Below are 115,343 nucleotides of genomic sequence, written 5' to 3' on the forward strand. Positions count from 1 at the left end.
TGCATTGATAATGGCCCAATCGAAGGGTTATGGGGAATTATCAAGGCCGAAATGTATTATCTGAATGAATTTCACACAATAGAAGGATTAAAATCGTCATTAGAAAAATACATCAAATTTTATAATAATGAGAGACCACAAGGAAGGTATTGTGATCAAACACCAATAGAAGTACGAACAGCAGCTTTAACAGCAGTGAATGAAGTTCGACAATATCCAATAGAAGTAAATAAACGCATTGAAAAGTATTATCAGTCGTTTAAGGCAGAACAAACTAATATCGCAACAGCATAGAAAAAGATGACCTATCTTACGACAAGTCATCAATTACTGGTTTTATTTATTTCACCTGTCTACTTGACAGGGAGCAGATCACAAGCAAAGAATCTCTTCTGTGTAATATGCTAATCACCAAATGTATTGCTAGTTGGCCTGCCATTTTCTTTATTGCCAGTTCCACTCGCAGTATCACCTTTATTGGTGTTATCATTTTTATCCGTATTAGCATTATTATTGGTATTATCGTTTGGCTTTTGATTGTTATTATTAGGCGGTGTTACTTCTTGTACTGGATGAGCTTTACAAGCTTCAATAGCAGCTTGGATATCTTGAACGGCTTGATTGATTTCTGCCTGTGTCACACCGCTTGATGTTAATAAAGCATTTGCTGCATTGATTCGACTATTTAATGCTTGCACATAAGCACTTTGATATTTTGTAGTGTCGGTATATGCAGCAGCATTTTGAATAGCAGATGTTAGGGAAGTTGTTGTTACGGCGACTTCTTTTTCTTTCAATCCACGTATTGCATTTTCTAAGGCTTGTTTTGCTCTATTTACTTCGTCTTCTGTGACGTCTTCTTTATTTAACAACGCATTTGCTTGTTTTAGAGCTTCTTGCAATGCAGCCCATGTTTCCGGTGTGTAATCGCTTTGTTTATATTTACTAGCATCACTGATAGGTGATTTTAATGCATCACTAGCTTTTTTCACATTGGCTACGGTTTCAGGATTGTTTTTTGCTGCATCCTTTAGGAACTCTGTTTTAATGAGACCTCCACCATAAGAGCTGATACCACCGGGATTTTGAATCCTTGTCGCATTGGAACTTAAGGAATCTAAAATATAACGATTGATCTTACCAGGTATATTCATATTTTGTACAGCTTCGGATAAGTAGGTGTAGCCGTTGACACGTGAATCAAAGCCGTTCCATGAAGCAATCGTATAATCACTTGTGTAATTGACCATCCAACCGTCATGGGCATTACCACCGACTTCATCGGCATAATCATCCCAGTCAGAAGTTCCGGTTTTTCCATAAACCGGATATCCAGCACCACTGAAGGCTTGGCTCATATAGTTATATCCACTATATTTGCCTGTGATAGCTTTGTTTAACAAATCACTTGTCATATAAGCAGCCTGTGGGGACATAGCCTGTGTCGTCTTAGCGTTGTTCTCATAAGTTTTACTGCCATCTTTATATACAACCTTTGTGATCATATGTGGTTCTATATATTTTCCACCGTTTGCTAAGGTAGCAAATGCGGCTGCCATTTGAGTAGGGGTTGCTTCAAAATTAGCACCACCAATGGCATACAGCAAATCGAATTTTTCGGCAACCTTATCATCAAAACCTAGTTTTTTCATATACTCTCGCATATAATCGTTGCCAACCGCATTTGTCACGGCTTGCATAGCTTCCAGAGCAGGGATGTTTAAGGATTGCGCTAACGCACGTTCTAATGAAACTTTTCCATGATATTTGTTATCGTAATTACTCTTTGTATCTCCATAAATTTGGATAGGTTTATCTTCTACGATTCGTGATGTTGCCCAGCCGATTTGATCAAAAGCCTGTGCGTATGCCAATAATGGTTTAGAAGTTGATCCTGGCTGATGCTTCTCTTTTGTCGCACGATCTTTATACGTACTGGAAGTAGGATCATCAAAGCCAGTACCAATAGCAATGATCGTACCTTTACGATTATCGATAACGCTTGCAGCTATTTGGAAATATTTATTTTCCGGCATACCGATAACTTTCTTTTCCTGAATATCATTGAGACGATCTTGGGTGGAAGTGTCCAGGGCAGTATAAATTTTCATTGGGGTTGTTGCTGGGTCTTCACCTGTCAGCTCTCTAGCCTCTGTAATCGCAGCTTGCGCGTATGCGAGGTAAGGATTATCCTTGGCCTTTGATTCTCCTTTTAATTGGAATGCCAGTTTTGTTGCTTTAGCTAATTTATATTCGCTTTCACTGATATAGCCATGACTCAACATTAAGGAAAGGGTTTCGTTGCGGCGTTTGGTAGCATAAGCATAATAGTTTTGTTTCGTTTTGGAATCATAGCCTTGATATGGGTTATACAATGCAGGTGCATTGACCACGCCGGCTAAAAAGGCACTTTCGCTCAGATTCAGCTGCTCTACGTTTTTGCCAAAATAATATTGCGCTCCTTTTTGAATACCGCGGGCGCTAGCACCAAAGTTAATTTTATTCAAATAGTTTGTTAAGATTTCTTCCTTGCTCATTTTAGAATCAAGGCGAAGACTTAAATAAATTTCCTGAATCTTCATTTCAATCTTATCTTTTTGTGTTAGCTTAATGCCTTCACTGTCTGCCTTTTCTTCCTTAGGCTTATTAATAAAGTTATCAATCGTCTGCATGGTCAAGGTAGAACCACCCTGTGCCAAGGATCCGGAACGTAAATTGTTGAACGCACTGGAAATAAAGCGAGGAAGATCAAAACCGTTATGTTTAAAATAACGGGAATCCTCAATAGCCAAAAAGGCATCAATGGTAACTTGTGGAATTTGTTCATATTCAACAATTTCACGGCTTTCTGCACCGAGCTCATAAATGACTTTGCCATCAGCACTGTATAATGTGCTTGGCTCTACATTAATGATTTTTTCTTCCAATTTTCGCTCATCTTCACTGACCTTACCAATGATTTGGCTTAGCAGGAAGAATCCGGTCACGCCTCCTAATAATACACAACATAAGAAGACGATGATGATACCATTCACGACGTTACGAACGGTAGCTTTCTTTTTCTTTCCTGTTGGATTGGAATTTTTTTTCGTAGTATCATTTGCCATACGAGTTTTCCTCCTTGAAATATAAGGCATCTACATTATCTAAATAACGCAGCCGTGGGGATAATCCTTCCTTGATATAAGAACCGAGCTGTTTTACTTGTTCATAAGGAATGGACTTACGTTCACTATTTTCATAGCGTTCGATTATTACGCCAGCGTCAATCAGATAAGTCTCATCATAAAAAGTGAATCGGATGATGAAGAATCCAATACCTCCATGAAATAAGACCTTTTTCAGATGATGAATCTGATGGGGATGTATGCTTTTAAAGGGAAAGGATGTTTTTGATTTGGTTTCTTTCGCTTCAAAGTCAATTGCTTTTCCCCGATACACGCCATTATAATCAGTCGTGCTAGGGGTCTTATAATAGGCCTCTGTTATTTTGGCGGCACAGCGGGCAGGATAATCAACCTTAACCACCTGAATCGGTGTTGGCTTCTTATGAATCAAGGCGCGATCACATGCACGATAATAGGCGTTGCTGTCATTGATGTCTTCCTCTAATGACATTCCACGACCCATATGATTATCCACAACTGTTTGACTCACCTTGTTTTTTTTATTGGGGTATCCTATCACATGTATCACCAGTTTATATTATATCATAAGGTTTTCATGATTGCGATAAACAACCGTAAGAATTCATGGTATTCTAATGATAAAAAGCATGAATTTGATGAATATTGTGCTGAGAATACACGATTCTGAAAGTTTTCTTAACATTTGAGTAGGTTTTTTATTAAGCAGAAAAGGTCGTCGATTTAAAGCTTTCTAATAAAAATTTATATATATTTTACTGCAATAACTTTAGAAGCACTACCAAAAAATCGATCATCTTACTCATAATATAATAAGGATATCTTATGAAAAAGATGCTGCAAAGAATAGGAAAGCAAAAAAATATCTTGCAATTTTAGTGGTTTTTTGAGAAACTATAACAGGAAGGTGAGTGCAATGGAAAAAAGGTTTAAACTGAGTGTGGAAGATGTATTAAACAAACAGTTCAATGTGGATTTTAAAGGATATTCTTCTCGTGAGGTCGATGAATTTTTAGATCTTGTGATTCATGACTATCAAGAATATGACCACATGATTGAAAATCTTGGCAATCATCTTCAAGAGTATGAACGTCATATCGCCACCCTAAAAGCGAAAATCGTAGAATTAGAAGGAAAACAGGAAGTGGAAGCTAAAAAAGCTGAACTGAGTGGAGATAACATCGATATTCTGAAACGATTAACACGTTTAGAAAATGCGGTATTTCGGAAAGAAAAAGAATAATCGGCAGCGTTGCGGCAGTCGCTGGTCATTTGACTAGAGGAAAGTCCATGCTCGCACGATCTGTGATGATCGTAGTGTTTGTGCTGGATGAAACAATAAATCCAGGCAGTGTAATTACTGACGGCTGAAGGAAACCTAAGGGAAACTATGGTGTACTTCTTTAAAAGTGCCACAGAGACGAGCTTTTATGGAAACATAGAAGATGGAACGGGTAAACCCCGCAAGCGAGAAACCCAAATTTGGTAGGGGAACCTGCTGGAGGTGAAGTGAAATCATCCGGTGGGGCGTTTGAAAAAACGCAGATAAATGACTGCCACTCCATTGGAGTACAGAACATGGCTTATGCAATGAAACCGTAGAGCAGGAGTAATCCTGCTTTTTCAATGTAAAAATGACGCGAAATTGTGGAAATGCTGTGAGATTTTCAAAAATGTTCATAATAATTTTACAATTTAGTTTTTGCTTGTTATAATAATAAGGACTATAAAAACGGGACATACTGAAGATATCGAAGAATGTCGTTCAGGTACTATAAAAGAGGTGTGCAAATGGAAAAAATAGGAAACATGTTAAAGGAAAAACGTATCGAACTCGGTATGAGTGTCGAAGATATAAGTGAAAAAACCAGACTTACAACAAAGCACATCAAAGCCTTAGAAGAAGGAGATATTTCTTTTTTTCATGAGGACCTGAGTTATTTACGCTTTTTTGTGAAATCGTATTGTGATGCGGTCGGTATTGATTTTGAAGATATGAAAGATGAATTGCGTGAAAGCATTGACGATTATACCATGACATCTGTACAAAGCGCACAGCTTTCTCATGAAGAAATTGAACATAATATCGCTAAGAGTGAGAAGCTTACGAAAGTGCAGACCGCAGATGTGAAAATGCCACGCCAAAAGCGCAGAAGAGCGAAACCAGATGTTTCTTTAATTTCGCTTGTGGCAATTATTGGTGTTGTGGTCATCGTATTGATGTTTGCTTTTGTGATTTTCATGCAGACAGATAGTGGCAAGGATAACAAACCGACAAACAATATGCCAATTGCCGGTGAAAATGATAAAGAAGCCTATCCTAGCGATGACGAGAAACAAAAAGAAGAACAGAAAGAAGAAGTCAAAGAATTAGAAATCGTCAAAAATGATGTGACCGATTATACAATCAACAATGTCAAAGAAGGCGAGAAATTAAAAGTGGAAACGAAATTTAACGGCAGCAATTCTGGTTATAGTGTTACGGTTGATGAAAAAGATATTCGTGAAAATAAGATATTTAATGTGGGGCAGACAGCTACAAGTGAAATTGAAGTGAAAAAAGGCACGAAGATTTCTATCTATATCGGTTGTATGGTGCAAACTGATATAAAAATTAATGGAAAGGTCGTAAAGACGGATAGCAGTATAAATCCAAGCACATATCCTGGATATTGTCCTAGCAATACGTTGACGTTTACGGTAGGTGAAGTAAATGAATCTGCCAAATAAATTATCTTTGTTTCGTGTCGTTTTAGTACCAATCATCGCTATTCTATATTTGTTTTGTGATTTGGGTATGGCATTCCAAGTGAATGTACAGGATGCTATGGTGACAGTGCAATGGAGCGATATCGTGGTGCTGATTTTATTTGCGATTGCTTCTTTTACTGATTTTTTGGATGGAAATATTGCACGCAAACGAAATCTGGTTACCTCTTTTGGTAAATTTGTTGATCCGATTGCTGATAAGCTTTTAGTAAATACGATGCTGATTTTATTTGCTGTTGGCAATAGAGTGCCAATCATCGCGGTGATCATTATGATTTGGCGTGATACGATCGTGGATGGCTTGCGAATGTCAGCAAGTGCAAAAGGCAAAGTGGTGGCAGCGGGCATGCCAGGGAAAATTAAAACTGTACTGCAAATGTTTGCTATTATTTTTGTCATGCTGTATGATTTACCATTTGCTTATTTAGGTATTCCGATGGATCAAATTTTTATTTGGGGAGCAACAATAGCTTCCGTGTATAGTGGAATTGTTTATTTTATGAAGTTGAAAGATGTTGTCATGGAGACGATGTAGATGGAACAGGTAACAACAGCAGCATCTTTCGTGGCTTTGCTGAAAGAAAAAAAACTGACAATTGGCAGCTGTGAAAGTTTTACAGCGGGTGCCTTTTGTGCAGCAATAGCAGATGTTGCAGGAGCAAGTGCCGTTTTAAAAGGTGGATTAGTCACATATGCCACACAAGAAAAAATAGCATTGGCACATGTTGATGCAAAAATCATCGAAACATATGGTGTTGTCAGTGAAGAATGTGCAATTGCAATGGCGCGAAGCGCACGTGCTGTATTGGATGTTGATCTATGTATCTCCTTTACGGGAAATGCCGGACTGGATGCCTGGGAAGGCAAACCGGCAGGTTTAGTGTATTGTGCAATAGCAGATATCCAACATGTACAAGTATTTGCATTACATTCTAAATTGACACGCAATGAATTGCGGGCGTATGCTGTACAATTTATGATGGAAAAAGCAGTCGCATTCCTCAGTGAATGAGAAAGGGAAAAGTAGCATGAGTGAAAAGAAAGATAAGAAAACAGAGACAAAAGCAGAAGATAAAAAAGATACCTTATTAAGTGATGCAATTAAGGCCATAGAAAAGCAATATGGAAAAGGCAGCATCATGAAATTAGGAGATCGTGCTGCGGTAGAAATTGATGCTATCAGCAGTGGTTCCATCAAAATTGATGAGGCTTTAGGTATTGGTGGATATCCCAAAGGTCGTATCATTGAAATCTACGGTCCGGAATCAAGTGGTAAAACGACATTGGCATTGCACGCGATTGCTGAAGTACAGAAAAAAGGCGGGCGTGCTGCCTTTATTGATGCAGAAAATGCGATTGATCCTGTATATGCGCAAAAACTTGGGGTCAATATTGATGAGTTGATCTTATCACAGCCAGATAGTGGAGAACAGGCGCTGGATATTACCGAAATGTTAGTAAAAAGCGGTGCTATTGATTTGGTTGTCGTGGATTCGGTTGCCGCCTTGGTACCACAGGCTGAATTGGATGGTGAGATGGGTGATTCACAAGTAGGATTACAGGCTCGTTTGATGTCAAAAGCGATGCGTAAATTAAGTGGTGTCATGAATCGCAGCGAATGTACGGCAATTTTCATTAATCAGCTGCGCGAAAAAGTTGGAGTTGTTTATGGCAATCCTGAAACCACACCTGGTGGTCGAGCTTTAAAATTTTATTCCAGTGTGCGTTTGGATATTCGACGCAGTGAGGCAATTAAAAATGGAACTGAAATTATTGGGAATAAAGTAAATGTAAAAATTGTGAAAAATAAGGTAGCGCCACCTTTTAAAACGGCTGCTATTGAAATCATGTATGGCGAAGGCATCTCTTATATCGCGGAGTTATTAGATTTATGTGTGGATCATGATATTGTTATGAAAAGTGGTGCTTGGTTTTCTTACAATGGTGAGAAAATCGGCCAGGGGAAAGAAGCTGCAAAAAATACGATCAAGTCTAATCCAGAACTGTTAGAAGAGTTAAAAACGAAGCTCATGGAGAAAACAGCAGCTGAAAAAGCTTAAAAAGCTTTAAGGATCGTTTAGTTTACCTATCAAAAAAGAAGGACAGGATTGCCCTTCTTTTACTTTTTGATGGAACGGCTTTCAATTTTTGATTCTAATTTTCCAAAAACTGCGGTTTTTAGTTGAGAAAAATGTGAAATTTATGTACAATATATGTTAGAGAATAAAATTCTCATTACATGACGAATGGAGGAATAGTGTTATGGAAAATAATGCACTGCTCATCTTTTTGTCTGCGTTGATAGGTCTTGCCGTTGGAATTATCGTTATGATAGTGGTATCAAAGGCAGGTTTAAATAAAGATCAGCAAAAGGCCAACCTGCTGCTGAAGGAAGCGGAAGCAAAAGCCGACGCAACCGTCAAGCAGGCAGTATTGGATGGTCGTACACAAGCGCATGAATTGAAACTTGCGGCAGAAAAAGAGATAAAAGAACGCAAGCAGGAGGTTACCGATATGGAAAATAAACTCCTGCGCAGAGAAGACAATCTGAATTTCCGTGATGAAACATTGACAAGCAAAGAAAAACAGATTGATCTGAAGAGTGCTCAATTAGCTGACAAAATGGCAATGCTAGATAAAAAAGACAAAGAGTTACAGGCAAAGATTGATGTACAGGTAGAGGAATTGGAACGTGTAGCGGCCATGTCTACCAGTGAGGCAAAAGAAGAATTATTTGCAATCACCGAAAAACGTATGGAAAAAGAGTTGGTTGCCTACATCAAAGAAAAAGAAGAAGAGGCAAAAGCAACTGCAGATGAAAAGGCGCGCAACATCGTCGCACAAAGCATTCAGCGCTTATCGCAGGATGAGGCTGTTGATCGCACTGTTTCCGTTGTTGCTTTACCAAGTGAAGAAATGAAAGGTAGAATCATCGGACGTGAAGGGCGTAATATCAAAGCCATTGAACAGGCGACTGGTGTTGATTTGATTATTGATGATACGCCTGAAACGATTACTGTTTCTTGTTTTGATCCAATTCGCCGCGAAGTTGCAAGATTGGCATTGGAACATTTAATCAAAGATGGCCGTATTCAGCCGGGTCGTATTGAAGAAGTTGTCAATAAAATCAAGAAAGAAATGGATACCAACATCATGAAGACTGGTGAAGATACCGTCTTTAAATTGGGAATCGGTCGTATTGACCGTGAAATCATTAAGATGATTGGTCGTTTAAAGTACCGTTATTCTTATGGACAAAATGCATTACAACATAGTATGGAAGTTGCTCATCTGGCCGGTATGATGGCAGCTGAACTTGGTTTAAATCAGCAGCTGGCTAAACGTGCAGGCTTACTTCATGATATAGGAAAGGCTATGGATTTTGAGGTTGAGGGCAGTCATATTGAATTAGGCTACAAATTCTGTAAGAAACATGGTGAACGCGATGTGGTGTTGAATGCGATTCAGTCACATCATGGAGAAGTTGAACCGAAATTTCTCATAAGCAATTTGGTTATTGCTGCTGATACGATTAGTGCAGCGCGTCCAGGTGCTCGCTATGAAGCGTTACAGAATTATATCAACCGTCTGGAAGAGCTTGAAAAGATTACAAAATCATTTGATGGTGTGGATAGTTCTTATGCGATCCAGGCAGGACGTGAAGTTCGTGTCATGGTCGTACCGGATAAAGTAGATGATTTGGCTTGTCATAAACTTGCCCGTGACATCAAGGACAAGATTGAGGCGGAACTGACATATCCAGGACAGATCAAGGTTACGGTCATTCGTGAAACAAGATCTTGTGAGCTGGCTAAATAAAGAATATGAAAGTCTTATTTATAGGAGATATCGTAGGAGCTGTCGGAAGGGAAACTGTGAGCCGGCAGCTTCCTCTTTTGAAACAGCAGTATGCCATTGACTTGGTAATTGCAAATGGTGAAAATGCTGCTCATGGGAAAGGTATTACCCGCCGCATTTATAACCAATTGCTGGCCTGTGGGATTGATGTCATCACCATGGGAAACCATACATTTTCTAAAAATGATATTTATCAGTTTATCGATGAAGCTGAGCGTATGGTACGCCCTGCCAACATGGAACCTTTAGAATATGGGGAACATACCGTTGTGATAAAGGTGCAGGGAAAACGTGTTGCCATCACGAATTTAAGTGGTGAAGTTTGGATGAACAATGTAATAGATTCGCCGTTTTATTGCATGGAAGATATTCTTCAAGAAGTGGAAGCGGATATTTATCTGGTTGATCTTCATGCTGAGGCAACGAGCGAAAAAATCGCTTTTACGTATTGTTTTGCGGATCGCTTAAGTGCTGTGGTTGGCACACATACGCACGTACAAACAGCAGATGAACGAATCGTGTATGGATGTGCGGCTATTACGGATTTGGGGATGTGCGGTGCATATACCAGTGTTTTAGGACGTGATGTGAATGAAATAGTAACGCGTTTTACAACACAAGAGAAGACCAAATTCAAAATTGCTGAAGGTGAAGGAATTTTCTGTGGCGCTTTGGTGGATATCGATGATGCAACGAATCGCGCAATAGGTATCAAACGCATTCAGATACGTCCAGAACATGTTGAATGTTAATTGCTTAAAATAGGAAGAAAGACAATGGAAAACCATTGAATGTTCTTCCTTTTTTTGAGTTTGATTGCTTTCATCTTTCTAACAGGTAAATGTTTAAAGCCTTATTTAGGGGAAACTTTATGATGATCGGATATGTACAAGAAAAGATTTCTCAAAGGGTTGTTCATAGTTTTGTGAAAGACGTAACAAGTGCGTCTTCACAAAAGTATTTTTGGCTTTAAATGCTTGCATGTCCTTGGAGATATTGGTATAATAGGAATGGTTGTAAAGGAGGAATAAAGAATGCCAGTAAATGTAAATGCTGATACTTGCATCGGTTGTGGTGCTTGTGTAGGAGTTTGCCCAGTTGGAGCTTTATCCATGAACGCTGATTCTAAATCAGAATGCGATGAAGGAACTTGTATTGACTGCGGATCTTGTATTTCCGCTTGTCCAGTAGAAGCAATCTCTCAGTAAACCAAGTAGAAATGCTTGGTTTTTTTAAGTCAAGATCATCCACTTAGGATGTTTATTATATTAGAAAAAAGAAAGCAGGGAAGTAAATGAAAACACAGCCAGGATGGGCGTTGCCTAATTTGCATGAGGCCCAAAAACGTACACAGAAAGAAGTCACGATTGAAAAAAGCTTGTTTCAAATACCTAGTGAAGTTAGAACACTGGGACAGGGAAAGAAATACTATCTAAGAACTTATGGATGTCAGGCGAATGAACGCGATTCTGAAACCTTGGCAGGTATTTTAGAAGAATTGATGTTTACACCGGTAGAACACCCTGAACAGGCTGATTTGATTTTGTTAAACACATGTGCTATTCGTAAAAATGCTGAGGATAAGGTGTTGGGCGAGATCGGTTCTTTAAAGCGTTTGAAACGAAGCAATCCAGATTTGATTTTTGGTTTGTGTGGTTGTATGGCACAAGAAGAAGATGTCGTACAAGTGTTATTAGAAAAATATCGCCATGTCAATCTTATTTTTGGAACACATAACCTTCATCGTTTACCAGAACTTTTGTATGAGGTGATGGTTGGGCATAAGCGTAGTGTCGAGGTGTTGTCAAAAGAAGGCGATGTCATTGAAAATCTTCCGGTAAGACGTTTTGGCAAACATAAGGCTTGGGTCAATATTATGTATGGATGTGATAAATTTTGTACATATTGCATCGTCCCTTATACTAGAGGAAAAGAACGTTCCCGAGCTATGGCAGATGTATTGCAAGAAATACGTCAGTTAAAACAAGATGGCTATAAAGAAATTACATTGCTGGGGCAGAATGTTAATTCTTATGGAAAAGATTTGCATATCGAAGGTGGTTTTGCGAAATTGTTGGAGGAAACGGCGAAAATTGGCATAGAACGTATTCGTTTTACAACAAGCCATCCATGGGATTTTAGTGATGAGATGATTGATGTGATTGCACGTTATGACAATATTATGCCATTTATACATCTGCCGGTACAAAGTGGTGATGATGAAATTCTGAAGATTATGGGGCGTCGTTATACAAACGCACAATATCTCACCTTATTCCATAAGATCAAAGAACGTATGCCAGAGTGTGCAATCTCTACAGATATCATTGTGGGTTTTCCTAATGAAAGCGAAGGACAGTTCCAACATACGTTAGATCTAGTGAAAGAATGTCAGTTCGATAATGCTTTTACCTTTATTTATTCTCCACGAGAAGGAACACCGGCTGCACGTATGGCGGATAGTGTATCTTTGGAAGTCAAACAGCGTCGCTTGGCGGAACTTAATGCTTGTTGGAATCAGTATGCTCACGTTAAAAATGAGGCATATCTCGGTAAAGTAGTCAAGGTATTGGTGGATGGCGCCAGCAAGAAAAAGGCGAATGTATGGAGTGGCTATACAGAAACCAATAAGCTCGTAAATTTTACTGGTGAGCATGTGACTGCTGGAGATATCGTAAAAGTGAAAATCACAGCATGCAAGACATTTTCTTTAGATGGTGAACAAATTCTATAAAAAGTGAGCAATCACTTTTTTTATGGTTTCGTTTATGGTTTTTGCGATAAAAAGCAATTCCCTTGTCTTTTTTTTGATGTTTAGTGGTATAATATCATTAGTTTATCATGGAATTTCGAGTTCATTCAGAATGAAACAATAAGAAAACATAATAACAATATGAAAACGGAGGTAACGATTTATGGATCAAGTACGCATTTTTGCGCTTGGTGGACTTGATGAAGATGGCAAGAATATGCTTGTCGTTGAAGTCAATGAAGCTATATTTATTATTGAAGCCGGATTAAAATATCCGGATACAGGACAGTTAGGAGTGGAATTCATCATTCCGGATTTCTCTTATCTGATCGAAAACAAAGAACGTATTCAAGGGATCTTCATCACCCATGCCCATGATGATGTAGTGGCAGCCTTGCCATATTTATTAAAACAGGTGAATGCGCCAGTGTATACAGGTGCTTTAACTGCGAATATCATTCATGAGATGCTAAAAAAAGAAGGCATAAAGAATGCAAAGATTCATCGTTTAAAACGCTGCAGTAAGCAGACAATTGGAGGTGTCAAAATACGTACATTCCCAATGACACATGCATTTCCTGACAATTTTGGATTGGCGATCAGTACCGATCAGGGATATATCGTCTATACAGGAGAATTTATCGTAGATTATGATATGCTTCAAAAAGAATATTTATGTGATTTAAACGAATTAAGTGATATAGGAAAAAAAGGTGTTTTGTGTCTATTGTGTGAATCTCAGGGCGCTGATAAGAGTGGACACACGGCTCCTAAACATCGCATTACATCTTTGATTGAACCGATTTTTGAAGCTAGTGAAGGAACACGAATTTTGATTTCCTGTTATTCCCAAAGTTTATTTCGCATCATAGAAATTATTGAATTGGCGAAAAAGTTTAATCGCAAGATCTTTTTTCATGATAAAGGAATTCGTGAACTGTTAAAGCATTTAGAAACGATGAAATACTATCGCGTTCCAAAAGAGATGGAAATCAATGAAAAGAACTTTAGTGATGACATGGAAGATGTTGTCGTTTTGATTAGTGGCAATGGTAAAAATCTGTTCCGTACGATGACAAATATCGCTAATCATGAAGATGCGCATGTAAGTTTCCGTACGAGTGATACGATTATTGTAGCCAGTCCAATTGTCAGTGGTACAGAATTAGATGCCAGCAATATGGAAAACGAAATTTATAAAGAGGGCGGCAAGATTTATACGCTGGATTCTAAAACCGTATTATCTATGCATCCATCCAGTGAAGATCTGAAAATGATGCTGTATCTCTTCCAACCTAAATATTATATACCGATCAAAGGCGAGTATCGTCATTTATATGTAAATGCAAATTTAGCAACGAAAATGGGGTATTCACCCGATCGTATTCTGATTTTGGAAAACGGACAGATTGCCTTATTTGAAAATAAAATCTTAAAGAGTGTCGCACAGCGTCTGGAATTAGAAGATACGATGATTGACGGTAAGGAAAATTGGGATGTGACAGGTGTTGTCTTGAAGGATCGTGAGGTTCTATCGACAGATGGGGTGATGATCATCGGTGTTGGTGTTAATCATAAGACGAAGGAAATATCCAATGGTCCGGATGTGCAGACTAGAGGGCTGATTTATTTAAAGGATGCAGAATATATCATTAAAGAAGTCGGTAATATCATGGAAAACTGTATCGAAAAAGCAGTAAAAGAAAAACGTTATGATAATTTGACAGTACGTGCAGAAGCGCGCGATAAGATCAGTAAATATTTAATGAAGGAAACCGGGAAACGCCCGATGGTCTTACCGGTCATTATGGAAATTAATTCATAAGTATTTTGTAGAGAAGGGAGGACAGTATGGCAGCAAAAAAGAAAACAAAGAAAGCGCAAAAGAAAAAACAGGCAGCTGAAAATGAAATTCTGGTTTATATTTATGCCTTGGTCCTCATTACCTTATCCATTATCGGATGTCTGGAAATTGGCTTTTTAGGCAATCTGATCACAGGTGTTATCCAATATGTGACTGGAAATCTATATGGTGTCGTTTACGGTCTTATCATTGTTTTTTCCTTCATGTGGATGCTTAAGAAAAATATTAGCGATGTACCTCTGAAATATACAACAGGGGTCATCGTTTTACTGAGCGCATGGCTAATTGCGGCAAGTCTGCCTAATGATGAAAAACTAACGGGGATGGACATACTATCCCATTTTCTTGGCAACAGTGCGCAAGTTTTTCATGGTGAACAGATTGGTGGTGGACTGATTGGTGCTTTTCTTGTGTCCATCACGACTTTTTTGGTGGATTATACGGGTACTAAGATCATTATCATCGCTTTAGTGGTCTTAGGCTGTATTTTGCTTATATCAGGGCCTTTATTTGCGTATTTACGGCAAGGGGCATCCGCATTCCAAAAGCCTTTTTCCTCAATGAAAGAAAATGCTCAAGCCAAACGTGAACAGCGACGAAATAAGAAAGCGTTGAAAAAGGAACAAAAGGTCGAAAAGACGAGTGAACAAGCAAATACCACACCTGCTAAGGAAAGCATGTTTGGTAAGATCAACTTGGAAGAACGCGTTCGTCCAGGACAGGTGTCTTTCTTAGATGTGGATGATGAGTTTGATATTATTACGGATGGTCGCAATGATGCTTTTGAACCGCTTGTGTCAAGCCAGGATGCTCATGAGGAAGAGGATGAGGTTGTCATAGGTTTTGGTACAGCTTCAAAAGCCGTGCAACAGCAAAAGGAAGATAAACGAATCATTGAAGAAACGATAGGAAAAAGTGATACATTCGTAAGTAGTTTTAAAGAGGATTGGTCAAAATATAAGTTGCCTAAGCTGACCTTGTTAAATGATATAGGAAAAAAAGCCCGCAGTACTGCGAATATCAAGGCAGCAAATGAAAGTGGCCAGCGGTTGATTGAAATCTTAGATGAATTTGGTGTACGTGCTACTTTAATGGCTACGCACATTGGACCATCTGTCACTAAATTTGAAGTAAAGCCGGATCTTGGCGTGCGTGTCAATAAAATCAGCAATTTGCAATATGATATTAAAATGGCACTAGCAGCAAAAGATATCCGAATTGAAGCACCGATACCTGGCAAAAGTGCTGTTGGCATCGAGATTCCCAATGTGGAAAAAACTAGTGTTAGCATGAAAGAATTGATGAAATCAGTTCCGGAAAAGTACCAGGATAAAAAAATGTTGTTTGCCTTAGGAAAAGATCTCATGGGCAGCTGTGTATATGGAGAACTCAACAAGATGCCCCATTTGTTAATTGCTGGAGCAACCGGAAGCGGGAAAAGTGTATGTGTGAATTCTATCATTACCTCTATATTAATGCGTGCAAGACCAGATGAGGTCAAGTTGCTATTAGTAGATCCCAAAAAGGTGGAGTTTACACCTTATAAGCAAATTCCCCATCTGTTAGGTCCGGTCATTACCGATGGAGAGGAAGCAAATCGCGCCTTAAAGGTAATTGTGGCCATGATGGATAAACGCTATGAACTATTTGCTATGGCGGGTGTACGTAACATTGCCGGCTATAATACATATATTGAAAATCATCCTGAGGATGGTTTAGAAAAACTACCGTGGATCGTTGTCATCATAGATGAATTAGCTGATTTAATGTTAGTTGCAGCGAAAGAGGTTGAAGCAAGTATTCAACGTATTACGCAGTTGGCACGCGCAGCCGGGATTCATTTGATCGTAGCCACACAACGCCCTAGTGTCGATGTTATCACTGGTGTCATTAAGGCCAATATTCCATCGCGTATCGCTTTTGCGGTATCTAGCGCTGTGGATTCACGAACGATACTGGACCAGATGGGTGCAGAAAAGCTCTTAGGTTATGGAGATATGTTATATATCCCGGTGGGAGAGACCAATCCTACCCGTGTACAAGGTGTGTTTGTAAGTGATGCGGAGGTACAGAGCATTTGTGACTTTGTCAGTGCCCAAGGAAAACCCAAATATGAGGATGCTTTTTTACGTTTAGAGGCTGTAGATAGTGAATATGCTGCTACGCAGGAAAGTGCAGATCCCTTGTATGAAGAGGTAAAATCTTTTATAATAAGTACTAGGAAGGCTAGTACATCATTGATACAGCGTAAGTTCAGTATTGGCTATGCCAGAGCTGCGCGGTTGATCGACGTATTGGAGGAACAAGGCGTTATCGGACCTAGTCGTGGTTCTAAGCCGCGTGAGGTGCTTGTACGCTATGAGGAGGATGATTTTGATGAGTAGAGTAAAAGATATTATCAGTGACCCTACACTAACTTATCAGCAACAATTATTGGCATTAGCCAGATTGGCTGAAAACGATGATGATTCATTACCTTTAAAACCGGAGATGAAAAAGGCATTGGAGGAAGAAACTTTATGTGATTTAGGAGAAGGAAGAGCACCTTATCGCCCTCGCTATATCTTGCCGGATTATCAAAAGTTGATGAAAGAAGGTTGCGCATTTTTAGGCTTGCAGCCACCGACAGATATCTGGGAAGCTACCAATGCTTTATTAATTATGTACAAACATGTTCCAAGCATTACTTCTTTTCCTGTCTATCTGGGTAACTTTGCTGATTTATTCACTCCATTTGATAAGGACGAAGAAGAAACGCGTAAAGCGTTGCGTCTGTTTTTGCTGCATATCGATAAAACGTTGACGGATTCTTTTGTACATGCCAACATCGGACCAGAAGATTGTCGTGTGGCAAGAATCATCTTAGATCTAACAAAAGAAATGCAGTTAGCAATACCAAATGTTACTTTATTGTATGATCCAGAACGGACAAGCGATGAGTTTGCGAAAGCCTGCATTGATTGTATGCTGGCAACAGCTAAACCAAGCTTTGCTAATGATGTCATGTATCGACAAGATGGTATCGGAGAATATGGCATCGCCAGTTGCTACAATGCGTTAAAGATCGGTGGAGGCGGTTATACGCTGCCAAGAATACGCTTATATAATGTAGCTAGCAAGGCAAAAGATAAAGCTGATTTCATGGAGCATATCTTACCATATTATGTAAACATGATGTTAGAATTTATGGACGATCGTATTCGCTATATCGTAGAGGAAAGTAACTTTTTCAAGGCTAATTTCTTGGTAAAAGAAGGCTTTGTTAAACGTGAAAACTTCACAGGTATGTTTGGTGTTGTAGGCTTGGCAGAATGCTGCAACCATCTTTTAGGTATAAAAGATCCTAAGGAAGGTTATGGACATAATGAAAAAGCACATCAACTTGGTGTCGAAATCATGAATGCGATTGAAACGATGGTAAAAAACCATCATGGTCTGTATTGTGAAGGCTGTCATAACCAATATGTGCTGCATGCACAGGTTGGTATCGACAGTGATGGCCGCGAAAATTCACCAGGTGCTCGTATCCCGATTGGCTGTGAACCGGATTTATGTGATCATATCGCTGTAGAGTGCAATTTCCATAAGTATTTTGTATCCGGAATCGGTGATATCTTTAAATTTGATGATACATGGAACAATACACCGGATGCATTATTGGATATCATCAAGGGAGCCTTTGCTCAAGGTATGCGCTATTTTACCGGCTATAATGCGGATAATGATGTAGTACGCGTGACCGGATATCTGGTAAAGAAAAGTGAAATTGAAAAATTGGACCGCCAAGAAGCAAGTTTGAATAATGTGACCGTGTTTGGACAGGGAGCACGTAACACAGCAAACGCTCTGGATCGTCGTGTATATGATGAAAGCGCCCGTAAATAAGATCATTCCTTTTTCCAATGTAGATGGCCCAGGTAATCGCTGCGCCATCTTTTTTCAAAGCTGTCCCTTCTCCTGTTTGTATTGCCATAATCCCGAAACAATCCATATGTGCATGCATTGCGGGGACTGCGTTACAACTTGTCCAACAAACGCTTTGACATTGGAAGCGGGAAAGGTCTTGTGGAATTCTGAGAAATGCGTAGATTGTGATACATGTATTCATACGTGTACGCATTTAGCATCACCTAAGATACGCTATATGAGCGTAGAAGAATTAGTTGAGCAAATCAAAGCTAAAAAAGCTTTTCTGCGAGGAATCACGGTGAGTGGAGGAGAGTGTATGAATCATGCGGCTTTCCTATTGGACCTATTTAAAAAAGTAAAAAAGCTTGGGTTAACATGTTTGATTGACAGTAATGGGTATTACGACTTTTCACAATATCCTCAGCTGATGGCAGTTTGTGATGGGGTCATGTTGGATGTCAAAGCAGTTGATGCAAAATTTCATCAATATCTTACCGGCTGTGACAATACTATGGTATTAAAAAATCTAGCGTATTTGTTACATACACAGAAGTTGGAAGAAGTACGTACGGTGATTTTACCTAATCAAGATTTACAAAATGAGAAAACAGTACGCTATGTCAGTGAGCTTTTGAAACAGCAAAGTCGATATAAACTGATACGGTACCGCCAATATGGAGTGCGTGAAGAAGGTTTGAAAGCGCTGGGAAATACAACGGTTTCGCAAATGTATGTGGCTCAGTATAAGCAAATCTGTGAGGAAAATGGTAATACGACTTCGATCATAATCTAGGGCTTTGTAAGGGCTTAATTTCTTGACAAAAGATAAGATTAATTGTAAACTTTTGATAGGACCATTAGGAAGGTCGAATAAATGGAGGAGAACCTTATGAACAAATTTGCAAAACTGAGTTTGGTCGCGATGATGGCTGCGACAACTCTTGCCGGTTGCGGCAGCAAAGACGATGGTGACAGCAAGAAGAAAGACTGTCCGGTAAAAATCGGCTTTGTTACGGATACCGGTGGTATTGATGACCACTCATTCAATGAGGGTTCATGGAAAGGTATTGAAAAGTTCGCAAAAGACAATAATATCAGTACGGACTGCATCAAGTATCTACAATCAAAAGGTGATGCTGACTATGAACCAAACCTAAATCAGTTATCAGAAGATGGTTATGATTTAGTTGTTGCAGCTGGTTATAAATTTAATGATGCAATGGCAAATGTATCAAAAGCAAATCCAGATACAAAATTCTTGGTAATCGATACGGTGATTGATTCTGAAAACGTACAGAGTGCTACCTTTAAAGCAGAAGAATCTTCTTATTTAGCTGGTGTGGCTGCAGCTATGCAGGCAAAGGCTGAAGGCGGAAATGCTGTTGGCTTTATCGGTGGTGAAGATGTTGATTTGATTCGTGCTTTCCAGGCTGGTTTTGAACAAGGTGTTAAATCAGTAGATAAAAACATCAAAATTTATGTAGATTATGCTGGTGGTTATGATAAAACGGAAAAAGGTACATCTTTAGCTGAAAAACATTACTCTGCAGGCGCTAAGGTTATTTATCACGCAGCAGGTGGTACTGGAAACGGTGTCTTCGCTGCAGCCAAAGACCGCGCTAAAAAAGGTGAAAAAGTTTGGGTTATCGGTGTTGATTCCGATCAGTTCAGCACAGGTATCTATGATAAGAAAGAAAATAAATCTGTAACTTTAACTTCTGCTTTGAAACGTGTAGATGCTGTTACAGAGGCTGTTTCTAAATCTGTATTGGACAACAAGTTTAAAGCTGGTTTACAGACTTATGACAGTTCAAATGATGGTGTAGGTTTACCTGATGAAAATCCTAACCTGTCTGATGACATCAAGAAAGCTGTTGAAGATGCATCTGCTAAAATTAAATCTGGTGAAATCAAAGTTTCTGCAGAACGTACGATTGCTCCAGGAAGCAACGGTTAATTATTTCTACATATGTGATAAAGTCTCTCTTGTGAGAGACTTTTTTTGCATGAAAGAGAGTAACGTAAAGATAAAAAAGTTATTCTTTTCCTGTCTGTTTTTGTATATTTCCTAATAAAAAATATGATATAATAAATCAGTAATGAGCAATCATTTGCGTAACTCGCCTACTACATGGAGTGTGTGAATCCTTTGTAAGATATGAGTACGCATGATTTGCTATAACGAAAACATTATTTTCGTATATTGTTTTCATGAATCTAAAGGAGGAAACCTATGACTTATGCAGTTGAACTGCTGAATATCACAAAAGATTTTCCTGGTATTCGTGCAAATGACAATGTGACTGTACGCCTAAAGCAAGGGAGCATTCATGCTTTGCTTGGTGAAAATGGTGCGGGAAAATCTACACTGATGTCCATTTTGTTTGGCTTATATCAGCCAACCAGTGGAACGATCAAGGTAAATGGCAAAGAAGTCAAGATCAATGATCCAAATGATGCAACCCAGCTAGGCATTGGTATGGTGCACCAGCATTTTAAACTGGTGGAATGCTTTACAGTTACTGAAAATATCATCCTTGGTATGGAACCTACCAAATTTGGTATGGTAGATATTAAATCAGCGGCGAAGAAAATCGAAGAATTTTCTAAGATGTATGGTTTAAATGTTGATCCATATGCCAAAATTTCCGATATTACGGTTGGCATGCAACAGCGTGTAGAAATATTAAAAATGCTCTACCGCAATGCAAACATTTTGATTTTTGATGAACCTACTGCTGTATTAACACCACAGGAAATTGAAGATTTGATGGAAATCATGCAAAAGCTGATTAAAGAAGGAAAAAGTATTTTGCTTATCACACATAAGCTGAATGAAATCAAGCAAGTTGCTGATGAGTGCAGTGTATTGCGTCGTGGAAAATATATCGGTACGGTCAATGTTGCAGAAACATCGACACAGCAAATGGCCGAAATGATGGTCGGTCGTGAAGTGAATTTTAAGGTAGAAAAAGGACCCCATGCTCCTGGTGAGGTGGTTTTGGAAACAAGACATCTGAATGTAAAAAATAGTAAAGGCGTCTTAGGACTTAAGGATTTTAATTTAAGCGTACGGGCAGGGGAAATCGTTGGTATTGCTGGTATTGATGGAAATGGACAGGAAGAACTTGTGCATGCATTAAGCGGTTTGACCTCTGTAGAGAGCGGTGAAATTCTTTTGAAGGGTGAAAATATTACCCATACAAGCATTCGTGATCGTTTTGATAAAGGAATGGGACATATACCAGAAGATCGTCATAAGCATGGACTCATACTTGATTTCCATTTAAAAGAAAACTTTATTATTCATGAATATGATCGTAAGCCATATTGTAAAAACATGATCATGCAACAAGATGTTATGGATGCGTATGCTGATAAACTGATTGAAGAATTTGATGTGCGAAGCGGTGAAGGTAAGGATTCCCTTACACGCAGTATGTCCGGTGGTAATCAGCAAAAAGCAATTATTGCCCGTGAGATTGAGCGCAGTCCCGATTTGTTGTTAGTCGTACAACCAACGCGTGGTTTAGATGTTGGGGCAATTGAATACATACATAAAAGAATCATCGCTGAGCGTGATGCAGGAAAAGCCGTTCTTCTAGTATCTTTTGAGTTAGATGAAGTTTTGGATCTTTCCGATCGTATCGTTGTTCTATTTGATGGACATAAAAATGGGGAAATGCTGGCAAAAGATACGGATGACAAGGAATTGGGTCTTTATATGTCAGGTTCAAAGAAGGGAAGTGAAGATGAATGAAAAATAAAGATGCTTTAAAAATATCACTTCTGGCAATTCTGTTTGGTGTTTTGTTAGGAGTTGTTATCCTTCTCTTAACAGGACGTGATCCTTTCTATTTGTTTTATGGTTTAGTGCGTGGTGCCAGTGGTCTAGATTTAATCAAAGGTGGCTCTATCAATCCGCGTTATATCGGTGAATTTATTGTTGCTAGTATGCCAATTATTTTAACAGGACTATCGGTTGCCTTTGCTTATCGTACCGGTTTGTTTAATATCGGTGCAGAAGGGCAGCTAATGGTGGGAGCTTGTGCATCTATTGCAACTGCCGTCTTATTCCCACAGATTCCTGTTGTTCATATGCTAGTTTCTGTATTGGCAGGCATACTTGCGGGGGCTGCATGGGGCTTTTTGCCGGGAATCTTAAAGAGTAAGTTTAATCTTCATGAAGTTGTTATTTGTATCATGATGAATTATATCGGTATGTACTTAGCTAATTATGTATATGTACAACTTCCGGGTTCGGATACGTCACGAACAGCTTTGATACCGGAATCGGCAAGCTTAAGCAATTCTTTCTTTGAATCTTTGACGAACCATTCACGTTTAAATCTAGGTATTTTCTTTGTCATCCTAGCTGTTTTGGCATATTGGTTTATCATTGAGAAAACAAGCTTTGGGTATGGCTTGCGTGCTACGGGTTTTAATAAAGAAGGTGCTCGTTATGCCGGCATGAAGGTAGAACGTAACATCGTCTATTCTATGATGATTGCTGGTGCAATGGCTGGCTTAGCCGGTGCGATCATTTCCCTTGGAACTTTTAACTATGGACGTGTATTATCTTCTTTTGAAAATTATGGTTTTGATGGTATTGCCGTTGCCTTAACGGGTGCCTGCAATGCTATTGGTGTTGTATTAGCTGGCTTACTGTTCGGTTTGTTAAAGGTGGCACAGCCAATCTTACAATCCGTAGGTATTCCTAAGGAAATCGGAGAGATTATATCAGCTGCTATCGTATTATTTGTGGCAATGCAGTATGGCATTCGCATTATATTAAATAAGTTATCGAAATTGCGTCATAAAAAGGACGCAAAAGAGCCGAAGGGAGAGAAGAGTGTATGACCTTATTATTTCAGATGTTTCCTTTGGCACTTGGTGTCGCTACTCCAATTGTTATATGTGCACTAGGTGGATTATTTTCTGAACGAAGCGGTATAGTAAATATTGCATTGGAAGGCATTATGCTTGTTGGAGCTTTCTTTGGTGCTACCGTTTCTTTATTGTTGGAAAGCTCTTTTGGTAGTTTAGCACCTTGGATCGGTATTTTAGCCGGTTTGTTGGCAGGTTGTCTGTATTCTTTAATACATGCTTTTGTATCTGTAAGTTTAAAAGCAGATCAAACCATTTCTGGTACAGCATTAAATATGCTATCAACAGGACTTACTGTCTATCTATGTCAGATTATCTTTAATGCACAGCGTTCTGAACAATTCATTGAAAGCTTTTCAAGAATATCAGTGCCCGTTTTAAAGGATATACCAGTACTTGGACCATTATTCTTCACAAATGTATTTCCAACCTTTTATTTAGCGATTGCTTTGGCAATCATTACCTGGTTTGTTGTATTTAAGACAAAGTTTGGTCTGCATCTGCGCTCTTGTGGTGAGTATCCGCAAGCCAGTGCTTCCATGGGAATCCATGTGGAAAAAATGCGCTATATCGGTGTCTTGATTTCCGGTTGCTTAGGTGGTTTAGCAGGTGCTATTATGGTACTGTCATTGGATGTTCAGTTTACAGTATTCTCTATTCATGGAATTGGTTTTATATCCATGGCTTGTTTGATTTTTGGTAAGTGGAAACCATTTGGCTGTTTAGGGGCCGGTATCTTCTTTGGTTTCTCGCAGGTGTTGAGTGATTATTCTGGACAGATTCCCTTCTTAAAATCACTGCCTAGTGAAGTATTCTTTGCTTTGCCATATCTGTTGACAATTATCGCCTTATTGCTATTTGCCCGCAGTTCCGTAGGACCTAAGGCATCTGGTGAGATATATGATTCAGGTAAACGTTAAAAAAGAATGTCAAAATGATCAGATAGAATCGTCGTGTGCTATTGCCGACGGTTCTTTTTTTGTATTGTATATGGTATAATATGCCAATAATGATATAAAAATAATTTGATTGTTCATACTAATAACTACGGAGGTAGAAGATATGCAAATAACAAATGGCATTCAGGTACAATTTATTCCAACCACAAAGTTTAAAGATATCGGCATCAGTGTACGCTTTCGCAATACCTTACAAGATGGTAAATCGGCAAAGCGCTCTTTACTGGCACTCATGTTGGTAGACCGCTGTCAGAAATATGATACAAAATTAAAGATGAGTGAGATGCAGGATGAGCTTTATGGTGCGACTTTAACAGCTCAAACAGCCGGTTTTGGGGCAAGTCAGATCATTGAACTACGTTCAAAAATCATTAATCCATCTTTTCTAAATGAAGAAAACACCTTGTTAGAAGATACCTTTGCATTTCTCCATGAGGTTATTTTCTCACCATTGCTTAAAGAAGAGGTGTTTCATGAAAACAAAGAAATCTTGTTGGCAAAAATCAAACGAATGCAAGATGATCCATCACAATATGCTATTACATGCGGTTTACGCGAGGCAGGCAAAGGAACACCTTTAGGAATCTCGGCGCTTGGTACTTATGAGCAAGTTGAACAATTGACACTATCCGATATACAACAGATTTATCAAGAGATGATGAAAGAAGATTTAATCGATATTCTTGTTTGTGGTGACATAGAAGAAGATAGCATTTTAAAGCTGGTAAAAGAAACGCTGCGTTTCACACCGCGTAATACGCAAATGCAAAGCTGGTATTGTGTTGAAAATGAGCGAAAGAGTGAGACGAAACGATTAACCAAGCATATTTCACAAAGCTACATCATGATGACCTGGTTTACCCATACCCCGATTACTGATGAAAAATATTATGCATTACGTGTGGCAAATGCTGTGTTTGGACAATATTCAACATCCTTACTTTTTCAAGAAGTTCGTGAAAAACGCAGCTTGTGTTATTCCATTTTTTCGAACTTAATTAGCTATGACGGTGCTATGGGAGTAACTACAGGGATTGAGAAAGAACATATTGATAAAACAATGGAATTAATTCAAACACAATTCCACCGTGTTTGTGAGGGAGATTTTAGCGAAGATTTGTTAAATACCAGTAAACGTATGGTCATTAATTCTTTAAAAGCAAGTGAGGATAGCATGTATTCTTTGATGGCATTCGCTTATCAAAATGCTTTATTACAAAGGGATTATAGTGTATCAGATTTGATGGATATGGTAGAGAAGGTAACGCGTGAGGAAGTTATGGAAGTCATGAAGCGTTGTGAGTATAAGATGGGAGTCGTAGTGACAAAGGAGGATGACGATGAAGAAAATTGTGAATGAGCGTTATCAAGAGACGCGCTTTGAAGAAACTTTAGAAAATGGTCTGCATGTTATCCTTTGGCAAAAAAAAGATTATGTGAAATCCATGTTTATGATGGTAACCCCTTTAGGTGCCATGGATATGAAACAGGTTGATGAAAATGGTAAAGAATATCATTTCCCTGCAGGTATTGCTCATTTTCTTGAACATAAGATGTTCGAAATGAAAGATGGGGATGTCATGGATGCTTTTTCAACAATGGGGGCAAATGTCAATGCTTTTACCTCCTATACAGAAACGGCATATTATTTCACCACAAGTAATGCAATCGAGGAACCATTGAAACTATTACTTGATTTTGTGCAAGAACTTGCCATTGATGAAGAAAGTGTAGAGAAAGAGAAGGGCATCATCATACAAGAACTCCATATGTATAAACAAATGAGCGATTCGCGTTTGCTGATGGAAACATATGCATCCTTGTATAAAAATCATCCACTACGCTATGATATTGGCGGCGATGATGACAGTGTGCAATCCATTACTTTAGAACAGTTAGAAGAATGTTATCGTATTAATTATCATCCTAGCAATATGGTGTTGGTGGGTGTTTGCAGCGAAGATCCTGAGAATATAATGAAAATTATCCGCGAAAATCAGAGTGGGAAAAAATTCCCTAAAATGGCAGGTATCAAGCGGTTAGAATTTGATGAAAGTGAAAAGCCAGCACGTGAGACTTATACATTTTCAATGGATGTTACGTTGCCAAAGGTATCCATCGCCTATAAGTTAGATGGTGTAGAGGATGTATCCCAACGCATGAAGGAAGAATGGTGTATTCGTATATTACTCGATGCCTATTTCAGTTCGTTGTATCCAGATTTTCAAACATGGTTAGATGATAAGATTTTTAATGACTATGTCGGTTGTGAAGTAGACTTAGGAAAAGATTATGGAATGATAATGTTTTACGCCGAAACATTAAAACAAGAAAAATTTAAAGAAATTGTGCAGGATACATTAAAGCGTATGGAATCTGGCGATATTGATAAAAAAGTGTTACAGCAATTGAAACGACGTTATTTTGGACAAGCGATACGAAGCTTAAACAGTTTTGATGATATTGTCATTACATCGGCTCGTTGCTACTTTGACAAGACAGATTTCTTTTCTTCAATGGATATTCTAGATGCTATTGATGAAAAAGATATTAAAGATGCAGCAAATAAGCTAAAGCAGGGACATTGCAGTATCGTTACGTTATTGCCAGAAAAAAGCAAGTAACTTTAACCAAATTTGTAAAATAGAGATGAAATAGGTTGGAAAGAGTATAAATAATCAGCCTGATTTCATCTTTTTTCTTTATTTCATACAAATACGTGAAATTGCACAAAGGAGCATCCTTTGACATAATGTAAGCCATAAAGAGACAACAAATGTTGTGAAAGGAGATTATTTATATGAATCTAGTGGCTTTTGTGGGAAATATTGTCGAACCTCCAAAGCTTCGTGAATCAGCGATGGGAAATAAATTCGCCGTGATGGAGATTAATGTACGAAGAGCATTTCCTAACAGTGAAGGGGTGTATGAAGTTGACACTTTGGCAGTTACGTTATGGAAAGGAATTGCCCAAACAACTTCCGAGGTTGCTCAAAAGGGTGACACGGTAGCAGTGAAGGGAAGAATACAATCGCATACGTTTGAAGGTAATGATGGGCAGCAACATCGATCTTATGATATTATTGCTGAATATGTATCATTGATACAAAGAGAGGGGCAAAGCTAAACAGCTTTTGTCCCGTTTTTTAAGTATTATTATAGTATTGCTCTTTTTTAAATTCATAAGAATGTATATCAAACTATGAGCGCATTTTGGCTTGCTATATCAAAAAAGAGTAAAATCCATTTGCATGTCATTGACTTTTACAAGAGATGGAGCATAATAGAAGTAAGAGATGACTTATGTAAAAAGGAGGTATGGAAAATGAAAAAAGATTTGTTTTATAAAATAACAGATTCGCACGAAATACTCTTTACAAAGTCAGAAAATCATCATTCCTTGCCGGCTAAGGCTAAAGTTGAAGTTATTATATCACCTGTCTTAAAGTCTGGCGGTGTTGAAGTTGCTAACGCGATTGCAAATGCGGCTAGTAGCAGTTTAGGAAATGGCAATGAAAAAGTCAATGTGGCAGTACAAGTATGTTTTGAAGATGAGACAAGAGAATTGTTGTTAATGAATGAAACACCATTAATCCGCAATAATCTTGATTATCACGAAGCTGTACGTCATGCCCGCAATCTGCAAGAGGCATTAAAAAAAGATTTGGTGTGTTAACTACCAATACATGAATTGATGTTAGGAAAAGTGTAGCATTGATGGCTGCACTTTTCTTTTTAATTGACAACATTAATATCATAACATTCTGACAATTATTGACAATTTCTATTACTCTATATAAAATATTGATAGATATAGACAATAAGGAGGATTCTATCGTGGCAAAAATCTTAATCAGTCCTAGTAAATATGTGCAAGGACCTAAGGAACTGAAAAAACTGGGAAGCTATACGCAAGGGTATGGGAAAAAGGCTTTGATTCTTATTAGTGATGGCGGCTATAAACGTATTGGTAAAATGATCGAAGATAGCTTTGCAAAGAGTACTTGTGAATATCATTTTGACTTTTTTCATGGGGAGTGCAGCAAAAATGAAATCACTCGTTTATGCAATATCATGAAAGAAACAAAATGTGATTGCATCATTGGAGTAGGTGGAGGAAAAATATTTGATACGGCAAAAGCTGTGGCATATTATGAGAAAACGCCTGTGCTTATTTGTCCTACCATTGCTTCTACAGATGCACCTTGCAGCGCCTTATCTGTTATTTATACGGATGATGGTGTTTTTGAAGAATATCTGTTTTTACCAGCAAATCCAAACATGGTTTTAATGGATACAGATATTATTGTACAATCTCCTGTACGTTTAACGATGGCAGGAATCGGAGATGCCTTAGCAACTTATTTTGAGGCACGTGCTTGTGAGCAAAGTGATGCAATGAGTTGTGCAGGAGGTAAGACAACACAGGCAGCGATGGCCTTAGCAAGATTGTGCTTTGATACACTGATGGAAGAGGGTGTTAAGGCAAAAATAGCACTAGAGGCAAAAGCGTGTACACCAGCAGTTGAAAAAATTATCGAAGCAAATACATTATTATCTGGAATCGGCTTTGAAAGTGCTGGTTTGGCTGGTGCCCATGCTATTCATAATGGCTTAACAGTATTAGAAGAATGTCATGCAATGTATCATGGGGAAAAAGTGGCATTTGGTACCATCACACAACTTGTGTTGGAAAATGTTGATGCGCAGGAATTGCAGGAAATCATTGAATTCTGCATCGCATTAGGCTTGCCAGTCACTTTACAGCAGTTAGGTGTTCACGAAGTCACGAAAGAAAAAATTATGGCCGTGGCAGAAGCTGCTTGTGCTGAAAATGACACATTACACAATATGCCATTTGAGGTTACACCAGCAACCGTTTGTGATGCTATTCTGGCAGCGGATGCTTATGGACATTATTTCTTAGGCATTTAAAAAGAGAAGAAAGTTAAAACATCTGCAATATCTAATAAGATAATAGCAGATGTTTTTTTTGATAGGCTTCATATATAACATAAGACTATTAATAAATAAAAAAACCGGATTGCTCCGGTTTTTATGAACATTATCTGTTGTAGAATTCTACTACCAGCAGTTCGTTTACTTCCTGGTTCAGTTCGCTACGTTCAGGTAAGCGCAGGTAAGTACCTTTTTTAGCATCTTTATCAACGTCTACGAATGCTACTGTATTTAAGCAAGCTTCCAATGCTTCGTTGATGGCTGCTAAGTTCTTAGATTTTTCTTTAACTTCGATCGTTGTTCCTGGTTTTACGATAAAGCTAGGAATATCAACTTTCTTACCGTTTACTAAAATGTGTCCGTGGTTAACCAGCTGACGAGCAGCGCGACGTGTACGGGCAAATCCTAAACGATATACTAAGTTATCTAATCTAGATTCTAACAGGTTTAAGAAGTTTTCACCTGTTACACCTTTCATTTTACTAGCTTTAACAAACAGATTATGGAACTGACGTTCATTTAATCCATACATGTAGCGGATTTTCTGTTTTTCACGCAACTGTAAACCATAGTTCGTTAATTTTACACGTTTCGTAGGTCCGTGCTGACCTGGTGCGTATGCACGTTTCTGAAGTTCTTCTCCAGTTTCCAGAATTGAGAAACCCAAACGACGGGATGTTTTCCAAACTGGTCCTTTTACTCTTGACATTTCATGTCCTCCTTATTGTTTTATGGCTATAAAACAATAACAGTACAAATCATCATTACCTGGTGTCTTCGCTTACGATATCTTCGCTCTTAGGCAGCCGAGTTACGTGATATCCCGTATATGTATTACGTCAAAGACGCGCTTGTGTAAGACTTTGCATGCTGCTATCAATTTTACGCCATTATAGTGTATCAGAAAGTGGAAATGTTGTCAAATGGTTCCTTGCATTATTTACCATAAGAATTCTAGATCTCGATGAATTTTGTTTTCTCATTTTTACAGAATTATGATACAATATAAGCAATGAATGTGGATGAAAGAGGTGCCTTATGGAGAATTTTATAAATAATATAAAAAATGTCGTATCACTAGATATATTGATTTGGATCGTTGCTGCTATCATCGCTATCATCATTTTGACGATTATCATGATGGTCATTCGCCAAAAGAAAGCTAAGAAGCAATTGGATGATTGTGAGATTCGTTACAACAACTTAAAAGGCATACCTTTGGCATTTAAATTAAATAAAGCAGTTGCATTATCAAGAGTCAATGAATTGATGGCGGAAGGGGTAGATAGTTGCCGTAATGACTTTGATGAAATTCAGGATAAACTGAAAGAAAGCAGTGTGCAGCTGGCCGAAATAGATGATTTGATCTATGTGCATAAGGTAAAGACAGCCTTAAATCGCATGGAGGCTTTAGATAAAGAATTGACGCTTTTGGAATCACGTGTAGCGAATGTGAATAAAGCATTGGATGAGGTATTAGAACAGGAAAACGAGCAGCGTGTACATATTAATAGATTAAAAGATGAATTCCGTTTGATCAAACGAAAGATTTCAGAAAACCGAGCATCTTATGCACAGTCGTATGAATATCTGGAGATGGAAATTGCTAACATAGAAAAGATGTTTTCATCGTTTGAAGAATGGATGTTTGCTTCAGAATTCAACAAAGCTGCTGATGAACAAAAAGAAATTCGCGAGCACATTGCTCATCTAAATGATTTGGTAGACATACTTCCAGGTATGTATGAACGTGCAAAAGGTGTGTTACCTAGAGCAATCGATGAAGTCGGTTATGCATATGCACAAGCAAAGAATAAAGGGGTTTATCTGGAACATTTAGAAGTTCATAAAAATCTTGACTTCGTCAGCGATATGCTGAAAGAAAGTTTAAATCGTCTACGTAATGGGAAACCAGATGGAGTTAATGAAGATCTAAATGATTGTGAAAAACGTATTATTCAATTGCAAGAGCAGATTACCAAAGAAGAAAAAGCATTTGATGAGGTAGATGAAAACCTGGACATTCTTTTTGATAGTGTAAAAACCATGAATGCAGATGTTGAGGGAATTGAGGAACTCTATAATCGTGTATATGAACGATTTGGCTTTGAGAACTGGACCGATCGTTTAAAAGAGGTCAATGCAAAGCTAGCTGTATTAAACGATATGCAAAGAAAACTACAGCTAGTTATCCAGGAACAGAAAGAGCCATATACCTCTATTCTGATCGCTTATAAAGAATTGGAACAAAGCAGTGCTGTTTTTCATAATGAAGTAAGCGAAATGAAACAAAAATTAGATACAGCTTGCAGTGATGAAGAACGAGCGAAGAAACAAATGGTAAAACTACAGTTGATTTTGAATGAGATCCGGGTGAAAATGAGCAAACATCGCTTACCAAGTGTATCGAAAAAATATGAGGATGATTTGCATCGCGGGGAAGTGATGATCAAGGACATTCATGTGATTTTGGATAATTCGCCGTTAGATGTAAAACATTTGAATGCAGAGTTGCGTAAAGCCATTGATTATATTTATACTTTATATAATAGTGTGAATAATTTAGTTGGCATGGCAGTGATGGTAGAAAATGCCATTGTCTTTGGTAATCGTTATCGATCGACATATCCCGATATTGATTCAGAACTGACACGTGCCGATCTGTGTTTCCGTAATGGACAATACACCAAAGCTTTAAAAATTAGTATTCAATGTATTGAAAAGATGCATCCGGGTGCTTATGAAAAATTAATTGCTAAAAAAGATCCGCATCTATTGAAAGAGGAGGCATAAGATGATCTATTTAGATTATGCATCCACAACGCCAATTCGCAAAGAAGTACGTGAAACATATCAAATGTTATTAGAAAACTATTATGGAAATAGTGATTCATTACATGATGTAGGAAGGGCTACAGCAAAATTAATGGAACAAAGCCGTGCAGCAATTGCACAGCTTTTCCATGTGCAAAAGGATGAAATTCTTTTTACTTCCTGTGCGAGTGAATCTAACAACTATGCAATGAAAGGGTTTGCTTGGAAAAATGCCCACAGAGGGAAGCATATCATCTCAACCTGTGTAGAACATTCCAGTATCCATAATGCATTAGAACAGTTAAAAGAAACGTTTGGCTTTGAAGTGACGTATCTTCCTGTTTATGCCGATGGAACGATACATTTGGAAGATCTAAAAAAGGCATTGCGCAAGGACACCATACTTGTATCGATGATGCTTGTGAACAATGAAACGGGGGCTATCAATCCTATTAAAGAATGTGCAGCATATGTACATGCCTATTCGCGTGCCGTTTTTCATATGGATGGTGTACAAGGATTAGGAAAGATACCCATTTCTTTACACGATGTAGATATGGCAACCTTCTCAGCTCATAAAATTTATGGTTTGAAAGGAAGTGCCATTCTATATAAGAAACGCAATATTGAATTATTGCCGTTACTTAGTGGCGGTCAGCAAGAGCAAGGATTGCGCGCTGGAACAAGTAATGCGCCAACAAATATCGTATTTGCCAAAACACTGCGTTTGGCATTAGAGGAACAGGAAAAAGCTTATCAGTATGTACAAGAATTAAACATATATTTACGAAGGGAAATTGAAAATATGGAAGATATGATCATCAATAGCCCGGCGGATGCCTCTTGTTTCATATTGAATTTTTCTGATTTGAAGATTGGCAGTGAGGTAATGTTAAACGCATTAAATGCAAAGGGTTTTTGTGTTTCTGCCCAAAGTACTTGTTCAAGTAAAAGTAAGGCGATTTCCCATGTGCTACTGGCAATGGGGTTAGGGGAAGTACGTGCGACGCATGCGATTCGTGTTTCCTTATCACATATGACAACAAAAGATGAAGTGGAAAAGTTTATAAAAGCACTAAAGGAGATCCATCATGACTATCGAACAAAATAAATTGACATATGACCATATTTTGGTCCGCTTTGGTGAGTTATCCACCAAAGGAAAAAATCGCAAAGATTTCATTAAGCGATTACTGACGAATGTAAAAAATGCATTACGAGATTTTAATGAATTGACATACGAACGTACGCATGATCGTATGTATATCATGCTAAATGGTGAAGATCATGAAGCAGTAGCAAAACATTTGCAACAGGTGTTTGGCATTTCATCCTTTTCCTTTGCGGTGAAGGTGGCAAGTGATATTGAAGTCATCAAACAAACATGCCTAGTGTTGGCAAAACAAAGTGATGCGCAAACCTTTAAGATTGAGGCTAGGAGAAGTTTTAAACAATTTCCTATGGTATCGGATGAAATAAATCGAGAAGTAGCTGGGGAAATTTTACGCAATACAGATATAAAGGTAAATGTAAGAGAACCACAGTTACGCATACAGATTGAATTGCATCAAGAGGCAACCTATATCATGACAGGAAAAATCAAAGGTAATGGTGGTTATCCGGTAGGAGTAGGCGGAAAAGCCTTGGTAATGTTAAGTGGTGGTATAGATTCACCAGTGGCTTGCTACATGACGATGAAACGTGGGGTCGCAATTGAATGTATTCACTATACATCTCCACCGTATACTTCACAGGCTGCACAGGATAAAGTGCTAGAATTAGCAAGAGCAATAGCTCCATATCAGGGACATATCCGCTTGCATATTATTCCTTTTACGGATTTACAGTTGGCCATTTATAAAAATTGTGATGAATCTTATGCAATCACGATCATGCGCAGGATGATGTATCGTATTGCAGAACGTGTGGCCCAAAAGCAAAATTGCCTCGCAATCGTGAATGGAGAGAGCATTGGACAGGTGGCCAGTCAGACGTTGGAAAGCATGCAAACGATCAATTGTGTTACAGATATGCCGGTGATTCGTCCAGTTGCTTGTTTGGATAAATTAGAAATTATTGATATTTCACAAAAAATCGGAACATATGATATATCGATACAGCCATTTGAAGATTGCTGTACGATATTTACACCAAAAAATCCGGTTACCAAACCAACGAAGCATCGTGCAGAACGTTTAGAAGGACGATTTGATTTTACGTCTCTTATAGAAGATTGTATTGCTCGCATGGAAAGTGTGGATATATATCCAGGCCGTGACATGATAGAAGAAAACGAAAATATTTTTTAGTATAAGATGTTTATCCTCACCCATACTATTTGTGTGAGGTGATAAAAATGGAAAGAAGAAAACAGTTTCAGAATGAGAAACAGGATCAAGATTTGTACCAGTACGAAATGGGTATTGAATTAGGTGCAGATGTTGAAGCTGAAAAACGTAATCATCGTAATGAATACGATCGTGAACATTCTTCTTCTGATTTCAAAAATGATTTCAACAACAACAATCAGCAGAGAAATCGTAACCAGAATCAGCAGAACAATCGTTTCAACAACAGCAATTCCAACAACAACCAGCGTTAAGTAAACGCGTCATTAAAAAAGTCATTAGACTTCTGAATCATCAGAAAGCTCTGGTGGCTTTTTTTCTTTTGTTAACAGAAACGCTATTTGAAGAGTAGTATCCTTTACTGTTTCAATGAAATCTCATTGAAGAAGATTGCTTTATCGAATGATTTAGCATAATAGAAAGGATGACATAGGGGAATTCTTTTTGTGCCTTTTCCATGCGGATTGGTAAGAAATATGCTATGATATACCACGGTGATATTAATGAAGATAAATAAGCTATCGACACAACGAATGGAAGATATACAGTGTACTTTTGGTTTGCCTTCCTTATGCGCAAAGGTCTTAGCAGCGAAAGATTTAGCCAATGATGAAATAGCAGCATTATTACAGGAGCCTAAACTTTCTGATCCGTTTTGTGCAAATGGCGTAAAAGAGGTGGCTGATCGTCTGTATCAAGCAAAGCAAAAGAAAGAAAAAGTATTAGTTTGTGGAGACTATGATGCAGATGGTATTTGCGCTACCGCTATTATGGTGGATGCTTTACGCTCTTATGGGATTGATTGTGGGTTTTATATTCCAAATCGATTTAGTGAAGGATATGGCTTGCATGAGAATACCGTGGGGTTGGCTAAGCAAAAGGGTTATACACTTTTGATAACCGTAGATAACGGTGTGAAAGCGAAAACGGCATTATCATTTGCACACACGATGGGAATTGATGTGATCGTTACAGATCATCACAGTATGGATGAAGAAGTCACATGTTTGCAACTGGTGCACCCAACATTGATGGGAGAATCATTTACGACATTAAGTGGTGCAGGTGTGGCTTTGATGCTTTCCAGGGCATTGATTGGTGAAAAAAAAGAACATGTCGTTTTGGCATGTGTGGCGGCAATTGCGGATGTCATGCCTTTGCATAAGGAAACAAGAGCGATTGTGAAATTAGGTATTTCTTATTTAAAACAGGGTATCTGTCCACCAATCCGTTTTCTGGCTAAAGAGCGTTATCCTAAGTGGGATGAGATGCTGATAGCTTATCAAATCGTGCCAAAATTAAATGTGACAGGTCGATTGGCGGATATGGTCAATGTAAATAATACGGTAAAATATTTATTGTCAACATCTATGGAAGAAATTCAACATGTGGCAAAACAAATTAATGACTTGAATGAAAAAAGAAAAGTCATGAGTGATGATATGCTTTTAAAAGCCAAAACCTTAGTGCATGAGGAATATCGATTTCAATTACTGTTTGATGATTCTTTTCATGAAGGGATGGCTGGACTTGTGGCCGGAAAATTGGCTGAAGAATTGCAAATGCCAGTTATGGTGGCAGCCCGCAATCAGGATCACTTTAAAGGAAGTATTCGTTCACAAGGTTTGTTGGATCTGACAACTTTTTTTGATGAATGTAAACCTTCTTTAGTTAGCTATGGGGGACATAAAGCAGCGGCAGGCATAGGCTTTTCTTATGATAAAAAACAAGTGATTCAAGATTATGTTAACAGCCGTATGGAACAGGTTGTATTTGATAATGATAGTAGCTATGATGTCATTGCTGTGGAACGAAGCGAAATTACCATTGCAGAAGTTGAGAGTCTGCAATTATTAGCACCATTTGGAGAAGGTTTTGAAGAACCGTTGTTCTTGTTGGAAAAGCAGAAGGTGCAGGATTGCCGAAGCTTAAGCAAGGGAGCACATACTAAATGGATCTTAACTGATGATTTAGAAGCAATGCAGTTTCAAAGTCGCGATTGGGAATTCTATAACCCAGGAGCGACCCTGAATTTTATAGGAAATTTACGTATAAATTCTTTCATGGGACGAAAAAAAGTAAATATTTACGTCTCCAAGGCATATTAGCTGATGCAATTTATAAGAGAGTTTGCTATAATAAAAGAAACGTGTTAGGAGGCTTACACATGAATTATAAAGACTATATTGCCGATATTCCTGATTTTCCTCAGGAAGGCATCCTGTTTCGTGATATCACACCTTTAATGGCAGATGGTGAAGCATTTCATCAGGCTTGTGATGAAATGATCGCTTTTGCAAGAAAAGTAGGGGCTGAGGTTATTGTTGGACCAGAATCACGAGGATTTATCTTTGGCTGCCCGGTTGCTTATGAGCTAGGTATTGGTTTTATTCCTGTTCGCAAGCCGGGGAAACTGCCTAGAGAAACGGTAAGTGTTTCTTATGATTTGGAATATGGCAGTAATGAATTGCATGTACATAAAGATAGTATCAAAAAAGGTCAAAAAGTCTTGATCATCGATGATTTATTGGCGACCGGAGGAACGGTAGATGCAACAATTCAGATCGTTCAGGAATTGGGCGGTGAAGTTGTGGGCTGTGGTTTTCTAATTGAATTAGAAGGCTTACAGGGCAGAGAACATCTAAAAGATTATGAAGTGTTCTCCTTAATATCTTATAAATAAAAAAGGGGAAGTTCCCCTTTTCTTGAATGCGGGTGATTAGTATGGTAAGGAAGAATGTTGTTACATTTGATGAGATGATGCAAGAAGTTCGTCAATACATCAAAAAAGAAGAAAATATTGATTTAATTACACGCGCTTATTTGTGTGCAGAGAAAAATCATGCAGGGCAGTATCGTAAAAGCGGGGAACCGTATATCATACATGCCATTCAGGTAGGTTATATATTAGCAATGTTGCGGACTGGTCCTAAGACGATAGCCGCAGGCCTTTTGCATGATGTGGTGGAAGATTGTGATGTCTGCTTAGAACAAATTAGCAAGATGTTTGGTGAAGAAGTTGCTTCTTTGGTGGAATCGGTCACAAAGATCGGTGCATTGAAGTTTAAAGATGAGAAAGAATATCTTGCCAGCAATCATCGTAAGATTTTTATCGCGATGGCCAAAGATGTGCGTGTTATTTTGATTAAGCTTTCTGATCGACTACATAATATGCGTACTTTACAATATATGACGCCGCAGAAACAGCAAAAAATTGCGAGTGAGACATTGGAGGTCTATGCGCCGATTGCCCATCGTTTAGGTATTAGTGATATTAAAAATGAACTCGAAGATCTGTGCTTTCAGTATTTAAATAAAGAAAAATATTATGAAATAGCCAAATTGGTGGAAAAACGTAAAACGGAACGAGATGCACAGGTACAAAGCATGATTAGAGAAATCAGTTCTTTACTGGATGAGCATCAGATAAAATATCGCATATTCGGACGCAGTAAGCATTTATATAGTATTTATAAAAAGATGATAACGAAAAATAAGCGTTTTGAAGAAATTCTTGATTTATTGGCGATTCGTATCATTACAGATACCGATACGGCTTGTTATGAAATCTTAGGATATATTCATGCGAAATACCGTCCGATTCCAGGACGCTTTAAAGACTATATCGCTATGCCGAAGGTTAATATGTACCAATCCTTGCATACGACCATCGTGGCTGAGGATGGTAATATATTTGAGGTGCAAATTCGAACAGAATCTATGGATGAGGTTGCAGAACAGGGGATTGCGGCTCATTGGCGTTATAAAGAAAATTTAAATGGCGGACGTGAGGTGCACCAAAAAGAAATTGAAGAGCAATTGCATTGGTTTAAAGATTTCAGCGTCATGAGTGATGATGTCAATGATGATGCTATGGAATACATGAATCTATTACAGAAGGATATCTTTGAGGCTAATGTTTATGTGATGACACCAAAAGGTAAAGTGATCGCTTTGCCAAATGGTTCTACACCAATTGATTTTGCCTATCGTGTTCATACCGAGGTTGGTCATCATACGGTTGGAGCTACGATAAATGGTGTGTTAATGCCATTGAATACAAAATTAAAAACAGGAGATGTTGTCAGTATCCGTACAAGTAAACAATCTCCTGGTCCTAGTGAAGACTGGATCAAAATTGTAAAAAGTGCTCATGCACGTAATAAAATACGCTCATTCTTCCAGAAACAGGAAAACGAACGCCGTTCGCTTGATATAAAAAAAGGCGAAGAGATGCTGATGGAAGAATTGAAAAAACGCAACTTAGATGTTGCGACATATACAGAACAAAAGAAGATTGAAAATATTGCCGGCTCTCTAAGTTTTAATTCTTATAACGATTTGATGTATGCGATTGGTGTTAAACAAGTATCCCTGCCTGCTGTCATTGACCGTTTGGTGAAACATAAGACAAGCGTACCATTAGATAATGAAGAATTAGCGAAAATGTTCAATCGTCAGGAACGAAAGCGAAAAGTTTCTTCAACCGGTATCCGGGTAGCGGGTATTGATTCCATGAAAATATCACTGGCTGCCTGCTGTTCTCCTGTTCCTGGTGATGATATCGTAGGATATATAACAAAAGGACAAGGAGTAAAGGTACATCGTACAGATTGTCCCAATATCGTGCATGAGAAACAACGCTTGATTGATGTGGAATGGGATGAAAACATTGAACAGAAAACATATGAAGTCAAGCTGATCGTGAAGTCAAGTGATCGTAATTTCTTGCTATCCGATATTGTGACGGTAGTATCACAATGCAAGGCGGGTTTGCAGCATGTTGATTCTTCAGTTGATGAGGATAAGGTTTCAGCAACGACAAAAATGACGGTTGTTGTGGAAAATGCTATTCATTTACAGACATTGATGGTGAATCTAAGAAAGGTCAATAGTGTAAAAAGTGTCGAAAGAGTTATTCAATAAGGTGAGGTGACACTCACCTTTTCCAATGGAGGTTTTATGAAACAAGAAACATTTTTAATAACGAAAGCAACAACAGAGGATATTCCCGCAATCTTAGAAATGTATCGTCGTCGGGTCTTGTATAATAATGCTCATGGTATTCCACAATGGCGCTTAGCAGATGTCACATGGGAAGCCTTTTCGCAATTATATACGATTGATGATTATTATGTTGGTAAATGTAATGGAGAAGTCGTTTGCGGGTTATTCATTGTTGATGTCGATGAATTATATTGGCCGGATGTAGACAAAGGAAAGTATTTATATCTGCATAAGATCTGTGTTGATCCTGCTCATGCCAAAAAAGGCTATAGCGATGCTATGATTACCTATTTCAAGGATAAGGGACGTAAAGAAGGCTATCCGGAAGTGCGTTTAGATGTGCGTGAGAAGAAGGTGAAACTAAGAGAGATGTATGAACGCAATGGGTTTCGCCTTGTCACAATTGGACAGTTTGTCCCTGAATTTACAACAGCTTTGTATCATTATGTATATGCATGGGAACAAGAAAAACAGCTAAGCAACTATGATATAGAAGAGTAAATGGTTCCTCTTTTTAAAGGGACTATCTGCTCTTTTTTTATTGGTGTGGGGTATGCGATAAGGCAGAATATAAAGGCTTTAAATAAAAGTCATGTATATCACAAAAGACGAAGAAAAAGCTTAAAAAGGATGTGTTAGTTCTTTCTAAGCTTTCTTTCATAATATAATGTATTCCACATGCGAAAGTATTCATCCATTCTAACTCTAATGCTACTATGCTCACGATAGGTGTCCATGACATAGTTACGAAAAAACTTATGTACAAAAAAGGCAGCTCTTCGCATATGGGAAGGACTAGTGATAACAATAATGTTTTCCCATTGATTTTCATCACAAATGCATTTCGCGTATTTTAAGTTTTCATACGTGTTACGTGCCTTGGTTTCTAAGACAAGGGCTTGTTTTGGTATCTTTTGTGTCAAAGCATAAGCGGCCATCATTTCTGCCTCGACATAAGTATTCTGCACGCAGGAACCACTGATTAATAAGTGGTGAACGCAATGTTTGTGATATAAATTTATAGCAGTCTCCATACGCTTTTTTTGGACTGTTGATAAACTGCCATCTGCATTACAAGGATAACCCAATACAATTGCGACATCATAAGAAATGTCTTGTAAGGGATGTTTGGGTTTTGGAAAATGATGATATAGATAAAGATTTGCAAGCAACACAAAGAGGATGATACAGATGAGTAATATCATTTGATATAAACCAAAGACTGCCATTCTTTGGCAATCGCTTCCTTTCTGTTTTTTGGTGTTAACGGATATGTATATGCCTGTGTCGCACGTAACTCAATCTTTCTCCAGTCTTGTGGAATCTGGTTAAATCGAGAAGCTATGATCAGATCATCTTGTTTGCGTAATTGTGACAAATAGGCTCGGCCAACATCATTCATTGCAAGAATGCGTAGGTGCTGTAAAGGACTGAGTTTCTGTATTTCCGTTTTCTTGGTCTGGGTTAATATATGAAGTAAGGTCCGTTGAATGCGACTGCGGGTATAACGCTTACTGATGCAAGCATTTACAAAGCTATCCATATCGCTATAGAGAGCGGCATTTTTCTGTAATAGCTGCTCCATTCCTTCCTCTACCATCAACATTGCTTTAATATCTTCTCGATCCATGCTCATAAGTAATGTCTGTAAATAAGGGTAATAATGTGTGAAAGCATATGTTGTATCTAATTTATTTGCCATTACTGTGGCATGATGAACATCCTGATGAAGCATGATACCATGACGGATGGCACTGGCACTGGCGATTGTCTTCGTATAGGTTAATTCATGATATGAATTTGTTCTTTGTATCGTATAAGGCTGTATAGCACTGCCTTGCAATGCTTTTAAATAACTGATGCCTAAAAGATCATTACTAGCGATTTGGGTACACGAATCAGCAAAGCTTTTTACCATGGCTTGCTTTTTCTGTACTGGTAAAGCAGCAGCTCGTTCACTTAAATGTTTTAATTTCTCAATGTCATTACATTCACTGCCAAACACCATATGGTTGACATTAGCCAGCGTAAGCAATCGGATGGCTCCTTGAGCAAAGATATCGGCACTTTGTGTTGCATAAGGATAGGGGAGTTCAATGACAATATCGACACCATGAGCAACAGCACAAGCAGCACGTTCCCACTTATCAATGATGGCGGGTTCTCCACGTTGCACGAAATTACCAGACATGATGGCAATCAGACAATCGCAATTGCGAATGCTACGCGCCTGTGTAATGTGATATTGATGCCCGTTATGAAAGGGATTGTATTCTGTGACAATACCGCATACCTGCATAAGCAAACTCCTTTCTTTTCTATATGGTATTTATTCTATCATATTTTTTACGTATTGACATTGTCAATTCTAGGAGATAGTACTCTCTTAGACAATGTGAATACTTTGTCAGCATATTTTTAAGCGATTCTATGGTACAATGAAAACAGATAAGGCAAGAAAACGGAGGCATTTATGAAACTAACAAAATTCAGTTTTATCAGTCAATGTGATGGTCTTTGTATTCATGGTATGTGCATGGTGCCGGATAGAGAAGTTGTTGGTGTGATTCAGCTGGTACATGGTATGGCAGAACATAAGGAACGTTATGAAAATCTCATGCATTATTTGGCACAATCGGGCTATTTATGTGTCATTCATGATCATCGCGGTCATGGGGAAAGTGTAAAGTCACAAGCAGATTTGGGATATTTCTATGGTGTTGATGCCACCTATTTAATAGAAGATATTCATGAAATCAGTATGCGTATAAAAGAGCATTTTCCACATGTGCCATTGTTTTTATTCGGTCACAGTATGGGCTCTTTAGCCGTTCGTGCATACTGTAAACGTTATGATAGGGATATTGATGGATTGATTGTTTGTGGTTCGCCAAGTGAAAATAAAGCAGCAGCTTTTGGTAAGATACTTTGTCAGATCATGGAGAAAGTGAAACAAGATCATTATCGTAGTTCTTTCTTACAACGTTTGGCATTTGGGCATCATAATGATGGAATTCAAGATGCTAAAAGTGAGAACAGCTGGATTTGCAGTGATGCAGATGTGGTAAAGGAATATGATGAAGATCCTTTATGTGGCTTTACGTTTACTTTAAACGGTTTTGAAAATCTTTTCGCTTTAATGATGACTGTATATGATAAAAAAGGCTGGCAATGCCACCATGCATCAATGCCTATCTATTTCATTGCCGGAAAACAAGATCCTTGTATCATTTCTGAAAAGGCATTCCATACAGCTGTAATGTTGATGCGTAAGGTTGGATATGCGAATGTATCTTGGAAATTGTATGAAGGAATGCGTCATGAAATCTTGAACGAAAGAGATAAAGGAGAAGTGTATCGGGATCTTTTGAAATGGTTGAATAAACATACTACAAACACATAAGCTGTTCATTTGATAAGCACTTTTTAATGAAAACAAAGATGAAGTGAGAATAGCATCTATAACATGTTTTTCACTTTAAGGGGATACTGCTGTGAAGGATATAAGAAAATGCAAAACTTTATAAAAAGCAGATAGAATTAGTAAAAATTAGGTACAAAAAATAAAAATTAAAGAAAAAGTCTTTCTTTCATTTCGTTTTTGTGGTTTAATATATTAGCCTAATCATGGGAAAGTGAGAAATATATTGACTTTATTGTCCAGTTTCCTTATAATAGGATAGGTCAGACAACGAGGTGATTCTTTTGAAATGGTCTAGAGCTGAGCTGTTACAGGCGGATAAACAAACAATCGATTTTACGGATACGATTGCTTTCGATCCTGCGGCGTTCGCCAAGATGCACCAAATCAGAGGATTGCAGGATGTTACGGTATCAGGAAATATTCATTACGATACAGCCAGTGAACGCGTATTTGCGGATCTGGATATTGAAGGCGTGATGATCGTGCCGTGTTCTATAACCCTTGAGGATGTAGAATATGATTTCCACACAAAATCTTTGGAAGTGTTCTCTTTTGACAAGACAGAGGATGAAGATGTACACGAAGTAAAAGGTGATGTCGTAGAACTATTGCCGGTGATCTTTCAATTGATACTTATGGAAGTTCCTTTGAAGGTCGTAAAAGAAGGAATCAAAGAGTATCCTAAAGGTGACGGTTGGGAAGTTGTCAAAGAGGAAGACTATACGAAATCTAAAAAGGATGATATAGATCCTCGTTTAGCAAAGTTGAAAGAATTCAAATTGGAAGATTAAGTAGGAGGTGCTAACATGGCTGTTCAGCAGAGACGTAATTCAAAAACTAGAAAAGCAAAACGTAGAACTCACTACAAATTGGCTGCGCCAACTTTGGTGAAATGTCCAGCATGCGGTGAATACAAAATGCCTCACAAAATGTGTTCATGCGGTGAGTACAACGGTAAAACAATCGTAGAAAAATAAGAAAACAGACCGGGCAACCGGTTTTTTCTTTTCTGAAACATATACTGCTTTATCACAGATATAGCAGTAACAATATCCCCTCTTAAAATTATGCTTTTTCAGAATTTCAAAATAAAAAGGGGAAAAGCGTTGAATAATTTCATAGAACGTGGTATATTAACTATAGAACTTCAAACGGAGTGGGTCATGCCCACTCCTTCATTATGTTGTAAAGGAGAATGTTATGGACGGATTGTCAAAAATCAAAGAATTGATCAAACCTCTTCTCGCACAAGAAGATATTGAATTGTACGATGTCTCATGGCAGCAAGAAGGTAAAAATCGCATTTTACAGGTTGCAATCATGCGCAAAGATGGCAGTATGGATATTGATACATGTGCAACTATGTCAGAAAAAATATCAGAAAAGCTGGATGAAGTAGATATGATTGCCAGTGAATATTTTCTAGAAGTATGTTCTCCGGGTGCTGAACGTGAATTAAAGGATGAAACACAGATTCAAGATGCTCTGGATGAATATGTTTATGTGAAATTGAAAAATCCCAAAGCAGGCATGGATGCCGTAAAAGGATATTTGCGTGCTTATGAAAATGGTGATATCACGATGGAATATATGGATAAAGCAGTAAAGAAAAAGATAACAATTGATGGCGATAATATCGCATTAATTCGCTTAAGTGTGAAAATTTAAGAGAAAGGAAAAAGAAGAACATGAAGTTAAAAGATTTTATGGCTGCGATGCAGGCAATCGAAAGTGATCGTAAATTACCTCAGGAAGTTGTCGTAGAAGCGCTACAAGAAGCGTTGGCTAAGGCATTCCGTAAACACATTGAAATTCCTGATGCATTAGTACGTGTAGATGTTAATGAAAAAACGGGAAACATCAAGGTATATCAACAGCGTACGATTGTTGAAACGGTAGAAGATGATGAATTGGAAATTTCATTAGAAGATGCAAAGAAAATCAATCAAGAGCTAGAACTGGATGGTGTTGTCGAGGAAGAAGTAGACATTACACAGTTAGGCCGAGCAGCGGTTATCTTAGCTAAAAACGTTATGAAACAGAAAATCCGTGAAGCTGAGAAACTGATTGTGTATGAAGAATATTGTGATAAAGTTGATGAGATGGTTGTTGGAACGATTGAGTCTGTCGAGGAAAAATTCTGTATCGTAAATATCGGAAAGACATTGGCATTAATGCCTAAAAATCAGCAGATTCCTAACGAACGTTATCATGAAGGTGATCGTATTCGCGTGGTGATCATTGAAGTAAATAAAGAAACCAAAGGTGCACAGGTGTTAGTATCTCGCGGTGATGCAACTTTAGTAAAACGTCTGTTTGAAAAAGAAGTACCAGAAATTTTCCAGGGTGTGATTGAAATTAAGGCAATCGCGCGTGAGGCAGGAGAACGCACAAAGATGGCTGTTTATTCTCACAATGAAAACATTGATCCAATTGGTGCTTGTATCGGGCCGCGTGGACAGCGTGTTCAGGTTATCATCAATGAACTTGGCGGTGAGAAAATTGATATCTTTGAATGGAGTGAAGATGTTACAGAATTAATTAAAAATGCTCTTTCACCTGCGGAAGTATTAGCCGTAATCCCAAGCGAAGAACGTAAAGGTGGCTTATTGGTTGTCGTACCAGATAATCAGTTATCTTTAGCTATTGGTAAACGTGGTAAAAATGCACGTTTGGCAGTGAAATTGACTGGCAATAAGATTGATATTAAAGCAGAGAGCGATGTGGATGCAGCTGGTATTGATTGGAAAGGCATCGCTATGAAACAGCGTGAAGAATTCTTAGCTGCGCAGGCTGCTGCCAAAGCATTGGCACAGCAAGAACGCTTTGAAGAGGCAGCGAGTGAAGAAGCTATATCACTTGCCGATGCAGGAGTATCCTTCCAGGAAGAAATATTAGAAGAGCCAGAAGAAATGGTAGATGATGTAGTAGTAGAAGCGAAAGCAAGTATCATCGCACCTGAAGTGGAAAAAGTGGCTGAAAAAGAAGTGGAAGAAGAAGTGGTTGAAGAAGAAAAAGAAGAGAGCGATCTGGAAAGAGCGGCTCGTATTGCTAAGGAAAAACAGCGTCAAGAAGGCTTAAATATCAAAGAAAAACAAGAATATAAATCAAAATTTGAAACATTGGCAGATGTTAGCGCAAAACAGGAAGAAAAACCGGTTAGCAAACCACGTTGGAAAAAGAGTGAAGAAAAGGAAGAACGCCGTAAACCAACCTTTGATTTGAGTAAAAAGGATTATGAAATGAAGCCTATTTACTCAGAAGAAGAACTAGAAGAAATCGAACGTGCTCAACGTGAAGAAGAAGAAAATGATTGGATTCATGATGAGATTGACTTCGATGAATATGATAAATATTACGAAGAATAAAGAAAAAGGAGGGAGCTTTTATGAGAAAAATACCTATGCGCAAGTGTGTGGCAACTGGTGAAAGTCTTCCAAAAAAAGAATTGATTCGTATCGTTCGTACCCCTGATGGTAATGTTGAAATTGATGAAACAGGGAAAAAGAATGGTCGAGGTGCCTATCTAAAGCGCAGTATTGAGGCACTGGAAGTGGCAAAGAAGAAAAAAGCTTTGGCGCGTTCATTAGAATGTGAGATTCCTCAAGAACTTTATGAGGAATTACAAAAGTTATTTGGTGAATGAAGAAAGCAATTGGAACACTGGGATTGGCTATGCGTGCCCATAAGATAGCTACCGGTGAAACGATCTTTAAAAAACTGCGCAGCAATCAGGTTTCGCTGCTTATTATGGCAGATGATATGGGAGAAAACGGTAAGAAAAAGCTGACAGATAAATGTGCCTATTATCATGTGCCCTATGTCTTTATGAATGGGGAAGAATTAAACATGGCTATTGGTGATAAGAATCGCAAATCTGTTGCAATATTAGATGAAGGTTTTGCACAAAAACTTCATGCTTGCTTGAAAGGCTAGGTGATTATATGGCAAGACAACAACACAAAAAAGGGAATGGAAACCGTAAGAACAATGGAAATCGCAAAAAAGAGTTTACACCACGGAAAGAACGTGTGGAAGTAAAAGAGATTACGTACAGTTCTGCACTGACGGTTCAGGAATTAGCAGAAAAATTAAATCGCAATGCAAGTGAAATCATCAAGCTTCTCTTTATGATGGGAACGATGGTAACCATCAACTCGACTTTGGATGATGAAACGATTGAACTTGTCTGCATGGAATTTAATGTAGAATGTCACAAGGAAATCATCATCGAAGAGAGTGATTTTGAAGAGATGATGAATGTTGAAGAAGAGGATGAAGAAAACTTAGTATCCCGTCCTCCTGTTGTTACGATCATGGGACATGTTGACCATGGAAAAACAACCTTGTTGGATACGATTCGTAAAACACACGTAACAGAAGGTGAATTTGGTGGCATCACGCAGCACATTGGTGCATACCAAGTATCAGTGAAAGGTAAAAAAGTTACTTTCTTAGATACACCGGGCCATGAAGCTTTCACGGCCATGCGTGCACGTGGTGCGAAAGTAACCGATTTGGTTATCATCGTCGTTGCTGCTGATGATGGCGTTATGCCACAGACCAAAGAAGCGGTGGATCATGCCAAAGCGGCTGGTGTTCCGGTTATTGTGGCTGTGAATAAGATTGATAAACCAAATGCTAATAAAGATCGTATCATGAATGAAATGAGTGACTTAGGATTACTTCCTGAAGCATGGGGCGGAGATACCATTTTTGCGGAAGTATCAGCAAAATTTGGCGATGGTGTTTCTGATTTGTTGGAGACCATTCTTGTTGTATCAGAAGTAGAAAATTTCCGCGCGAATCCAAATAAGATGGCAACCGGAACTGTTATCGAGGCGAAGTTGGATAAAGGACGCGGACCGGTAACAACCTTGCTTGTACAAAATGGTACATTGCATACCGGTGATGCTGTCGTTGTTGGTACTGCTTTTGGACGCGTACGTAAGATGACAGATGATCGTGGCCGCGAAATTAAAGAAGCATTGCCATCTACACCAGTTGAGATTATTGGTTTAAATGATGTGCCAATTGCAGGGGATATCTTTAAAGCATTTGATTCAGAAAAGAAAGCACGTCAAATTGCGGAAACACGTTTAACAAAACGTATTGATCAAGAACGTAACTCTTCAAGTGCGATGTCATTAGATGATCTAGCACGTCAGATTGAAGAAGGTGAAGTACAGGATATTAATGTCATCGTTAAAGCGGATGTACAGGGTTCTGCCGAAGCAGTAAAGGCAAGTATGGAAAAAATTGAAGTTTCCGGTGTGAAGGTGAATGTCATCCGTAGCACGGCAGGTGCCATTACTGAAAGTGATATCATGTTGGCAAGTGCATCAAATGCGGTGATTTATGGATTTAATGTACGCCCTAATGCAATGGTGCGTAAAAAAGCTGAAGAAGAAGGCGTAGATATCCGTTTGCATAACATTATTTATAAGGCTTTAGAAGAAATGGAAAGTGCAATGAAAGGAATGTTGGCACCGGTTTATGAAGAAGTTGTCATTGGTCAGGCAGAAGTTCGTCAGACTTACAAGGTTAGTAAGGTGGGAACGATTGCCGGATGTATGGTGACGGATGGACATATCACGAAAGATTGCAGTGTGCGTTTGATTCGTGAAGGTGTTGTAATTTATACCGGTAAGTTAGGTTCTCTGCGTCGGTTCCAGAATGATGTGAAAGAAGTTCAAAATGGTTTTGAATGTGGTATGACTATTGAAAACTTTAATGACATCAAAGAAGGAGATTTGATTGAGGCGTATGAAGACCAACAGGTTGAGCCAGAATAACATCAGGTGATAGAATGAAAGTAAAAGCAGAAAAAATTGCCGGAATCATTCAGAAAGAAGTCAGTGAGATCATTCAGTTTGAGCTAAAAGATCCTAAGATTGGCTTTATTACGATTACAGATGTCACGGTAACAAATGACCTCTCAATTGCTAAAATCTATGTATCCTTTCTAGGTCAAAAGGCCAGAGAAGAAGCAGGGATGAAGGCGTTAAATCGCAGTAAAGGATTTATTCGCAGTGCTTTAGCAAAACGTTTAACGATGCGTAAAGTACCAGAGCTTCATTTTCTAATCGATGATGCATTAGAAAGAGGCAATAAGATTGAGAAAATTATTAGTAAGATTAATGAACATTCATAAGCAAGATGCAGTCAATTGTGGCTGCATCTTTTTGTGCGTCAGGCAGTCGCTTAATTCAACCATGTGCAGTCATGGTTGAATTTTCTTTCTTATTAAGGGATTGTATTTATCAACAGGAAAAGAATAAAACCAGATGAGAAAAATATATCGAGAAATTGAAAGAAGAAGGTATCAAATACTATACACAAAAGAGAATAAAGAAAATCGCAAATTCAGGAGTGAATTTACGATATAGTGGATAACCTAAATAGGCATATTGGTAAGCCATATGCCTTCGTAGGGCACGTACGGTTTGATAAGGGGCGATAGTTTAATGACTATCGCCTACTTGCTTTTACAAAAGGCATGCAAGAAGAGACTGTAGGAGAAAACTAGTTCACTATCAGAAGTTACCATGATACAATAGGCTAAAGAAAGGTTTAATTTTATAGGGGAATGGAAATGAGACGTAAAGATAGAGAAGTTACTGACGAGAAAAAAATTATGGAGATCATCTCTCAGTGTTATTGTTGTAGATTAGGTTTTATAGATAAGGGTGCCGTCTACATCGTGCCATTAAATTTTGGATTTGAAAAGAAAGCAACAGATTATGTTTTTTATTTTCATAGTGCTATGGAAGGCAGAAAGATTGAGTGTATGAAAACAGGAAATCCTGTTGGATTTGAACTTGATACAAATTATCAGTTACAAGAAGCAAAAAATCCTTGTGCATATTCAGCAGCTTTTCAAAGTATTATTGGGACAGGAAAGATTGTTATCTTAACAGATGCAAAAGAGAAAGCATATGCTTTATCGCAAATCATGTATCACAATACTGGCAAAATAGATTGGCAGTTCTCACCTAAGATGCTTGCTAAGCTGGCCGTATTTAAATTGCTGGTAACAGAGTTGAGTTGTAAAGAACACAAAGCGATTTCTATGCATAACGATAATTTGAATGAAGATAAAAGGATATTGCTCGATCATATTGATGAGATTCATACGACAGAGAAGGGAAGCAAGCGTATCAAAACCAACTTAAAATTAGACGTATCAAATGTTGTAGCGTATTGCAAAGATAAACTCTTGGATAAAAACTGTCAGATTTATCGCATAGGAAAAAACTGGTATGGTGAGATTGATGGGATCAAAATAACAATTAATGCCTATCGTTATACGATTATTACCGCACATGCTATCAAATGATTTAAAAAATTCGAACACTAATTGAAGATATCATACTCAAATAGCGTGTAAAATTGCTATTCTACCATATTTATAACTTGTTGATGTTCATTATCATGATCATCCTTGCTTATTCGTATATGAAAGGATAGTTATCATATGTTATAAACTTATATAAGTGATTAAAAAAGGAATGTGTAACATAAGCTGTTCACATTCCAAAAGTTTTTATATTACATGCCTTGAAAATTAAAAGTGAAATCATCACCGTCTTTAATCTTTAAGGCACTGGCAGCATCGCATTGGCCGGAAGCTTGGCAAGATTCATTATTGCTCGATTCATATAGCCACCATGGACCTTTTTGCCAATCCTTCGTTTTAACACCTAGGATGGAAACAATCTTTTTCCCATACGCACTGTCTTCCATTTCTACCTTTAGCTCATTGGCTTTTTCTAAAAAGTCAGCTAAGGTAGTTACGTGATCTTTGACACTAACTTTTTTATTAAATATTTCTTCGCCTTCTTTATTTACAACGATGTGTAAAGTAATTGTTTCTTGTGAAGCTGATTTCGCTGTTTCGCTTGTTTCTTTATTCGTACATCCGCTGATAAACAGGATACAGCAGATGGCGAGTAGTTTACATAATTTTCCCATAAGAAGTACTCCTTGTAATTTTTTTTAAAATGGTATATATAGGCTGATAACAGATCATGCAACAAAAAGCGGATAGACATCCTTGAATACATGATATTTTCAGCCCTGCTAAGATATAAAGGATTGTGATTTTTTTGGATATAAGAAGAAATGGTATCTGGACAAGCTGACCGGTTAGAAAAGATAAACAACCGCATAAGAAACATAGTAACCAAAAGTGTTTTTGTAAAAAAGGTTTACTTATGCCAATAAACAGACTGTAAAGAGGATAGATCAGACAATACATCATGCTCCAAGGGGTAACGCCTTGGATAGATAAATTCACGATGCTAAATACGATGGCACCTAACACAGCTTGTTTCGTTTCAAAACACATTGCAAAAAGGACAATGGTAAAGGTGATGCATTCCAGATACAGAACAAATGAAAATGATGTAAATACAACCGATTCTATTGCGGCCATAACCGCAATGTAGCATAATTCTTTAGCTTTCATAGGACTTGCTGATAAAGACTTGTTCCGCAATGCCTTCTGCTTTGTTTTCATACAGACACATCATAAAAAAGGTATTTGCCAATAAATTCATAAAGTCAAGCAAATGGTGATTTATGGTATGCCCTTCTTTTTGCAATTTCGTCAGGATACGTATAATGGCTTTCGTTTTTGCACGCAAAACATGTAAATATGTTGTACCAAGGCTGCCTACTGGTAAAACAAAATGTTCTATCCTGACAAAGTAAAACTCATACATTGCATGAAGACGCATGACCTCCTGCTTTTGTATGGCACATTTACCTCGGATAGAACCATTGGCATGATAGATGAGTGTAACAAGTTCTTGTATATCTTTTCTCTTGATGTGTTTGACATGATGCGCACATACGGCCGTCATACTGGCAAGCTCATCTGTTGCAATTTCATAATCACATAAGCTGCCATCTTCACTTAAAAAGCTATATGCACAATATTCCATACGCATTCTTTTTCACCCTCTCTTTCTTGTGGAGTGTGAAACAGAAAAAAGGAAAAATGATTTGCTTTTTTCTGATCACCCAGCAGATGCATTCATTACAGGCAAGTCTTTCGGCTTAACTTCTTCCTACTTTCCACCTTCTCATGCATAAGCACAATGGTATCTTGGATTTCGTCCATATCACGACTGCTGGGGCAGCGAAAGATTTTCACTTTCTTCCTTATTGAGTATGTCTACACCTGTAATATTCATTTTCAATTGTTCTATCTAATTATAGCTTTTTTTTCTATATTATGTCTAGCCAGAAGTGTGATATAATGTATAAATAAATTAAAAAACACTATGAGGTGATGCAATGAAAATGGATTGGAAGAAGGATAATCTTGTACATATAGCAAATTCGCTACGTGCCTATTATCATTTGCCGCTGTTTCATAAAAGCGATGAGCAATTAGATCAATGGTTACAGGAAAGAAAACCCGAGCAAATCATTGTATTATTGATCGATGGCTTAGGAAAGTATCAGATAGAGCAACTTGCTAAAGCAAAAGGTTTTCTTAAACAACATTGTAAACGATATGTAGAAACTGTGTTTCCACCGACAACTGCGGCGGCGACAACTTCTTTTTTAAGTGGAAAATACCCATGTGAACATGGATGGCTTGGTTGGCAACAGTATTTTGAAGAAATTGATGAGCATTTGGTCATGTTTTTGAATCGTTCTTATTATCAGAAAAAGCCTTATTGGCAGCCTCATTATACATATGAGCATGTAGCGGTGAATTCGCTTGTGCAAGACTGCTTAGCAAATGAGATTTGGGCAACAGAAATCTATCCGGCTTTTCGCAAAGGAGGAGTACACAGTTTCAAGGAGATGTGTCAGCGTATCGTCAAAGAGAGTCAATCACAGCGTGCTTCGTGTGTCTATGCGTATTGGGATGAATTTGACGATTGCATGCATCACTATGGGGTACATGCAGCCGAAAGCAAAGCGATGCTAGAAAACTATGATGAGCTCATGGCACACTATTTCCCATCATTATCCGCTAAAAGTGCTCTTTTGATTATCGCTGATCATGGACAGATAGACGTTACATGTCGTTGTATGGTTCAAGACGAGCAATTGATGAGATGTTTACGACGATTACCGTCATTAGAAGGAAGAGCTCTCAGCTTTTCTATTCAAGATGGCAAGCATCAGATGTTTAAAGAACACTTTCAGGAAAAGTATGGAAATAGCTTTATATTACTTAGCAAAGCAGAAGTGCTACAGGACCATATCTTTGGCGAAGGAAACAACCATCCGCTCTTTACGTCTTTTATAGGTGATTATCTTGCTATCGCAATCGGTGATGAACAACTGATTTATGATGATAGCTATGCGGTAAAGGGAAGTCATGCTGGTTATACAAAAGAGGAAAGAATGATTCCGATTATTTGTTTTCAAAAGGAAGATGAAGCAAAGAAATAGCATAGAAAAACAGCTGCATTAGGACACGGCGTCTTTAGGCAGCTGTTTGTAATTTATAGTTGTAAAACGATACCAGCTAAGGCACATCCGCAAAGCAAGGCAATGGGATGAAGCTTAGGGAATTTACGGGACAAGCACAATACCACAAGGAACATGATAAGTGGTACATATTGAATTGTGTCTAGGAACGTTTGGAAATGAAATTCCTCATTTTTAAACATGGTTGTCATAAAGATTCCTAAGCCGGCAGATGCAATCATGGCAGTGACTGCCGGTCGTAAACCATAAAATGCATGTTGAATGATAGCACTATCTTTAAATTTCTTTAAAAAGTGTGCAATGATACAAATAATGATAATACTAGGTGCTACTAAAGCAAGCGTAGTTAAAATACCACCAAGTATGCTGTCAGTTACATGATATCCAACATAGGTTGCCATATTGACGCCCATTGCACCAGGTGTTGCTTCAGATACAGCAATCATATTTGCAAGCATTTCGCTGGTAAACCAATGATATTTGCCTATGAGTTCAAATAGAAAAGGAACCGTTGCCAGGCCTCCGCCTACAGCGAATAGACCGGTTTTGAAAAACTCAATTAACAACGCAAGATAAACACTCATGAGGATTTTACCTCCTTTTTGGCTTTATATAGCTGAATGCCAATACCGAGACAAGCAGCTGTAATGATGATTACAATAGTTGGTATCAACTGCAAAAATGCTAGTAATAAAGCCAGACAAAAAATCAAAGTACTTGTGAAATCTTTAACTCCGGACTTAAACAATTTGATAACGGCATTTAAAACCAATACACAAACAGCAACACGAATACCTCCAAGTGCATGCTGTACAATTGCTAAATCGGAAAAGTTCTGCAACAGCGAAGCAATTAATAAGATGATTACAATCGAAGGGAATATCACACCCAAAGTTGCAAAGATACCGCCGATAATGCCTTTTTTGTAATAGCCGATAAAGGTAGCGGTATTTACGGCAATGATGCCGGGTGTACATTGTCCTACGGCATAATAATCCATAATCTCTTCTTCTGTAGCCCAATGCTTTTTTTCAACAACTTCACGTTGAATAAGCGGTAGCATTGCATAGCCACCTCCAAACGTAAAGGCCCCAATTTTAGCAAAGGAGTAAAACAACTCCCAATATTCTTTCATATCGTTCACCTCAAATTCATACGAATTTCATTATACGAAATCAAAGCTCATTTGACAACTCATTCTGCATAAGAAAATACGAAATTGAAATAAAATACGAAAGGTTAACGCAAGGAGCAGAAATCATGAATGAAAAACGTAAAAATCACTACGACACGTTGAAGAAAACTGCTATAATGATGAAGAAGAAAAGGGGTTGAAGTTTTATGTTTGATGTACATCATCAGGTGTATGCATCCAATCGCTATCCGGTAATAGCGAAGAATGGGATGGTTTGTACAGGTCACAATTTAGCAAGTGCTGCTGGCTTAGAAATGTTGCGTAGAGGCGGGAATGCAATAGATGCAGCTATTGCGACAGCGGCTGCATTAACAGTCGTAGAACCAACAGCGAATGGATTAGGCTCAGATGCCTTTGCTATCGTATGGTTTAAAAATAAAATGTATGGTTTAAATTCTTCCGGCCGCTCACCACAAGGAATCACCATTGAAAAAGTGAAAGATCTGCATGGAAATATTTCACGCATGCCTACGGATGGATGGACACCAGTAACCGTACCTGGGGCAGTCAAAGCCTGGACAGAATTGCATGAGCGTTTTGGCGTTTTACCATTTAAAGAAGTATTAGAACCAGCTATTCGTTATGCAAGAGATGGGTTCCCCTTAACGCCAGAAATTTCTCGCATGTGGAAACAGGCATGTGAACGATTCAAAAGTCATAGAAATGAAGATGCTTTTCAAGAATGGTTTGCCACTTTTCATAAAGAAGGAGTATCACTAGAGCCTGGATCCATCATGGTGTTAAAACATCATGCGAGAAGTCTGCAAATGATTGCCGATTCAAAAGGGAAAGCCTTCTATGAAGGAGAATTAGCAAAAGCGATCGATGCTGACAGCAAAAAACATCATGGTTTTTTACGATATGAAGATTTAGCAGCACATGAGGTTCTTTGGCAAGAACCGTTGCATGTACATTATCATGATCATGATATATGGGAATTACCACCAAACGGTCAAGGTATCGTAGCCTTACATGCACTGAATACGTTAAAAGAATTTCATTTTGAAAAACGTGATGAGAAAATGTTCCATCATCAATTTGAAGCAATGAAAATGGCATTTGCCGATGGCATGGCGACGATCAGTGATCCTGTGGCTGCACATCCCGATGTCTTAAGAATGATTGATGCATCATTTGGTAAGATGAGGGCAAGTCAGATACAGGAGCAGGCGTTAATGCCGCAAGTAGCTATGCCTTATAAAAGTGGTACTGTCTATTTATGTACGGCTGATTGTGAGGGGAATATGGTGTCTTTCATCCAATCCAATTACATGGGCTTTGGCAGTGGAATCGTTGTCAAAGATACTGGTATCGCTTTACAAAATCGTGGCGCTGATTTTTCTTTATGTGAAACCGATGTCAATGTATTGCGGCCACAAAAACGAAGTTATCATACGATTATTCCCGGCTTTATTACACGAAATGGAAAAGCCTTAGGTCCATTTGGCGTTATGGGGGGCTATATGCAGCCGCAAGGACATGTACAAGTAGCAATGAATCTGATTGATTTTCATTTAAATCCACAAATGGCATTGGATGCGCCTCGTTGGCAATGGATCAAGGATAAAACTTTCCGGGTTGAAAAAAGCTTTGATGCTACGATCATTGACGCTCTGCGCAAACGTGGACACCAAATTTGTGTGGAAGAAGAGGTGTCAAGTTTTGGACGTGGACAAATGATTATGCGCATGGAGAATGGTGTGTATGTCGGTGGCTGTGAATCACGTACTGATAGCAATATTGCCTGCTATTAAAAAAGTATCGTACGATACTTTTTTATTTTAGATGCTGATAGAAGAAAATAGCCAGTTGTGTACGATCACGCAATCCTAATTTATCTAAAAGGTTACTTAAATAATTACGCACCGTACCTTCACTAAGAAACAAGGTCTCAGCAATTTCTTTATTATTCAATCCATTAGCTACTAAAGAAATAAACTGTTGCTCACGATCATTTAGATCATATTGCTCTTTTGCTGTATCTCTATTATTTAGTAAATCAGGTAATTTTTCAATAATTTCAGTATTAAAGACGTTTTGGTTAGCATAAACGGCTTCTAAAGCAGATACGATGCTATCAAAATTTTGTTTCAGAATATAGCCTTTCACACCTAGCTTTAAAGCTTTTACGATATATTCATCATCACTAAAGGTCGTCAGAAATAAAATACGCGCTTGTGGGAATTCTTTTAAAATAGCTTCACTAGCTTCTACGCCATTCATCTTTTCCATTCGGATATCCATTAACAATACATCGCTTTGATATTGTCGGTATAACGCTATTGCTTCCTCACCGCTATTCCCAATAGCATCTACTTGTATGTTTTTAGCTTCTAAAATAGTTTTTAATGAACTGCATACCAGTGCATCATCATCAACAATTAATATTCTCATGCGTTATTTCCTCCTTTGGCAAAGTAATAAAAAGACAAAATCCTTGTTCTGTTTGAATGTTTAAAAAGCCATGCATGGTTTCCACGCGTTCGCGGATGTTTTTTAAACCAATCCCCGTATCTTGTTTTTTGATAGAAGTCCCATTGTCGGTTAAGATAAGCTGATAAAACGTAGGTTGTTCTCGAAGAGTAACGGTAAAGACAGTTGCGTTGGAATGTTTCATGGTATTGTTCATACATTCTTTTACGATAGCTAAGATATGATAAATCATTTCTTGTGACATGGAATGTGTTACATCATATACGAAGTTTCCCTTACAAAAGGTGAAATTTTGTATCAGTGTTTGTAGTGCCGCTTGAAGATCCAATGCATCATCATGGAGATTATGAACGCTGCTTCGTATACTGTCCATGCCGGTAGATATGGTTGAGCGAAGATTTGTTAATGGTTCTTGCAACTCTTCTTGCGTAAAGATGGCTTGGATAGCGCCAATTTGTAACAAGGCACTGCTGAGAAGATGCCCCACATTGTCATGTATTTCACGAGCAATGCGATTGCGCTCATTTAAGGTGGCAATGCGTACTTCTTGTTCTTGTTGAATTAACAAATTTTTGTTTTTCTCACTTAAGATCATCGCTAGTTCACGTGATGTATCACGCTGTTTTTTATAATCCTGTTCCAATTGCTGCTGCGAAAGTGTTTGTTGTTTTAATAACAAAGAAAATAGCATGGCTAATAACCATAATAAATCAAATCCAAGATAATGAAAATTCAAATGAAAGATCATGGGTAACAAATAGAGCGATACGCATGGAATGTTTAATTCTTTTTGTTTCCATAGCGGAGCATTATAAAATAAAAGTGGGAGCGTATAAAAAAAAGCTCTATTCCATACAGTTAAAATCAAATAGCATAAACGTAATAAAGATGTCCATCTTTTATCTGAATATAAATAAGAGGTTGCCGCTAAAATGATAGCACAAAGAAGTGCTGTGGTTGTAGAAACATCAATCTCTTCAAATATGAGAAATAAAACAGATATAAAGAGTAGCAATAGATCGTTTAATAAGATATTCATGATGATCCTCCGATATACTATGATTTTAGCATGCTTTTTTATTAGTTACAAATGAAAATATGACATCTGTCATATGCGGTTGTGAAGATATACACTGTTTTTGCGCATGAAACTTTCGTATACTGTAGCTATGCAAAGGGAGGAATCACATATGATCATAGAAGTAAGAAACCTAGTAAAACGTTATAAGGATGTTATTGCGTTAGATCATTTTAATATGCAAGTAGAAGAAGGTGAAATTTTAGGGTTATTAGGCCCAAATGGCAGTGGTAAGACAACAGCTATTAACTGCATGCTATCTTTGTTGAGTTTTGATAAAGGTGAGATTAAAATTTTTGATAAAGAAATGACACCGGATGCTTATGATAGTAAAAAAGATATTGGTATCATTCCGCAAAATGTAGCAGTTTTTCATGAATTAAATGTCCAGGATAATGTTGATTATTTCTGTGGACTATATATACGTGATAAAGCAAAACGCAAAAAATTAGTTGATGAAGCGATTGCTTTTGTGGCGTTAGATGAATATCGTAAGTTTAAACCAGGAAAATTAAGTGGAGGATTATTACGGCGTTTGAATATTGCTTGTGGTATTGCACATAAGCCAAAGCTGATCTTTATGGATGAGCCGACCGTAGCCGTAGATCCTCAAAGTCGTAATGCTATCTTAGAAGGAATACGCCGCTTAAACAACGAAGGAGCGACAATCGTTTATACTTCTCATTATATGGAAGAGGTAGAAGAACTATGTAATCGTATCATCATTATGGATAAAGGCAAAATGATTGCCAGTGGCAGTAAGGAAGAATTAAAGGCGAATATCATGTTGAAAGAAAAAGTAGAAGTGGAACAGGTGACCATATCGCTAAGACAGATAGAAGAGATAAAGGGTATAGCAAATGTATACGATGTTTCTTATCATTCTCATACACTGCAGGTGAAATTTATGGAGGGTAAGCGGAATATGCTGAATCTGATGGATTATTTTGCTCAAGAGGATATCAGCTATGGAAAAGTTTATTCGCAAACACCAACGCTAAATGATGTTTTCCTGGAAATCACAGGCAAACAGTTGCGTGATTAGGAGGGAAGCTTATGTTGCATATCTTAAAATACCGGGCAAAGTGTATGTTCATGAATCGGCCTTTGATGTTTTGGACATTGCTTTTTCCACTTATCTTGACAACGCTATTTGGAGCGGTGTTGCGTCATGCATATGACCTAACAACATTTGAAACAATTTCCATTGCGATGATTGATAATACTGCTTATCAAAAGAATACCACCTTGCAAAAGACACTCAAATCCTTACGAATGGAAGATACACCAATGTTTAAGGTGCAGGAAGTCTCAACAAAAAAAGGAAAACAATTACTGCAAAAGGGCGATGTAGACGCGATGATCACGATTGGTGATGAAACAACCATCTTAGTTAAAGAAACCGGAATCAAACAGACGATGACACAAAATTTCTTTGATGAATATACCCAAAATGAACATATGGCCATGCAGCTGTTAGCAGCCGGCAGTACCCCAGAACAACTTATGCAGACGTTTACCAATACGCATGATTTTATCAAAACAAACAATGAGGAAAATACGAATCTATCCTGTATCTTCTTTTATACTTTATTAGCGATGAATGCATTATTTGGAGGCTATTGGGCAATTAATTCCATGTATTCCTTGCAGGCAAATCAAAGCACTACGGCTGCTCGTATAGCAATAGCACCAACACATAAAGGATTAAATTTGTTTATTGATCTCTTTTTAAACATTGTCTTTCAAATGACCATTCTAAGCATCGTTTTCTTCTATATGTATACGATCTTACAAGTGGATTTTGGTAACCAATTAGGTTTTGTTGTCTTGGCCATCTTTATGGGTGTTCTTGCCGGCAATGGTTTAGGACTGTTAATTGGAATTTTATTACCTCAAAAAGATATAGGAACCAAAACCGGTGTTTTGACCTCTATTACTATGTTGGGAAGTTTTCTGGCAGGTATGATGATGGTTCAGATGAAATATCTGGTTCAGGTACATGCTCCTATCTTGGCATATATTAATCCTGTTAACATGGTTACGGATGCCTTATATTCGTTATATTATTATGGAGTAGGTGAACGCTATTATCTGAATCTGTTTTCTTTATTGATATTCTCTCTGTTATGTTATCTCATCTGTTATCGTTCTTTGCGTAAAACACGCTATCAGAGTTTGGGGGTGCAGTAAATGAATATCGTGAAATTATACTTCAAAATCGTTTATGATAAAAAAACAAGCATTTTGACGTATCTGGTTATCTTTACGGTTGTTTTTGGTTTGTTTACAGCCTATATGCAAACGAATAATAGTATGCCAGACGCTTATGAGAGTGTGAAAACGAACATTGCCTTCATTGATCATGATCAATCTGCTGAAAGTGCCCTACTAAAGGAGTATCTGCATGAGAAGACAGAAATAAAGCAGGTAGGCAGCAGCACTTCTGAAATACAAGATGCTTTGTTTTATGATGAGGTAGATACGGTTGTGCAGGTGCCCAAGGGATTTGGTCATGCTTTTCGCAAAGGGAAAGAGAATTTGCTAGATGTTGCACAACGGCCTGACAGTGCGCAGGGAATGATGTTAAAACAACAGATGAATGCTTATTTGCAACGGGTGTACACATATCAAGCACAGTTTCCGAATGAAACCTTAACACAAATAAAACAACGCGCAGATGCAGATTTAAAAGTCAAAAGTAAAATGCAACTATCGAGTGGTGAACGCATAAATATGAATGTGGTCACAAGAGGCATGTACTTTAATTATATGTCTTATGTGTTATTGGCTATCATATTAATGGTTGTTGGTTTAACCATGCATAGTGTATATCGTTCAGAAATCTTGAAACGAAACAGTGTATCACCTACTTCCAGTTTGCATATGAATTCCTTTTTAGTGTTATCGAATATTTTGTTTGGTATTATAATATGGCTTATCATGATCGTTGTTATCTTTATCTTTAATGGAGATGTCATGATGAATACTAGTGGTATGTTATTGTTACTGAACTCATTACTATTTGCTATTATGACGGTAACATTAGCATTTATGTTTTCAGCGCTCACATGTACCGTGCGCTATGTGGAAGATGTGATGAATGGCATTAGCAATGTTGTATCGTTAGGGTTCAGTTTCCTAGGAGGAGCTTTTGTGCCCCAGCATTTGATTCCTAGTGGCATTCTCACGTTTGCGAAGCTATTACCTTCGTATTGGTATGTGAACTTAAATGATGCTTTAACTTCGCAAATGCAGGTGGATACAGGGACATGGACGAAAGTGTGGCAGACATATGGTGTCTTATCATTATTTGCTGTTACTTTCTTCCTAATTGGTCTTGTCATCATGCGTAAACATCGATCACAAGATGAGTTTGTTGATAATAATAAAGCATAAATGAGAAAACAGCCGTTGTAACAAGACACGGCTGTTTTCCATTCATCGTAAATCATATTATTTAAGAATCTAGATAAAGAAGAGCGATGAGAAGTATTTGAAATCAAGAGTAAAAACAAGAAACCTTTCAGTTTATTTACCTATATTGATGATGCGTTGTTTTAATTTGAAGTAATGGGAGAAGCGAAAGAAGAAATCCATAACAAATGGGATTGCGGCAATACCGCCGATTGTACAAAGGAATGGCAGATAGTCTAAGCGAACCAAGGAGAATAGGCTAGGGAAGAAGACAATGCCAAGGATAAAGAAGATGGACATTGAGGTAAAGATGATAAAACGTTTTCGTGTAAATGGAATACAGACACGATATAATACGATAATGCCATTTGCTCCCGTTAACAACACACACATCGTTGACATCTCATCTGGTGTAAGCGGCATGAGTAAAGATAGGATATTAACATAAATGATACTTAAGACAACACATAAAGCTCCTGGCAATGCGCGTCCTAAGACATTCAATAAAAAGTTACCTTTCACTTTGGCATGATTGGCTTCTAAAGCTAAGAAGAAAGAAGGGATCCCAATCGTCAAAGAAGAAATTAAGGTCAGTTGAATTGGTTCAAATGGATAACGTTGGATAAAGAACAGTGTCAGAATACTGAGGATGGTTGAAAAGGTCGTTTTTACTAGAAATAAGGATGCTGCACGTTGTATATTGTTAATGACACGTCTTCCTTCATCAACGATCACGGGCATATTAGCAAAATTATTATCAAGCAGAACAAGGTTGGCTATGTTTTTTGCTGCCTCACTACCTTGTGCTACGGAAATGCTACAGTCAGCTTCTTTTAACGCCATAACATCATTCACACCATCACCAATCATGGCAGTAACATGTCCTTGCTCTTTTAAAGCTTTGATCATCAGCTTTTTCTGCATCGGACTAACGCGTCCAAAAACCGTGTATGTTTTTACCGCATCAAATATCTCCTCATCCGACAAGGTAGATACATCAATATATTTATCATAGTTTTTTAAATGTGCCTTATGAGCAATTTCGTGAACAGTGCGCGGATCATCACCGCTGATAATCTTTACATCAACACCTTGTGAAAGAAAATAATCCAAAGTTTTTGGTGCTTCTTCACGAATCGGATCACTCAAGATAAGCAGTGCTATAATCGTATTATTTTTATCAATACGTTCTTCTTCAATGGCAACATCACTATGTGCCAACACTAAGACACGATTACCTAAACTTGCCTGTTCGGCTATTTCTTTTTGTAATGCAGCGTTTTGGTTTCCATTGACAAATTCATAGGCACCTAACACATATGTGCCATTTTCTTTAAATGTGACAGCACTCAGCTTACGTGCACTGGAAAAAGATAATTTTTCAATACATGTAAAGGTGTTACTTTTCCCTTTGATATATTTGCGAATTGCCATAGCAGTTGAATTGTCATCGTCTAAAACTTCCATCATATTTGCTAAAATATCTTCCGCAGCATAGGGATGCTTCGCATAGGGAATGATAGATTCTACGCGCATGTTACCCTCTGTAATGGTGCCAGTTTTGTCTAAACATAAGGTATCAACGCGAGCCAGTGTTTCTATGCAATACAATTCTTGTACTAAGGTCTTACGTTTTGCTAGATTTATAGAGCCAACAGCTAGGGCAACACTTGTCAAAAGTACTAAACCTTCTGGAATCATTCCTAATAATGCTGCCACAGTAGAAACAACGGCATCTGCAAACGGAGTTTTTGTGATAAACAATTGTTTGCTAAACAATAATATACCGATGGGGATAATGGCGATACCAATCGTTTTGATGATAAAGTTAATTGAATCACGAAGCTGCGATTTATGCTTTTTAAATGTCTTAGCATCTGCCATGATGGTTTGCGCATAATTGTCTTTGCCTACATGGTGTATTTGTACCTTTGCATTTCCACTAACGACAAAGCTTCCTGAATATAAGGAATCTCCAACATTCTTAAGGATAATATCTGATTCTCCGGTCACTAAGGATTCATTTACCTCTAATTTGCCTTCACGAATGATAGCATCCGCACACACTTGTGATCCAGTATGTAAATAGGTAATATCATCAAGCACCAGATCGTCCATATGCAATTCCTTCAATTCACCATCACGTAAAACACGAATATACGGTTGTGTGATTAAAGAAAGTTTATCCAAAACACGCTTGGCACGAATTTCTTGTAGAATCCCAATGACTAAATTAGAGAGAACTACACCGAGAAATAACAAATTTTTATAAGAACCGATGAAAATGATCATTCCGGCAAGTATCGCATTGATGAGATTGAAGAGGGTAAACAGGTTATCCTTAAAGATTTCCTGATAACTTTTAGTGATACGATCATTTTGTACATTTACATACCCTGCTGCAACACGTTTAGCAACTTGCTCATGAGAAAGACCATGTTGTAAATCGACGGTTTCTTCTGCATGCTTTACTTCTGTCATGCAATCACCTCGCTTATCATTATTATAACAAACTTCTTTTTAAAATACTCTTACGCTTTCGTAATTTTACCCGAACTTTTCATTAAGAAATCTAAAGAATAGCAAAATAAGACCATTCATATCAGTTTGTACATGCTTTTAAGACTTGTTGGGAAGGGGAAAAGCATGCTATACTAATCAAGCAAAAGATGTTATAGAAAGTAATGAATAATGGAGGAATGGTATGAGTATTGTGAATGTATCCCATGTATCTCATAGCTTTGGCGGGCGACAAATTTTAGAGGATGTATCATTTCGTTTGTTGAATGGAGAACATGTTGGATTAATTGGGGCAAATGGCGAAGGAAAATCAACCTTTTTGAATATCTTAACAGGCAAGCTAGTTCCTGAAGAGGGAACAGTAGAATGGTGCAATCGTATTACCGTAGGCTATTTGGATCAACATACGGTTTTAACAAAAGGGAAGAGCATACAGAATGTTTTACAGGATGCCTTTGCACATTTGTTTGATTTAGAGCAGGAAATGATGAACCTGTATGAAAAAATGAGCGATTGCAGCGATACAGAAATGGAAGCATATATGCAAGAAGTCGGTGAACTACAGGATATTTTAGAACATAGCGGTTTTTATATGATAGATACGAAGATTAATGAGGTTGCTCAAGGTCTGGGGTTAATGGATATCGGCTTAGAAAAAGATGTATCCATGTTATCTGGTGGTCAACGTTCTAAAGTCTTATTATGCAAATTATTGCTAGAAAATCCGATGATTCTAATTTTAGATGAACCAACCAATTATTTGGATGAAAATCACATACAATGGTTAACCAATTTTCTTTGCAATTATGAAAATGCCTTTATTTTAGTTTCTCATGATATACCATTCTTGAATCAGGTTGTCAATATTATCTATCATGTCGAAAATTGCGTTTTAACACGATATGTGGGGGATTATGACTATTTCCTTGAACAACATGCCTTAAAAAAACGGCAATTAGAAGCTGCTTATCGCAAGCAGCAAAAAGAAATTGAAGATCTTGAAGATTTCATTGCACGCAATAAAGCCAGAGTAGCAACTAGAAATATGGCACATTCGCGCCAGAAGAAATTAGATAAGATGGATATTATCACAAAGCCAAAAGAAAAGGTAAAACCGGTATTTGGTTTTCAACCATCACGTACCACTGGACGAATCGTTTTTGAAACAAATGCGTTGGTTATCGGTTATGGGGAACCATTATGTCGTCCGTTGCATCTAAACTTTGAACGTAATAAAAAAATCGCAATCAAGGGAGTCAATGGATTAGGCAAAACGACATTGTTAAAAACTTTATTAGGGTTACTACCGCCAGTATCAGGGAATGTAGAAGTAGATCCATTTGCGGAAATTGGCTTTTTTGAGCAGGAAGAAGTCGCTACAGGTATCAGTGCATTGGACTATTTTTGGCAAGAATATCCGGCATATACAAATGGAGAAGTACGTGCTGCTTTAGCTAAATGTGGTTTAACGACAGATCATATCGAATCTGGTATGTGTGTGTTAAGCGGTGGTGAACAAGCAAAGGTACGTCTGTGTATATTGATGAATCGTCCTTGTAATGTTTTGGTACTTGATGAGCCGACCAATCATTTGGATGTTGATGCAAAGGAAGAATTAAAACGTGCGTTAAAGGAATATCATCAAAGTGTTTTATTAGTTTCTCATGATCCAGATTTTTACGAAGATCTGGTAGATGAAGTTTGGAATTTGGAAGATTGGACAACGAAAATATTATAGATCATGGAAGTGACTTATTTGATGATGCAGCTTTAGATGGAAGCATGAAAATATATGAAAGAGGGATAACATGAGTGTTGATGTATGTTTGAAACAAAAAGGATTTTTCAAAAAGGCAATTTCATTATCAGATATTACGAATGGACAGTTTGCTTATGGTACTTCGGAAAGTTGGATATTAGTTCCTGATAAAATATCAAATGATATGATCTTATATGATCCAAAGCATATTGCCAGAGGTATTTCTCTTGTTTGGGATGAAAAGGATAGCGCTTGCCTAAGATTAAGTCTGTTGCTACCTACTTCGCGCGAAGAAGTGGATATGTTTTATGATATCATTGCGCGTATTGCAAAGCTTTGGAAATTAAAAAAATATGAGCAGGATGGTGTTGAACAGAAAATTAGTGATCTTGCTGATATGAGAGAAAATATTAAGATTTTTTCCAATGAGTGCCTGCGTGATTTTTTAGCTAAGCATACGGATGGCTGTTTCTTTAGCGCCTTACATCCAATATATTATGATGAACAAGATTTGGAAGAGATGCAAATCAATTTTGCTGCTTTTCTGCATCATCGCCAAAGCAGAGATTTATATTATGCTAGACCACATATTTATCAGAAAACAGATGGCGGCTATTTGGGTGTTTATACATTAACAAACGATGTAGATTCCATTCTTCCTTTAGAACCGATTGTTCCCTTTCATATGCGTGATGCAGAAACCAATGAGGAATTAGAAGTACATGAATGGTATTTATCCATGTATCATTATGAAGAAGAACGTTTTATGGGACAGCTTCCTTATGAAACAGCTGTTAAAGTACTTCAATTAGAAGAACAGGAACGCTATGATGCCAAGACGAGAGTGTTGTATGGCAAATCAGCTGAAGAAATGCAATCCCTTATTGATGCCTATGGTATTGCTATGAAAAGATAGTTACATTTAAAAAGTGGTATTTGAGAAGTTTGTACAAATATCACTTTTTTGACTTAAAAGTTTCGGAATGCTCAACATCATTTTCTTGTACTATCTCATGGGAAAAAGTAAAAGGTATGAGGTTTTATGAGAAAGTTATTAAAAAAAACGAAACCGTGAAAAGGCTCGTTTTACAACCATGATATCTTATTTTCTGTTCCGTTGGCTATTTTTTTAATATTAGAGCGATGACGATAAATCACCAAAATCGTCAATAACCAGCTGGCAATGATAATTTCAATACTACTATCAAATTGCCTATATGTAATGTAAAGACTACTGATAAGTGCAGCCACCATGCTAGACAACGATACCATTTTACTTAGATATAAAACAACAAGGAAAAAGAGAAAAGGAATGATGACATACCAAGCACTTTGAAAGGTAAAGATAGAAGTGCTTAATAAAAAGCCAAACATGGTTGCCACTGCCTTGCCACCACGAAATCCTGCAAAAATAGGATAACAATGTCCAAATGCAGCAGCAAAACCGGCCCAAATACTAGCTTCGCGATCGAAGTATGATACAATGCCAACCGCAACGACAACTTTTAGGACATCGCAAGCAATGACAGAGATGCCTGCTTTTTTACCAAGTACACGTCCTGCATTGGTACCACCTAAATTCCCACTACCATAGTTTCTTACATCTGTTTTATAAAAGAGTTTCCCAATAATCAAAGCAAATGGCAGGGAACCAAGCAAATATCCTAATAAAATATATAAGATCCAATACATATTCATAATGTCACCTCAATAACTTTCTATATGCGTTTATTTTATCATCATTTACGTTATGAGAAAAGAAAAAGCCGAAAATTAAACGACACTTTTTAAAAAATTCGTATATAATTAGAATGTTGTTTAGTAAATACCATGAGTTTTGTTTGCGTTCAGTATGAGAATTTGATAAACTAAACAAGGTAAATTTAAGAAATAAGAGAGGAAGAGGTGATTGTATGGCAGAGAAGACATATGATGGAAGCAGCATACAGATTCTGGATGGACTTGATGCCGTACGGAAACGTCCCGGTATGTACATAGGCTCTACGGATGGTAGAGGCTTGCATCATTTGGTTTGGGAAATTGTCGATAACTCCATTGATGAAGCATTAAACGGCTTTGGAGAAACTATAAAGATAACGATTGAAAAAGATGGTGTGATCTGTGTGGAAGATGAAGGTCGCGGTATGCCGGTAGATATGCATGTGAGCGGAGTACCTACCTTACAGGTCATCCATACTGTCTTGCACGCCGGTGGTAAATTTAGCTCACAGGGTGGCTATAAGACAAGTGGTGGTTTACATGGTGTAGGTGCCAGTGTAGTAAATGCATTATGTTCTTGGATGGAAGTCAGTGTTTATCGTGATGGCAAGATCTATCAGATGCGTTTTGAAGATGGCGGCAAGAAAATCGGAAAGCTAGAAGTAATTGGGAAAACGAATAAAACTGGCAGTAAAACACGTTTTATGCCAGATAAGAAAATTTTCTCGACAACGCGTTTCTCTTTTTCACAGATTGCCGAACGTGCACAAGAAGATGCGTTCCTTTTAGAAGGTCTACGTTTAGTGGTGAGAGATGAACGTGAAGGAAAAGAACGTGAAGAAGTCTATCATTATGAAGAAGGTCTGGTCGCTTTCATGGAATATTTACATGAAGATAAACAAACCTTCCATAAACCAGTTGCCTTTAGCGGAGAGGTGAATGGGATTAAGGTAGATTGTGCATTTCAATATACGGATGAATATCAGGAAAATATCTTTTCTTTTGTTAATATCGTGCGTACGAAGGATGGCGGTACCCATGAAACTGGGGCACGAAATGCCTTTACAAAAGTATTCAACGATTATGCAAGAAGAAATGGCTTATTAAAAGAAAAAGAAAAGAATTTTGAAGGCAGCGATGTTCGTGAGGGATTAACGATTATTTTATCTTTAGGCATACCGGAAAATCTGTTGCAGTTTGAGGGACAGACCAAAGGTAAATTAGGAACACCGGAGGCGAAAAATGCGGTAGATTCCATTGTCAGTGAGAAATTAAACTTTTTCTTAGAAGAAAATAAAGAACTAGCAACAACCTTGATCAAAAAAATGCAGCGTGCCAGCACAGCACGTGAAGCTGCTCGTAAGGCACGTGAGGATGCCCGTAAGGGAAAATCCAAAGGGAAGAGTGAAAAGATCCTTTCCGGTAAATTGGCCAGCGCACAATCCAAGGATGCTCGCAAAAAGGAATTATATCTGGTCGAAGGTGATTCTGCCGGAGGCAGTGCGAAGCAGGGAAGAGATTCCAAATATCAGGCAATCTTACCTTTACGAGGTAAGGTATTAAATACAGAAAAAGCAAGTATTACCAATATTGAAAAGAATGAAGAGTTAAATACGATCATTCATGCCTTAGGTGCCGGTGTGGGGGCAAATTTCCATGCGGAAGATTCCAATTATCATAAAGTTATCATCATGACCGATGCCGATGATGATGGTGCACATATTCAAATTTTGTTACTGACCTTCTTTTATCGCTATATGCGTGAATTGATTGAAAAAGGAATGGTATACATTGCCATGCCACCTTTATACAAATTACAAAAGGGAAAAGAAATGCGTTATGCATGGACAGATGAAGAATTAGATCAGCTGCGTAAGAACTTTCCCAAAGGCTATACATTACAGCGTTACAAAGGTCTTGGTGAGATGAATGCCGATCAGCTTTGGGATACGACCATGTGTCCGGAAACTAGAACGCTGATTCAGGTAAGCATTGAAGATGCGGTCGTAGCTGAAAAGCGCGTTTCCGTATTAATGGGAGATAAAGCAAATCTACGCCGTGACTGGATTGAGGAAAATGTTTCCTTTACCCTGGAAGATGATTATCAAGTGGAGGTGCATAACCGATGAAGAAAAAAACAGTAGAAGAAGCTGTTGATCATGCGAATGTTCTGACATCTCCTTTAGAAGAAATTATGGGGGATCGCTTTGGTCGCTATTCAAAATATATTATTCAGGAACGTGCTCTGCCAGATGCACGTGATGGCTTAAAACCTGTACAACGCAGGATTCTTTATGCTATGTTTGTGGACGGCAATACATGGGATAAGGCCTATCGAAAAAGTGCGAAGACCGTTGGTTTGGTTATTGGTAATTACCATCCTCATGGGGATTCTTCGGTATATGATGCGATGGTGCGCATGTCACAAGATTGGAAAATACGTACACCCCAGATTGATATGCAGGGGAACAATGGATCTATTGATGATGATCCGGCAGCGGCTATGCGTTATACCGAAGCGCGTTTAGGTAAGATCAGTGAATATCTGCTGCAAGATATTGATAAGGATACTGTTAGCTGGGCTCCTAATTTTGATGATACAGCAATGGAACCTACCGTATTGCCTGCTCGCTATCCCAACCTTTTAGTAAATGGGATTACTGGTATCGCAGCCGGTTATGCGACCAATATTCCACCTCATAACTTAGGAGAGTGTATTGATGCCAGCATATATCGCATTCAGCATCCAGATTGCACATTGGATGATTTGATGGAATTTGTACAAGGCCCTGATTTTCCTACCGGAGGTATCGTGCAGGGATTAGATGGTATCAAAGATGCCTTTACAAGTGGTAAAGGACGTATCATGGTGCGCAGTAAGGTATCAATAGAGCAAACAAAGACGGTACAGCAGATTGTTGTGCATGAAATTCCTTATGAAGTTGTCAAAAGCAACATGGTGAAAAAGATTGATGACATTCGATTGAATAAAAAAATTGATGGTATCTTAGATGTTCGTGATGAAAGTGATCGTAATGGATTACGAGTCGTCATTGATTTGAAAAAGGATGCCGATGCCCAGCTTATTTTGAATTATTTATATAAGAATACCGACCTTCAGGTATCGTATAACTATAATGTGATTGCCATAAAGGATAAACGTCCGGTTCAAATGGGCTTGGCAGCGATGCTAGATGCTTTTATTGCCCATCGCCGTGAAGTTATTTTACGGCGCAGTGCCTTTGATCTGGATAAAAAAGAAAAACGCTGTCATATCTTAGAGGGCTTAATCAAAGCAGTATCTATTTTAGATGAAATTATCGCCTTGATTCGCTCTAGTAAAGATAAAGCAGATTCCAAAGTAAAGATCATTGAAGCATTTGGTTTTAGTGAACCACAAGCGGAAGCAATTGTCACAATGCGCCTTTATCGCTTATCAAATACCGATATCACGCAGTTGCGTGAAGAATTTGCTAATTTGCAAGCGGAAATTAAAGAACTGCACGAAATTCTGGAAGATCCGAAAAAATTAAAGAAAGTGATGGTTGCGGAATTAAAAGAAGTGAAAAAAGCTTTCCCTACGCCACGTTTAACAAAAATCGAACATGAAATCGAGGAAATCGTCATTGATAAGGTTGCTATGATTCCTCAAGAACAAGTCATGTTCACAATTTCTCGCGATGGTTATGTGAAACGCGTGTCAATGCGCAGTTATGGTGCAGCAAATGATGCAATGACGGGCATTAAGGAAGGCGATCATTTGATTGGTTATGGAGAAGTGAATACGTTAGATAACATCCTCTTCTTTACCTCAAAGGGTACATATGGATATGTGCCGGTCTATGAAGTTGATGATGCGAAATGGAAAGAAATTGGTTCGCATATCAATTCAAAGATTAAAATAACATCGGATGAAAAAATAACAGATGCTTTCATTGTCAAAGATTTTAAAACAAATGCGTATATGCTTTCCATTACCCGCCATGGCTTGGTCAAGAAAACCGCAATTTGTGAATATGAGGTATCACGCAACAATAAAACCATGAGCAATATGAAGCTGTTGGAAGATGATGAAGTCGTACAGACATATGTAGCATATGAAGAAGATGAGATTTTGATTGCTTCCAAAAAAGGTTATATCACACGCTATCCAATCTCTTTGATACCGGCAACTTCACCACGTTCAAAGGGTGTAAAAGCGATGAATTTGGTTGAGGATGAAATTGCGAGTGCCCTGATTTATAACAATGATAATCGCCAGCTGGTTGTCTTTAGTGATGATTGTGCATGCAAACGTATGAAGCTGACAGATATCGATGTAACAGGGCGACCTACCAAAGGCAGTATGCTATGTAAAAAAGTAAAATCCAAACCATATCACATTGCTTATATCAGTCTACATGACTTAAATGATGAAATTGTGATTGCAAATAGTGAGATCCATAAGGTGGTTTCAAAGGACATTCCACTTATGGCAAAGGATGCAACGTTCTCTGCTATGTTAAAGGGAATTACGGATTTCTATTTGTTAAAAGAACTTCCTAAAGTAGAACTTCGTGAACTACCTAAACAGGAAGAAGTGGAAGAAGAAGATTTTGAAGCTTTATCACTGTTTGAATAAAGCATAAAAAAACGATTGGATATGTAAATACGAAGATTAGCAAAAATAGAACTCAAAGGGATAACACCGGAGTTCTATTTTTTTGCGTGAAAATTACGATAGTGATAATGAAATAATGAATCTTAAAGAAACCTGTGATATCCAAAGATACATCGTATTTCTAATGATCCCTGCAATTCACAAAGAACTTTTAATTTTGCAGAATAGGCAATTCCATACCATCATCACAGGGTGAATATGGTATAATGATACCTATGAGAGAGGAGTTTTATCATGGACGCCGCATATATTCAAACAAAAATAAAACAATTAACAGAACAATTCACACGGATGCAACAGCAATCGCATCAATTTTCGATTATAAGATTGCTGGAAGTAGCATTGTTTGTATTCTGCTTTTATAAGGGGTATCAAGATACAGGATGGCTATGGTATGGAGGCTGTGGCCTTGTTTTATGTATGTTTTTTCTAACTGTTTATAAACATACGGAAATAAAAAGCACGATGGAAGATACGCAGCTGCTAAAGGAAGCATATGAAGATATCGTAAAACGAAAAGGGAATGATTGGAAAAACTTCTTGGATGAGGGCAGTGATTTTCTTACTGAAAAAACCACACAGGCATACGATTTAGATATCTTTGGCAAGGCTAGCTTATTTCAGTATCTTAGCGTTGCGAAAACCGAAGAAGGCAGAGCTGCTTTAGCTGCTGCATTCAGCTGGCAATTCGTTGCTAAAGAAACGATTTTAAAACGCCAAGAAGCGGTGAAGGAGTGCGTGCAACAGGAAGCATTCACAATGGAAATGGTTCAGTTGTTAAAGTTATTTGAAAAGCATGGGCGAAAACGAAAAAAACGCCTGTTAGATAAATTTTACGCGGATTTACAAAAAGCAAGCAAACCACAATCGCTCTTAGCTCATTTGTTATCTTATGGTTTGCCTTGTATCACTTTATTAGGATTGATCGGAATGGCTTTTTTAGGTAAAAGTTATCTACTGTTTAGTGTTGGTTTTACACTATCGTTATGTGTATCACTTTTGGCTACGCTATCGCATGGCGAACAACTGGCAACAGTTGGAAAGATGCAAGAGCTGATGAAGGATTATGAACGTATGATCAAAAGAATGCAGGAAACAAGCTTTCATAGTGCGTATCTTTTAGAATTGCAGCAACGTTTACAAGATGCCAAGCAAGGCATGAACCACCTGAATATCTTATTAGGGTTTGTCCAGGCACGTAATAATTTTATTATGAATATTTTATTGAACGGTTGTTTCTTGTTAGATTTTCACTGTGCCAGAGCTTATCACAACTGGCGGCAGAAATATGGCATTCATGTAGAAACATGGCTAAAAGCGATTGGTCAGATGGAAATGCTGGTATCCCTTGCGCAATTGTCTTATGCCAAAGATACGGTGACATTTCCTACACTGCTTGTACAAGAACAGCCATCCTTTACTATGGAGGGCATGCACCATCCGTTATTACAAGAGCAGGAAGCAGTCAAAAATAACTTTGCTGCGAAAGATGGTTCTTATGTAATTACGGGTAGTAATATGTCAGGAAAGACGACGTTTTTACGAACGATTGGGATGAACATGATCTTATTACATGCCGGGGCTATGGTATGTGCAAAAACTTGTAGCTCTGCTATCGTACATGTATATACAAGTATGCGAGTACAAGATGATGTTAGTGAAGGGATTTCGACCTTTTATGCAGAAATCTTGCGCATTAAGGAAATGATGGATGCCAGCAAGACAAAAGAGCCTATGCTGGTGTTAATTGATGAAATCTTTAAAGGCACCAATAGCGCAGATCGTATTCAGTGTGCTATTCAAGCGATCAAACGATTGCATCAGCCTTGGATCATCACCATGGTGTCTACACATGATTTTGAATTATGTGACTTAGAAAACAATAATCAAATACAGGCAAAGAATTATCATTTCTCAGAGTATTATGAAAAGGATCGTATCTGTTTTGATTATACTTTGAAACAAGGACGCTGTCAGACAACAAATGCAAAGCAATTAATGAAGCTGGCAGGCTTTTGGGAGGATGAGCAATGAAAACACTGGTATTAGCAGAAAAACCATCGGTTGGTAAAGAATTGGGGCGTGTCTTAGGTTGTACGATGGCCAAAGATGGCTATATGGAAAATAAACAATATGTGGTCACCTGGGCTTTTGGGCATCTGGTGGAGTTAGCAGATCCTAGTGAATATGATAAACGTTATGAAACTTGGGATATGCAAGATCTGCCAATGTTACCGGAGAAGATGAAACTTAAGGTTATTTCACAAACGGCTCGTCAATACCGATTGGTGAAGACATTGTTGCAACGTAAGGATGTGACACAGATCATCATTGCGACTGATGCGGGTAGAGAAGGCGAATTGGTTGCTCGTTGGATCATAGATAAGGCCAATTGTCATAAGCCGATGCAACGTTTATGGATATCTTCGCAGACGGATAAAGCAATCAAAGAAGGTTTTGCCCATCTGCGTCCTGCAAAGGAATTTGAGCCCTTATATAAAAGTGCGGTATGTCGGGCAGAGGCTGATTGGCTGGTTGGGTTAAATGTTACCAGAGCATTGACCTGCAAATACAATGCACAGCTGTCTGCCGGACGTGTCCAGACACCAACACTAGCGATGATTGTTGCGCGTGAAGAAGAAATTCGCCACTTTCAGCCGAAGGAATTTGCAACCATCAAAGTAGAACTGGATGGCTTTGTCATGGAATATCGAAAGCAAGGGCAGGCGGCCTTATTTGATTTGGCATTGGCCGAGCAATTGCAACATTCCTTAGCCCATGGGAATATCACCATTGATAAAGTAGAATGCAGCAGCAAGAAGGAATTGCCGCCACAGCTTTATGATCTGACGGAATTGCAACGTGATGCTAATAAACGTTTTGGTTTTAGTGCAAAATATACGTTAAATCTCATGCAAAGCTTATATGAAACGCATAAAGTATTAACCTATCCACGGAGTGATTCTCGTTATTTATCCGCAGATATCGTTCCTACATTAAAAGAGCGTTTGCAAGCGATTGCCATTGATGCCTATGAGCCATTTGCGCATATGATCTTAAAAAAGGGAATCAAGGTAAACAAGCGTATTGTGGATGATAGCAAGGTGAGTGATCATCATGCCATCATTCCAACAGAAGAATATGTTGAGCTGCAGCGTTTGAGTCATGATGAACGTTGTATCTATGATTTGGTTATTCGCCGCTTTTTAGCGGTTTTATCCGATGTGTGCCTATATGAAAAGACACGCATTGAAGGATCTTGCAATAAACATCATTTCTTTGCGAGCGGGAAGATCATGAAGCAGGCAGGCTGGCGCAGTTTATATCAGCGTAATGATGTTTTCGATGAGGAAGAGGAAGAAGAAATACAAAGTCTGCCAATCGTAAAACAAGGGCAGAACTATGCGATACGCCAAGTCATCAAACAGAAATCATTTACAAAACCACCGCTTCGTTATACTGAAGCAAGTTTGCTGTCAGCAATGGAACATCCTGCAAAATTTATTCACAATGCAAAATGGAAACAAGTGTTAGAAGATGCCAATGGTATCGGTACGGTAGCTACTCGTGCGGATATCATTGAAAAGCTCTTTCATGTAAATTATATTGAAAAAAGAGGGAATACCATTTATCCTTTAAGCAAGGGTATCCAATTGATCAACCTTGTTCCAGAACAATTGCGTTCGCCTTTGTTAACGGCACAATGGGAGGATAAGCTGACAAAGATCAGTCAACAGCAATTAAAGCCACAGCAGTTCATGAAAGAGATGAGAAGCTATGCGGCAAGTTTGGTAGAAGCGGTGAAACAAAGCGAAGCCAGTTATCGCCACGATAATATGACACAGAAAAAGTGTCCGGAATGTGGCAATTATTTGTTGGAAGTAAATGGGAAGCGTGGAAAACGCTTGGTTTGCAGCAATCCTGCATGCAAGTATAAACAAAATCTTACCTTAAACAGCAATGCCCGTTGTCCTAACTGTCATAAGAAATTGACGGTAGTCGGAGAAAAAGAAAAACGCTTATATACGTGTACTTGTGGTTTCCGTGAGAAATTTGATCGTTTTAATGAACAGTTGAAACAAAAAAACAATAAAGCAGGGAAGCAGGAGCTGAAAGCGTATATGCGTAAACAGGAACAGGCAGTGAAACAAGAAAAAAGTGCGTTTCAATTAGCTTGGGAAGCGGCATTAAAAAAATAGATTGGATAGGAGGAATAGCATATGTTTGAAGTGGAAGATCCAGTATTTGATATCGTACCTGCCATCATCGGGATTATATTTGTTATTGTCATTGGTATTTTTGTGGTGGCAATTGTTCGTGGTATTGCACAATGGCAGCGTAATAATCATGCAGAACAAGAATCGCATCGAGCATGTATTGTCACAAAACGCATAGATGTAGATCATTATGGCAATGGTGATAATGTTTCATCAAGTACAACAACTTACTACGTCACTTTTGAATTAGAAAATGGCGAGCGTAGAGAATTTCGCGTGTCTGGTAAATTGTATGGACAACTTGCGGAAAAAGATCAAGGTGAATTACAATTTCAGGGTACGCGCTTCTTAAGTTTTCAGCGTAATGTTTGATGAAGGTGAGCGTAATCACTTGCCTCTTTCAAATATCCAAAAAGAAGATTGCACAACTATGTTTATAATAGTATGCAATCTTCTTTTTTAGCTATAAGGATGCTTTTTTTGAAACTTAGTATAGTTAGGAAAAATGTATAGCGGCAAATTGTACAGCAACAATGGTTTTTCCATCTTCAATCTCTCCGGTTTCAACCATATCCAAAGCTTCTTTTATTGGTATCCATAAAACTTCAATATCTTCATCTTCATCCATAGGTGCGGGATTTTCCACCTGTGTTAACTGATCTGTCCAATACAGATATATTTTTTCATTACAAAATCCAGGAGTAGAATACAAGGTACATAGTTGATGCAATAAAGGGCTAGTAAGCCCGCTTTCTTCTTCCAATTCCCGCAAGCCACAAGTATAAGGATCTTCACCTTTTTCTAATTTACCAGCAGGTACTTCTAAGGTGTGTTTACCAATTGCGTAACGATATTGTTTTACAAAAAGGATCTTATCCTCTTTGATGGCTAAAACACCAACACCACCATGATGATGGATGATGTCGCGTTCATAGACACATCCTTTTATTTCTACTTCATCTTTTGTAACGGTAAAGATAGTACCTTCATAAAGGGTTTTCGAAGATCGTTTTTTTTGCATGATTTTCTCCAATCTCTCACACGAATGTGAGACTATTATAATATGTAAAAAGTTGCTTTCTTATCTTTTCTCAACTACATTATACCTTTTCTTCACAAAGAAACCCATAAGAAATAGCAAAAAAGGAAACCAAAGCATTTCCTTATTTAATCCACCTGGACACAATTTTTACTATGTTTCGCTTTATAAAGCTGAATATCGGCAGCCTCTATGGCATCCATTGCCTCTTGTATTGCGGATATTCCACCAATGCTAACCGATAACTTAATGCTAGGATAATCTTGTAGACGAATATTTTCTACTGCCTTGCGAATACTTTCTAACTTTTGAATGAATCCTGTTTTATTCATATGTTGAAACAAAATCAAAAATTCATCTCCACCATATCGTATCAAAGAGTCATCTTCTACTAATAGGGAGGATATGGTCGTCACAATATTGCATAGGGAATCGTCACCGGCTTTATGTCCATACGTATCGTTAATATTTTTAAAATCATCAACATCTAGCATGGCTATGGAAAACTCTTTCGATAGCCCACTTAACTGTTCTTCATAATAGCGTCGATTGTATACACCAGTTAAAGGATCCGTATACAGTTTACGGTTATAACGATTAATGGTTTCTACAAATTCATTGTTTCCATACGCAGAGAACAAAGCCTCATCCGTTATAAGCGTAACCATTTCTAACACATAGGCTATCTTATCAATTTCCGTATACATAGCTATTACATGATACACTTCATTATCAATAAATTCAAATTTTGTCATACGTCCACGATGGATAAAAGCTTTCGCTGAAATACAATTTTCACAGCGACGTTTCTTCTTCCAGACATTGTAACAATGGTATGGATGGCCTATAAATTGCCCATCTTCAGCAAAGGTATATTCCTGCATCATGCGCACATCGACAAAACGTACGATGTCAAATACTAAATTTAATTGAGTCACTAAAGCTCTTGCTTCATCCATTGTCATATAATCACCATTTTTATATACGATACATCATAAAGAAATTATGAGCATACCACTTTGTAATATTATAGCATTTTCTTTATATGGTGTCATAGTTTTTTTACCGTTTTATAAAAAAATATATAACAAATCAGCTTTTACTAAGAGGCACATTTTTCTGAATGCTGATGGCTAATTGTTGTGCTAACTTTTGTTGCCCATCTTCGCTGCATACATAGGCTGCATCGTTTTGATCAGTAAGAAAACCATATTCAATCAGCATGGCAGGTACTGTATTGTTATCAATGACATACAGGGGAGAAGAAGCTGTTGTTTTAATGCCGCGATCATTAGTATAGGCCAATGAAGTAAGCGATGATTCTAAACGTGAAGCGATTTGTAAGATACGTTCGTTGTTGCCCTTTACATAAATTTCAAAGCCATTTGCTCCATCATTATTTTCACTTGCATTCATATGGATAGATATGTAATAGTCGGCATCTGCTTCTTGGGCAATCGCTACACGTGTAGCTAAATCATCTTTATTGTTGTTAGACCAACTTACTTCATCACTTGTACGTGTATAAACGACATGATAGCCATAGGAAGATAATAATGCTCCCGTTTTTAAAGCAATCGCTAAAGTAATATCTTTTTCATAAGTACCATCGTTAGCAATACATCCTGTATCATAACCACCATGGCCACTATCTAATACGATCGTTGTCTTTATATCTTCTTTTGCATGTATCGTTTCTTCATATTGTTCTATTCCCATGATCTCCATAACAAGATGTATATCCCCTAGGGAATATAGTGTTAAACATACTACACCTGTTATTGCCAAGGCAAATAGTGAAACAATTCTTTTTTTCATATCATAGCTCCTCCTTATGGTAAATAAGTCTTTGCCCTTTCATTATGATGGTAAAGATTGATTGGAAAATGGTCATATCGTGAAGATTGACTGAAGTGTTCTTGAAATGTTTAGAATGAGAATTCTTCATGGTTTCCGAATGTGCTTTATACATAATGCAAGAAACGTTGTGCATACTAGCGTTATAAAGGAGGATGCATATGAATCAGAAAAAAATAAAAGATACGGCGAAAAAACATGCGCCAAAATCACATTATGTGAAAAACGAAGTGATTGCTTTTCTCAGCGGTGGAGCTTTGGCAATCGCTGCTCAATTCGTTATGATGGCATATCAAACACTATTGGGCGTTGATGAAAAAACAGCTATTTCGATGACCGTAGTAACGGTAATCTTAATTACTGCGATTTTAACTGGTTTGGGTATTTATGATAAATTTGCCCAGGTTTGTGGAGCAGGTTTATTTATTCCTATTTCCGGGTTTGCGAATTCTTTAACTGCTTGTGCTTTAGAAGGAAAAAGTGAAGGACTAATTTATGGTATTGGATCCAATATGTTTAAGCTTGCCGGTTCTGTATTAACATATGGCATTGCCTCAGCCTTTGTATTTGGGATGATTCGTTTTATCTTATTTGGAGGATAATGATGGCAATTATTCAATTTCATGATGTCTATGTGACATCACGCTCTGCCGTAGGTGGCCCTGTTGAGGCAAAAGGTCCATTAGCAGAGCAGTTTGATAAATGTTATGAAGATACCTACTGTGGTGAAGATTGCTTTGAAAAAGCAGAACGTCGTTTATTATATGACGCAAGTGATATTGCTTTACGAAAAGCGCAGCTCCAAGTTTCTGATTTGGATGTGCTGGTAGGTGGCGATTTATTGAATCAGTTAATGAGCTCGCATTATTTTGCGAAAGATCTTCAAGTACCTTTTATTGGTATGTATGCAGCATGTGCTACAAGTTCATTGGTCATTGGCACTGCGGCCATGTGGATAGAACATCATATGGCATCTCATGCAATGGCTTTTACCAGCTCACATACAGCTGCAGCAGAACGTCAATTTCGCTTTCCTAATGAATATGGCATACAGAAAAAAGATACGACAACGACAACTGTCTGTGGCGCCGGTGCTATTGTCTTAGGCACAAAGCCATCGAACATCAAAGTCACTGCTTTTGTTCCTGGTAAGATTGTTGATTGGAATCACACCGATGCGAATGATATGGGATTAGCGATGGCTCCAGCTGCTTATGATACGTTGACGACGTATTTAAAAGAGAGTAAGCAAAAGATTACCGATTTTGATCGCATTGTGACCGGTGATTTATCGCAAGTTGGCTTTGCGTTTCTAACGGACTTATTAACGCAGGAACAATATGAAATAGAAAATCGGTTATCTGATTGTGGATTGATGATCTATGATAATAGTAAACAGGATGTGTTTTGTGGTGGTAGTGGTTGCGCATGTAGCATGTGTGTATCTATGAGTGATTTGTTAAATCGTTTGGAACAAGGGGAATATCATCGTATCATGGTCTTAGCAACGGGTGCTTTATTATCACCCGTCGCTGTACAACAAAAAGGAACGATTCCCTGTATTGCTCATGGCATCGTTTACGAAAGGAGTGAATGATATGGTTTTTGTCTATGCCTTTTTAGTCTGTGGCGGTATTTCATTAGCAGGACAACTTTTATATGATCATACCAAATTAACGGCCGGACATATCACTTCTTTATTTGTGGCTATCGGAGCAGCTTTGGACACCTTTGGTATTTATGATTGGCTGTTAAAGGTTGCTGGTATGGGGGCAAGTCTTCCTATTACTAGTTTTGGACATAGTTTGATTCATGGGGCATTAGCACAGGCCCAAAAAGAAGGACTGCTCGGTATTTTACTTGGCATGTTTGATTTAACTGCTGCCGGTATCACGAGTGGTATTTTGTTTGCTTTCTTTGTAGCCATTTTGTGCAAACCAAAATCATGAAGGAACAGCTACAAGCACGCCTACAACAGTTAACGATAGAGTTGTCTGATTCCTTTGATGTTGTAAAACGGCATTTGCAGATTGAAGGACATGATGCGATCTTGCTTTTTCTTTCTTCTTTATCGGATAGTCAACTGATTTCCAATCTGGTAGAAGGCTTGACGATAACGGCAACTAACCATGTGGAACTGACCTTTTATCCTGGCTCGGTGGAAAAGGTGAAGGACCCCAAAAAAGCAGTAATTAACATGCTTAGTGGGCAATGCTTAGTATTGTTGGATAGTTCTCAATATTATTTTTGCATTGAAACAAGACATTATCCATCGCGTAGCAATGCAGAACCAAGTGTTGAAAGAAGCGTGCGCGGAGCACATGATGGTTTTGTTGAAAATGTCATTTTAAATGTCGGCCTAATACGTCGGCGCATCCGTGATCCTCGCCTTAGTGTCATTATGCATAAAGAAGGAGTAAAAACACGCACAGATGTTGCTTATGTGTATATCAAACATCTAGTAGATCCAGATGTGCTCAGCGATTTTGAAACACGAATGAAACAATTGAGTGAAACAGAAATTTTAAGTGAGCGTAATTTGGTTGAACAGTTATATGGAAAAACTTTAAATCCATATCCACATGTTCGCTATACAGAACGTCCGGATATCTGTGCTATTCACTTATTGCAAGGATATTTGGTTGCCTTGGTGGATAATGCGCCGACAGCCGTTATTTTACCTACCACCTTTTTTGAACAAACGAAACAAATTGAAGAGTATACACAAACGACTATTGTCGCATCTTTTACACGTATCCTACGCCTGATTGGCATTCTGTTTTCCTTATACTTGTTGCCATTATGGATAGCCCTTGTCATAGATCAAAATCCAACCATGCTGCACTTACCTATGAAAAATGTACACTTATTTACATTTGGCTTTCAAATTATTTTGGCAGATATTGTGGTGGAATGGATACGGCAATCGCTCATCCATACACCGACGATCTTATCGAGCATCATGAGCTTTATCGCTGTTTTTGTATTAGGGGATATGGCAATAGAGCTAGGTGCCTATACCAAAGAAATTCTAATTATGGTGGCGTTGTGTAACATTGGCAATCTGTTAACTCCATCTTATGAGTTATCATTGGCTAATAAAGTATTTCGTATTTTTATTGGCGCATTAGCTTTATTCTTTGGACAAACTGGCTTCTGTTTCGGGGTATTTCTACATATTGTCGTTTTAATGTCTACGAAAACGATTAAATTTCCTTATTTATATCCATTGATACCATTCTCATATAAAGAATGTAGTCGTATCTTATTTGGTTCTCCGATTCGCGTAAATAAAGCGAGAAAAAAATAAATATGATATACTTAATTTGAGGTGAGCATGATGGAAATACGGGAAGTAATGTCAGGGGATGAAACGCCTGTATATGAATTGCTTTGTGAATTAGAAAATAAAGAGTTGAATAAGGCTTTATTTATGAAAGGATTTGCGATGCAACGCAAGGACAGAAGTATGAAGGCATGGGTCTTAACAAATGATGAAGAAATTATTGGTTATGTATCTTTACGGATACTCTATCATTTACATCATTGTGCCAACATCGCTATGATAGAAGAACTCATCGTCAAAAAAGATAAACAACGGCAGGGGTATGGCAGTACATTGTTTGCACAGGCGCTTGCGTTCGCAAAACAGCAGTCTTGTATACAGTTAGAACTTTCTAGCAAACAATCGCGCAAGTATGCACATCATTTTTATAAGCAACAGGGGATGGATTGCGATCATCTTAAATTCAGTGTTAATATCAGTTGAAAAAATGATGCGATATACATGAAAGTGGCTGAAATCGTTAAGTGATTTCAGCTTTTTAATCGCTATTACAAATTTTTATGGAAGGTGTAATGTGTAGGATGAAATGCTATTTTGATATATTTCCATAACCCAATTAAGACAGAAAGGGTTGCTTATCCATGATCTAATTGCTTAATTGCTAAGGATAATGGCGTTAAAAAAGAATATATTTTCATATTCATATGAAAAGTGATTTTTCACTTGCCATTCGACATAATGCTGGTAATCTTAAGCATATAAAAATAATTCTACTCATTCCGCTTTTTTTTTGATATAATTAAGCGCGAGGTGATTTCATGGCATTTACGATCATGATCGATCAGTTTGAAGGTCCTTTGGACTTAATGCTGCATCTGATCAAAGATAATAAATTGGATTTGTTTGATTTGGATATGAATATCTTAACAGATCAATATCTGCAATATTTAAATGCGATGGAATCCATGCATCTGGAAGTTGCCAGCGAGTATTTAGCTGAGTTAGCAGGACTTTTGGAGTATAAGAGTAAGAAACTATTGCCAAGGGAAAAAGTAGTGATTGAGGAAGAATATGAAGAGGATCAACGCGAAAAGCTAGTAAAACGTCTATTGGAATATCAGCGTTACAAAGAGGTAAGTGCTCAGTTTGAACAGAAATATGAAGAACGTCAGTTGATGATGAGCAAGCCGATAAGTGAAGAAACCAATAAATGGGTACATACGGTTACGGAAGCAGAAATTGATGGTAATCCTTATGATTTGATTAAGGCTATGAATCGTGTTTTAAGACGTATGGCATTATCACATCCTTTGGAAACCAGAATGACGGTGAAAGAGTTATCGCTGGATGAACGCGTCGTCCAAATTAAAAAACGGCTCCGTGATTTTGTTGGTAAAATGAGCTTTGAAGATTTATGTAGTGATTGTGACAGTTTGCATATGGTTATTGTGACCTTTTTATCAGTTTTGGATTTAATTAAACATAAAGAAATCACATTTACACTTGATGCGCAAGATGTAATTTGGATTATCAAAGGAGAAGTTGTATATGCATGAGCATTTGAAACCAATATTGGAAGGATTGTTGTTTCTGAGTGGAGATGAAGGCATAACGATGGAACAACTCTTAGATTGTCTAGAAGAAGTCAGTAAGGAAGAATTAGAAGAAACATTAGACACGATGATGAAAGCATATCTTGAGAACACACATGGTATAGAATTGGTACGCTTTGGTGGTGTATATAAATTTGTTTCAAAAGAGTCTATTCATCCATATGCGCAACGGCTATTTTCATCTACGAAAATGTCCACTTTATCTAGCGCGGCGTTAGAAACCTTGGCGATCGTGGCCTATAAGCAACCGATTACACGTGTTGAAATTGAAGAAATTCGTGGTGTCAATTGTGATATGATGGTACGTAAGTTGTTGGCGCGTAATCTGATTAAAGAATGTGGCCGAACAGATGCACCAGGTAGACCATTTCTCTATGAGGTAACAGAAGAATTTATGGATACCTTTAAGTTAGAAAGTTTAAAAGAATTGCCGGATCTTCCGGAATTCAAAGAAGAAAGAGATGAGGAATTGTTTGAATAATTTCTCTTTTTTACTGATTTTACCAATAAGCTTCCTATTTTTCCAGAAGGATTTACAGATAAAACACCTAAGTATATAGTAAAGACGTACCAAGAAAGGTATGAAAAAAGCTTATCACAGGAAGGGTTCATGAAACTGATGAGAGATATGTCGCACATAATAAAAAAACGATCATATACAAGATCAGCGCGTAGTGGCATCCTGTAAGAGCCAAGGGAAGCCGGTAAACGACAAAACTGATGATACTTAGAACTATGGATAAGGACATATGCGAAATAAGGAAGTCAGGAAATAAGGTAGTCGCAGATAACACAGGCTGTTGAAAATAAAGCTGAATGAGTGTGTAAAGAATGAGAAAATGGAAAACTCAAAAGGCTTTGTAAGTAAACAAACAAAGTACCTTGGAGTGTCATATCAAAGGAAATCGAAGAGAAACGATGGGATATGGCATAATAGAGAAAGGAGGAGCATGCGTGGCTCCTCTTTTCATGTGGTGATTAAGAAGGGTAAGATGAATGATTTTATACATTTATGCTGTCGATTTATAATTATCATCTAAAAAAGTCAAGTTTATATTTGTGGATTAGGTATGCTGACAGCATTCTTTATAGGGTAGTTATAGCAATGATTTTTATGACTATACGACGCTTTTTCGTTTTATGTTTAGCGAATTCTATTATCTAAGAAGAGCATGAAAAGCATCTGGTTAACATATACTTCAACAGGTGATGAGAATGAAAAAACTGCTCTGCTTTTTCTTGTGTCTGATAATCAACTTAGAAACTGTGCATGGGCAATCTTATTGTGTGATGAGTGATGCAGATAATACAGTCATAGAGGAAAAGGATATGCACAAGGTGCAAAGTGTTGCTAGCATATCGAAGGTGATGACAGCGATACTTGCATTAGAAAAAGGTGATTTAAATGCAACATGGAAAACCGGGAAGGAATTAAAACAGGCATATGGTTCCATGATTTATTTAAAGGAAGGACAACAGGTATCGCTGCGCTCGTTATTATATGGATTAATGCTTAGGAGTGGTAATGATGCAGCCTTAGAAATCGCTTTGCATATTGGTAAGACACAAAAAAAATTTGTCCAGATGATGAATGAAAAAGCAAAAGAAATCGGTATGCTAGATACACATTTCGCAAATCCCAGTGGTTTAGATGAAGAAGATGGTGGCAATTTGTCCAGTGCATATGACATGGCATTGCTGATGTCTTATGCTATGAAAAACCCTGCCTTTCGTGAAATAAGCGGAACCAAGTATTATACGAGTGAATGGAACTATCGCTGGCGCAATAAAAATAAACTCTTATTTGAATATCCTTTTGCTATCGCCGGGAAAACAGGATTTACGAAGAAAGCTGGAAGGACTTTGATCAGCGCAGCGAAGCATGAAAATGTTGAAAATGTCATCGTTACGCTTGGTATGGGAGATGACTTTACTTTTCATGAGCAAAAGCACACCAAAGTTTTCGATGAGATTAAGGTAATTCCTATCCTGGCCAAAGGAAAATATGTCATAGATCATAAACAAATCTGCATACCTGAGGATATCGCTGTTACCATTACTCAAAAGGAACAAGCAAAGCTTATGGTGAGCTCGCATTTTGAAGATAAAGAATTCATTATAGAAATACGTAATGGGAACAATCAGCAAGTCTATAATTTTCCCTATAAAAAAGTAAGACATAAGAAGGGTGGGCTTTTCTCATGAATGTCATATGGTTGTTGATTATCTGCATCACTGTTCTTTATTGCCTTTGCAATGGACGGGTGGATGTAATTAATGCGGTGTTTGTCAGCGTTGGAAAAGAAACATTTGATTTTGTTGTACCATTGTTATGTGTGACAGCATTTTGGAATGGTATGTTATATATTGCCAGAGATGCTAAAATTTTAGCGGCTTTAGAAAAATTGGCACATCCGATTTTAAAACGCTTATTTCCTGATTTAAAGAATGATGCCGAAACATTGGGATATGTTGCCAGCAATGTAATCGTGAATATGGTAGGCTTAGGTTCAGCAGCTACACCAATGGGTTTAAAAGCGATGCAAGGTATGCAACAACATAACCCCCATAAAGAAGAAGCCAGCCGTTCGATGGTAACGTTTCTGGTTTTAAATACAGCGGGTGTTACTTTATTAAGTACGACCATCATCGCCATGCGCTCCTCTTTCCATTCTTTAGATGTTACGGGATTTATGCCGTTCGCCATTCTTTCAACTTGCTTTGCCTCATTTGTAGGGCTATGCGTGGATAGGTGGTGGAATTATCGTGATTAACACTTCTTATATTCTTCCATTACTAGTTCTTTTCATCTGTGTAATCGCTTTGTTGCGTCGTGTAAATGCGTATCATTCATTTATTGAAGGTGTAAAAGATGGTATTTTTTTGTTTAGTGATATTTATCCTGCATTATTAGCAATGATGTGTGCTATTACTTTATTGCGAGAAAGTGGCTTAATGGAAGTTATTTGTAATGGGATTGCTACCTATATTGAAGGAATTCCTAAAGAGATATGGCCGATGGTCTTTTTTCGCCCGATTTCTGGTAATGCCTCTTTAGCAGTGCTTGTCGATATTTTTAAAACTTGTGGAGTTGATTCTTTACAAGGAATCATGGCGAGTATTATCCAAGGTTCTACAGATACAACATTTTATGTCATCACTTTATACTTTTCCAGTGTCGGCATTAAAAAAACAAAGAATGCATTGCCCATTGGGCTGCTTGCGGATGTTGCCGGCATTGCGATGGCGATTTTTTTAACAGTATGGTTTTTTGGCTGAGGCGGCGTGAAACGCTGTCTTTTCAAAGTGACAGATAACAAAATCTTTGTTAAAATACATAGGAAGGCGGTTAGGAAGTGAGCATATGGAGAAAGATTCGATTTTCACATATTTGACATGGCGTAAAGATCTGACGATGAGGCAAGATGCTTTTCGTAATTTAGATGCATTAGCTTTTTGTTGTTTATCGTATGTTCGCTTTGATGCGTTGTTAAATGAGACAAGCGCTCCACTGTCTTTACGGCAGGTAAATGAGGCCTATCAAAAATTACACATTGACTTACAACAAGCAAGGGTAGAAAATGATAAACGTATATTATCTGAGATGGCAGAAAGCAGATGATATGGAGAGGTTAAAATCTTTCGCTATGTATCACGCTTTGATGAACAGCAACAAAAACAATTTTGTGCGATGAGCTTTTTATTGGAAACAGGAGATATATGCATTGCTTTTCGTGGTACAGACAGCACATTGGTGGGCTGGAAAGAAGATTTTAATATGAGTTTTTTACCTGTGATACCTTCGCAGCACGATGCTTTGGAATACGTGGAGCAGATTAGCGAGCATTATAAGGGACGCTTATATATCTGCGGACATTCAAAAGGAGGCAATCTTGCTGTTTATGCCAGTGCCTTTGCCAATGAAGCACTGCAAGATCGTATTGCAGGGGTATACAATATGGATGGTCCTGGATTTGATAAGACAATCATAAAGCAGGCGTCTTTTCAACGCATTTTACCACGCATTTATACATATGTCCCACAATCGAGCGTTGTCGGTATGCTTTTACAGCATGAAGAAGCTTATCACGTCATACAAAGCAATCAATTGTCACTTTGGCAGCATGATCCATATTCTTGGCAATTAGAAGGTGCAGATTTCATTTATCTGCAATCTATAACGGCCTCCAGTGAACTCTTTGACCATGCTTTAAAACAATGGATGTCGCACATGGAAGATAGCCAGCGAGCATTGGCAGTGGATGCGATATATGATGTTTTATCACGAACCAATGCGAATACGATAAAAGATTTGTCTATTACCAACATAAAAAATATGCTGGTGATTTTAAAAGGTTTTAGTGAATTAGATGAGGATACGAGAAAGGTTCTTCAGGAAATGTTGATCAGCTTTTTTTCCAGTATGGTAAAAGTTATGGGAGATAATCTGCTGCGTATTAAACAAAATGAAAATAAAGCTTTGCAAAAATAAGGTTATCATGTAAAATAACTAGGAAGAAACGGACGGTGGTAGCATGGAACGCTTGCAGAAAGTAATTGCACAAGCTGGCATAGCCTCAAGAAGAAAAGCGGAAGAGATGATTGCACAGGGTAGAGTGTGTGTAAATGGGGATATTATCACAGAAATGGGATACAAAGTAAAACGCGGTGATGTAGTAGAAGTGGATGGAAATCCAATTGAAAAGGAAAATAAAGTTTATTTTTTAATGAACAAACCAAAAAAAACAATGTGCACCAGCAATGATGAGTTTGATCGTACGACCGTTATTGACTTGATTCCATGTAAAGAACGTATTTTTACGGTAGGGCGTCTGGATTATGATACAAGTGGTGTTTTACTTTTAACCAATGATGGAGAATTCGCTAATGAAATCATTCATCCACGCTATCATATGCCAAAGGTGTATAATCTGACAATTAACGGTATTTTGACACCGGAAGAAATGATCCAGATCAAAAAAGGTATTGTTTTAGATGATGGGAAAAAGACATTACCGGCGAAGCTTAAGCTGACAGAAAAGGATGTTGCCAAAAATCAATGTAGTTTTGATTTGACGATATATGAAGGAAGAAATCGCCAGATCAAACGAATGATGGAAGCATTGGGCTATGAGGTACGTCGTTTACACCGAAAAGAATTGGCCTTTTTAAAGTGCAGCGATTTACGCCAAGGAGAGTATCGTATATTAAAACCTTTCGAGGTGGCGCAGTTGCGCTCACTTGCCACGAAAGGAAAGATGAAGAGTCGATAAGCAGTGGATTCCACTGTTTTTTCATGAGCTTGAGTGAATAGGAATTGTAAGATTTAAAAAAATATTGTATTATTTATTAGTTATGAGGTGAGGTTATGCAGCAATACTTTTTACATAAACCGTTACAGGTACACGATCTTGTAGAGATGGAACCCGAACAAGCGCATCATATACAACATGTCATGCGCATGAAACCAGATGAAATTATTCGCTTAGCTGATGGAAAGGGGCATATGTATTATGCCCATGTGGTATTTCGTGATCATAAGGTTTTTGCATGTGTGGATGAAGAAATGGAAGATCACACCCGTACGCCTGTTGATATGATACTGGCACAAGGGCTGATTAAAAAAGAAAAATGGGATTTCTTATTACAAAAGAGTGCAGAATTAGGTGTACAGCGAATTATTCCTTTTACAAGCAGTCGGACCGTTGTGAAAACCAAAGATGAAAAAGTGGATAAAAAACGATTGCGTTGGAATAAAATCTTGCAAGAGGCTTGCGAACAATGCAAACGTTCAACACTTGTTGCGCTAGATTCACCAAAAAGTTTTGCTGAATTGATAAAAGCAAGTGAAGATGCCGATGTAAAGCTGATCGCCTATGAGCGTGCAGATGTAAAAAGTGCGCATGTCAAAGAAGTGCTGCAAAAATATCCGGCACCCCACAAGGTGTTTATCGTGGTAGGATGCGAAGGCGGATTCAGTGAAGATGAAGTTATTCAATTAGAAGAAGTTGGCTTTCATAGGGTATCTTTAGGTGCACGTATCCTGCGTGCGGAAACTGCCGCATTAAGTTTACTTGCCTGCATATCCTTCTTTTATGAAATGGCAGGTGATCATCATGAAAACACTGGAACAACTGGTAAATAAGAAATTTGATAAGAAACTGCTTGATTTTAAATCATATAAAAAGAAACTCGATAAAATGCGTGCTTTGGTGAAGGAATACAATATCCCATGTGTCTTGAAAAGTGACAGTGATTGTTTTTATGTGGAAATGTTATATCACTCCTTGCTGAACAAACGTAAATTTGAAGATGTCTTTTTTGATACGTATGTTCAAATGTTTGACTATTGGTATGATTTGACTTATATAGAACGAAAACAACAAATGAATTTGGAAATAGCAAAACAAAAAGAAGCATTAGAATATTTCACATATGAGGATAAAGAAATCTATATGCCGTGTTTCTCACCACGTTTTAATCATCTTTATACAGATGAAATTGTCTTGTTGGATTTGAAACAATATCATACGTTTATCCGTAATTGTGCAAACGAAGTAGTTCCACATATGTATGGTTATGAAAGCTATGCACACGGTTTTAGTAGCTGCGAGGTGTGTGCAACCGAAGGGCTCATGGATTATGTTTTATATCATCCATTGACAAAACGATTTTATGTGTATCGACAAGATGTTTGTGTATCTACCTTTTCATTAGATCCAAAGCAGAAAGAATGTCCTGCAGCTATGCGTTTTGAAATTGCGAAAGCACTATTAAAAAAAGATGAGGATGCATTATTCATGTTTTTGCTGGAATATCCAATCGTAAATGAACGATTTAAGAAAAAATTAAAAAAGTACCAGCATAAACGATTAAAGAAAAAAACGAAGGAGAAAGAATCATGACAACATTTGCGATTGCTACACTTGGCTGTAAGGTGAATACCTATGAGTCACAGGGATATGAGAGTGCTTTGCTGGCAAAGGGCTATCAACAAGTATCATTTAAGGAAAAAGCAGATGTCTATATCATTAATACATGTGCAGTGACAAACACGGCAGGTAGTAAGTCTCGTCAGAAAATACATCAAGCAAAAGCATTGAATCAAAATGCTTTGATTGCTGTTGTCGGCTGTTATGTACAGACCGCTAAAGAACAGTTAGAACAACAAGAACATGTTGATATTTTAATCGGTAGTGATGGCAAAAGAACATTGGCTGATCGTATTGAAAAAGCCTTGCAAGGAGAAAAACAGGTCAATGAAATACATGATGTTCGTGCTTTGCGCGTGTTTGAAGCTTTGCCGATTCAACATTTTGAACATCAGACGCGCGCTTTTCTAAAAATCCAAGATGGTTGCAACCAATTTTGCAGTTATTGTATCATTCCTTATGCCCGTGGGGCAGAACGTTCTTTACCAGAGAATGAAGTTATTAAGATTGCACAAGATTTATGTGCCAGCGGTCATCAGGAAATTGTTTTAAGCGGTATTCATACGGGTCGATATGGAAGAGACATAAATACGAATCTGACGCAGCTAATGAAACGGATGTGTAAAGAAGTAAAGGGATTGCGGCGCATTCGTATTTCCAGTATTGAAATGAATGAAATCAGTGATGAATTATTGACATTTATGCAAAAGGAACCCAAAATCGCGCGCCATTTGCATATCCCGATACAGTCTGCCAATAATGAAGTATTGAAGAACATGCATCGTCCTTACGATGTAGAATGGTTTAAAGAACGTGTGAAGTATATCCGCTCTCTTATGCCTGATATTAGTATTTCCAGCGATGTCATTGTAGGATTTCCTCAGGAAAGTGAAGAACAATTTGTTGATACAATGGAAAATATCAAACAGATGGAATTAAGCTTTTTGCATATCTTTCCTTATTCTCGTCGTGATCATACAGTGGCAGCAACAATGAGCGGGCATTTAGAAAATAAAATAAAGAAAGAACGTGCGGCAAGACTTGCGCAATGTTCAAAAGCGTTATATACTGCTTATAAACAGAAATTTGTAGGAAAAGAAGTGTCTGTATTATTTGAAAAAGAAAAAGATGGCATGCTCTTTGGACATACCAGTGAATATTTAGAGGTATATTGTTCAATGGATGTAAAAGCGCTGCATCAGATGAAACAGGTTGTCATCACTTCTTATATAGACGATAAGCTTATCGCCTGCGACGTCAAGGAGGTACCTCATGAAACTGTCTCTGCTATTTGAAAATGCACCGGATATTGAAATCGGCGGCTTATGTACGGATTCACGGAAAATTCAGCCGATGGATATGTATTTTTGCATGGATGGTATGACTTTTGACGGTCATCAATTTGTTGAAGAAGTTGTCGAGAAAGGTGCAGTATGCATCGTTCATGCGAAAGACATTGAAACCATGCACAAAGGAGTAGCCTATATAAAAGTCGAAAATGTAAATCGTACTTTAAATATGGTGGCTAGCAAATTTTATGGACACCCAAGTCATCAATTAACGGTATTTGGAGTGACCGGTACCAATGGAAAGAGTACGATTACTAGCATCATTAAAGATGTCTACTCACATTTTAAACCTTGTGGTTATATTGGAACGATTTCCATCAGTTATGGCGATGTCACGATGCCGCCCAGTCTAACTACACCAGATCCGATTTTAATACATCATTCCATGAAGGATATGGTTGATTATGGCATGCAGGCAGTTGCGCTGGAAGTCAGTTCGCATGGTTTAGAGATGGGGCGCGTACAAAGTGTTGATTTCGATGTAGCCGTATTTACGAATCTGACATACGATCATTTGGATTTCCATGGAACACTTGAAAACTATTTTGAAGCTAAGCACAAATTGTTTTTACAATTAAAGAGTGACGGTGTGGCCGTTATAAATGTAGATGATCCTTTTGCTAAACGAATGGTGGCTGGCTGTAAAGCACATATCGTATCTTATGGTGTGACGGCTGATGCCGATTATCGTGGTGATAATATCCATATTGGCACGAATGGATCAACCTTTGATTTGATTCATCATGGAGAAACCTATACAATTACGACCAATTTAGTCGCTATGTATAATATCTATAATCTGCTAGGAGCAATCGCGGCAATGTGTGAAAGCGGCGTTGCATTAAAAGAAATTGTTCCTTATTTATCTGAATTAACACAGGTAGATGGCCGTATGGAACGCATTGATGAGGGTCAGGCTTTCAATGTGATTGTAGATTTTGCTCATACGCCTGATGGAATGGAAAAGGTTTTTGAATTTGCCAATAGCATTACGCCGGATGGAAATGCAATTATCGCAGTATTTGGCTCCGCCGGTAAACGTGATACGAAAAAGCGTAAGGTGTTTGGGGAAATCGCTGATCGCTATTGCGATAGCATTATTCTAACGGAAGATGATCCACGAGATGAAAACCCAAGGGATATTGCAAATGAAATCAAAGGTGGTATCAAGGATACCAATAACATTTTTATCGAGGATCGTTATTCGGCTATTCGCCAGGCGATTGAAAGCGCAAATGTCAACGATACAGTACTTATCCTTGGAAAAGGGGATGAGGTTTTTATGTATCGTGAATTTGGACGAGAACCTTGGATTGGCGATCATATCGCTGCACGCCATGTGATTCGCAAACATTGTCTGGGATTAGAGGATGAACTAGAGAAGTGATGACATTTGTCTAAAAACAGCAGAATTTCGCAAGAGGAATCTATACATAAGACGGTATTTTCACATATTTTATGGGTAAATGCTAGAAAAATGTTATATTTCTGTTGCATTTTCATATGTTTTTCAGTATAATAAATATGCTTGCATCAGAAGGGAGGGTAAATCATGCCGAAAGTAGTAGTCAAAGAAAACGAAGTTCTTGATGATGCTTTACGTAGATTCAAACGTCAAGTGTCAAGAAATGGAACCCTTGCTGAAGCTCGCAAAAGAGAGTTTTACGTAAAACCTGGCGTTCGTCGTAAGTTAAAGTCAGAAGCTGCACGTAAAGCACGTCGTGGAAAATAGGAAGAGATCGAAGATCTCTTTTTTTTATGTTTCATTTACAAAAAAACAATCCATTACATTCGAAATAGACAAGTGTCATTTCCTGAACAGTTAGATTCATAGCAGAAATAAATTTTATAAGAAGGTGAAGTATTGTTCATGCAATGAACCTATCTAAAATGCAGAGAAAATGTGAAAATCATTGTAGCTTATAAAGAATCTGCTATAATGTCAGTAATGGTAAAACAGATGACATAAACTGTTTGGTGAGGAGGAAATTGATGAAGGCGATAGAAATTTCGCATATGACCTGTGACTATGGGCATGGTAAGGGAATATTTGATATTAGCTTTACTATCGATGAGGGAGAAGTATTTGGCTTTTTAGGGCCTAATGGTGCTGGTAAAACAACAACGATTCGTCATTTACTGGGATTTATTTTTGCCAAAGAAGGAAATTGTTCTATCTTAGGAATGGATTGTGGTAAGCAAGCAGCTACCATACAAAAAAAGCTTGGCTACATTCCTGGTGAAATAAACTTATGGGAAGAAATGAGCGGCATGCAATTTTTAAAATTTATGGCAAAGTTTCGCGGTATGAAAGATATGGGACGCTGTGAAGAATTAATGGAACGTTTTGAACTTGATCCAAGTGGGCGAATTAAGAAAATGAGTAAAGGAATGAAACAGAAAGTTGGCATTGTCGCTGCTTTTATGCATGATCCCCAAATTTTGATACTGGATGAGCCCAGCAGTGGTTTAGATCCATTAATGCAAAATGTTTTTGTGGATCTAATTCAGGAAGAAAAGATGAAAGGCAAAAGCATCTTAATGTCTTCACATATGTTTGAAGAAGTTGAACGAACATGTGATCGTATCGGCATTATCAAAGATGGCCATATCGTCTGTGTGGAAGATGCACAAACCTTGCGGCAATCTAAAAAACGCCGTTATCAGATCCGTTTTGCGAATATAAATGAAGTTGTCCGCTTTCAACAGGAGGGGTTTTATATTACAGCAATGCATAAGCATATGGTAGAAGTTGAAATTCATAAAAATCTAGCTAAGCTCATTCAAACGCTGTCTCACTATGAAGTCGAAGATATTGATGTTACTCATCAAAGCTTGGAAGAAATCTTTATGCAATATTATGGAGGTGAGCATCATGGTGAATAAAGCGTTATATGTGACTGAAATGAAGAATAGCTGGAAATTATTATTGATTTTCTGCTTGATCCTTACGATGTATACGACTATCATGTTAACGATGTTTGATCCTTCTTTAGGAAGTGCATTGGATGAATTTGCCAAAATGATGCCGGAAATCATGTCAATGGTGGGCATGAATGGTTCCACCGCTACGTTGGTGCATTTTTTATCAACCTATCTATACGGAATGTTAATGATCGTATTTCCTTTCTTGTTCACGGTTTTGTTATCTTTAAAATACATTGCCAAGAAAGTTGATAATGGATCTATGGCATATCTTTTATCCTCGGGAAGTACACGTGGCTGTGTGTGGCGGACAGAATGTTTTGTTTTGCTTACCAATCTGCTCTTGCTGATTGCGTATTGTACGCTACTAGGTTTAGTGTGTAGCTCATTTATGTTTCCTCAGGATTTAGATGTGGCAGCCTATCTGCGGTTGAATTTCGGTGTGTTGTGTTTGCATATGGCACTGGCAGGAATTAGTTTCTTGTTTTCCTGTATCTGCAATGAATATCGGCAGGCAGCAACCTTTGGCGCAGGATTTGGAATATACTTTATACTCGTTCAAATGTTGGCAAACATGAAGGGTAATTTAGAAAATATGAAATATGCAACGCTTATGACGTTGTTTGATCGAGATGCTTTAATTGTCAATGCAGCTAAAGGCTGGTATATGAGTGGTATTTTGTTACTCATTGCTATTGGTTGTTTTAGTGCTGCAAATGTGTTGTTTCAACGTAAAAATATGTCATTATGAGGAAAGCGATGGTATGTAGATGCCATCGTTTTTTTAAGCAAGGAAGATGATTATCCACAAGATGATACACTATAGGATAAACTTGTGATAGAAAAAGGGCAAATGCATTCACATTTTGCTTAGGATGTTGTAAAATATACTCGATTAACATACTATAAGGAGGAAATATTACAATGGCTAAATTTGTATGTAGTGTATGTGGGTATGTACATGAAGGTGATACAGCACCTGAATTCTGTCCAATCTGTAAAGCACCTGCTGAAAAATTCACGAAACAAGAAGGTGAAATGAGTTGGGCTGCTGAGCATGTCCTTGGCGTTGCACAGGGTGCCAGTGAAGATATCATGAACGATTTACGCATGAACTTTGAAGGGGAATGCAGTGAAGTCGGTATGTATTTAGCAATGGCACGTGTTGCGCATCGTGAAGGGTATCCAGAAATCGGCATGTATTATGAAAAAGCGGCTTTTGAAGAAGCAGAACATGCAGCGAAGTTTGCTGAATTATTGGGTGAGGTTTTAAGTGATTCTACAGAAAAGAATTTACGTATGCGTGTAGATGCAGAAAATGGTGCAACAGCAGGTAAATTTGATTTGGCAAAAAGAGCAAAAGCTGCTAATTTAGATGCGATTCATGATACGGTTCATGAAATGGCACGTGATGAAGCACGTCATGGCAAAGCATTTAAAGGCTTATTAGACCGTTATTTTGGTAAATAATCAGTGAAACATCATGTGTGCTAGCATGATGTTTTTTTTTCGTGTTCTTGGCATGGATCATAACTAGGTGGTAAAAGAGTACGGTGGAGGCGTTCATCACAGTCGTCAATCACTAGCCAGAACCAAGGGTGTTCATCGTGAGGTGGAATCTGAAGGAAGGTCGAGGCAAATCTCTGTATCGAGGAATAAGAACCAAAGCAAATCGATTTCAGTTCAAGCATATTTCGTATTGTTTTGAACCGTCGTATACGGTTCCATACGTACAGTGGTGTGAGAGGACGGAAATTAATTATTCTCTCTTCCTCGATTATTATCTTGTTACTGGCATAAAAACAAATGGGCATGATTTTTCAAGAATCGTTATAGAAACTTTCTATTATGTATTGACAAATAAAAATGAATCCAGTATGATAAAGCCACTTATAAAAATCGCATGATCAGAAGAGTACATTATCATATACCAACAGCGAGTTGAAACAGAGTGGAAGTTCAACGGTAACGTGATAATGGAAACGCATCTGGGAGTGTTTCTTTGAACTTAGTAGGAGAAACCGCTGACCAGCGTTACAGGTTGAGGGATTCCTATAGATTATAGGAATAACTAGAGTGGTACCGCGATAAAACGTCGTCTCTGGAATAGAGACGGCGTTTTTATTTTATGAGTGAGAAAGGAAGATGATGATGAAGAAATTCACAAAAATAAGTACCTTATTTATCCTACTTAGCGTGCTTTGTGGAAGCTTTTTAATACAGATACAGGCAAAAGAAAGCACCAAGGCGAATGGTGAAGGGGAACTGTTAGACAAAATCATGGAACGTGGAGAACTGATTGTTGGAACCTCACCAGACTTTCCACCGAATGAATTTATCGATACGACGAAAACAGGACAAGATCAATACGTCGGTAGTGATATGGACTTTGCCAGATATATTGCTGATGAGATGGGGGTCAAACTGACCATTAAGGCAATGGATTTTGATGCTGTATTGGCAAGTCTTGGAAATGGTCAGATTGATATGGCAATCACCGGCATTACCAAAACGCCTGAGCGAATGGATGCGATGGAAATGAGTGAATCTTACTATGATGAAAATGGGGAATCCAGCTGGCAGGGATTGCTAATTAAGGCAGATAAAAAAGATGTGTATACAAAACTACGCGATTTTAAAGGAAAAAAGGTTGCAGTACAGGCAGGTTCTTTACAAGATTATTATGTAAAGACACAACTGAAAGAGGCCAACATTCAATATATCACCGGATTAAATGATGGTATAAACCTATTAAAAAATGGCAGTGTAGATGCCGTTGCCTGCGCTTATGGTACCGGACAGGATTTTGCAAAACAGAATGAAGGTATCCACATGAGCAAACAGTTGCTCTTTAAACTAAATCCTGATTATATGGGAACACGAGTCGGTATTCCTAAAGGTGAAATCGCACTATTAAATAAAACGAATGAAATTATTCAGCAGGTACGAGATAAGGGGTTATATGAAGAATGGTATCAGGCTGCTGTAAATTACGATAAACAAAAAATTGAAGGAAACTTTCTCCAACGAACATGGAAAATTGCTGTACGTTATTGGCCAATGTTTTTAGAAGGTTTGGGTATGACACTTGGATTAGCCTTTGTGACCGTGTTAGGTGGTACATTGATTGGAACGGCTTTCGCTCTCATCAAATTGAGCAAGAATCGTTTTATACAATTATTATCAAGTGCATATGTAGAAGCAATACGTGGTACACCGCTGTTGTTGCAATTATGGTTGTTTGTAAGTATTTTTGCGGCTATCAACAGTGATATTCCGATGCTGGTCAGTGTGATTGTTGCTTTAATCATTAATAGTAGTGCTTATGTTGCTGAAATTATTCGCGGTGGTATTCTGTCTGTCGATAAAGGACAGTGGGAAGCTGCCAAAAGTCTTGGAATGAGTAATCAGCATATGATGGTTAAAATCATATTCCCTCAAGCTATTAAGAGCATTCTTCCTTCTTTAGGAAATGAATTCATTATGATGGTAAAGGAAACATCATTAGCTTCTTCTTTCTATATCGGTGAATTAATGAGTGTTAACAATATCGTAAAGACGGCGACCTATTTCTCATTAGAACCATTGACGATTGCGGCCATCATTTATCTGATTGTTACCTACAGTTTAAGTAAACTTGTAAAATATATGGAAAGGAGGATGCGTGTCAGTGATTAAAGAAGCATTAATTCGTGTAGAGAATCTAACCAAACGTTTTGGTGAGTTGGAAGTATTAAAAGGAATCACCGAAGAAATTCATGAAGGGGAAGTTGTGTCTATCATCGGACCTAGTGGTGGAGGAAAAAGTACTTTCTTACGCTGTTTAAATTTGCTAGAAGTGCCTACATCAGGCAAAGTTATTTTTGAAGGTGTTAATATAGCGGATAAAAGCGTAGATTTAGATTTACACCGCAGAAAAATCGGAATGGTCTTTCAACATTTCAATGTGTTTCCGCATCTCAGTGTGCTTGATAATATTACCATCACTCCTTGTCTAGAATTGAAAATGTCTAAGGAAGAAGCAGAAAAGCGGGGATGTGAATTGTTAAGTAAAGTTGGACTCTTAGACAAGAAGGATGAATTTCCAAGAAAGTTGTCAGGTGGACAGAAACAGCGTTTAGCAATTGTACGTGCGATGGCAATGCAACCGGATGTGATTTTATTTGATGAGCCAACTAGTGCACTTGATCCAGAAATGGTCAAAGATGTGTTAGAGGTCATAAAGGAACTAGCAGATACGGGAATGACAATTGTCATAGTAACGCATGAGATGGGCTTTGCAAAACAAATCAGTGATCGTGTCTTCTTTATGGATGGCGGCATAATTGCAGAACAAGGAACACCAGAAGAAGTCTTCTTACATCCTCAAAATGCTAGGACAAAAAAATTCTTAAGCAAAGTTTTATAAAAATAGCACATACCTATATAAAAGGTATGTGCTATTTTTTACAAACAAACTGAAAAACTTTCTGTTTTTTTGGTAGTAAGCTCATCGTATCAAAAAATTAACAAAATTATAACAAATCCTCTCTTTATTCTTCTTTATAATAAAGATGTGAAGGAGGCGGAAGAGAAACAGTCATAAATAGAAAAGCAAAAACGTATCTTGTATAGAGGTGACGACATGCTTTCCATTGATAAAAACCAGATGACAATTGAACATTATCAAGAGGTACTTTTGGTCAGTGAAACTCTCATAAAGATTCGAATGCCGCAGATGGAAATTTCAATCAGAGGAGATAAGTTGCATATGCTGGCATTGGAAAAGGAGGAACTGCTCCTGGAAGGTTGCTTCCTGGAACTGACATTCCAATATGAAAGCTAGAAAAAAACTTGGTCTTGATAAATGGAAAGTACAGATGGATGCAAGTGCATTTTTGCATATTTGTAAACAAGGAAATCTTGAACTATATGACATTACGATACATCAAAGAGAAATTCAATTCTACACATCTGTTTTACAGCGGCATACGATTTATCGCTTATTGCCGAAGGCTGTTCTTTTGACAACGACTGGGATGTTAGGGTATTTGTTACGCAGTATGGTAAAACCAGCACGTCTTTTGAGTGTGGTAGCAGCCATTCTTATTTGGTATGGGCTCAGTTCTACTATCTTTGAGGTAACAATCAAGGGAGAAAAAGACGAGAGTCGCATATTGATTCAAAAAACATTAAAACAGATGGGATATACGACACCATTTCATCATCAAGATGAAAATAAATTAAAGGAAGCTTTAAAAAAGAAACTAGAGAATGAAATTGCTTGGTTGGAAATAGAAAAACGAGGCAGCCGTTATATCATCACGTATACACCTAAAGAATTCGCCACTTTAGAAACGTTGCATCATCGTGAACTCATTGCCAAACAAGATGGCGTCATTGCTCGTTTTGATATACAGCATGGAAATAAAGTGCATAAAGTAAATGAATTTGTGCATAAAGGCGATGTTCTTGTCAGCAATGTCATCGCTGATAGTAAAAGTAAAAATCAAGAAGTTTATGTAAAAGGGCGGGTCTTCGCATACACATGGCGAGATGTGACAGTAAGCATGGATGATACGAAAATGCCGAAGGCTTTTCAATATTTTGAACTGTTAATGGCTGCCAGAGCACAGGTCAGTCAAGATTTTCATAAAGATGATAAGATTCATAAGGAAAATATTTTGCAATTCTCCAAGGATATGGGTAAAATAAAGATGGTGATTCATTATACTTTACTACAAGATATCACAACACCATAAAAATAAAGGAGTCTGTATGAGTCAAAATTATGCTATTGCTTTAGAAGAATATCCCATGGAATGGATCGTGAAATTATGCGGTGCCCAGGATCAAAACTTGGAAATCTTACGCAAAGCCTTTGCTTGTGAAATGATTATGCGCAATAATCAGCTAAGTGTCTTATGCAATGATAAAACAACGTTTGCGACAATTGAGGAAATCATTAAGGCCATTTTTCAAATGATGGAACAGCATTTAGATGTACAACCTAGAGATATTGAATATGTATGCCGTTTGGCGAAATTGCATCGTTTGCATGAACTTTCTTTGACCTATCAAAAACCGATTGGTAAAACAGTGAATGGAAAATTGATTTATCCAAAAACGATTGGTCAACGTTATTTATTTCAATGCATGTGTAAATCAGAAATAGTTTTTGCCAGTGGTGTAGCCGGTACGGGTAAAACCTATTTAGCTGTTGTATATGCAGCTAGTCTGTTAAAAAAGGGTGAGATACGAAAGATTATTTTAACGCGTCCAGCAGTTGAAGCTGGTGAGAATCTGGGGTTTTTACCAGGAGATTTAAAGGAAAAGGTTGATCCTTATTTGCGCCCGTTATATGATGCATTATATGATACCTTAGGACAGGAACAAGTAGAAAAATTGTTAGAAAAAGAAGTGATTGAAATCGCGCCATTAGCATATATGCGTGGTCGTACATTGGATAATGCTTTTATTATTTTAGATGAAGCACAAAATACGACGAGAGCGCAGATGAAGATGTTTCTTACCCGTATGGGGTTTCATTCTCGTATCGTCATTACAGGGGATGTTACTCAGATTGATTTGATTAAGAAAAAGGACAGTGGTTTATTAAATGCAAAACAGCTGTTGGAAGGAATTGAAGGAATCTCCTTTGTGGAACTGACAAGTCTTGATGTTGTCCGTAATCCACTGGTTCAAAAGATTATTGAACGCTATGAACAGGAGGAAGAAAGGTATGGCAAAAGTCTTACTGATTGAAGATGAAGAAAATATTCGTAAGATCATTTCTTATGATCTGCGCAAAGCTGGACACACGATCGTAGAAAGTGGGGATGGACAAGAAGCATTGGATATTGCTTTAAAGCAACCTTTTGATGTGTTAATTATTGATTGGATGTTACCCCATGTCAGCGGTATCGAAATCGTTCAGAAATTACGTATACAGCATGTAGACAGCGTGATGATCATGTTGACAGCTAGAGATGATGAAACCGATATACTTTATGCATTTGATCAAGGTGTGGATGATTATGTCACAAAGCCATTTTCGCCACGAGAATTATTAGCAAGAGTAAATGCTCATATGAAACGTCAGAGCAAACGAATGGAAAAAGACTTGGAAATTGGAGAGTTACGTATCAATTTAAAGCGACGTGAAGCTTTATTGAAAGATGAGCTTTTAACGTTGACGAAAAAAGAGTTTGACTTGCTTGAGTACTTTGTATCTAATAAAAACATCGTCTTATCAAGAGATGCCATCTTAAATGATATCTGGGGGTTTGATTATGATGGGGATACGCGCATCGTTGATGTACATGTCTTTAAATTGCGCACAAAATTACAAGGTTCTAATGTTCATATCAAATCCAGTCGAGGTGTAGGCTATTTACTGGAGGAATTGCATGAAACTGCCTAAATATGCATGGTTTATTCTTTTGACTTGCAGCTATGCTTTGCTAGCGTATGAGACACAATGGAATGTATATGTGATTTTGTTATTATTGGCCATCTCATTATATATTGTAGAAGTGGTTTATGAACAGCAGTATGAATCTAAAAAAAGCAAAGAAAATAAGGAATTACAAGAGGAAATACGTTCTACGGCTAAAGATGCACATTTGAAAAATAAACAGTTATTGACAATTGTCTCAAGTATTCCTTTTCCCATGTTGCTGATTGATCAATTTGGTAACATTGTCATGCATAACAATATAGCATCGTTATGCATGAGTCATTTAGAGCCTTTAACTTATTTAGATAATCCCTTTGTTCATGGAGTACGTGAATTTATTAAAGATGCTTTTATCTTGGAACGTGATATGGATAAGATCATAAATATCAATGGAGTAGAATTTCAAGCTATCAGCATACCGGTATTGGCGAAAAGTAAATATAGCGGTTGTTTGGTACTGTTTCAAGATATATCGAAGACATTGGAAGGGGAAAAGATGCAGAAACGTTTTATTGCTGATGCTTCTCATGAATTAAAAACGCCTATTTCTGTATTAAAAGGAATGGTAGAAATCTTAAACCGTGATGATTTTGATGATCCCATCACGGAAAAAGAGTTTTTATCACAGATGGCAAAGGAAGTACAACGTTTAGATGTCTTAGTCAAAGATTTGCTACAGTTATCACGGTTATCATTGTCTAATGTTATTTTAGAGCGTGAAAAATGTGATGTTTGTGCTTTATTTGATAAGGCATGCGATTCTTTATGGAAAAATGCGCAAAAAAAGCAACTGAACATTCAAAAGGACTATCAGACATTAGAATATGCCTTTTGTGATCCTAAAAGAATGCTTCAGGTAATCTTAAATTTGCTAAGCAATGCGATTAAATATAGTGATTCCGGTACCATTACCTTACGTACCCGTATGGAAACTACGTATTACATCCTTGAAGTAGAGGATGAAGGATGCGGTATACAAAAGAAGGATATGGAAAAAATCTTTGATCGTTTTTACCGTGTAGATGATGCACGCAGTCGTCAAAGTGGTGGTAGCGGTTTAGGATTGCCGATTGTCAGATCCATCATTGAGGCGCATGGTGGTAACATAGAAGTGGAAAGCACCTATGGCAAAGGAACCTTATTTCGGATAAAGTTAAAAAATTAAAAGACACGCTTACATTATGAAGAGACCTTCAAGTTTAGAAAATAAATAAACCGGTTTCTTTCCTAGTGATCATACATAAGCGTGTCTTTTTGTTATTTTTATAGAGGTATAATATATAGCTCCGTAAGCAGTTATGAATCATCTTGATTTCGCTTTATGCAAAATCATCTATTCATGTTAGCCTTTATTGTTTTACGAACACATCATAAAACAATAATTGTGATAACAGATTTAACATGCATCAGAATTGTCGATACATGGTTTAATCACATAATCCCTATCTGGTAAATTGGATTTTGTCAAAATAGTCTTTTTTGCGACATACTTAAACACGCATAAAAAAAGCTCGATGACTCGGGCTTATTTTTATCATGGTATCGCGTACGGGATTTGAACCCGTGGTACAGCCTTGAGAGGGCTGTGGCTTAACCGCTTGCCGAACGCGACATGTTTTTACTGCTGTCATATTATAGCATTATCACATAAACTTGGCAAGGAAATTTTGGAAAATTCTATATAGCTGGTAAGAAAAACAGGAAAGGTAATAAGCAATGTATTAGTGATTACCCGAATGATTTCTTTTTTTATAAAGAGTGTAATTATCACAATTATTTAACAAATGCTTAACACGACATTGATGGTCTATTTATATTTATGGTTTAAGATAAGAGCGTATTCAAGGAGGAATATGTTGCCGTTAAAAAAACGGTTAGATGGAGGTTAAGATGAAAAAAATATTTGTAAGTTTAGTTGTGTTAGGATTATTAGCAGGTTGTGGAAATGCAACAGGTGATGATGCAGGAAAAGTAACAGGTGCTATCAAGGTGTATACAAGAGATGCATCAAGTGGAACTCGAGAAGCTTTTGAGAAAGGAATAGACTTTGAAGGAAAGCTGACAAAGCAGGCAAATGAGGTTTCCAGTAACGATGATATGGCGGCGAAAGTGGGTGCTGATAAAAACGGTATCGGTTATACATCACTATCTACAGACTTTGCCAAGAACAATGTCAAAGCTTTGCAATTTGAGGGTGTAACAGCAAGCAGCGAAACCGTATTGGATGGTTCTTATCAACTGCAGCGACCATTCAACTTTGTGACAAGGGCCAAAAATGATTTTGGCAGTGCAGATAAAGAACAGTTGGTACTGGCATTCTTGGATTATCTTCAAAATTCCAGCGAAGGTATGGCAGTTGTCGCGAAAAACGGCGGTGAAGTTGATATGAGCAAAGCAAAATCTTGGGATGAACTAGCGAAAAAATATCCAGTTGTAACAAAAGATAATTCAAAAATTACCATTACGACATGTGGTTCCACTTCTGTGGAAAAGACATTAAAAGCTGCACTAGAACAATTTTCACCAATGGCAGGTAATTTCCAATTTGTTATGAATCATTCGGGTAGTGGAGATGCTACAAAACGTGTATTAGGTGCAGAAAAAGATGGAGCAAATCGTGGCGATATCGGTTTTGCATCACGTGCCTTTAAGGAAGAAGATGGTGATATATCGAAAGCTATGAAGAGTGGACAATACTGTATTGATGCTGTTGTGGCTGTTGTAAATAAAGAGAATAACGACTTTGCCAATTTGACACAGGCACAGCTAAAAGCAATCTTTACTGGTGAAACTACGAATTGGGAAGATGTAAAATAATTCGTGTTTGAAAAGGACAGCTCAAAGGGAAATGAAGAGCTGTTCTTTCCTATGATAAGAGGAAGGGTAAAAATGAAGAGTTATGTAAAACAGTATATTAATACAATAGAGAATCAAAAGAAATTAAGAAAAGATCAAAGGATGAAAAAACTCTTTTTGATGATGGCACTTTTAGCATCCAGCGCGATTGCAGTGATCATCGTATTTATCAGTATCAAAGGCATAGCACCTTTTCTTCCCAATTATACGTATGGCAGTGTTGATTTTCTTCCGTTTATAACTGGTATGACATGGCGCCAAGATCAGGGGATTTACGGTGTTGGATTTATTATCGTTAATACGCTCATTTCTGCTTTTGGGGCTATGCTGCTATCCTTTCCGATATCCGTGCTCACTGCTCTTTATATCGCAAAAATAGCGCCAAAGCGTATTGCCGTACTTTTGAGTTCTGTTATCGAATTACTAGCATCTATACCTTCTGTCGTATATGGCGTATTTGCTTCTGGTACGATCACTTTGCTTGTTAGTTCCTTAGCTGCTAATTTCGGTTTTGTTACAGCTGGGGGAAGTTCTTTATTGGCTGTTATTCTATTATTGGCAATTATGATTTTCCCTACAATTACAACCTTAAGTATTACGGCAATTCGCTCTGTCGATAAGGAAATAGAGCTTGGTTCATTGGCCTTAGGAGCTACAGCGACACAAACGCATTTTAAGGTTGTTTTGACAGCAGCGAAATCAGGTATTTTCGCAGGCGCCATTTTAGGTATTGGCAGAGCCTTTGGCGAAGCTACAGCTGTTGCAATGGTCGCAGGGAATAAGATGTTCGGCCCAACCTTTCATTTGTTTGATACTACCCGTACTTTAACAACGACTATGTTGGCCGGTTTGAAAGAAACGACCGGTTTAGATTATGATATACGTTTTTCTGCTGGATTGGTACTGATGGCGGTTATACTACTGTCAAATTTAATATTGAATCTAGTGAAGAAGAAAGTAGGGAAATTAAAATGAATGAAACTATGCGCAATCAAAAAAATAAACGTCGTTATACGGATGGTATATTGAACATGCTTACATATGCATCCAGTGCAATATGTGTATTGTTATTGTTGAGTATCTTCATATTCATCTTTAGTAAAGGTAGTGGTATGCTTGGAATGAAATTATTAACAGGCGATTATTGGGCAAAAAACTACATGACGAGTATCCAGGAGAAAAACAATCATCCCAGTACGTATAAATCACCTGAAGATGCCTCGGATGATATGTATTGGAGTGAACGTTGGGGTGTTGGATTCGTTGATGCTAGAAATGAAAATAATGAGGCTATCGTTCTTGTAGAAGCAATAGATGATGCTTCCCCATTTGCTCATCTTAAGGATGAAAGTCGTCAAAATAAGCCTTCCATAAGTGCTGAAAGTGGCTATTTATTAGAAAACTTATCCTATCAAACAACACAGGGAACTACACGCTTAGCTGGCAATATCGTTTCACAAGATGCGAAAACAGTAGCAAGATTGCTAGATCAAGATGCCGTTTCAATTAATAAAATCTATTTCAAAACACCTGGAGGAGGTATTCGTGGCTCATTACTTACAACATTGTATCTCATTATAATCAGCTTATTGATTGCGTTACCTTTAGGAATCGGCGCAGCCATATATTTGCATGAATATGCGGCTAAGAATAAAATCACTTCAGGGATTCGCAGTGCTATTGAGATGTTGACAGGAGTCCCGAGCATCATCTTTGGTTTAATGGGCGTCGCTGTATTATTCCCATTAACAAAATTAGCAGGAGCTGATACAACGAATGTTTTATTAGGTTCTTTGACAATGGCCATTATTTTATTACCAATCATCATTCGCTCTTGCGAAGAAGCATTAGCAATCGTTCCGCAAACACTGCGTGATGCTTCTTTATCATTAGGAGCTAACCAAAGTCAGACAATTTTTAAAATTGTGTTGCCATGTGCCGTTCCCGGCATCTTGAGTGGTGTTTTATTGAGTATTGGTCGTGTTATCGGAGAAAGTGCCGCATTAATATATACGATGGGAACCTATGTTAACGATAGTCCAACGCTGCTCTCCCAAGGTACTTCACTTGCGGTACATATTTATAACATCATGAGTAGTGAGCAACCCAATTTTGAATTAGCTTGTGCGATTTCAATTGTGATCTTGGTGTTTGTATTCATGTTAAATCTCTTGGTGAAATTGATGAGCCGGCGTTTCAATAAAGCCTGGTATTGAAAAAGAAGCAATGGAAAACCCTGAAGATGGTAAATCGTTTTATGTGTACAGAATATGGAAAGATAGGAGAAAAGACATGGATGAACAGATATTTCAAGTAGAGAAATTGAACTTATATTACGGAAAAAAACAAGCATTGATAAATGTGGATCTTACGATAAGAAAAAATCATATCACTGCATTGATTGGCCCCAGTGGCTGTGGCAAATCAACCTTTTTGCGCTGCTTAAATCGCATGAATGATGTAATTGAAGGCTGTCGCATTGAAGGGAGTATTGCATTAGATGGTGTTGATATTTATGATGCTTCAATGAATGTTGTAGACTTACGTACAAAAGTTGGTATGGTCTTTCAAAAACCAAATCCTTTTCCTATGTCCATTTATGACAACATTGCTTACGGTCCGCGTTGTCAGGGCATAAAAAAAAGAAAAATTTTGGATAATATTGTTGCACAATCGTTAAAAAAAGCTGCCTTATGGGAAGAAGTTAAAGATCGTTTACAGGATAGTGCTTTGGGAATGTCCGGAGGTCAGCAGCAGCGTCTATGTATTGCGCGTGCAATCGCTATGGAACCGGAAGTTATTTTAATGGATGAACCGACCAGTGCTTTAGATCCGATTGCGACAAGCAAGATTGAAGATTTAATGGAAGAATTGAAAAAAGACTATACGATTGTCATTGTAACACATTCTATGCAACAAGCATCACGTATCAGTGATGAAACGGCATTTTTCCTTTTGGGTGAAGTTGTTGAATATAATCAAACAAGCAAACTTTTTCAGCAGCCGGATGATAAACGTACAGAAGATTATATCACCGGACGATTTGGATAGGAGGTCAGATTATGGTTAAAATTGAAAAAGAGCTAGAAGTTAATGAAGACAGTGTTAAAAGGATGGCAGAAAGTGTTGTACAAATGCATGAAAAAGTTGTTTGTGTTTTGGAAAAACCAAGCCGTGAAATTGCTCTGGATATAGTGCAGGGAGATGATTTTATTAATCATTTAGAAGAAGAAATCAATGATCAATCCGTGCGCTCTTTAGCTTTATTATCACCGGTTGCCAGTGACTTGCGCAAAGTGGTGGCAGATATAAAAATAGCCAGTGAATTAGAGAGAATTGCAGATTATGCTAAAAATATTGCGGCTTTTTTAATTAAATCTGAAGTATTAGAAGAAAACGTGATGGCATATGCGGCGGCAATGGAAAAACGCTTTATTGAAATGTTGAAAGAAACTTTAAAGGCATATGAACAACGTGATGTAAAAGCAGCTTTTCAACTTCCTAAAAAAGATGAAGGCATTAACCAACTGTATGAGGAACTGAAACAGAATTTATTGCGACATCCGAATGAAACGCTGGTAGTAGAACTATTTGAAATAAGTGCCATGCTTAGAAATATCGAACGTGCTGGAGATCATACAAAAAATATTTGTGAACATATCATTTATATGGTAAAAGGGCAGCATTATGATTTCGGATAAGGATGATAGAAGTAATATCAGAAAAAGGCCTATAGCATTGGCAAGGTTCTGAAAAAATGTTGTAAAAAAAAGACCGTTTCTTGACTGAAGCGGTCTTCATCATGATAAAACAATTAAATGGCTTGTTCGGCTAAAGTTTTGTGCATTGGGATAGGTTCATTATCTTCTTTTGCAATGTTCCATATATGGTCACCAATACGCTCTAGGGTACCAAGGATATCAACATAAATACTTGCCGCAACACCGGATCCACAGACTTCACCAGCCATACGCTTGAAGTGACGCTGGCGAGCTTTTTCTTCAACAAGATCCAAATAATTTTCTTTATCATCCAACATTTTCAAATAAGACTCATCACGACTTGTGAAATAAGCCAAGGCCATCTCATTCATCTCTAAAACAGTTGCATACATTTCGTTCACATCACGAATTGCCTCATCGGTAAAGTTTCCTTTATCCTCATAGGTTAATTCAAAGAATTCATTTAAATTCATTGTCAAATCACCGACACGTTCTATATTTTTAATGACTTGCAGATTGGAAATGAATTCATCTGTGTCATGCTCACTCAAACTATTATGAGCAATATTTACCAGATAATCTGTAATCTTGGCATCCAGAGAATTGATGGCATCTTCATATTGTCGAGAGGCATTGCAATACTTGCCGGATTGTTTATTAAAATAATCTTGACTTGCGCGAATGCAATCAGCTGCTAGTTCACCCATTTTCACGGTAACCTGTTTACTAACACCTAAAGCTCCAGCTGGCAAGGATGCGGCCAGTTTGGGATCAAGTACATCCAAATTGAGTTCGATTTTTTCTTCTTCTCCTGGAATCACCTTCTTTATGATGTTGACCATGATATTGATGCAAGGGTAGGCGAGAATGGAAATTACTAAGGTACGCAAAATGTGAGCCATCGCTATTTGCATCATTGGGGAAATATGATACGTGGTACTCAAATTCGTGATCAGATCTACATAAGGATGTAATAAGAACATAAATAAGATAGAACCAACTACATTAAATAAAACATTAACGGCAGCGCTTCGTTTTGCAGAAATACTGCCGCCGATTGAAGCAAACACAGCCGTGATGGTCGTACCTATGTTACTACCAAAAACAAAAGGTAAAGCCGCCGTCAATGTCAAGGCACCAGAATCATAAATCTTTTGAATGATGCCGACAACGGCACTACTGGATTGGACAACAGCAGTCATTCCAATACCACACAAGAATCCTAAAATTGGTTGATCCTGCATGGTGGTAGCTAGATTTGCAAAGAAATCCAACTCACCCAATTTGCTCAATTCATCACCCATTAGACGAAGGCCAAAAAACAATAACCCAAACCCTAAGACAATCTGTCCCATATAGGTTTGTTTTTTACGTTTTGCAAACAATGTGATTAAGACACCGAGGAAGACAAAATATAATGCCAGTGTTTCAACTTTTAAACCAATCAGAAATGCCGTGATGGTCGTACCAATATTCGCCCCGATGATGATTCCAACCGATTGCTCCAAGCTCATTAAGCCTGCCCGGACAAAACCGATTGCGATAGCGCTAGTTGCTGAACTTGACTGAATAAATACAGTGATGATAGTACCGACCAAGATCCCTTTCCATGGCTTGTTTGTGTACTTATCGATATAATCTCTTAATTTTTCTCCTGCGATACTCTTTAGCCCGTCACCCATAAATTGGATTCCAAAAAGGAATAATGCCAATCCTCCGATAATGAAGTCCCAGCTGATGCTGGACAGGGTCAGGGTCTGTGCTGCGGTATGTATCATAAGAAAACCTCCCAAAACCTTTCTGAAACACTCTTATTTTAACAGAATTTTTACCTGATGTATACAGAACTTTTACATAAATGGTATCACAATACTTACATATGGATACCGCAAATGAAAAAGAAATGTTTAATTTAATATTAGTGATATCCATCTTTATCCTTAAAACATTCGATTGCTATGAAAGAATGCAAAAACTTATAGGAAGAGCATCATAAACCATGTTATAATAAAACAGTATGAAAGAGAGTGTGTTTCTTATGAATGTTATCATCAACAATCAAAGCAGCGAGAAACGCTGGAATCGTTATAAAAAAGATTTTGTAGCAATCGCCGAACGGACGAAAATGATATTATCTTTATCACAAGATTACAACGCTTCTATCATTTTTGTGGACCCCGCAATGATTCATGAAATCAATCGTGAGTATCGTCATATAGACCGTCCTACGGATGTTATCAGCTTTGCGCTAAAAGATGAAGAAGATACTTATGAAATGATGGAAGGCCTGGATGAATTAGGAGATATTTTCATAAATGTTCAAGCAGTGGTAGATCAGGCAGCGGAATATGGTCATTCGTTGCGCAGAGAGGTGTGTTTTTTGTTTACCCATGGTCTGCTTCATCTGTTAGGCTATGATCATATGGAAAAAGATGATGAGAAAATAATGTTTGCGTTACAGGATGTGATATTAGATGCAATCGTTCCTAAAAAAGTTCATAAATAAATTCCGCTATGCGTTTGCGGGATTGTTTGATGGTATTCGGCATGATCACAGCATTGCTTTACAATGTCTGATAGGCTTATTTGTTTTTATTGCCTGTATCTTTTTGCACTTAACAGTATGGGAATGGCTTGTGATCATTCTTATGATCGCACTGGTGATTGCCTTTGAATTTATCAATAGTGCATTAGAAACCATTACTGACAAAATCTCACCGGAATACTCATTGGAAGCCAAAAAAATCAAAGACTATGCAGCTGCCGCTGTATTGGTAATATCCATAGCAGCAGCTATTTCAGGAATCATTATTATAGGAGGTAAAATTTATGGAATGTTATGATGATATTTTAACGCAAGCATTCGCGGCGATGAAAAATGCCTATGCGCCATATTCAAAATATCATGTAGGAGCTTGTGTAAAGACAAAAGATGGTACATATATTCAAGGGGCCAATATTGAAAATGCATCCTATGGCTTAAGCAATTGTGCTGAACGTAGTGCAATATTTGCAGCTTATTCTCAAGGCTATCGCAAGCAGGATATTGTTTCTTTAGCAATTGTCAGCGATGGTAAACGGATCGGCACGCCTTGTGGAGCTTGTCGTCAGGTACTTGTGGAGCTATTAGAAAAGGATACACCGATTGTTTTAAGCAATGGAAAAGATACATTGGTGACAACGATTGCGGAATTATTGCCAATGAGTTTTGACAGTGAGGATCTATCATGAGTTATAAATCAGGATTTATCGCTATTATCGGACGTCCGAATGCTGGTAAAAGCACACTGCTTAATGCACTATTAAATGAGAAGATTGCTATTACCACCCCGAAACCGCAAACAACCAGAAACAATATTAGTGGAATACTGACCAGAGAGGATGCGCAATTTATCTTTACGGATACACCGGGAATCCATAAGCCTAAACATGAGCTAGGGAAAACATTAAATCGTAATGCTTATACAGCAATTGCAGAAGCTGATGTTAATTTCTGGGTCGTGGATGCTACACAAAGCTTTGGCAGTGGGGATGAATTTTTATTAGAAAAAATTAAAAAATCGCATATCCCATGTTTTTTGATCTTAAATAAAATTGATCTTTTAGACAAAGAAAAACTAATTCGTACTCTGCAACAATGGCAAGAACGTCACACGTTTGCAGAAATTTTTCCCGTCAGCGCTTTGCAAAAGGATAATCTGAATGACTTACTGGAAGTCACGAAGGGATATTTAGAAGAAGGACCGAAATTTTTCCCAGATGAAATGGTGAGTGATCACGGCGAACAATTTCAGATAGCTGAAATCATTCGTGAGAAGGTTTTGTATAAAACTAATGAAGAAGTTCCTCATTCCGTAGCAGTCGTTATTGAAAGAAAAGAAGAAACAGCTACCGCTGTTTTCTTACAGGCTCTTATTGTCGTGGAACGCACATCGCAAAAAGCTATTTTGATAGGAAAACAGGCGGCGATGATTCGCAGCATTCGCTTAGCTGCGCAAAAAGAATTGAAAGAGAAATTTCATAAAAAAGTAGAACTTGAATTATATGTGCGTGTAGAAAAGAATTGGCGCAATCGCAGTAACAAATTGCAGCAATTCGGCTATTTAGAATTAGAGGATACGCATGAAGGATGAGTTAGAAGGCATCATCATTCGTTATCAGGAATATCGTGAACACGATGCTATCTTACATGTGCTTTGTCGAAAACGCGGCATTGTGCATGTGAATGCCAGGGGAATTCAAAAGGTGAAAAGCAAAAACGCTCCGGCATGTCAATTGTTCACCCATGTACGTATGCAGTTGCCTTTACAAGAAACACGCAGTATTTACACATTACGTAGTGCCGAAATTATCGAAGGCTATCGCCATATCCGAGAAGATCTATTAAAGCAAAGCATTGCCGCGTATGTTTGTGAATGTATAGATGCCAGTAAATTTGAGGAAGATGTATTTGAGGTCGTGCAAACGGTTTTGGATATCTTACAAGAAACAACGCATCCAATACGGATTTTATGTTTATTTCAAGCAATCATGAATCGTATGCATGGTATTGAACCTTACGTGGATGGTTGTGTGCGCTGTGGCAATCAAAAGGCAATTTATGCAATCTCCATAAGGGATGGTGGTTTCATATGTCATTCCTGCTACCGTATGGAACAGGATGCTATGCGTTCTAAAGAAGATTTGAAAGTATTTCGTTTGTTGTGTAAGGCGCATATGGAACATTATGATATTTTGAAAAGCTATCAAGCTTTTACCTATCAAAATTTTGAAGATTTGTATGCATTTTTTTATGAATACGCCGGAATATCTTTGAAAAGTGTAAAATTTTTAAAAACGATCATAGCAATGTAAGAATAGCTATTGTAATATTATTAGAATTAGGGATCAAGTTAATTTGATCCTTCATTTTTTTTGTGAAAATGTAATAGTGAATGCTTGATGAAATGTGAAATAGGGCTTTTTTTATCTTAAGTAAACAAATGTTTTCTAGGTGGAAAAAGAATTGGTGACAAAAGGAAAGCAGAACTCAAACAAAATGCGCAAACATCATGGAAAATCACACGATTCGCATTGACATTTTCCTTTAAAAAGTGTTATATTATAGTGTATTCTTGTAACTATTTTTAATTGTTCGCTAAGCATCATCAGCTGATGTGTTTTTTTTGAAAGGGGCGTATCTATGAACAGCGAAAAATTATTTGACACCGTCGTGGCCCACGCGAAAAACAGTGGTTTTGTTTATCAGGGTAGTGAAATCTATGGTGGTTTGGCTAATACCTGGGATTTTGGGCCGTTAGGTGTGGAATTGAAAGAAAATATAAAAAAAGCCTGGTGGCGCCGTTTTATTCAGGAATCACCATATAATGTCGGTATCCAATCCGCTATCTTGATGAATCCTAGTGTGTGGGTTGCCAGTGGACATGTTGGTGGATTTAGCGATCCTTTGATGGATTGCAAGGAATGTAAATCACGTTTCCGTGCTGACCAGCTGATTGAAGAAGCAACAAATGGTGAAGTCAGTGTCGAAGGATGGAGCAATGAAGCGATGATGGAGTATATCAATGAACATCATATAGCTTGTCCGAAATGTGGTAAGCACAACTTTACTGATATTCGTCAGTTCAACTTGATGTTTAAGACTTTTCAAGGTATTTTGGAAGATAGTAAAAATACCATCTATTTACGTCCGGAAACAGCGCAGGGAATGTTTGTCAATTTTAAAAATGTTCAGCGTTCTATGCGTAAAAAACTGCCGTTTGGTATTGGTCAGATCGGCAAGAGCTTCCGTAATGAGATAACGCCAGGTAACTTTATCTTCCGCACCCGTGAATTTGAACAAATGGAGTTGGAATTCTTCTGTCAGCCGGGAACAGATTTAGAATGGTATGAATATTATAAAAACTACTGTATGAAATTTTTGACAGATTTAGGGGTAGATCCTGAGCATTTGCGTTTCCGTGATCATACACCGGAAGAACTTGCTTTCTATAGCAAGGGTACTTGTGATATTGAATATAACTTTCACTCTCAAATTGGTTGGGGTGAGTTATGGGGAATCGCAGACCGTACAGATTATGATTTAAAACAGCATCAAGAAGCAAGTAAAAAATCATTAGAATATTTAGATCCTACAACGAATGAAAAATATTTGCCATATTGTGTGGAACCAGC

108 protein-coding genes, 1 tRNA gene, 1 other RNA gene, 1 pseudogene, 1 riboswitch and 1 other annotated feature (1 of these 113 running past the window's edge) are annotated in these 115,343 nt (G+C 37.8%); of the genes and pseudogenes, 93 read left to right on the top strand and 18 right to left on the bottom strand.

Annotated elements, in window-relative coordinates; translation table 11 throughout:
• On the top strand, positions 1-294 hold a 294-nt coding region (locus EDD61_RS00005; RefSeq protein ID WP_165877184.1), incomplete at its 5' end, for an IS3 family transposase.
• 110 nt (positions 295-404) lie between these two features.
• Here EDD61_RS00005 and EDD61_RS00010 read toward each other — a convergent pair.
• Together EDD61_RS00010 and recU are read right to left on the bottom strand one after the other, a co-directional pair.
• A complete protein-coding gene (locus tag EDD61_RS00010) occupies positions 405-3,107 on the bottom strand; it encodes a transglycosylase domain-containing protein (RefSeq protein WP_117547550.1) in 2,703 nt (900 codons plus the stop codon).
• Entirely contained in the window at positions 3,097-3,630 is a 534-nt protein-coding gene (recU, locus tag EDD61_RS00015) for a Holliday junction resolvase RecU (RefSeq protein WP_008688237.1), read from the bottom strand. Before recU ends, EDD61_RS00010 begins: the two co-directional genes overlap by 11 nt.
• A gap of 432 nt (positions 3,631-4,062) precedes the next feature.
• On the opposite strand from recU, the gene EDD61_RS00020 reads away from it, so the two are divergent.
• The 23 genes from EDD61_RS00020 to EDD61_RS00130 all read left to right on the top strand — a co-directional run bounded on the left by EDD61_RS00020 (position 4,063) and on the right by EDD61_RS00130 (position 29,079).
• Positions 4,063-4,389 (top strand): DivIVA domain-containing protein, encoded by a 327-nt coding sequence (locus EDD61_RS00020; protein ID WP_132223108.1) that lies wholly within the window; start codon positions 4,063-4,065, stop codon positions 4,387-4,389.
• A gap of 6 nt (positions 4,390-4,395) precedes the next feature.
• Positions 4,396-4,737, top strand: an RNA gene (gene rnpB, locus EDD61_RS00025) — RNase P RNA component class B.
• Positions 4,738-4,937: 200 nt separating this feature from the next.
• On the top strand, positions 4,938-5,876 hold the full coding sequence (locus EDD61_RS00030; protein ID WP_119983332.1) for a helix-turn-helix domain-containing protein: 939 nt from the start codon (positions 4,938-4,940) through the stop codon (positions 5,874-5,876).
• Positions 5,860-6,450 (top strand): CDP-diacylglycerol--glycerol-3-phosphate 3-phosphatidyltransferase, encoded by a 591-nt coding sequence (gene pgsA / locus EDD61_RS00035; RefSeq protein WP_008688240.1) that lies wholly within the window; start codon positions 5,860-5,862, stop codon positions 6,448-6,450. Before EDD61_RS00030 ends, pgsA begins: the two co-directional genes overlap by 17 nt.
• On the top strand, positions 6,451-6,927 hold the full coding sequence (locus tag EDD61_RS00040; RefSeq protein WP_132223111.1) for a CinA family protein: 477 nt from the start codon (positions 6,451-6,453) through the stop codon (positions 6,925-6,927).
• A gap of 16 nt (positions 6,928-6,943) precedes the next feature.
• Positions 6,944-7,975 carry a recombinase RecA gene (gene recA, locus EDD61_RS00045; protein WP_008688242.1) on the top strand — a complete coding sequence of 344 codons (1,032 nt, stop codon included), beginning with the start codon at positions 6,944-6,946 and terminating at the stop codon, positions 7,973-7,975.
• Positions 7,976-8,177: 202 nt separating this feature from the next.
• The gene (gene rny, locus EDD61_RS00050) at positions 8,178-9,734 is read left to right on the top strand and encodes a ribonuclease Y (protein WP_008688243.1); all 1,557 of its coding nucleotides are present in this window, start codon (positions 8,178-8,180) and stop codon (positions 9,732-9,734) included.
• Between the two features lie 5 nt (positions 9,735-9,739).
• The gene (locus EDD61_RS00055) at positions 9,740-10,525 is read left to right on the top strand and encodes a TIGR00282 family metallophosphoesterase (RefSeq protein ID WP_008978459.1); all 786 of its coding nucleotides are present in this window, start codon (positions 9,740-9,742) and stop codon (positions 10,523-10,525) included.
• Between the two features lie 282 nt (positions 10,526-10,807).
• On the top strand, positions 10,808-10,981 hold the full coding sequence (locus tag EDD61_RS00060; RefSeq protein WP_008688245.1) for a 4Fe-4S binding protein: 174 nt from the start codon (positions 10,808-10,810) through the stop codon (positions 10,979-10,981).
• 86 nt (positions 10,982-11,067) lie between these two features.
• Complete coding sequence (gene miaB, locus EDD61_RS00065) at positions 11,068-12,507, top strand: tRNA (N6-isopentenyl adenosine(37)-C2)-methylthiotransferase MiaB (RefSeq protein ID WP_132223114.1); 1,440 nt, start codon at positions 11,068-11,070, stop codon at positions 12,505-12,507.
• A gap of 181 nt (positions 12,508-12,688) precedes the next feature.
• Positions 12,689-14,350 carry a ribonuclease J gene (locus EDD61_RS00070; RefSeq protein ID WP_008688249.1) on the top strand — a complete coding sequence of 554 codons (1,662 nt, stop codon included), beginning with the start codon at positions 12,689-12,691 and terminating at the stop codon, positions 14,348-14,350.
• Positions 14,351-14,376: 26 nt separating this feature from the next.
• Positions 14,377-16,773: a DNA translocase FtsK gene (locus EDD61_RS00075; protein ID WP_008688250.1), complete on the top strand. Its 2,397-nt coding sequence runs from the start codon at positions 14,377-14,379 to the stop codon at positions 16,771-16,773.
• Complete coding sequence (locus EDD61_RS00080; RefSeq protein WP_008688252.1) at positions 16,766-18,274, top strand: YjjI family glycine radical enzyme; 1,509 nt, start codon at positions 16,766-16,768, stop codon at positions 18,272-18,274. Before EDD61_RS00075 ends, EDD61_RS00080 begins: the two co-directional genes overlap by 8 nt.
• Positions 18,252-19,091, top strand: a complete 840-nt coding sequence (locus EDD61_RS00085) for a YjjW family glycine radical enzyme activase (protein ID WP_132223117.1) — start codon at positions 18,252-18,254, stop codon at positions 19,089-19,091. Before EDD61_RS00080 ends, EDD61_RS00085 begins: the two co-directional genes overlap by 23 nt.
• 96 nt (positions 19,092-19,187) lie before the next feature.
• Entirely contained in the window at positions 19,188-20,255 is a 1,068-nt protein-coding gene (locus EDD61_RS00090; protein WP_008688256.1) for a BMP family lipoprotein, read from the top strand.
• A 276-nt stretch (positions 20,256-20,531) separates the two neighbouring features.
• A complete protein-coding gene (locus EDD61_RS00095) occupies positions 20,532-22,058 on the top strand; it encodes an ABC transporter ATP-binding protein (protein ID WP_008688258.1) in 1,527 nt (508 codons plus the stop codon).
• Positions 22,055-23,158: an ABC transporter permease gene (locus EDD61_RS00100; RefSeq protein ID WP_132223120.1), complete on the top strand. Its 1,104-nt coding sequence runs from the start codon at positions 22,055-22,057 to the stop codon at positions 23,156-23,158. Before EDD61_RS00095 ends, EDD61_RS00100 begins: the two co-directional genes overlap by 4 nt.
• A complete protein-coding gene (locus tag EDD61_RS00105) occupies positions 23,155-24,105 on the top strand; it encodes an ABC transporter permease (RefSeq protein WP_008688262.1) in 951 nt (316 codons plus the stop codon). Before EDD61_RS00100 ends, EDD61_RS00105 begins: the two co-directional genes overlap by 4 nt.
• A 142-nt stretch (positions 24,106-24,247) precedes the next feature.
• Positions 24,248-25,504, top strand: a complete 1,257-nt coding sequence (yfmF, locus tag EDD61_RS00110; protein ID WP_117547557.1) for an EF-P 5-aminopentanol modification-associated protein YfmF — start codon at positions 24,248-24,250, stop codon at positions 25,502-25,504.
• Positions 25,485-26,768: an EF-P 5-aminopentanol modification-associated protein YfmH gene (gene yfmH / locus EDD61_RS00115; protein ID WP_008688267.1), complete on the top strand. Its 1,284-nt coding sequence runs from the start codon at positions 25,485-25,487 to the stop codon at positions 26,766-26,768. Before yfmF ends, yfmH begins: the two co-directional genes overlap by 20 nt.
• A gap of 176 nt (positions 26,769-26,944) precedes the next feature.
• Positions 26,945-27,271: a single-stranded DNA-binding protein gene (locus EDD61_RS00120; protein WP_008688269.1), complete on the top strand. Its 327-nt coding sequence runs from the start codon at positions 26,945-26,947 to the stop codon at positions 27,269-27,271.
• A 198-nt stretch (positions 27,272-27,469) separates the two neighbouring features.
• Positions 27,470-27,820 carry a hypothetical protein gene (locus EDD61_RS00125; protein ID WP_008688272.1) on the top strand — a complete coding sequence of 117 codons (351 nt, stop codon included), beginning with the start codon at positions 27,470-27,472 and terminating at the stop codon, positions 27,818-27,820.
• A 161-nt stretch (positions 27,821-27,981) separates the two neighbouring features.
• A complete protein-coding gene (locus tag EDD61_RS00130; protein WP_008688273.1) occupies positions 27,982-29,079 on the top strand; it encodes a glycerol dehydrogenase in 1,098 nt (365 codons plus the stop codon).
• Between the two features lie 130 nt (positions 29,080-29,209).
• Here EDD61_RS00130 and rpsD read toward each other — a convergent pair whose 3' ends face one another.
• Entirely contained in the window at positions 29,210-29,812 is a 603-nt protein-coding gene (gene rpsD / locus EDD61_RS00135; RefSeq protein WP_008688275.1) for a 30S ribosomal protein S4, read from the bottom strand.
• A gap of 329 nt (positions 29,813-30,141) precedes the next feature.
• Between rpsD and EDD61_RS00140 the strand changes: the two genes are divergently transcribed.
• The 8 genes from EDD61_RS00140 to EDD61_RS00175 all read left to right on the top strand — a co-directional run bounded on the left by EDD61_RS00140 (position 30,142) and on the right by EDD61_RS00175 (position 39,773).
• The gene (locus EDD61_RS00140; RefSeq protein ID WP_008688277.1) at positions 30,142-31,896 is read left to right on the top strand and encodes a septation ring formation regulator EzrA; all 1,755 of its coding nucleotides are present in this window, start codon (positions 30,142-30,144) and stop codon (positions 31,894-31,896) included.
• A 1-nt stretch (position 31,897) separates the two neighbouring features.
• Positions 31,898-33,028: a cysteine desulfurase family protein gene (locus EDD61_RS00145; RefSeq protein WP_132223123.1), complete on the top strand. Its 1,131-nt coding sequence runs from the start codon at positions 31,898-31,900 to the stop codon at positions 33,026-33,028.
• Positions 33,009-34,226, top strand: coding sequence for a tRNA uracil 4-sulfurtransferase ThiI (thiI, locus tag EDD61_RS00150; protein WP_132223126.1), 1,218 nt, complete (start codon positions 33,009-33,011; stop codon positions 34,224-34,226). Before EDD61_RS00145 ends, thiI begins: the two co-directional genes overlap by 20 nt.
• 47 nt (positions 34,227-34,273) lie before the next feature.
• Positions 34,274-34,519: a hypothetical protein gene (locus tag EDD61_RS00155; RefSeq protein WP_008978446.1), complete on the top strand. Its 246-nt coding sequence runs from the start codon at positions 34,274-34,276 to the stop codon at positions 34,517-34,519.
• A gap of 249 nt (positions 34,520-34,768) precedes the next feature.
• Complete coding sequence (locus EDD61_RS00160) at positions 34,769-36,373, top strand: single-stranded-DNA-specific exonuclease RecJ (protein WP_132223129.1); 1,605 nt, start codon at positions 34,769-34,771, stop codon at positions 36,371-36,373.
• Between the two features lie 59 nt (positions 36,374-36,432).
• The gene (locus EDD61_RS00165) at positions 36,433-36,948 is read left to right on the top strand and encodes an adenine phosphoribosyltransferase (RefSeq protein ID WP_132223132.1); all 516 of its coding nucleotides are present in this window, start codon (positions 36,433-36,435) and stop codon (positions 36,946-36,948) included.
• A gap of 41 nt (positions 36,949-36,989) precedes the next feature.
• Entirely contained in the window at positions 36,990-39,191 is a 2,202-nt protein-coding gene (locus EDD61_RS00170) for a RelA/SpoT family protein (protein ID WP_207900919.1), read from the top strand.
• A 36-nt stretch (positions 39,192-39,227) separates the two neighbouring features.
• Positions 39,228-39,773 carry a GNAT family N-acetyltransferase gene (locus EDD61_RS00175; RefSeq protein WP_008978442.1) on the top strand — a complete coding sequence of 182 codons (546 nt, stop codon included), beginning with the start codon at positions 39,228-39,230 and terminating at the stop codon, positions 39,771-39,773.
• A 134-nt stretch (positions 39,774-39,907) separates the two neighbouring features.
• Here EDD61_RS00175 and EDD61_RS00180 read toward each other — a convergent pair whose 3' ends face one another.
• Together EDD61_RS00180 and EDD61_RS00185 are read right to left on the bottom strand one after the other, a co-directional pair.
• The gene (locus EDD61_RS00180; RefSeq protein WP_132223138.1) at positions 39,908-40,501 is read right to left on the bottom strand and encodes a YdcF family protein; all 594 of its coding nucleotides are present in this window, start codon (positions 40,499-40,501) and stop codon (positions 39,908-39,910) included.
• Positions 40,474-41,571: a tRNA(Met) cytidine acetate ligase gene (locus EDD61_RS00185; RefSeq protein WP_119983338.1), complete on the bottom strand. Its 1,098-nt coding sequence runs from the start codon at positions 41,569-41,571 to the stop codon at positions 40,474-40,476. The genes EDD61_RS00180 and EDD61_RS00185 overlap by 28 nt, the downstream gene beginning before the upstream one ends.
• A 174-nt stretch (positions 41,572-41,745) precedes the next feature.
• On the opposite strand from EDD61_RS00185, the gene EDD61_RS00190 reads away from it, so the two are divergent.
• From EDD61_RS00190 to EDD61_RS14215, 10 genes are all read left to right on the top strand, one after another.
• Positions 41,746-42,675, top strand: coding sequence for an alpha/beta fold hydrolase (locus tag EDD61_RS00190; protein WP_132223141.1), 930 nt, complete (start codon positions 41,746-41,748; stop codon positions 42,673-42,675).
• Between the two features lie 293 nt (positions 42,676-42,968).
• Positions 42,969-43,487 carry a YceD family protein gene (locus EDD61_RS00195; RefSeq protein ID WP_226896747.1) on the top strand — a complete coding sequence of 173 codons (519 nt, stop codon included), beginning with the start codon at positions 42,969-42,971 and terminating at the stop codon, positions 43,485-43,487.
• 15 nt (positions 43,488-43,502) lie between these two features.
• Entirely contained in the window at positions 43,503-43,673 is a 171-nt protein-coding gene (gene rpmF / locus EDD61_RS00200; RefSeq protein WP_008688294.1) for a 50S ribosomal protein L32, read from the top strand.
• A 223-nt stretch (positions 43,674-43,896) separates the two neighbouring features.
• Positions 43,897-44,364 carry a ribosome maturation factor RimP gene (locus tag EDD61_RS00205; RefSeq protein WP_132223144.1) on the top strand — a complete coding sequence of 156 codons (468 nt, stop codon included), beginning with the start codon at positions 43,897-43,899 and terminating at the stop codon, positions 44,362-44,364.
• A 20-nt stretch (positions 44,365-44,384) separates the two neighbouring features.
• On the top strand, positions 44,385-46,064 hold the full coding sequence (nusA, locus tag EDD61_RS00210) for a transcription termination factor NusA (protein WP_119983341.1): 1,680 nt from the start codon (positions 44,385-44,387) through the stop codon (positions 46,062-46,064).
• A 20-nt stretch (positions 46,065-46,084) separates the two neighbouring features.
• Positions 46,085-46,342 (top strand): RNase P modulator RnpM, encoded by a 258-nt coding sequence (rnpM, locus tag EDD61_RS00215; protein ID WP_008688300.1) that lies wholly within the window; start codon positions 46,085-46,087, stop codon positions 46,340-46,342.
• Positions 46,339-46,632 (top strand): L7Ae/L30e/S12e/Gadd45 family ribosomal protein, encoded by a 294-nt coding sequence (locus tag EDD61_RS00220; protein WP_008688301.1) that lies wholly within the window; start codon positions 46,339-46,341, stop codon positions 46,630-46,632. Before rnpM ends, EDD61_RS00220 begins: the two co-directional genes overlap by 4 nt.
• An 8-nt stretch (positions 46,633-46,640) precedes the next feature.
• On the top strand, positions 46,641-48,491 hold the full coding sequence (gene infB / locus EDD61_RS00225; protein ID WP_008688303.1) for a translation initiation factor IF-2: 1,851 nt from the start codon (positions 46,641-46,643) through the stop codon (positions 48,489-48,491).
• 14 nt (positions 48,492-48,505) lie between these two features.
• A complete protein-coding gene (rbfA, locus tag EDD61_RS00230) occupies positions 48,506-48,850 on the top strand; it encodes a 30S ribosome-binding factor RbfA (protein WP_008688305.1) in 345 nt (114 codons plus the stop codon).
• Positions 48,851-49,291: 441 nt separating this feature from the next.
• Positions 49,292-50,035 carry a DUF3781 domain-containing protein gene (locus tag EDD61_RS14215; protein WP_132223147.1) on the top strand — a complete coding sequence of 248 codons (744 nt, stop codon included), beginning with the start codon at positions 49,292-49,294 and terminating at the stop codon, positions 50,033-50,035.
• Positions 50,036-50,247: 212 nt separating this feature from the next.
• Here EDD61_RS14215 and EDD61_RS00240 read toward each other — a convergent pair whose 3' ends face one another.
• Positions 50,248-50,670, bottom strand: a complete 423-nt coding sequence (locus EDD61_RS00240) for a DUF4430 domain-containing protein (RefSeq protein WP_008688311.1) — start codon at positions 50,668-50,670, stop codon at positions 50,248-50,250.
• A gap of 485 nt (positions 50,671-51,155) precedes the next feature.
• Positions 51,156-51,650: an ATP:cob(I)alamin adenosyltransferase gene (locus EDD61_RS00250; protein ID WP_132223150.1), complete on the bottom strand. Its 495-nt coding sequence runs from the start codon at positions 51,648-51,650 to the stop codon at positions 51,156-51,158.
• 77 nt (positions 51,651-51,727) lie between these two features.
• A riboswitch (cobalamin riboswitch) is annotated at positions 51,728-51,902 on the bottom strand.
• Positions 51,903-51,999: 97 nt separating this feature from the next.
• Between EDD61_RS00250 and EDD61_RS00255 the strand changes: the two genes are divergently transcribed.
• Entirely contained in the window at positions 52,000-53,115 is a 1,116-nt protein-coding gene (locus EDD61_RS00255) for an alkaline phosphatase family protein (RefSeq protein WP_132223153.1), read from the top strand.
• Positions 53,116-53,168: 53 nt separating this feature from the next.
• On the opposite strand, the gene EDD61_RS00260 is transcribed toward EDD61_RS00255, so the two are convergent.
• Complete coding sequence (locus EDD61_RS00260) at positions 53,169-53,738, bottom strand: chromate transporter (RefSeq protein ID WP_132223156.1); 570 nt, start codon at positions 53,736-53,738, stop codon at positions 53,169-53,171.
• Positions 53,735-54,289 (bottom strand): chromate transporter, encoded by a 555-nt coding sequence (locus EDD61_RS00265; RefSeq protein ID WP_132223159.1) that lies wholly within the window; start codon positions 54,287-54,289, stop codon positions 53,735-53,737. The genes EDD61_RS00260 and EDD61_RS00265 overlap by 4 nt, the downstream gene beginning before the upstream one ends.
• A gap of 206 nt (positions 54,290-54,495) precedes the next feature.
• Between EDD61_RS00265 and EDD61_RS00270 the strand changes: the two genes are divergently transcribed.
• On the top strand, positions 54,496-56,103 hold the full coding sequence (locus EDD61_RS00270) for a gamma-glutamyltransferase family protein (RefSeq protein ID WP_132223162.1): 1,608 nt from the start codon (positions 54,496-54,498) through the stop codon (positions 56,101-56,103).
• 22 nt (positions 56,104-56,125) lie between these two features.
• Here EDD61_RS00270 and EDD61_RS00275 read toward each other — a convergent pair whose 3' ends face one another.
• Together EDD61_RS00275 and EDD61_RS00280 are read right to left on the bottom strand one after the other, a co-directional pair.
• Positions 56,126-56,743 carry a response regulator transcription factor gene (locus EDD61_RS00275; protein ID WP_008688326.1) on the bottom strand — a complete coding sequence of 206 codons (618 nt, stop codon included), beginning with the start codon at positions 56,741-56,743 and terminating at the stop codon, positions 56,126-56,128.
• Positions 56,724-57,821 (bottom strand): sensor histidine kinase, encoded by a 1,098-nt coding sequence (locus EDD61_RS00280; RefSeq protein WP_132223165.1) that lies wholly within the window; start codon positions 57,819-57,821, stop codon positions 56,724-56,726. Before EDD61_RS00280 ends, EDD61_RS00275 begins: the two co-directional genes overlap by 20 nt.
• Positions 57,822-57,972: 151 nt before the next feature.
• Here EDD61_RS00280 and EDD61_RS00285 point away from each other — a divergent pair, with 151 nt between their 5' ends.
• The 3 genes from EDD61_RS00285 to EDD61_RS00295 are packed head-to-tail and all read left to right on the top strand — an operon-like array spanning position 57,973 to position 61,259.
• Positions 57,973-58,905 carry an ABC transporter ATP-binding protein gene (locus EDD61_RS00285; RefSeq protein ID WP_008688329.1) on the top strand — a complete coding sequence of 311 codons (933 nt, stop codon included), beginning with the start codon at positions 57,973-57,975 and terminating at the stop codon, positions 58,903-58,905.
• An 11-nt stretch (positions 58,906-58,916) separates the two neighbouring features.
• Positions 58,917-60,053, top strand: a complete 1,137-nt coding sequence (locus EDD61_RS00290; RefSeq protein WP_008688332.1) for an ABC transporter permease — start codon at positions 58,917-58,919, stop codon at positions 60,051-60,053.
• On the top strand, positions 60,054-61,259 hold the full coding sequence (locus EDD61_RS00295; protein ID WP_132223168.1) for an ABC transporter permease: 1,206 nt from the start codon (positions 60,054-60,056) through the stop codon (positions 61,257-61,259). It begins immediately after the preceding gene.
• 132 nt (positions 61,260-61,391) lie between these two features.
• Here EDD61_RS00295 and EDD61_RS00300 read toward each other — a convergent pair whose 3' ends face one another.
• Positions 61,392-63,758, bottom strand: coding sequence for an HAD-IC family P-type ATPase (locus EDD61_RS00300; protein WP_008978427.1), 2,367 nt, complete (start codon positions 63,756-63,758; stop codon positions 61,392-61,394).
• Between the two features lie 223 nt (positions 63,759-63,981).
• On the opposite strand from EDD61_RS00300, the gene EDD61_RS00305 reads away from it, so the two are divergent.
• Complete coding sequence (locus EDD61_RS00305; protein ID WP_008688338.1) at positions 63,982-65,535, top strand: ABC-F family ATP-binding cassette domain-containing protein; 1,554 nt, start codon at positions 63,982-63,984, stop codon at positions 65,533-65,535.
• A 70-nt stretch (positions 65,536-65,605) separates the two neighbouring features.
• Complete coding sequence (locus EDD61_RS00310) at positions 65,606-66,472, top strand: DUF4299 family protein (RefSeq protein ID WP_132223171.1); 867 nt, start codon at positions 65,606-65,608, stop codon at positions 66,470-66,472.
• A 170-nt stretch (positions 66,473-66,642) separates the two neighbouring features.
• Here EDD61_RS00310 and plsY read toward each other — a convergent pair whose 3' ends face one another.
• The gene (gene plsY, locus EDD61_RS00315) at positions 66,643-67,254 is read right to left on the bottom strand and encodes a glycerol-3-phosphate 1-O-acyltransferase PlsY (protein ID WP_132223174.1); all 612 of its coding nucleotides are present in this window, start codon (positions 67,252-67,254) and stop codon (positions 66,643-66,645) included.
• 215 nt (positions 67,255-67,469) lie between these two features.
• Between plsY and parE the strand changes: the two genes are divergently transcribed.
• The 5 genes from parE to EDD61_RS00340 all read left to right on the top strand — a co-directional run bounded on the left by parE (position 67,470) and on the right by EDD61_RS00340 (position 76,524).
• Positions 67,470-69,404: a DNA topoisomerase IV subunit B gene (gene parE / locus EDD61_RS00320; protein WP_008978424.1), complete on the top strand. Its 1,935-nt coding sequence runs from the start codon at positions 67,470-67,472 to the stop codon at positions 69,402-69,404.
• Positions 69,401-71,896, top strand: coding sequence for a DNA topoisomerase IV subunit A (gene parC / locus EDD61_RS00325; protein WP_132223177.1), 2,496 nt, complete (start codon positions 69,401-69,403; stop codon positions 71,894-71,896). Before parE ends, parC begins: the two co-directional genes overlap by 4 nt.
• A gap of 273 nt (positions 71,897-72,169) precedes the next feature.
• On the top strand, positions 72,170-73,969 hold the full coding sequence (locus EDD61_RS00330; RefSeq protein WP_132223180.1) for a MutS-related protein: 1,800 nt from the start codon (positions 72,170-72,172) through the stop codon (positions 73,967-73,969).
• On the top strand, positions 73,966-76,134 hold the full coding sequence (locus EDD61_RS00335) for a DNA topoisomerase III (protein WP_132223183.1): 2,169 nt from the start codon (positions 73,966-73,968) through the stop codon (positions 76,132-76,134). Before EDD61_RS00330 ends, EDD61_RS00335 begins: the two co-directional genes overlap by 4 nt.
• Before the next feature lie 21 nt (positions 76,135-76,155).
• Positions 76,156-76,524 (top strand): DUF2500 domain-containing protein, encoded by a 369-nt coding sequence (locus EDD61_RS00340; protein WP_132223186.1) that lies wholly within the window; start codon positions 76,156-76,158, stop codon positions 76,522-76,524.
• A 124-nt stretch (positions 76,525-76,648) separates the two neighbouring features.
• Here the strand turns inward: EDD61_RS00340 and EDD61_RS00345 are convergent, their stop codons facing one another.
• The 3 genes from EDD61_RS00345 to EDD61_RS00355 form a co-directional block, all read right to left on the bottom strand.
• Positions 76,649-77,173 (bottom strand): NUDIX hydrolase, encoded by a 525-nt coding sequence (locus tag EDD61_RS00345; RefSeq protein ID WP_008688349.1) that lies wholly within the window; start codon positions 77,171-77,173, stop codon positions 76,649-76,651.
• A 146-nt stretch (positions 77,174-77,319) separates the two neighbouring features.
• Positions 77,320-78,156: a GGDEF domain-containing protein gene (locus EDD61_RS00350; protein ID WP_008688351.1), complete on the bottom strand. Its 837-nt coding sequence runs from the start codon at positions 78,154-78,156 to the stop codon at positions 77,320-77,322.
• A 127-nt stretch (positions 78,157-78,283) separates the two neighbouring features.
• Entirely contained in the window at positions 78,284-79,009 is a 726-nt protein-coding gene (locus EDD61_RS00355) for an N-acetylmuramoyl-L-alanine amidase family protein (RefSeq protein WP_132223189.1), read from the bottom strand.
• 200 nt (positions 79,010-79,209) lie between these two features.
• Here EDD61_RS00355 and EDD61_RS00360 point away from each other — a divergent pair, with 200 nt between their 5' ends.
• From EDD61_RS00360 to EDD61_RS00490, 28 genes and pseudogenes are all read left to right on the top strand, one after another.
• Positions 79,210-79,650 (top strand): SpoVA/SpoVAEb family sporulation membrane protein, encoded by a 441-nt coding sequence (locus EDD61_RS00360; RefSeq protein ID WP_008688354.1) that lies wholly within the window; start codon positions 79,210-79,212, stop codon positions 79,648-79,650.
• Positions 79,651-79,652: 2 nt separating this feature from the next.
• The gene (gene spoVAD / locus EDD61_RS00365; protein ID WP_132223192.1) at positions 79,653-80,645 is read left to right on the top strand and encodes a stage V sporulation protein AD; all 993 of its coding nucleotides are present in this window, start codon (positions 79,653-79,655) and stop codon (positions 80,643-80,645) included.
• A gap of 1 nt (position 80,646) precedes the next feature.
• Entirely contained in the window at positions 80,647-80,997 is a 351-nt protein-coding gene (locus tag EDD61_RS00370; protein ID WP_008688358.1) for a SpoVA/SpoVAEb family sporulation membrane protein, read from the top strand.
• Entirely contained in the window at positions 80,994-82,358 is a 1,365-nt protein-coding gene (locus EDD61_RS00375) for a spore germination protein (protein ID WP_008978418.1), read from the top strand. The genes EDD61_RS00370 and EDD61_RS00375 overlap by 4 nt, the downstream gene beginning before the upstream one ends.
• A 30-nt stretch (positions 82,359-82,388) precedes the next feature.
• Positions 82,389-82,817: a GNAT family N-acetyltransferase gene (locus EDD61_RS00380; protein WP_008978417.1), complete on the top strand. Its 429-nt coding sequence runs from the start codon at positions 82,389-82,391 to the stop codon at positions 82,815-82,817.
• Between the two features lie 335 nt (positions 82,818-83,152).
• Positions 83,153-83,890, top strand: a complete 738-nt coding sequence (locus EDD61_RS00385) for a segregation and condensation protein A (protein ID WP_008688365.1) — start codon at positions 83,153-83,155, stop codon at positions 83,888-83,890.
• Positions 83,883-84,428 (top strand): SMC-Scp complex subunit ScpB, encoded by a 546-nt coding sequence (gene scpB / locus EDD61_RS00390; protein ID WP_008688367.1) that lies wholly within the window; start codon positions 83,883-83,885, stop codon positions 84,426-84,428. The genes EDD61_RS00385 and scpB overlap by 8 nt, the downstream gene beginning before the upstream one ends.
• 734 nt (positions 84,429-85,162) lie before the next feature.
• Positions 85,163-86,152, top strand: a complete 990-nt coding sequence (locus EDD61_RS00395) for a D-alanyl-D-alanine carboxypeptidase family protein (RefSeq protein WP_119983360.1) — start codon at positions 85,163-85,165, stop codon at positions 86,150-86,152.
• A complete protein-coding gene (locus EDD61_RS00400) occupies positions 86,149-86,721 on the top strand; it encodes a spore maturation protein A (RefSeq protein WP_008978415.1) in 573 nt (190 codons plus the stop codon). Before EDD61_RS00395 ends, EDD61_RS00400 begins: the two co-directional genes overlap by 4 nt.
• Complete coding sequence (locus EDD61_RS00405) at positions 86,714-87,226, top strand: spore maturation protein (protein WP_008688372.1); 513 nt, start codon at positions 86,714-86,716, stop codon at positions 87,224-87,226. Before EDD61_RS00400 ends, EDD61_RS00405 begins: the two co-directional genes overlap by 8 nt.
• Before the next feature lie 85 nt (positions 87,227-87,311).
• A complete protein-coding gene (locus EDD61_RS14015; protein WP_243642673.1) occupies positions 87,312-87,569 on the top strand; it encodes a hypothetical protein in 258 nt (85 codons plus the stop codon).
• 12 nt (positions 87,570-87,581) lie between these two features.
• Positions 87,582-88,439: pseudogene (locus EDD61_RS00410) on the top strand (DUF2974 domain-containing protein); the annotation flags it as partial.
• Between the two features lie 43 nt (positions 88,440-88,482).
• Positions 88,483-89,220, top strand: a complete 738-nt coding sequence (locus EDD61_RS00415; RefSeq protein ID WP_132223195.1) for a pseudouridine synthase — start codon at positions 88,483-88,485, stop codon at positions 89,218-89,220.
• 95 nt (positions 89,221-89,315) lie between these two features.
• Positions 89,316-90,092, top strand: coding sequence for a 16S rRNA (uracil(1498)-N(3))-methyltransferase (locus tag EDD61_RS00420; RefSeq protein WP_008688379.1), 777 nt, complete (start codon positions 89,316-89,318; stop codon positions 90,090-90,092).
• Positions 90,064-90,852, top strand: coding sequence for a hypothetical protein (locus tag EDD61_RS00425; RefSeq protein ID WP_008688380.1), 789 nt, complete (start codon positions 90,064-90,066; stop codon positions 90,850-90,852). The genes EDD61_RS00420 and EDD61_RS00425 overlap by 29 nt, the downstream gene beginning before the upstream one ends.
• Positions 90,849-92,174, top strand: a complete 1,326-nt coding sequence (mtaB, locus tag EDD61_RS00430; RefSeq protein WP_132223198.1) for a tRNA (N(6)-L-threonylcarbamoyladenosine(37)-C(2))-methylthiotransferase MtaB — start codon at positions 90,849-90,851, stop codon at positions 92,172-92,174. Before EDD61_RS00425 ends, mtaB begins: the two co-directional genes overlap by 4 nt.
• The gene (locus EDD61_RS00435; protein ID WP_008978411.1) at positions 92,152-93,615 is read left to right on the top strand and encodes a UDP-N-acetylmuramoyl-L-alanyl-D-glutamate--2,6-diaminopimelate ligase; all 1,464 of its coding nucleotides are present in this window, start codon (positions 92,152-92,154) and stop codon (positions 93,613-93,615) included. The genes mtaB and EDD61_RS00435 overlap by 23 nt, the downstream gene beginning before the upstream one ends.
• Positions 93,616-93,780: 165 nt before the next feature.
• Complete coding sequence (rpsU, locus tag EDD61_RS00440; RefSeq protein ID WP_008688385.1) at positions 93,781-93,960, top strand: 30S ribosomal protein S21; 180 nt, start codon at positions 93,781-93,783, stop codon at positions 93,958-93,960.
• Positions 93,961-94,220: 260 nt separating this feature from the next.
• Entirely contained in the window at positions 94,221-95,114 is an 894-nt protein-coding gene (locus tag EDD61_RS00445; protein WP_132223201.1) for an ABC transporter ATP-binding protein, read from the top strand.
• Positions 95,104-95,904, top strand: a complete 801-nt coding sequence (locus tag EDD61_RS00450) for an ABC transporter permease subunit (RefSeq protein WP_008688389.1) — start codon at positions 95,104-95,106, stop codon at positions 95,902-95,904. Before EDD61_RS00445 ends, EDD61_RS00450 begins: the two co-directional genes overlap by 11 nt.
• Positions 95,905-96,077: 173 nt before the next feature.
• Positions 96,078-96,623 (top strand): NADH peroxidase, encoded by a 546-nt coding sequence (locus EDD61_RS00455; RefSeq protein ID WP_008688391.1) that lies wholly within the window; start codon positions 96,078-96,080, stop codon positions 96,621-96,623.
• 425 nt (positions 96,624-97,048) lie between these two features.
• Positions 97,049-97,259, top strand: a binding site (T-box leader).
• A 45-nt stretch (positions 97,260-97,304) separates the two neighbouring features.
• A complete protein-coding gene (locus EDD61_RS00460; protein ID WP_008688392.1) occupies positions 97,305-98,831 on the top strand; it encodes an ABC transporter substrate-binding protein/permease in 1,527 nt (508 codons plus the stop codon).
• Entirely contained in the window at positions 98,824-99,561 is a 738-nt protein-coding gene (locus EDD61_RS00465; protein ID WP_132223481.1) for an amino acid ABC transporter ATP-binding protein, read from the top strand. Before EDD61_RS00460 ends, EDD61_RS00465 begins: the two co-directional genes overlap by 8 nt.
• 216 nt (positions 99,562-99,777) lie before the next feature.
• On the top strand, positions 99,778-99,978 hold the full coding sequence (locus EDD61_RS00470) for a YabP/YqfC family sporulation protein (RefSeq protein WP_008688397.1): 201 nt from the start codon (positions 99,778-99,780) through the stop codon (positions 99,976-99,978).
• The gene (locus EDD61_RS00475) at positions 99,968-100,894 is read left to right on the top strand and encodes a sporulation protein YqfD (RefSeq protein ID WP_008688398.1); all 927 of its coding nucleotides are present in this window, start codon (positions 99,968-99,970) and stop codon (positions 100,892-100,894) included. The genes EDD61_RS00470 and EDD61_RS00475 overlap by 11 nt, the downstream gene beginning before the upstream one ends.
• 16 nt (positions 100,895-100,910) lie before the next feature.
• Positions 100,911-101,897: a PhoH family protein gene (locus EDD61_RS00480; protein ID WP_132223204.1), complete on the top strand. Its 987-nt coding sequence runs from the start codon at positions 100,911-100,913 to the stop codon at positions 101,895-101,897.
• Complete coding sequence (locus EDD61_RS00485; protein ID WP_119983384.1) at positions 101,875-102,555, top strand: response regulator transcription factor; 681 nt, start codon at positions 101,875-101,877, stop codon at positions 102,553-102,555. The genes EDD61_RS00480 and EDD61_RS00485 overlap by 23 nt, the downstream gene beginning before the upstream one ends.
• Positions 102,542-103,756: a sensor histidine kinase gene (locus tag EDD61_RS00490; RefSeq protein WP_008688401.1), complete on the top strand. Its 1,215-nt coding sequence runs from the start codon at positions 102,542-102,544 to the stop codon at positions 103,754-103,756. Before EDD61_RS00485 ends, EDD61_RS00490 begins: the two co-directional genes overlap by 14 nt.
• Positions 103,757-104,128: 372 nt before the next feature.
• Here the strand turns inward: EDD61_RS00490 and EDD61_RS00495 are convergent.
• Positions 104,129-104,203, bottom strand: a tRNA-Glu gene (locus EDD61_RS00495).
• 278 nt (positions 104,204-104,481) lie between these two features.
• On the opposite strand from EDD61_RS00495, the gene EDD61_RS00500 reads away from it, so the two are divergent.
• The 5 genes from EDD61_RS00500 to phoU all read left to right on the top strand — a co-directional run bounded on the left by EDD61_RS00500 (position 104,482) and on the right by phoU (position 109,148).
• On the top strand, positions 104,482-105,408 hold the full coding sequence (locus EDD61_RS00500; protein ID WP_008688402.1) for a substrate-binding domain-containing protein: 927 nt from the start codon (positions 104,482-104,484) through the stop codon (positions 105,406-105,408).
• Between the two features lie 72 nt (positions 105,409-105,480).
• Positions 105,481-106,422 carry a phosphate ABC transporter permease subunit PstC gene (pstC, locus tag EDD61_RS00505; protein ID WP_132223207.1) on the top strand — a complete coding sequence of 314 codons (942 nt, stop codon included), beginning with the start codon at positions 105,481-105,483 and terminating at the stop codon, positions 106,420-106,422.
• A complete protein-coding gene (gene pstA, locus EDD61_RS00510; RefSeq protein WP_132223210.1) occupies positions 106,419-107,663 on the top strand; it encodes a phosphate ABC transporter permease PstA in 1,245 nt (414 codons plus the stop codon). Before pstC ends, pstA begins: the two co-directional genes overlap by 4 nt.
• Before the next feature lie 76 nt (positions 107,664-107,739).
• Positions 107,740-108,498 (top strand): phosphate ABC transporter ATP-binding protein PstB, encoded by a 759-nt coding sequence (gene pstB, locus EDD61_RS00515; RefSeq protein WP_119983382.1) that lies wholly within the window; start codon positions 107,740-107,742, stop codon positions 108,496-108,498.
• 11 nt (positions 108,499-108,509) lie between these two features.
• Entirely contained in the window at positions 108,510-109,148 is a 639-nt protein-coding gene (phoU, locus tag EDD61_RS00520) for a phosphate signaling complex protein PhoU (RefSeq protein ID WP_119983381.1), read from the top strand.
• Positions 109,149-109,261: 113 nt separating this feature from the next.
• On the opposite strand, the gene EDD61_RS00525 is transcribed toward phoU, so the two are convergent.
• Positions 109,262-110,947 carry a Na/Pi cotransporter family protein gene (locus EDD61_RS00525; RefSeq protein ID WP_008688408.1) on the bottom strand — a complete coding sequence of 562 codons (1,686 nt, stop codon included), beginning with the start codon at positions 110,945-110,947 and terminating at the stop codon, positions 109,262-109,264.
• 260 nt (positions 110,948-111,207) lie between these two features.
• Between EDD61_RS00525 and ybeY the strand changes: the two genes are divergently transcribed.
• The 6 genes from ybeY to EDD61_RS00555 all read left to right on the top strand — a co-directional run.
• On the top strand, positions 111,208-111,675 hold the full coding sequence (gene ybeY / locus EDD61_RS00530) for an rRNA maturation RNase YbeY (protein ID WP_008688409.1): 468 nt from the start codon (positions 111,208-111,210) through the stop codon (positions 111,673-111,675).
• Positions 111,644-112,012 carry a diacylglycerol kinase gene (locus EDD61_RS00535; protein ID WP_119983378.1) on the top strand — a complete coding sequence of 123 codons (369 nt, stop codon included), beginning with the start codon at positions 111,644-111,646 and terminating at the stop codon, positions 112,010-112,012. The genes ybeY and EDD61_RS00535 overlap by 32 nt, the downstream gene beginning before the upstream one ends.
• Complete coding sequence (gene cdd / locus EDD61_RS00540; protein WP_008688411.1) at positions 111,999-112,400, top strand: cytidine deaminase; 402 nt, start codon at positions 111,999-112,001, stop codon at positions 112,398-112,400. Before EDD61_RS00535 ends, cdd begins: the two co-directional genes overlap by 14 nt.
• Entirely contained in the window at positions 112,397-113,302 is a 906-nt protein-coding gene (era, locus tag EDD61_RS00545; protein ID WP_132223213.1) for a GTPase Era, read from the top strand. The genes cdd and era overlap by 4 nt, the downstream gene beginning before the upstream one ends.
• Positions 113,292-114,023: a DNA repair protein RecO gene (gene recO, locus EDD61_RS00550; RefSeq protein ID WP_008688413.1), complete on the top strand. Its 732-nt coding sequence runs from the start codon at positions 113,292-113,294 to the stop codon at positions 114,021-114,023. Before era ends, recO begins: the two co-directional genes overlap by 11 nt.
• Positions 114,024-114,351: 328 nt before the next feature.
• Positions 114,352-115,343: the 5' portion of a glycine--tRNA ligase gene (locus tag EDD61_RS00555; RefSeq protein WP_008688414.1), read on the top strand. The gene runs 391 nt beyond the window's last position; 992 of the gene's 1,383 nt are visible here — the first part of the coding sequence; it begins with the start codon at positions 114,352-114,354; the stop codon falls past the right edge of the window.

The sequence above is a fragment of the Longicatena caecimuris genome, assembly GCF_004341945.1.
Classification (GTDB): domain Bacteria; phylum Bacillota_I; class Bacilli_A; order Erysipelotrichales; family Erysipelotrichaceae; genus Longicatena; species Longicatena caecimuris.

Coding starts and splice junctions, on each gene's coding strand:
- EDD61_RS00305 (WP_008688338.1), top strand. CDS start 63,982: ATGAGTATTGTGAATGTATCCCATGTATCTCATAGCTTTGGCGGGCGA.
- pstB (WP_119983382.1), top strand. CDS start 107,740: ATGGATGAACAGATATTTCAAGTAGAGAAATTGAACTTATATTACGGA.
- EDD61_RS00450 (WP_008688389.1), top strand. CDS start 95,104: ATGGTGAATAAAGCGTTATATGTGACTGAAATGAAGAATAGCTGGAAA.
- rpsU (WP_008688385.1), top strand. CDS start 93,781: ATGCCGAAAGTAGTAGTCAAAGAAAACGAAGTTCTTGATGATGCTTTA.
- EDD61_RS00260 (WP_132223156.1), bottom strand. CDS start 53,738: ATGAGTGTTTATCTTGCGTTGTTAATTGAGTTTTTCAAAACCGGTCTA.
- EDD61_RS00380 (WP_008978417.1), top strand. CDS start 82,389: ATGGAAATACGGGAAGTAATGTCAGGGGATGAAACGCCTGTATATGAA.
- EDD61_RS00240 (WP_008688311.1), bottom strand. CDS start 50,670: ATGGGAAAATTATGTAAACTACTCGCCATCTGCTGTATCCTGTTTATC.
- EDD61_RS00455 (WP_008688391.1), top strand. CDS start 96,078: ATGGCTAAATTTGTATGTAGTGTATGTGGGTATGTACATGAAGGTGAT.
- EDD61_RS00295 (WP_132223168.1), top strand. CDS start 60,054: ATGAATATCGTGAAATTATACTTCAAAATCGTTTATGATAAAAAAACA.
- EDD61_RS00170 (WP_207900919.1), top strand. CDS start 36,990: ATGGTAAGGAAGAATGTTGTTACATTTGATGAGATGATGCAAGAAGTT.
- EDD61_RS00445 (WP_132223201.1), top strand. CDS start 94,221: ATGAAGGCGATAGAAATTTCGCATATGACCTGTGACTATGGGCATGGT.
- EDD61_RS00265 (WP_132223159.1), bottom strand. CDS start 54,289: ATGAAAGAATATTGGGAGTTGTTTTACTCCTTTGCTAAAATTGGGGCC.
- EDD61_RS00165 (WP_132223132.1), top strand. CDS start 36,433: ATGAATTATAAAGACTATATTGCCGATATTCCTGATTTTCCTCAGGAA.
- EDD61_RS00090 (WP_008688256.1), top strand. CDS start 19,188: ATGAACAAATTTGCAAAACTGAGTTTGGTCGCGATGATGGCTGCGACA.
- EDD61_RS00340 (WP_132223186.1), top strand. CDS start 76,156: ATGTTTGAAGTGGAAGATCCAGTATTTGATATCGTACCTGCCATCATC.
- EDD61_RS00250 (WP_132223150.1), bottom strand. CDS start 51,650: ATGCGTATGGAATATTGTGCATATAGCTTTTTAAGTGAAGATGGCAGC.
- recU (WP_008688237.1), bottom strand. CDS start 3,630: ATGGGTCGTGGAATGTCATTAGAGGAAGACATCAATGACAGCAACGCC.
- EDD61_RS00030 (WP_119983332.1), top strand. CDS start 4,938: ATGGAAAAAATAGGAAACATGTTAAAGGAAAAACGTATCGAACTCGGT.
- EDD61_RS00075 (WP_008688250.1), top strand. CDS start 14,377: ATGGCAGCAAAAAAGAAAACAAAGAAAGCGCAAAAGAAAAAACAGGCA.
- plsY (WP_132223174.1), bottom strand. CDS start 67,254: ATGAATATGTATTGGATCTTATATATTTTATTAGGATATTTGCTTGGT.
- EDD61_RS00290 (WP_008688332.1), top strand. CDS start 58,917: ATGTTGCATATCTTAAAATACCGGGCAAAGTGTATGTTCATGAATCGG.
- pstC (WP_132223207.1), top strand. CDS start 105,481: ATGAAGAGTTATGTAAAACAGTATATTAATACAATAGAGAATCAAAAG.
- EDD61_RS00435 (WP_008978411.1), top strand. CDS start 92,152: ATGAAACTGTCTCTGCTATTTGAAAATGCACCGGATATTGAAATCGGC.
- EDD61_RS00485 (WP_119983384.1), top strand. CDS start 101,875: ATGGCAAAAGTCTTACTGATTGAAGATGAAGAAAATATTCGTAAGATC.
- EDD61_RS00125 (WP_008688272.1), top strand. CDS start 27,470: ATGAAAAAAGATTTGTTTTATAAAATAACAGATTCGCACGAAATACTC.
- EDD61_RS00255 (WP_132223153.1), top strand. CDS start 52,000: ATGAAAATGGATTGGAAGAAGGATAATCTTGTACATATAGCAAATTCG.
- EDD61_RS00385 (WP_008688365.1), top strand. CDS start 83,153: ATGGCATTTACGATCATGATCGATCAGTTTGAAGGTCCTTTGGACTTA.
- era (WP_132223213.1), top strand. CDS start 112,397: ATGAGTTATAAATCAGGATTTATCGCTATTATCGGACGTCCGAATGCT.
- rpmF (WP_008688294.1), top strand. CDS start 43,503: ATGGCTGTTCAGCAGAGACGTAATTCAAAAACTAGAAAAGCAAAACGT.
- EDD61_RS00350 (WP_008688351.1), bottom strand. CDS start 78,156: ATGACAATGGATGAAGCAAGAGCTTTAGTGACTCAATTAAATTTAGTA.
- rnpM (WP_008688300.1), top strand. CDS start 46,085: ATGAGAAAAATACCTATGCGCAAGTGTGTGGCAACTGGTGAAAGTCTT.
- pstA (WP_132223210.1), top strand. CDS start 106,419: ATGAATGAAACTATGCGCAATCAAAAAAATAAACGTCGTTATACGGAT.
- EDD61_RS00275 (WP_008688326.1), bottom strand. CDS start 56,743: ATGAGAATATTAATTGTTGATGATGATGCACTGGTATGCAGTTCATTA.
- EDD61_RS00160 (WP_132223129.1), top strand. CDS start 34,769: ATGAAGATAAATAAGCTATCGACACAACGAATGGAAGATATACAGTGT.
- EDD61_RS00105 (WP_008688262.1), top strand. CDS start 23,155: ATGACCTTATTATTTCAGATGTTTCCTTTGGCACTTGGTGTCGCTACT.
- parE (WP_008978424.1), top strand. CDS start 67,470: ATGGCAGAGAAGACATATGATGGAAGCAGCATACAGATTCTGGATGGA.
- EDD61_RS00010 (WP_117547550.1), bottom strand. CDS start 3,107: ATGGCAAATGATACTACGAAAAAAAATTCCAATCCAACAGGAAAGAAA.
- pgsA (WP_008688240.1), top strand. CDS start 5,860: ATGAATCTGCCAAATAAATTATCTTTGTTTCGTGTCGTTTTAGTACCA.
- EDD61_RS00395 (WP_119983360.1), top strand. CDS start 85,163: ATGAAAAAACTGCTCTGCTTTTTCTTGTGTCTGATAATCAACTTAGAA.
- rpsD (WP_008688275.1), bottom strand. CDS start 29,812: ATGTCAAGAGTAAAAGGACCAGTTTGGAAAACATCCCGTCGTTTGGGT.
- mtaB (WP_132223198.1), top strand. CDS start 90,849: ATGACAACATTTGCGATTGCTACACTTGGCTGTAAGGTGAATACCTAT.
- EDD61_RS00020 (WP_132223108.1), top strand. CDS start 4,063: ATGGAAAAAAGGTTTAAACTGAGTGTGGAAGATGTATTAAACAAACAG.
- EDD61_RS00175 (WP_008978442.1), top strand. CDS start 39,228: ATGAAACAAGAAACATTTTTAATAACGAAAGCAACAACAGAGGATATT.
- EDD61_RS00300 (WP_008978427.1), bottom strand. CDS start 63,758: ATGACAGAAGTAAAGCATGCAGAAGAAACCGTCGATTTACAACATGGT.
- EDD61_RS00070 (WP_008688249.1), top strand. CDS start 12,689: ATGGATCAAGTACGCATTTTTGCGCTTGGTGGACTTGATGAAGATGGC.
- recO (WP_008688413.1), top strand. CDS start 113,292: ATGAAGGATGAGTTAGAAGGCATCATCATTCGTTATCAGGAATATCGT.
- EDD61_RS00420 (WP_008688379.1), top strand. CDS start 89,316: ATGCAGCAATACTTTTTACATAAACCGTTACAGGTACACGATCTTGTA.
- cdd (WP_008688411.1), top strand. CDS start 111,999: ATGGAATGTTATGATGATATTTTAACGCAAGCATTCGCGGCGATGAAA.
- EDD61_RS00425 (WP_008688380.1), top strand. CDS start 90,064: ATGAAAACACTGGAACAACTGGTAAATAAGAAATTTGATAAGAAACTG.
- scpB (WP_008688367.1), top strand. CDS start 83,883: ATGCATGAGCATTTGAAACCAATATTGGAAGGATTGTTGTTTCTGAGT.
- EDD61_RS00460 (WP_008688392.1), top strand. CDS start 97,305: ATGAAGAAATTCACAAAAATAAGTACCTTATTTATCCTACTTAGCGTG.
- EDD61_RS00490 (WP_008688401.1), top strand. CDS start 102,542: ATGAAACTGCCTAAATATGCATGGTTTATTCTTTTGACTTGCAGCTAT.
- EDD61_RS00535 (WP_119983378.1), top strand. CDS start 111,644: ATGCAATCGTTCCTAAAAAAGTTCATAAATAAATTCCGCTATGCGTTT.
- EDD61_RS14215 (WP_132223147.1), top strand. CDS start 49,292: ATGAGACGTAAAGATAGAGAAGTTACTGACGAGAAAAAAATTATGGAG.
- EDD61_RS00310 (WP_132223171.1), top strand. CDS start 65,606: ATGAGTGTTGATGTATGTTTGAAACAAAAAGGATTTTTCAAAAAGGCA.
- EDD61_RS00525 (WP_008688408.1), bottom strand. CDS start 110,947: ATGATACATACCGCAGCACAGACCCTGACCCTGTCCAGCATCAGCTGG.
- phoU (WP_119983381.1), top strand. CDS start 108,510: ATGGTTAAAATTGAAAAAGAGCTAGAAGTTAATGAAGACAGTGTTAAA.
- EDD61_RS00375 (WP_008978418.1), top strand. CDS start 80,994: ATGAAGGAACAGCTACAAGCACGCCTACAACAGTTAACGATAGAGTTG.
- EDD61_RS00180 (WP_132223138.1), bottom strand. CDS start 40,501: ATGGCAGTCTTTGGTTTATATCAAATGATATTACTCATCTGTATCATC.
- EDD61_RS00370 (WP_008688358.1), top strand. CDS start 80,647: ATGGTTTTTGTCTATGCCTTTTTAGTCTGTGGCGGTATTTCATTAGCA.
- EDD61_RS00400 (WP_008978415.1), top strand. CDS start 86,149: ATGAATGTCATATGGTTGTTGATTATCTGCATCACTGTTCTTTATTGC.
- EDD61_RS00475 (WP_008688398.1), top strand. CDS start 99,968: ATGAAAGCTAGAAAAAAACTTGGTCTTGATAAATGGAAAGTACAGATG.
- parC (WP_132223177.1), top strand. CDS start 69,401: ATGAAGAAAAAAACAGTAGAAGAAGCTGTTGATCATGCGAATGTTCTG.
- EDD61_RS00040 (WP_132223111.1), top strand. CDS start 6,451: ATGGAACAGGTAACAACAGCAGCATCTTTCGTGGCTTTGCTGAAAGAA.
- EDD61_RS00095 (WP_008688258.1), top strand. CDS start 20,532: ATGACTTATGCAGTTGAACTGCTGAATATCACAAAAGATTTTCCTGGT.
- EDD61_RS00220 (WP_008688301.1), top strand. CDS start 46,339: ATGAAGAAAGCAATTGGAACACTGGGATTGGCTATGCGTGCCCATAAG.
- ybeY (WP_008688409.1), top strand. CDS start 111,208: ATGAATGTTATCATCAACAATCAAAGCAGCGAGAAACGCTGGAATCGT.
- nusA (WP_119983341.1), top strand. CDS start 44,385: ATGAAGTTAAAAGATTTTATGGCTGCGATGCAGGCAATCGAAAGTGAT.
- yfmF (WP_117547557.1), top strand. CDS start 24,248: ATGCAAATAACAAATGGCATTCAGGTACAATTTATTCCAACCACAAAG.
- EDD61_RS00055 (WP_008978459.1), top strand. CDS start 9,740: ATGAAAGTCTTATTTATAGGAGATATCGTAGGAGCTGTCGGAAGGGAA.
- EDD61_RS00270 (WP_132223162.1), top strand. CDS start 54,496: ATGTTTGATGTACATCATCAGGTGTATGCATCCAATCGCTATCCGGTA.
- EDD61_RS00080 (WP_008688252.1), top strand. CDS start 16,766: ATGAGTAGAGTAAAAGATATTATCAGTGACCCTACACTAACTTATCAG.
- EDD61_RS00285 (WP_008688329.1), top strand. CDS start 57,973: ATGATCATAGAAGTAAGAAACCTAGTAAAACGTTATAAGGATGTTATT.
- miaB (WP_132223114.1), top strand. CDS start 11,068: ATGAAAACACAGCCAGGATGGGCGTTGCCTAATTTGCATGAGGCCCAA.
- EDD61_RS00500 (WP_008688402.1), top strand. CDS start 104,482: ATGAAAAAAATATTTGTAAGTTTAGTTGTGTTAGGATTATTAGCAGGT.
- EDD61_RS00345 (WP_008688349.1), bottom strand. CDS start 77,173: ATGCAAAAAAAACGATCTTCGAAAACCCTTTATGAAGGTACTATCTTT.
- EDD61_RS00085 (WP_132223117.1), top strand. CDS start 18,252: ATGATGAAAGCGCCCGTAAATAAGATCATTCCTTTTTCCAATGTAGAT.
- EDD61_RS00480 (WP_132223204.1), top strand. CDS start 100,911: ATGAGTCAAAATTATGCTATTGCTTTAGAAGAATATCCCATGGAATGG.
- infB (WP_008688303.1), top strand. CDS start 46,641: ATGGCAAGACAACAACACAAAAAAGGGAATGGAAACCGTAAGAACAAT.
- EDD61_RS14015 (WP_243642673.1), top strand. CDS start 87,312: ATGGAGAAAGATTCGATTTTCACATATTTGACATGGCGTAAAGATCTG.
- thiI (WP_132223126.1), top strand. CDS start 33,009: ATGACTATCGAACAAAATAAATTGACATATGACCATATTTTGGTCCGC.
- rbfA (WP_008688305.1), top strand. CDS start 48,506: ATGAAAGTAAAAGCAGAAAAAATTGCCGGAATCATTCAGAAAGAAGTC.
- EDD61_RS00190 (WP_132223141.1), top strand. CDS start 41,746: ATGAAACTAACAAAATTCAGTTTTATCAGTCAATGTGATGGTCTTTGT.
- spoVAD (WP_132223192.1), top strand. CDS start 79,653: ATGGCAATTATTCAATTTCATGATGTCTATGTGACATCACGCTCTGCC.
- EDD61_RS00360 (WP_008688354.1), top strand. CDS start 79,210: ATGAATCAGAAAAAAATAAAAGATACGGCGAAAAAACATGCGCCAAAA.
- EDD61_RS00335 (WP_132223183.1), top strand. CDS start 73,966: ATGAAAACACTGGTATTAGCAGAAAAACCATCGGTTGGTAAAGAATTG.
- EDD61_RS00100 (WP_132223120.1), top strand. CDS start 22,055: ATGAAAAATAAAGATGCTTTAAAAATATCACTTCTGGCAATTCTGTTT.
- EDD61_RS00470 (WP_008688397.1), top strand. CDS start 99,778: ATGCTTTCCATTGATAAAAACCAGATGACAATTGAACATTATCAAGAG.
- EDD61_RS00155 (WP_008978446.1), top strand. CDS start 34,274: ATGGAAAGAAGAAAACAGTTTCAGAATGAGAAACAGGATCAAGATTTG.
- EDD61_RS00060 (WP_008688245.1), top strand. CDS start 10,808: ATGCCAGTAAATGTAAATGCTGATACTTGCATCGGTTGTGGTGCTTGT.
- EDD61_RS00145 (WP_132223123.1), top strand. CDS start 31,898: ATGATCTATTTAGATTATGCATCCACAACGCCAATTCGCAAAGAAGTA.
- rny (WP_008688243.1), top strand. CDS start 8,178: ATGGAAAATAATGCACTGCTCATCTTTTTGTCTGCGTTGATAGGTCTT.
- EDD61_RS00140 (WP_008688277.1), top strand. CDS start 30,142: ATGGAGAATTTTATAAATAATATAAAAAATGTCGTATCACTAGATATA.
- EDD61_RS00280 (WP_132223165.1), bottom strand. CDS start 57,821: ATGAATATCTTATTAAACGATCTATTGCTACTCTTTATATCTGTTTTA.
- recA (WP_008688242.1), top strand. CDS start 6,944: ATGAGTGAAAAGAAAGATAAGAAAACAGAGACAAAAGCAGAAGATAAA.
- EDD61_RS00185 (WP_119983338.1), bottom strand. CDS start 41,571: ATGCAGGTATGCGGTATTGTCACAGAATACAATCCCTTTCATAACGGG.
- EDD61_RS00355 (WP_132223189.1), bottom strand. CDS start 79,009: ATGAAAAAAAGAATTGTTTCACTATTTGCCTTGGCAATAACAGGTGTA.
- yfmH (WP_008688267.1), top strand. CDS start 25,485: ATGAAGAAAATTGTGAATGAGCGTTATCAAGAGACGCGCTTTGAAGAA.
- EDD61_RS00415 (WP_132223195.1), top strand. CDS start 88,483: ATGGAACGCTTGCAGAAAGTAATTGCACAAGCTGGCATAGCCTCAAGA.
- EDD61_RS00205 (WP_132223144.1), top strand. CDS start 43,897: ATGGACGGATTGTCAAAAATCAAAGAATTGATCAAACCTCTTCTCGCA.
- EDD61_RS00330 (WP_132223180.1), top strand. CDS start 72,170: ATGGACGCCGCATATATTCAAACAAAAATAAAACAATTAACAGAACAA.
- EDD61_RS00120 (WP_008688269.1), top strand. CDS start 26,945: ATGAATCTAGTGGCTTTTGTGGGAAATATTGTCGAACCTCCAAAGCTT.